Raw genomic sequence first — 92,135 nt, forward strand, 5'->3', positions numbered from 1 at the left:
ACTTATTTTTTAGCGGGCAATATGGAGAAGTAGATGGTTACGCTCTAAAGATTTATTAGCTGTACGTTCTCCAAAATTATCAGCAACATACTGACCTATATCTTTCAATTGCTGCTTTGCCAATGTTGACCAGGTGATTTTTATTTCCATCCCAATTCCTCCTTCACGACATTCAAAATTTCTGAATGAGGAATCGTTTTCTGAGACAAAGACTCCTTATAGGCGAAATCGGCAGCGGCTTTCATTGCTGTTTCGTCTAAGTTATCGATAAATGATTGCATCTTCTTATCGTCACATTTTTATTGTTTACATGCTGCAAATATAAGGGAAATATCTGAAATAGCCAAAGAATTTCTGGTTTTTAACATTGTCCCACAGATTGCACAGATGACGCAGATTTTTCGACTCCCCTGTCCCCCTCTTGCGAAGAGGGGGTCCTTATCCCACTCCCAAGCCCTCGCCCTTAGCATAAGGGCAAGGGATGTAGCTGGCGACGCTATAGCTCTGCCAGAGTTTTGGTCAGCCAGCGGAGCCTGTGCCCGCAAGGGGCTGGCTGAGAGTGCTTACGCAACAGAGTTGCGAGTGTTTGTCGCCTAGCGGAAGACTTTATTTCGTATGATGCTCGATGAAGCGATTAATCATTTTTACAACAGTGACAGTTGACTGCCTGTAATGAGCTATCACCATGATATTAATGATTTCTCCATCAATATTATAATAAACAACATTTGGTCCTATGTTCAAATGTCGAATTAAAACCTTGTCGTTTAAGAGTTTTGAAGAATAGCTATAGTCTGGAGTTCCAGATTCTGGAAACAGCAATAAACGCCCTACCTTAGAATTTATGTCATTTAAGGTTTTGCGAGATACAGAAGCACCAAAATGTTCTTCTACATAGTCCAAAATTCCATCAAGTTGATGGAGAGCCATATCAGACCAAATTATTTCCATCCTCTTTGCTCCTTAATCTTTTCCATTGCCTGAGAATGAGAAAGACCTCTTCCCGAACGACTTTCCTTAATGGCGTACTCTGAAGCCATTTCTAAAACTTCATGAGGCATATCATTTACGAAAGCCTGTACTTTGTCTTCTGGAACTTCATATGGATTAATACCTTTCATCGTTGAATACAACAATGTTATAAGGGCATTTTTCCGATCATCACTCCAATTCTTTACTTCGTTCCAAATCGGAGTATTTTGTATTTCATTATAATTGAACGTTCTCATAATTCTAATATTTAGTACCTTACATGCTGCAAATATAAGGGAAATATCTGAAATAGCCAAGGAATTTCTGGTTTTTAACATTGTCCCACAGATTGCACAGATGAACACAGATTTTCTGAGACCTGTCCGGTCTTTGAATAAAGTCACGCAGATTTATCCTACTACTATTTCTTATACGCAGATGAGACCTATTCGGTCTAGATTACGCAGATTTATTTTCATAGAGCATACTTCATCTCCACCAAGGCATCCCAACCATCCGCATCGGCTGGTACTGGCTTACCACCTTTAGACACCATTGTCTCGACATATGCCAAAGCTTCTTTGAACTCGGTGGTTTCCGTGAATTTTGGAGTGGATGGCTTGGCAATCGATGCTGCCCCATCATGTATATTACTATTTATCAATACTTTGTTCATAATCCTATCTCCTATCATTAATAATTTACCTGCAAATATAAGGGAAATATCTGAGCTATTTCAGAACGAAAGGAGAGGACGTAATCTGCAGCTTATGCTTGGCCAAACTCCTATACTGCGGGGAAGTCTTTGATATGCATACCTTACCGGAGGGAATCCAATAATGCAAATGATCTCGCCTGATTTTACATCATTCTTCTTCATCTTCTCACATTTCCGGTTCCTGATAATACTTTCCTACTACTTCCGAAGCCTTGCCTGAGAAGGCAGCCAAGCCTCCCCATTCCGCAATCAACTGATTGTTATTTTCAACATCCAAAGAGGAAATGTCGGTAGAGGTTACTCCACCTCCATCTGATGAGAAAAAATATGTCTTCAACTCCTTTTCCTGCAATCCATTCATTACCTGAACGGCTGTAGATTTCTTATCTATATCGAATAATTCACTAAGAGCCTTTTTAAAACGTTCCGCAGGCAAATTCTTGAGAGTCTCAAATACCCAGGCAAACTCCAACAACGTAGGAGAATGAGTGGATACTATTACCTTATATCCCGCCTGCATCAATTCTATGATTTCCCAAATAACGGTCTGGATGGCACGGGGATGCAATCCCATTTCCGGCTCCTCAATGATTACCCACTTGTAATCTTCCTTATTGATTACAGATGTTGGAGGTCCTGAGAGACAATACATTGCCAGCAGAAGAGGCATGAACTCCTTCTGACCTGCACTCCATGTCATAAATGGAAGACTGACATTGTTAATATTCAGCTTCATCTTTCTTTGACCTGAACTTTGGTCAATAACAACTTTTGCGCCATGAAAAACGGATTCGTCTATAGAATCCTTTACCACACCCTTCAGACGATTACGCATCGGGAATATCACATCAGGATTACCTAAACCACTCTGTATGAACACACGCAGTGTTTCACTGAAGTTTTTCAAGACATACGGAGCAGCTCCATCAAACTCCATAAAATTCTTTGGACGACCATCTGATATTCCTAAAATTCGTTGAGCAGGAACATAAAAGACGGATTCCTTGGTATTCTGCTTGCCCTTCGATGGCTTCAATAAATCCGTGATTGCAAATTTCTTATCTGAAACTTCTATTTTTGTATCTCCACTGAACAACGTATGCAATCCCTCTCCAAAATAATAATCCAAGAGAGGTTCCACATCTGTTTTTGACAAAATATAATTATACTTCCGTAATGTCTCGATAATGCTATTCTTATCCATGACTAACTTGAACAGCTCCAAAAACAAGCTTTTTCCACTTGCTTGAGGACCTATCAAGATATTCAAGTCACCTAGACTTACATCTACGGACTTGATGGGACCGAAATTCTCTACCTTCAATTTTGTCATTGCCATTCTGTTATTTTATTCAATTATCCGGCAAAAATACAAATTATTTTTGAGAAATCAAAAAATTTAAGGGACTTTTACGTTCTGCACTAACTCTTGTCCCACAGATTTCACAGATTCACACAGATTTCTTTGCGGCCTGGGCGGCCTGGAATTTGAAAGGGTCACGCAGATTTGGCTTTACTTCCCGCTGGTCAGTGGGTCCGGAGGACAAATCTCCCTTCGGCCGCCGATTTTCAATTCGCTGATGACGCAGATTTTTTTACGGTTCCTCCGGTTCCCATTGTAGGGGTATGTTTGGGTGGGTGTGAAGGGGGTGTATAAGAACTTTTGTATATACATCGTGCGCAAAAGATAAAGAGAAAGGGTATCAGATAGTTATGCCTTCTTTTTAACACGCTTTTCACGCTAAAGTTCATTTACCCCCTTCACACTTCACGCTTTGTTTGCTAATCTAAAAATCGATCATTTCGGCGACAAAGGTTCCAGCAACCCGTCAATCAGACGAAGCAGCTCGTCTCTGTGAGCCTCGCCCGCCAATGACTCCATCCAACGTATCGCGCCCCAGTAGTCGTCGATGGAAACATCACGGTCCATCGCCTCCAGACTCTTGGTGTACGCATCAGACAGCCGGAACTCCTTGCGGATGGCTGACTTGGTGGAAGCCCAATGCTTCTCCTCCTCAGTAAGACCACCCTCAAAACGGTCTTCCTTCAGTTCTTCACGCATAGCCCAGAACACGTTGTGGACTAAAAGATTAAAACACTTGTGGGCAGAAATCATGCCCGTCTGTAGTCGTAGGAATCCTTGATTCCCATGACTTCACTTTTGATTTTTTTAAAAAACATTTTAAATAAATTTATGTTATGTTCCAAAATCGGAACTTTTTGATTTCAATGCCAAATTTTATGCTTAGCTTTGCAGCGGAATCTATATGATTCAATTTTAAAACAACTTATAATTATTTGCTTAAAAATGACAACAAAAGAACAACAACAAAGACAAGAAATGGTATTACCATCTTTCTTCTATGCTATCGCCTCCAGCGAAAGCAGACAACTCATCAGTCTTGATGAACTGCAGCGAATCATCACCCTCGACGCCATGACCCAGGCTCGTACCGAAGACTACCGCAAGAACATGCGCATCAGCAGCGAGCTCGCTCATCAAACCAAGGTGATGATGCCAGGCATCACTACCTCCGTGCTCATGGACGGACGGGGCAAGGAACTGCGCAACGTGGTGAAGACCACCCAGATGATTGCCGTGGACATCGACAAGATTCCTGCAGAAAAGATGAAGGAGGTCGTACAGAAGGCAGACGCCGACCCTCATACCATGATGAGGTTCATCACCGTGAGCCAACGGGGCCTGCGCATCATCTCCAGATACCTGCCCATAGATGACGACGAGGTGACCGCACTGGAACTTTTCGATGTGATCATACGCAAGGCGATGAGCTATTACAGTAAGTTGCTAGGCGTGCCTGCCGACGAGCAATGCGTAGACATCACCCGGATGTGCGGACTCGCACACGACCCTACCGCCTACTTCCATTGGGACGCAGAGCCTTTCGGTCTGGACACCCACGACCTGAAGGCGCTCTACACCAAGAAGGCCAACGAGGCGAAATATGCCAAACGTGCCAGCAAGCGCAAGCGAAACAGCCAGAAGATGGTGGCACTGGGCAAGGGGGTTCCCTCGATGGACGAGGCAGCGCAGCACATACTGAACCTACTCGACACGTGGGGCTACAAGTTTGAGAGCGGTGCCCACAACGAGTATGTGCTCCACTTCGGCAAGGTGTGCGTGCGCTATGGCATAGACAAGGAAGAGGCAATGACCTACGCCAAGTGCAACTTCAGCTCCGACTATCCCGATGCTGACAGCGTGATGAAATCATGCTACAAGCACACCGAGAAACTAGGCACCTGGCACTTCTACCGCAAAGGCGAGGGCTTCTCGGGTAAGCCGACCGTCAAGGTAATCAAGCAGTGGCTCTCAATGAGATACGAGTTCCACCACAATGAGGTGACGGGATTTCACGAGGTGCTGAGTCGCGATATAATCAAAGGCAAATACCATAAGTGGACCCGCATCGACGACAACATAGAGAACACCATCTGGACCCAGATGGACGAGATGGGACTCGAAGTGAGCGCCATCAAGCTGCACGCCATCATCAACAGTGACTTCAGCGAACCTTGGGATCCCTTCGACGAATATCTCAGGAGTCTGCCAAAATGGGACGGAAAGACCGACTACATCGACGAGCTTGCCAACCGGGTAACCATCAACTATTGCCCTGGCTACCACCACTCGCAGGAAGAGTTCAGATACTTCTTCAAGAAATGGCTCGTATCGATGGTGGTGGCATGGGTATCACCGAGAGTGGTGAGCCAGACCATCCTGATATTCATCGGGAGGGGTGGCATCAACAAAACCACATTCTTCTATTATATCCTGCCACCTTGCCTGCGCCAGTACTTCATCAACGAGTCAACCGCCAACTATACCGACAAGGACTTCATGGAGGCTTTCTCAAGCAAGGCACTCATATGCCTCGACGAGCTGGAGTCTACCTTCGGCAAGGGGCTGAGCGCCCTCAAGAGCAACGTCACCAAGCTGGTGTTCTCCATCCGCCGCCCCTACGACAAGTATCGTTCGGAACTGCTGCACCGTGGTGCCCTCTGTGGCACCAGCAACAGCATACAGATCATCACCGACGAGGAGAACCGCCGCTACTCGCCCTGGTTCGTAGACAACATCGAGAGTCCTAGGGAGACCCCCATCGACTACCAGCACGTCTATGCCCAGGCTGTAGCTCTGGGACAAGAGGTAACCAATCGGGTGAAGAACCAGGAAGAGGGATGGGTATACTGGCTCACCACCGTCGACATAGACGTGATGAGGGAGCACAACGGCATGTTCATGGTTTCCAACTTCATGGAAGACCAGATACTGCGCTTCTACAAGGTGCCGAAATCAGACACCGCCCCTCAATATGTAAAGTTCCGCTATTCATCGGAAATCATGGAGCGCATAGGCGGAAGTCCCGCCCTGAGCCGCAACATGAGTCACCAGAATCTGAGCGCCGTGATGCAGCGACTGGGATTCAAGAAGGTACACCGCGCCAAAGGCAACGGATGGCTCGTGATAGAGAAGAATCCGGGAGAAATCAACACCGAGGCGATCTGCAGTCCAAACGAATGCGCAGAAACGTACCTGAAACCGTACAGAGCCGTAGCTACGGATAGCCAGAATGGTTCTGACCAACAGTAAACAGCATTCTGGCAAGTGCTAACCAGCATTGCCAGCAACGCTAAGTATCATCAAGAGAAACGCTAAGTATTATTACCGCGATTCATAAAAGTCAAAACTATATGAAAATCAAGATATACAAAAAATTCGAGCTTGCCAAGCTCTACTTTCCGGAGCAGTCGAAACACGTGGCACTAAACCACCTGATGCGAATGGTAAACCACTGCCCGCCTCTGCTTGAAGCCTTGCGAAGAGAGGGCTACGAACGGTTGGCGAAGACCTTCACCATGCGCCAGACGCTGCTCATCTATGAGTATCTGGGCGAGCCATAATACTGAGTTTTCCAGTTTTATGCCCCATCGTATCCCTATCTCACCCCTATCGTACAGAAGCCTCTTCTGAAAGTCGTATCTTTGCAACCGTAAACAAGAAACAAGCACTGCGCAGCGCTTTAATACATGAAACACGAACCATAAAACAATTTATTAGCCTTATGATTGAGTACGATTTAAAGAAGAACAACAACAAGAAGAACGTGAAGGCTTATGGCAAGTACTACGCCAAGCCCCACATTAGTGAAACTGTAGATCTCGATGAGCTCGCCGACCACATGCATGGTCACAACTCTCCATTCTCAGCCGGGACCATCAAGGGCATCCTCATCGATGCCGTGACCCACATCAAGGAGCTCCTGCTCATGGGCAAGAATGTAAAGCTCGACAACCTCGCCATCTTCTACATCAGCATCAAGAACAAGATGGGTGCAGAGAACGCCGACGACTTCACCGTATCTAAGAACATCGAAGGAGTAAGAATGAAAGCCCGCGCCACGGGCGACTTCCGCTCTGTGAATCTCAACCTCGACGCCAACTTGAAGAAGTATGGTGCTAAGAAAAAGAAGTCTTCGACCACCACCGACACCGAAACAACTACGCCATCGGGAGATACAGGCAAGAGCGAATCTGACTCTACCACTAACCCAGGCAGCGGTTCGGAAGGCGATGGACTTGAGTAACCGGGATAGCATATCCCCGTTATCTCTTAACGGGGATTGCAAATCCCCTTAACATGTTTTTTTTAATATATTGACCGAAAATGACACAAGATCGATTTCCGATGACGATTGGCGGCGAGGAGGTACTCAATGAGCATCTCCTGCTCGCCTACACAGAGAACGGAGAGATGATGGACTCACCTCTGAGCGTCCGTTTTCTCGTAATCCATTGCTCGGCAACACGTGCCGACCGTAACTACACCGACAAGCAACTGATGCGCGACCACAAGAAGCGTGGATTCCGCACCGTGGGCTACCACTTCTATGTCCACAAGGACGGAAGCATCACGCAGTTCAGAAAGCTGCTGGAGGTGGGCTCACATGCCCGCCCATACAATCGCTGCTCCATCGGCATCTGCTATGAGGGCGGGCTGGATGACGAGGGGCGTCCTGCCGACACCCTTACCCGGGCCCAGTATGACGCAATGTGGAATCTGCTGCGCAAGCTCAAAATCACGTTCCCACAGGCTAAGATAGTGGGTCATCGTGACTTGCCGGGCACCACCCCGAAGGCATGCCCTTGCTTCGATGCAGCGAAAAAATTTCCACTTTAATGCTTAATGCTTAATGTTGAATGTTGAATGTTGAATTTTTAATTTGAACTATGAAGAAAGAAACCATCAAGAAGGTGATCAATTTCATCATCACCGTACTTACCGCCGTAGCTAGCGCATTCTGCGTACAGAGCTGCCAGTAAATTCCCAGTAATTAAACCTTAACCTTAAGTTCTAATTCTACCAGTATTGCCTGAAGATGCCGAGGCGGTGCATGTCGGAGCCCACCATGTCGTACATATCGTGCTTCATGAGCCACTTGCATCGTTTCTGCACCTTCTTGCCATACTGCCCATCTATCGAGAACACATTTCGCTGGAACTTTATGCCCATCAACTTGAGCTTCTCGTAATCGCGCTTCTCCATGTAGAGGTAGCGCTCTGGATGGGCAAGCACGGGCGTGTAGCCCTTGTTCTTGATGCGCTCCAGGAGGGCATGAAAATTCATCGGGGCAGAGAAGATGCTCGTCTCCACCAACAGGAGCTTGCCATCCTCGCCCAGCGGCAACAGGTCGTTTGCCTTCAGGCGCTTTTCGAAGAGCGCATCTAGCATATTTTCGGCTGCGAGATGCAGCCGGAGCATTTTTCTGTCAGCAGGGTTTCGCTCGGCGAAGTCCTGCTGATATTGTTTTTGGAAGTTCGCAAATACTTGGCGCAAATGGGTGGTCTCGTTGGGTACGTCTTCCATAATATGAGGCGTAAGCCAGACATCCCTCATGCCTGCGCCTTCGTAAAGGCTCAACATTTCCAACGACTTCTTTACCTCTTGAAATCCGTCGTCCACGCCGGACAGGATGTGGCAGTGCCAGTCGATGCCGCCGGGGAGTCTCTCTGATGGTGCTTTCTTGCTTGCCGTCGGATTGCAAATCCAACGGAACGCCTCACGGAATATATTCATATTTTTCTATTCTTTTATCCTATTTTCTACTTTCCTATTTTTGCCCCCCATTCTTGTCGGAGCCGTAGTGGTAGCCGTAGCCATAGCCATAGTGATAGCCATAGCGATAGTAGTGGCCGTAGCGACCGCCCTGAGCCTTGGTTCCGTTCAGAATGAGCGACATATTCTTGAATTTCTTATCCTTGTAGAGCTGCTCGATGTCGCCCAGCATACTGCGCTGCATCAAGCCCGAACGTACCACGAAGATGGTGCGGTCGGTAAATTTCTCTATAATCTGGGTATCTGCCACGATTTCCACAGGTGGACAGTCGATGAACACATAATCGTACTCACCCCTCACCTGCTTGATTATCTTCTCCAGACGGTCGGTGAAGAGGAGCTCCGTAGGGTTAGGCGGCATGGTACCGATAGGCAGCACGTCGAAACCCTTCACCAGTCCATGCTCCTCGCCATGGCAGATGATGCCCTCCAGGTCATCGGTTCTGCCGTTGAGATAGTCGCTGAGTCCCTCGCCAGGGCTGCCCACGAGCATGGATATGGAACCATGTCGGAGGTCACCATCGATGACGAGCACCTTCTTCTCCTTGATGGCGAACGACATGGCGATGTTGCCTGCCAGGTGACTCTTGCCCGAGCCTGGGTTGAAAGACGTAAGGATGATGACGTTCTGCTCGGGATGGGTGCCTATCATAAACTCCAGGTTAGTGCGCAGCACGCGGAACGCCTCGTTCACGATGTCGCGCTTGCCTGCCTTCACCACAATCTGTCTCGTCTCCTTCGGCTTCTTCCAAAACTGGATGCGCTGCAGAAGAGTTGGTCTGTTCTTGCGACTGATGCTGTATGGTATCTCACCGAGGAATGGTATGGTGATGTTCTTGAGGTCGTTTCTGCCCCTCACCGTCGTGTTCATGTTCTCACGGATAAAGATGACTACCACAGGTATCAGGACTCCGAGAACGAAAGCCACGAGGATGATGTTGCGGCGCACAGGCTGCACGGGCTTGGTGTCGCCCGTAGGAGGGGTGATGATGCGCGTATTGTAGGCGGTGAAAGCCTTGGAAAGCTCGTTTTCCTCTCTCTTCTGCAAGAGGAAGAGGTAGAGCGCCTCCTTCACCTTCTGCTGGCGACCCACTGTTTGCAGGTACTTTGCCTGGCTAGGGTTGCTGGCTATCTGGCTGGTGGTCTGCGCCTCGTTTGCCTGCAGGTTGCCAAGCTGCGAGTTGAGTGTCACCACGAAGTTGTCGATACTGGTTACGATGCTATGGCGCATGGAGGCGAGGCTCTGGTCATAGTCAGCCACCAATGGGTTCTGCTCGCTAGAGTTAGCCACCAGGTTGTTGCGCTCCAGCTGCTGCTTGTTGTATTCGGTAATCTGCTGCTCGATGCCCGGGCTGTCGATGCCGATATTGGCTGGCAGGAGCTGGTTCTTGCCCACCTTGCCCGTCAGGAAGTCGCGCAGGTAGCGTGCCATGGAGAGGCGTGAGTTCAGCTCGAGTATCTGCTTGTCTACGTCGCCGCTCTTCTGCATGTATTGCTGTGCGGCGGTCTCTACGTCGGGCAGCAGATTGCGGCTCTTGAACGAGGAGATGTCCTTGTCTACGTCGCCCAGTTCCCGCTCGATGACGCCCAGGCGCTCGGTGATGAAATGGGAGGTGGAGACGGTCATCTGGTTCTTGTCCTCCATCCAGTTCTTGCGGTATACGGAGATGATGGTGTTCAGCACGTCCTCGGCGCGCTGGGTGAGCTGGTCCTTATAGGTCAGGTCGATGACTGTTGCCTTCTCCTCGCTGATGCTTGCCGAGAGCGACGCCTTGATATGGTTGGTCATGGCATAGAGGTTGGTGCGAGTCACATGCAGTTTCCTGCTCTCATGTCCATTGATGAAGGCAGAATAGCCCGGTGCCTGGTCTACGCATACATAGCCCATCGCCGTGCGGACGGTCTGGCCCAGCTTGCCCTGTACCTCCTCGTCCGATTCCACTTGGTTTCCATCCTTGTCGGTGCCACTCACATGTACGATGGAAAACAGGTCGTCATGCTTTACTTCTACATCCAAATTGGCGCTCTGCATATCGTTCAAGCTATAGAAATGAACGGTTACAGGCAGCGTTCTGCCATAGAGAGCCACAGGATGGAAGGTACCGTCTTCACTGTAGTTTACGTCGAGTTTGAGCTGCTTGCCTGCCTCCAGCAAGACGGCTGGCGACTGGATGGCAATCAACTCGTTGTTGACGTTCGACTTGCCTCCCGAGAGTCCCATGTCGGAGAACATACTGGTCACATCGCTGTTGATGCTCTGGCTCTTGCCGTCTTCCTTGATGAGGATGGATGCCGTGCGCTGATAGACACTAGGCGTGGAGAGGAGGTAATAAGTGGCTATGCCCAGGGTGACGACGAGCGAGATAACAAACCATCGCCAGCGCACAAGGCACAGATACATTAAGTCTTGCAGACGAATGAAGTCTTCTGCCTGCTGGGGGCGACGAACCAGAACATTCTGCATCGTCGCTTGATTATTCTGAATCATTGAATTTGAAAGTTGAATGTTGAGTGTTGAATGTTGAGTGTTGAGTGTTGAGTGTTCACTCTACTCTTACATTATTTCTTGATAAGTACCGCCACGCTGGTGGCAAGTGAGGCAAGGCTAATCCAGAAGCTCGTGCTCCTGACATTGTTGCCATTGACCGTGCTCTGGCGAGCCTTGGTCTTGTTGGGGCTGATGTAAACCACGTCGTTCTGCTGCAGGTAATATACCGGACTGTTGAACACGCTGTTTCCCGAGCAGAGATTGATCGTGTATATCTTCTGGTGGCCGTTTTCCTGGCGCAACACCATTACGTCTTCACGGGTGCCATAGATGGTCAGGTCGCCCGCCTTGCTAAGGGCATCGAGAATAGTCACTTTCTCGTCCTCGATTTCATACTGTCCAGGGCGTGCCACCTCACCCATCACCGAATAGTGGAGATTTGTCAGGCTGACGGTCACCACGGGATCCTTCACCAAGTTGCGCTCCACCAGAACTTTCTTGATTCCCTCGGCAATCTGCTCTCGGGTACGACCTGCCACATGCAGGGTGCCCAGCACAGGAAAGTCGATGTTGCCCTTGCTGTCTACCGTATAATAATAGGCATCCTTGACGACGGTCGACGTGGTGGCGGTTCCCGTAAGGTTGAAGAGCTGTGAGATCTGTGGATCCTTGCTCTTCACGCCGATGTAGAGTTTATCTGTTGGCTTGGCGGTGATCACCGCACTTTTCAGATTGATTAGCGTGTCAGGATTTTGGTTAAAATCCTGGAAATAAGCTATTTGTTGTGGGGCTCCACAAGCTGACAGGACAAGAAGTCCCGTACAAAAAGCTCCAGAAAGCAATGAATTACGATATTTCATACGATTTTATATTTTTTCTAGAAAACATCTTGGTATATAGGTGGTGGCGACAGCACAGACCCCGTCTATCGACACGATGAGGCGATGGTCGCCATTGATGCGCTTGATTTCGCCCTCCAGACCTTTGAACCTGCCGTCGATGACCCTGACACGTTCACCTTTCTTCCAGTTGAAGGCTCCATCCTCGAAATATTCCAGCCCCTCCTGATCGCCCGACGATACCATCATGAACATCTGCATCTGTCGCTTGGGAATGGCGATGGGCTGTGGGTCGAAGTCCACCAGCTGGCGATATAGCCTTGCCTTGCCACACAGTTCCCGCTCCAGGCATAGCGCCTGTCGCTTGTTGCTGCGCATGAAGAAAAGCGAGGGTATGAGTGGGCGCTCCACCACAATCTTCTTGCCTTGGCTGTTTACATGTCTCTCTTTTACGAAAGGGACGTAATATTCCATCACATCGCCCATCATGTCTTCGGGGAATGTGTTTTTCATCTGGTCAGGATCCTTAAGCGCGTTGTTGAACAGGTTGAACAAGTCTCGGCAAAGCGCCACTTTGTTCATGAACACGCGCATGGCATACCATGATGCCTCTGTCTCGGCTGGTTCGCCAAGAGTCTCGGCTTGTATGCTTAGAGAATGATTGATATCTTTTATTGAATTGTCCATTCTTTCATTTTAAGTATTCTTATACAGACACATTTTCTCTTCCCCTTATGTCGAAACGAGTCGTCACAAGCAGCAAGGAGATTGAGACAGTATACTTCTCGTAAAGCTTCTGTCGTTCGGAGCAACCCTGATCCAGGCGATGCTGTACCCGCAATCCCATTTGGGTAACTAAGCCTCTGGTTTAGTTCTCAAACGCGCCGCAAAGTTAACAAAAAAAAAAAAAAACGAAAGAATGTTAGCGCAACTTTAAATAAAATTAGTTTTTTAAGCCATTTTCTTAATATTTATTAATTTTACTGTTTTATTTGCATACAAAACATAAAATCGGGGTAAATCTCTTTCAATAAGTGATTTACCCCGATTAAACATTATACAGATGGAAGGAAACTTAGTTGTTTACGCTACCTCCCACAATATCAAGCAATTCATTGGTAATGGCCTGTTGACGACTCTTGTTGTACTGCAAGTTGAGTTCGCGCAAGAGTTCATCGGCATTATCCGTAGCGGTCTGCATGGCCACCATTCTGGCAGCATGCTCACTCGCCTGGCTATCCAGCAACGCTGTATAAATCATCAGACGAAGCTGCTTAGGAATCAAGACTCCCAAAACAGTCTCCAAGTCTGGCTCTACAATGAAGTCATCATTCAGAGGTTTTGCCTCAGAACTCTGGCGTCCGTCAGCTTCAGCCTGCTTTTGGCGCAGATATTCCTGAGCCTTTGCCGTAGCCACATTAGAGGTAAGGTCACGATCGTTGTCCACTCCTATCGCCTCAGTGCTGAGGTCAATAGGCAAGAAAGTCTTGCGGGTCAGAATCTGTGAACCGGCACTCTTAAAGTGATGATAAATCATCTCCACCTTATCGAGCTCACCAGCAGCATACTGCCTGGCAAGTGAATAGGCGATATCTGCACAGGCGCTGGCACGAGGATGATCGGCAAGATCATTAAAGTTACCGCCAATCTTCAAACCCAGTTTCTGTGCCTTCTCTGCCACTTTTCGTCCGATAGGATATACCGTGATGTCGTCAATGCCTTGAGCCTTATACTCGTCCACCGCATGCATCATCATCTTGATAACGTTGGAATTGAATCCACCACACAAGCTGCTGTTAGAACTGTATACCACAAGAGCTACACGCTTGGTCTCCTTGTGCTCCAACTGCAACGGATGGTCGACATTCGGAGTACTTACCAGGAAACTCTTGAGGATATGTTCCAGCATATTTCCATAAGGCAGCATATTCTGGATAGCTACCTGAGCATGATGCAACTTACTGGAAGCCACCATCTTCATTGCACTCGTAATCTTACGGGTACTGTTAACGCTGGCTATGCGAGTTTTAATCTCTTTTAATGACGGCATAGGCTATTACGCTTTATATTGTCCTGCAACATTAGCCATGGTCTCCTCGACTGCCTTAATGGCATCATCGGTGAGTTTACCATCGCCCAAAGTCTCAATCACATCAGCGTGCTGGCTGCGCATTGCATCGAGGAACAGATCCTGACAGTCGCGAACCTTATCCATTGGCACGTCGTGCATCAATCCGTGAACACCACAGTAGAGAATAGCTATCTGCTCGCCTACCGGCATTGGGCGGTACTGAGGCTGAACCAGCAACTGGTCGTTCTTACGGCCACGGTCCAGAGTCATCGCTGTTACGGCATCCATATCGCTAGAGAACTTAGAGAAGGCCTCCAGCTCACGATACTGAGCCATATCAATCTTCAGTGTACCAGCCACCTTCTTCATACTCTTAATCTGGGCAGAACCACCTACACGGGATACGGAGATACCTACGTTGATAGCTGGACGGAAGCCCTGGTTGAAGAGGTCGGTCTCAAGGAAGATCTGACCGTCGGTGATGGAAATCACGTTGGTTGGGATGTATGCTGATACGTCACCTGCCTGTGTTTCGATGATAGGGAGGGCTGTCAAAGAACCACCACCCTTAACGTGACCCTTCATGCACTCTGGAAGGTCGTTCATCTGCTCGGCTACCTCCTGCTGGTCGTTGATACGAGCGGCACGCTCCAACAGACGAGAGTGGAGATAGAACACATCACCAGGGTAAGCCTCACGTCCGGATGGACGGCGGAGGATCAGAGATACCTCACGGTAAGCCACAGCCTGCTTACTCAAGTCATCGTATACGACGAGAGCTGAGTAACCGCGGTCGCGGAAGTACTCACCGATAGCTGCACCGGCAAATGGTGCGTAATACTGCATGGCTGCAGGATCGGCAGCGGTAGCACTTACGATGATGGTATATGGCAGGGCGCCATGCTCCTTGAGGTTCTGTACCAATGCTGCAACGGTAGATGCTTTCTGACCGATAGCTACATAGATACAATATACTGGCTTGCCAGCCTCATAGAAGCTCTTCTGGTTGATGATGGTATCCACTGCGATGGCAGTCTTACCGGTCTGACGGTCACCGATGATCAACTCACGCTGTCCACGACCGATAGGAATCATAGAGTCTACCGCCTTCAAACCAGTCTGAAGAGGTTCCTTTACTGGCTGACGATAGATTACACCAGGTGCCTTACGATCCAAAGGCATCTCGAAAGAATCGGTGAGGTCGATGTCACCCAGACCATCAATAGCCTGACCCAGAGGGTTTACGACACGTCCGAGGAAGTTGTCGTTTACGCGGATAGAAGCAATACGGTGTGTACGCTTCACGCTCTGTCCCTCCTTGATGCCAGCTGTAGGACCTAAGAGGACACAACCTACATTGTCTTCCTCCAAGTTCATGACGATAGCCATGGTTCCGTTCTCAAACTCAAGAAGTTCATTAGCCTCGGCATTACGCAGACCATAGATACGAGCCACGCCATCGCTGACGGTAAGCACGGTACCCACCTCGTCAAACTGCTGAGAGCCATTAACCTCCTGGAGCTGCTGCTGAAGAACCTCAGACACCTCACTTGGTTTAATTTTATCTGACATTGTTTATTTACTTTAATTATTTTTACTTTTTGAGCTGTGTCAGAATGTTGTTGAGCTTAGTCTTTACGCTCGCATCCATTCTGTAAGTATCATACTCAAGGATGAAACCACCAATCAGTTCAGGGTTCACCTCGGTCTTGAACTCCACAGTACCTTTCGTTCTCTGCTCCACCATCTTGCGCATCTTATCCTCAGTAGAGGCGTCAACGGCAGTGGCGGTGATCAGCTTACCGCGGATGATGTTCTTCTGTTTCCTGTAAAGAGTGATATACGAAGCAGCCATGAATTGCAGGGTGCTCTCCCTATCCTCTTTCAAGACGAGAGCGATAAACTTCTTGCTCAGTTCCGTAGGCTCTTTGCCCAAGGCTGTGATGAGAAGTGCCTCTTTCTTGTCTTTGGAAAGCATAGGGTTGTCTATCGTAAATCTCAGTTCAGGCACGTCGATGTAGCTCTTAAAGAGCGTCTGCATCTCCTGGTAGACCTGATCTTCGAGCTTCATGCCGAGTGCAGCCTTGATGAGGGCACGGGCATAACGCACCGATATTACACCTATATCCATAAGCTTTACTATTTGTTGTCAGAAGAAACCTCGTCCAGCAGTCGATTTATCATATCCATCTGTGCCTTGTCGTCAGAGAGCTTAGCCTTGAGCACCTTCTCTGCAATCTGAACAGAGAGTTCGGCTACCTGGCCTCGGATTTCACGAATGGCGTTCTGCTTCTCGGTCTCAATCTGCTTCTTGGCATCAGAGAGGAGACGTGCGCCTTCTTCGCGTGCTTTATCCTGTGCTTTCTCTACAATGGCATCACGGGTTTCGGCAGCCTCCTTGAGGAGGGCAGCCTGCTTCTCGCGAGCTTCCTGCAAGATGGATTCACCTTCTTTTTGGATATTGGCAAGCTTCTCGTTGGCTTCGTGAGCCTTCTTCAGACTATCATCAATGAAAGCCTTGCGCTCGTTCACCATCTTAATGATGGCTGGGAATCCAGCCTTCCAAAGAATGATGAAGACGATGATGAAGACCAGCGTCATCCAGAAGAGCAAACCGCTATCAGGAATTAACAAATCCATATATACTGGTTAAAGTTTTACTTAAACGTTTTATTTTAACTAACTCTAGAATCATCTCTATCATGCCCCGGAAAGACATCAGGCTGATGCCTGAGACTTCCTTTTATCGGGGCAGATGATAGTGACAGATGAGATGATTACATAACGATTGCCAGGATGGCGATGATGACAGCGAAGAACGCAACACCCTCAACCAACGCAGCTGCGATAATCATAGAAGAACGGAGGTCGCCCATCTTCTCTGGCTGACGAGCCATAGCGTCCATAGCCTGGCCACCAATGCGACCGATACCAATACCTGCGCCAATAGCGGCCAAACCTGCACCTACTGCGGCACCCAACTTTGCAATCTCTGCTGCTAATAAAAGTGATAACATAATCTTAATAATTTAAGTTGTTTATATTTTCTTTGTTTATTATCTGAATGAAATTAGATCCGTAATCTATAAACTACTTCACTACCTCTGGCTCAGCCTCATGAGACTTTACATGAGCCAGCGAGATGAATACTGCACTCAGCATGGTGAATACCAATGCCTGAATGTAGCTTACCAATACTTCGAGGAGCATCATAAAGGCGCTCATCGCAACACTTACTATTGTCATACCCGTACCTGCCACATAGTTGGCGATAGCATTCTCACTGATGTTGAACATGATGAAAATGATAGCCGCAAACGAAAGTGCGATGGCGTGACCCGCCATCATGTTGGCGAAGAGTCGGATAATCAGAGCCAGCGGTTTCGTAAAGATTCCGAAGAGCTCGATGAATGGCATCAGTGGCACTGGCACCTTCAACCACGTTGGTACCTCCGGCCAGAAGATTTCCTTCCAGTATTCCTTGGTACCGGTGAAGTTGGTGATCAGGAATGTCGTTACACCGAAGAATACGGTGCAGGCGATATTACCCGTCAGGTTACCACCACCTGGAGGGAATGGTACGATACCCATGATGTTCGCCACGAAGATAAAGAAGAAGCAAGTAAGCAACCATGGTGCGTACTTTGGGGCTTCCTTACCCAGGGTGGCCTCTATTACATCGGTATATACCGACATGATGAACATGTGCATCAGTCCCACAAATCCCTTTGGTGCAGGGTCATCCACCTTGTGCTTCCTGCACCAGCGGGCTGGTATCAGGACACAGAGCAACAGGATGATAGCATCGATGAAGAGCACGCAAACGGTCTTCGTGATGGAGATGTCAAGCGGACGAACCTCCTGGCCTCCCACCTTCTCTACTATCTTGTTGGGATTCGCCTGCGCATCAGCGTTCTTGATCACCAGGTTGAAAGGTCCTGGACGGTCTCCATTGGCATCCTTCTCTTCCGAGAATTCGCTGCTGCAGAACACGTGCCAGCCCGAAGTGGTGTTAACGATGATTGGCAGATGAATCACTACGGGATGATCTCCCACCTTGGTGATATGCCATTCATAAGAATCCTTGATATGACCCCACAATATCTCTTTCACATCGATGTTCTCCTTAGCCGATACCTGCAGAGGTGCCAGCGTGAAGAGCAGCATCGCCATCAAGAGGAATTGCTTGAGATGTTTCATATTCTTTAATTCTTACTTTTGTTTATTAATTATTTGTTTCAGAACCGCTTATGAAAGACGGTTCTTTTTCTCTACCCGAGCGAAGTAGATGCAGTCGAACACGAGGAGTACGACATAGAAAAGGGCAAAGATGGCGGTAAAGCCCAGAATGTTCTGCTTGTCGCATACCAGCACGTAGATGAGGAACACCAGCGTGCCTGCCATCAGCTTCAGCACCAATGCTGCCAGGTAGAACTTGGCGAGATTAGCAGGCGATGACTTTGCAACAGCCTTCCATGCTTCACCATAAGCAGTACTTGCAACGAGTGAGAATATCGCACTCACTACCAGCGGGTTAACAACCTGGGCTATCATATCATCGCATTGAGCAGACAATCTGCAGGCAAAGAGCACGGCAAGAGCCACTGCTGCTGTAAGCCACAAAGAAATCTGCTTATACCTGATACTCGCCTGTCTGATAGTCTGCAAGCGCAACTTTTCGTCTTTTTCCATTATTCTATTTTATCAATATAGCTGTCAACTATTAACTGTCAACTATTAACTAAATTATACTTCTACGCAAAGGCTCACTTCGTTTTTCTTACATTCCACGAATCCGCCCTTGATGTTCATTACCTGCTTGCCTTCACTGGTGGTGTATTCCACCTTGCCCACTTCGAGCGAAGAGATGATAGGCGCGTGATCCTTGAGAATCTCGAACGAGCCGAGGGTTCCCGGAACCAGTACGCTCTCTACCTCACCCTGGAAGACTACTTTCTCAGGAGATACTATCTTTAGCTGTAACATAAGCCGTGGATTTAAAGATTACGCCTGTGCTGCTGCGAGCAACTGCTTAGCCTTCTCCTTGGCATCCTCGATAGTACCTACGTTGAGGAATGCCTGCTCTGGCAGGTCATCTACCTCACCGTCGAGGATGGCGTTGAAGCCCTTGATAGTCTCTTCGATAGGAACCATCACACCCTTCAAACCGGTAAACTGCTCTGCTACGGTGAATGGCTGGCTCAGGAAACGCTGTACACGGCGTGCACGGTTCACGGTCAACTTATCCTCATCAGAGAGCTCATCCATACCGAGGATGGCGATGATATCCTGCAACTCGTTATAACGCTGCAACAACTGCTTTACTCGCTGTGCACAATCGTAGTGCGCCTTGCCCACAATCAGCGGGTCGAGGATACGAGAGGTAGAACCCAGCGGGTCTACGGCAGGATAGATACCGAGAGATGCAATCTTACGGGAAAGCTCTGTGGTAGCATCCAGGTGAGTAAAGGTGGTGGCTGGAGCAGGGTCGGTCAAGTCATCGGCAGGCACATAAACGGCCTGTACTGAAGTGATGGAACCATTCTTGGTAGAAGTGATTCGCTCCTGCATGGCACCCATCTCAGAAGCCAACGTTGGCTGATAACCTACGGCTGATGGCATACGACCCAACAGCGCAGATACCTCAGAACCAGCCTGGGTGAAACGGAAGATGTTATCGATAAAGAACATGATATCCGCTGCCTCACCATTCTTACCTCCGTGATCACGGAACTCCTCAGCTACGGTCAAACCAGAGAGAGCTACAGAAGCACGTGCCCCAGGTGGCTCATTCATCTGACCATATACCAGGGTAGCCTGACTCTTGGCAAGTTCCTCAGGATCGACAAGTGAGAGATCCCACTTACCTTCTTCCATCGCTTTACGGAACTTCTCGCCATACTTGATAACACCAGACTCGAGCATGTCTCGAATCAAGTCGTTACCCTCACGGGTACGTTCACCTACACCAGCGAATACAGAGTAACCGTTGTGTCCCTTGGCAATGTTGTTGATCAACTCCATGATGAGCACCGTCTTACCTACACCGGCACCACCGAAAAGACCAATCTTACCACCCTTCATGTAAGGCTCAAGCAGGTCAATCACCTTAATACCGGTAGCAAGCATCTCCTTGTGAGTAGAAAGTTCGTCAAACTTCGGAGCCTCACGGTGGATAGGATAAGCACCCTTCATGTCCAATTCATTCATACCATCAATAGGCTGTCCGATGACATTCATCATACGGCCCTTGATCTGCTCTCCGGCTGGCATCTGGATTGGGTTACCTGTAGGGATAACCTCCAAGCCGCGCTGCAAGCCGTCAGTATTATCCATAGCGACACAGCGAACCGTATCCTCACCGATATGCTGCTGCACCTCGATGACAAGTTCGCGTCCGTCTGGACGTTTTACCTTCAGAGCTTCATAAATTTTAGGAAGCACCTTCTCTGGATTCTCGCCCTTTGTATCGAAGTAAACGTCGATAACAGGACCGATAATCTGAGAGATACGTCCATTAATTTGTGACATAAGCTTATTAGTTTAAATGTTATATATATTTATATTATTCTTGGCTGCAAAAGTAACAACAATTTATGGAAACCACAAATTAATTTGAAGTTTTATTCGGCTTTTATACCTTATTAAACCATTTTTAGTTCCCTTTAAACCATTTTCCTATGCAAAAGCAAGAAGTCAGGAGTCCAAACTCCCTTCTTACTCCAATCTCTATAAATTAGATACTCAACTCGTCCAAAACCTTGATCAGTTTACGGTCGAATGGCTTATCTGAGCGGATGGCTTCAGAAAGTGGAACGTATACCACCTCGTTGTTGCGTACACCAATCATCACATTGCGCTGTCCCTGCATGATAGCCTCGATGGCACCACAACCGGTACGGCTCGCAAGAATACGGTCACGGGCTGACGGACGGCCGCCACGCTGCAAGTGACCCAGGATGGATACACGTACATCAAACTCAGGGAACTCCTTGCGCACACGGTCGGCATAATAAAGAGCACCGCACTTAGGACTCTCTGACACGATGACGATACAACTCTTCTTAGACTTACGGATGCCACGCTCCATGAATTGAGCCAACTGGTCTACGTCGGTAGAATCCTCTGGAATGATAGCTGCCTCTGCTCCACTGGCGATAGCTGAATTCTGCGCCAGAAAACCGGCATCACGGCCCATCACCTCGATAAAGAAGATACGCTCGTGGCTCTGCGCAGTATCACGGATGCGGTCTACACATTCTACGATGGTATTCATCGTAGTATCATAACCGATTGTATTGTCTGTACCATAAAGGTCATTATCAATTGTTCCTGGCAATCCGATGCAGCATACATCAAACTCACGTGCGAAATTCATCGCACCTGTCAGCGAACCGTTACCGCCAATCACGACAAGCGCATCTATTTCCTCTTTCTGAATCGTTTCAAATGCCTTCTGGCGACCTTCCTCGGTCATGAATTCCTTAGAACGGGCTGTCTTCAGCATCGTACCACCTGTGCCGATGATACCGCTTACATTCTCTGTAGAAAAGGTTTTAATTTCATCATTGATGAGACCATCGTAACCACGATAGATGCCTTTCACAGTGAAACCGTTGTAGATAGCCGAACGGGTAACCGCACGGATAGCAGCATTCATACCTGGAGCATCTCCTCCAGATGTTAAAATTCCAATAGTCTTAATCTTAGCCATAACTATACCTTATTATATTATATATATTTTTAATGTTAGTTTATTATCCTATCAGGATGATGTTTTTCATCCATTACCCCTACATATATAGTAGGTACCCAAGGGTATACCCCTTGCTTTGTTTGGGCTTATCGATTTAAATAATTAGGTTTGCGGCACCAGCCACCAGGATATGGGAGAGCCAAAGGATAGCAAGTCCGATGACGCCACCCATCAAAGCTTTCCAGCCAATATTGCGGAAATACCATCCCATGTGCATACGTTCCATCTTCATCAGGGCAAGACCACTGATTGTACCGATACCAAGAACGTTACCACCAGCCATTACGCAATATGCAATCATCTGCCAGTAGATACCATTGGTATGATAATCAGTAAGCATGCTGAATGAAGGATCATTCACACTTGCCAGATCATGAAGGGAGAAAAAGTTCATGGCTGTAGCAAAGTTGTCAAGTACAGTACTGACTATACCTGCCAAGACACCATGCAACAGCACACCAGGATGCTTATCATCCATACCGACAGAGTTGAGAAGAGCGGCAAAATCGTCAAAAGCGCCGGTCTCCTTCACCACTCCGATGGCAAGCATGATACCCATCACGAAAAGAATCATCTGGACGACTCCGTATTGGAAGACTCTAGGGGTGCGACGGTCAGCCATCGCATCCATATTCATAAGTTTTCGGTTGAATATCTCGTTCACAATCCAGAGTACACCCAATACGCAGAGCGCACCGAGGAAAGGACTTAATTTCGTAATATTATGGAAGGTAGGGATAAACCACAATCCACCGATGCCCACAAAGAGCATCAGCAAGCGCTGCCATACATTGAGACGGGTATCATCCCCGCGGTATGGCATAGCAATCCATTCTGTCTCTACTCTTTCAGGCAGCATGCGCTGCATCATCACCAACGGAATGAGCCAGGCTGCAAGACATGGCAGCAGAAGCGACAGGAAATAATGAGTAGCCGTTACAGCACCCATATTCCACATCACCAGTCCTTCCGGATTTCCGATAACGGTAAGAGCTCCGCCACAGTTGGCAGAAAGAACAATGGCACCTCCATACACCATACGCTGACGACGGTTTGGAATTACTCCATGCATCATCGTAAGCATCATCACTGTTGTAGTAAGATTATCGAGATTTGCCGAAATAACAAAGGTCACGGCAGCGAGAATCCATAGCATTTTCTTGGCGCTTCGGGTACGTAACAACTGGCGTATGAAATCGAAGCATCCGTTGTTATTGAGAATTTCAACTATCGTCATAGTGGCTAGCAGGAAGAGTACGATTTCTGCAGCTCTACCCACATAAGGAAGGAAGATGTTACGGGCAATAAAATACTTCACCGTTGTACTGGTGGATTCTATCTCGTTCCACATTCCGAGATTCAGATAGCGTGAATAATCAGAAGAGTGTTCACTGGTCACGAAGTCCATACCGAAACAGATATAGAGAACCCATCCTACCGTTCCAGCAAAGATGGCTACGGCAGCACGGTTCACCTTGGTAATATTCTCGGTTGCAATGAGAATATATGCCAGTATCAGTATGGCAAGGATGACTAGTGTCATATCATTATTTTATTATATTCATTACATTTTGAGCGCAAAGGTAACAATTATTTTGTTATCGCCAACATTTCGGTGTCTTTTTTTAATGAATTTAACTCATTTTCATACAAATGAAAATTTCGTCCGTTTTTTTCGTTCGCCATTATTTTTCTTCCCTCTTCATTTTCATCATAGAATCAGATGAAAACACGGATAACAGAGAAGAACATCACAGGAAGAAACATCGAGGAGGAAGTTATCAGAATATTAAAAGGTTAAGCATATATATATTTATGTATTTCCCCGAAGGAACCCACTAAAAACAGCGATTTTAGTTAAATATTACTAACAAAAAGAAGAAAGTCAAGAGTAAATGCCTGTAACTCAAAGAAAATGAGTAATTTTGCGCCCGATTTATACAATTCACATAAAGTCAAACTTTATTAATTTTAATTTTTTAATTATTTTTTATGTCAGATTTAAAGAACGTAAAGCCATTGGACGACTTCAATTGGGATGAGTTTGAGAATGGCACAAGCGCAAACGTCAGCAAAACAGACCTCGAGAAGGCCTATGACGAAACTCTTAACAAGGTAACAGAACACCAGGTTGTAGAGGGTACAGTAATCTCTGTAGACAAGAAAGAGGTTATCGTAAACATCGGTTACAAGAGCGATGGTATTATCCCTGCTTCTGAATTCCGTTACAACCCAGACCTCAAGGTAGGCGACAAGGTTGAGGTTTATGTAGAGAACCAGGAGGACGTAAAGGGTCAGTTGGTACTCTCTCACAAGAAGGCTCGCCTCAGCAAGTCTTGGGAGCGTGTTAATGCAGCTCTCGAGAACGAGGAAGTTATCCAGGGTTACATCAAGTGCCGCACTAAGGGCGGTATGATCGTTGACGTTTTCGGTATCGAAGCTTTCTTGCCAGGAAGCCAGATCGACGTTCACCCTATACGCGACTACGACGTATTCGTAGGCAAGACAATGGAGTTCAAGGTTGTAAAGATCAACCAGGAGTTCCGCAATGTCGTTGTATCTCACAAGGCTCTCATCGAGCAGGAGCTCGAGCAGCAGCGTAAGGAGATCATCGGCAAGCTCGAGAAGGGTCAGATCCTCGAGGGTACCGTTAAGAACATCACTACTTACGGTGTATTCGTTGACCTCGGCGGTGTTGACGGTTTGATTCACATCACAGACCTCTCTTGGGGCCGCGTAAGCGATCCACACGAGGTTGTATCTCTCGACCAGAAGATCAACGTTGTTATCCTCGACTTCGATGAGGAGAAGAAGCGTATCGCTCTCGGTTTGAAGCAGCTCACTCCACATCCATGGGATGCTCTCGATGAGAACCTCAAGGTAGGTGATCACGTGAAGGGTAAGGTAGTGGTTATGGCTGACTACGGTGCATTCGTTGAGATTGCTCCAGGTGTAGAGGGCTTGATCCACGTATCTGAGATGTCTTGGAGCCAGCACTTGCGTTCTGCTCAGGACTTCATGAAGGTAGGTGACGAGGTAGAGGCAGTTATCCTGACTCTCGACCGCGCTGAGCGCAAGATGAGCCTTGGTATCAAGCAGCTCAAGGAAGATCCATGGGAGGCTATCGAGGCTAAGTATCCTGTTGGCAGCAAGCACACAGCTAAGGTTCGCAACTTCACTAACTTCGGTATCTTCGTAGAGCTCGAGGAAGGTGTTGATGGTTTGATCCACATCTCTGACCTCTCTTGGACTAAGAAGGTTAAGCACCCATCTGAGTTCACTTCTGTAGGCGCTTCTATCGATGTAGTAGTTCTCGAAATCGATAAGGAGAACCGTCGCTTGAGCCTCGGCCACAAGCAGTTGGAGAAGAACCCATGGGATGAGTATGAGGCAATCTACACTCCAGGTTCTGTTCACCAGGGTACTATCACTGAGTTGATGGACAAGGGTGCTGTTGTAGCTCTCGCTGAGGGTGGTGAAGGTTTCGCTACTCCTAAGCACCTCACTAAGGAGGACGGCGCAATGGCTAAGAAGGGCGAGACTCTCGACTTCAAGGTTATCGAGTTCGTTAAGGAGACAAAGCGCATCATCCTCTCTCACTCTCGTACATTCGAGGAGGGTAACGAGCCAGTTGCTAAGCCAGCTCACAAGCGTGCAAACGGCGGTCGCAAGAACAACAACGAGACAGCTATGATCAACAACGTTGCTGCTAGCACATCACTCGGTGATATCGATGCACTCGCTAAGTTGAAGGCTCAGATGGAGGGCAAGGCTTAATCTTAAACAGATCAGGCTTTTGCTATTCATTAGCTAAATAACATTCAGGGGACTGAAATCTCATTACTGAAATTTCAGTCCCCTTTTTTATTATGTGTATTTAAAAAAATAAACTATCGGGCACTATCTGCCTACTTCGGTAAACTCATCTCTACTAATTCATGTCCTAAAACCACTAATTCATAGTATTTTTCTATCATAACATGTCGAAAAATCCAAAAACCTTTGGTAGTTTCAAGTTTTCTGCTTATCTTTGCAGAAGATAAGCTGCACTCGGCAATTTGTAAGCAAGCTTACATTGCGCTCGTTTGCATTATCTTTGCAACCGATAAAGCAATAATTTATATGAGCTAGAGAAATCATTCTCTCAAGAATCATCTGAAAAGAAAGAGAAGCGATTCTCCAGATTACAAAAGGAAAAGAAAGTTCAAGATATGAAACAGTCAAGATTAATAGTAGCCGCTCTATCAATGAGTTGCATCACTACCCTCTCCTCCTGCTTCAAGGAAGAACCGCTCAATGCCGAATGCGACATCGAGCAGGCATACATACATGCAGACAACAAGATTTTATTGAACTCATTGTTTACTAATCCATCTGATACATTGGTCAATGTGCAGAGTGATCAGACAAACATCGAGTTCACAATGAGACCATTTGCCACCCTTACCAAACAGGCGCCAATATTCCGCCTTACACCTGGTGCAACCATCTCACCTGAAAGTGGAAGCCTTCAGGATTTCTCAAAAGGACCTGTAACATATACAGTTACTTCTGAAGACAAGCAATGGAGCCGTACCTATCAGGTAAGCATCAAGAAGGGACAGACCGCCATGCCAAACGAGATTGAATTCGAATTTGAAGACGCATATATCAGCAAAGGATACTACAACTGGCAGGAGAACTGGAACGGCAATAAACTCGACATCTGGGCAACAGGAAACTCTGGATTCAAAATGAGTAACAGTTCATCTAAACCGGAAAAATATCCTACCGTGATGATAGAAAATGGACACAGGGGAAAGGGAGTGCAACTCACAACCCGACGCACAAGTGGGCTTGCCGATGCAGTGAAAAAACCTATCGCTGCCGGCAACCTCTTTATCGGACAGTTTGATGCTACCGATGCCCTTTTCGATGCAATGAAGGCAACAAAGTTCGGTCATCCGTTCTGTTTCAGCGCCAAGCCTGCTAAGTTAGAAGGATGGTATAAGTATCAGGCTGGCGAAAATTTCACCGACAAGAATATGAAACCACTTGACCGCCATGACTACGGAACCATCTATGCTGTACTCTATGAGAACATCGATGAAAAGGGAAATGCCGTATTACTCTACGGAGATAATGTACAGACCAGTAAACAGATAGTGGCACTTGCTCTGGTAGGTGAAACCCAAGATGACAACGGAAAAGTTGCTATTGGAAACACGCCGGAATGGCATCACTTCAGCGTAGATTTCGAGTATAAGAAAACCATTGACCCAATCAAGTTGAAGAATGGTGGCTACAGTCTCGCTATTGTCAGTTCATCCAGTTCCGATGGAGCCAACTTCCTGGGTGCCGTAGAGAGTACCCTTTGGATAGATAGTTTCAAGTTGATTTGCAAATAAGCTAAGGAGGAAACTATATAATGAAGAAGATAACAATATTAGCTCTCCTGCTGACATGGGGCACTGCTACATGGGCAGGAGAAAATGAGAATCAGAAGACTGGGGAGCACAAGCAGGTAGAAGAAAGCAAGCGAACCTCGTGGAACAAATATCTTCACGGCTACCAGTATCAAGCACGAGTGGCATATAATCTGGGAGGCACAGCCCCTATCGGTCTTCCTGCCACCATCCGTACACTGCACAGCTATACCCTGCAACCTAACTTCAGTCTGGGTATCGATGCTTATCACCCACTTTCAGGCAAATGGGGATTCGTTGGAGGACTTCACTTCGAAAACAAGGGCATGAAGATTGATGCAGGCGTAAAAAACTATTATATGAGGATAGTACGTGGCGGAGAAGAACTGAAAGGTATATTTACAGGAAACGTGGTTACGAAGGTAGACATGAGTCTCATCACGGTACCATTGCAAGCAACATACGACATTTGCGACAACCTCCGTTTCAAGTTGGGTCCGTATGTTAGCTATGTGACATCAAAGAAGTTTGAGGGCTGGGCATACGATGGTTACCTCCGTCGCCAGGAGGAAGGTCATCCTAAGGGCGATCCTACCGGACAGAAGGTAAAGTTGGGTCATGACGAAGGCGAGCGTGGTGATTACGATTTCAGCGATGATATGCGCAACTGGCAAGTGGGCGTAGATTTCGGAATAGACTGGCGCTTGAACAACCGCTGGGGCATCTGTGCTGATCTGAGCTGGGGCTTAAATGGTATCTTTAAGAAAGATTTCGAGACCATCGAACAGACGATGTATCCTATCTACGGCAGCGTAGGTATCACGTATCAGCTGAAGTAAGATATTATATAATGTACGCGAACATTATTATATATAGAGAGAATCAATATTTATTAATATAAAAAAAAGAAGACAATGAAAAAGTTTATTTATTTGATGGCCATGGTTTGCACCCTTGGCTTCTTCACCGCTTGTAGCAGCGATGATGATGATCCTACAGTATGGGACACTTTTAAGGCAGGTACTTACAATGTCTGGGGCCAGGAGCTTGATACTGAAGATGGCGAAGTAGATTATAACTTCATAGATTTCGATATGAATATCGAAAAGGCTGGAAATCAAACTGCCAAGGTAACTTTGACAGACAAGAGTGGCGAGGTAACTGTTAACGTACCAGAGGCAACCATTATTGCACAGGATGGTTACACTTTGAGAGGTCAGGGAACAGCGACCATTAATGACAATGTAACCAAGGCTACAGAAAATGCCAACACAATGACGGTAGATTTCACTGCTAAGATTTCTGCAGACTACAAGAACATCAGCGTAGAACTGAAGACAGCTGATGGTACATTCAATGCAGGCAACAGCACAGAAAAGCCAGCCGTTTCCAAGCTTCTTGCAACCTGGAATCTCGAGCCTGTAACCATGTATGACGACAATGGCAATCAGACAGACAATCCTGATGATGCTTCGGCATGGAAAGGTTCATTCAAGATGAATTGGGAAACTGCAGCAGACTGCCCTCCTATCATGGGTTTCATCCCTGCAGCAACAGCACCACAGATGGCAGAAAGCATTGTAAACCAGTTGTTACCAACCCTCTTGAAGTCTGTAACATTCACAGCTGATGGCAAGATTATCGCTCAATACGCAGAAGCTAAGTTAAGCGAAACAAATACAGAGGCACCTGCCACTCCAAACTGGCAGATTGCTGAAGGCTATGCAACTTATAAGATTGTAGATGAGAATCAGATCGTCGTATTCCTGAACAATGAAAAGATTGCCGGCACCATCACAGATCCTGCCAAGCAAGCAGCCATCGGTGCAGTTCTGGCAGCTTTCAAGGATGGTGTTCCTGTAAACGTTCGTTTCAACGACAACAATACTGCATTCTTCTATCTGAATAAGGATTTTGCTACAAAATTGGCATCTAATCCGGTTCTTGTTAAAATGGTTGAGAGCCTCGGTAATGACGATCTGAACGGCTTTGCCGGAATGGTCAAGGCGATTGTAAAGCAGTTGCCAGAGTTGATGGGTAAGACCACCAAGTTCGAGGCAGGTCTTGAGTTGATGAAGTAAAGCAAAGCTTCTGCCCACACGCCCTGAAAGGGCAGAAGCTCTTAGCCCAGGGCAACGCCCTGGGTATAAACAGAAAACAGCAAGGCGCCCTGTAAGGGCAAAAGCTTTATAATCCATATTTTAAAGCTTTTGCCCTTACAGGGCGTATGTGTATAACTCCGTACAACCCAGGGCGTTGCCCTGGGCTAGGAGCTTCTGCCCTTTCAGGGCGTATGGAGACATCTTTGCCAACTTTTAGAACTACTGCCCTTTACCATTGATTCAGGGCGCGAGGGGGTTTTCTTCCTAGTTTTCCAGGCACAAAAAAAAGATTGCATCAGCGGAAATACTTCCAACCAATGCAATCTTCAGCTTTCTTTAATCTAGAGGCTAAACACTTTCTTACGAGAAAAATTCACGAAAGAAAAGAGCCTAGCGTCGGATTTACTTCACCTTTGCAACGATAGCCTTGAAAGCCTCAGGGTTGTTTACAGCGAGGTCAGCGAGAACCTTACGGTTAATCTCGATACCAGCCTTGTGAAGAGCACCCATCAACTGGCTGTAGCTCATACCATCGAGGCGAGCAGCAGCGTTGATACGCTGGATCCACAATGCGCGGAATGTGCGCTTCTTGTTACGACGATCGCGATAAGCGTAGGTAAGACCCTTCTCCCAAGTGTTCTTAGCTACTGTCCATACATTCTTGCGAGCTCCATAGTAACCCTTAGTGAGCTTCAAGATTCTTGTTCTTTTTGCTTTTGATGCAACGTGATTTACTGATCTTGGCATAATTTTTTTTCTTTAAAAGTTCGACTAAAAAGTTAATAATTAACGGAGGCAGAGCAAGTCGCGAACCTGCTTCAAGTTTGAACGGTCTACGAGAGTCTCACCAAGGAGATTTCTCTTCTGCTTCTTTGTCTTCTTAGTCAAGATGTGACTGTGGAAAGCGTGATGACGCTTAATCTTACCTGTACCGGTGAAACGGAATCTCTTCTTTGCGCCGGAATTAGTCTTTACTTTTGGCATTTTTACTTTTAATTTTAAATTGTTATTTATTATAGCGATGGCAACGCATATACCAGGGCGTTACGCATCTTTTTTTCTTAATCCTCTGTTCCTTCTGCGAGTTTCTTCAGGGCATCGCCGCCTTTAGCATTGGCGAGCAAGCCATTCTTCTCAGCATTAGCAGCGCGCTCTGCATCTGCAGCAGCCTTAGCTTCAGCCTCTCGCTTCTCACGGTCCATCTTCTGCTGGCTCTTCTTAGCAGTACCAGCCTTCTTAGGACTCATGTAGAGGAACATCTTCTTACCTTCAAGCTTTGGCATCTGCTCCACCTTTCCGTACTCTTCCAAATCATTGGCGAAACGGAGAAGAAGAACCTCACCCTGCTCCTTGAAGAGAATTGAGCGACCACGGAAGAAAACGTATGCACGAACCTTGTTACCCTCGTTGAGGAACTCCATAGCGTGCTTGAGCTTGAACTGATAGTCGTGCTCATCGGTCTGAGGTCCGAAACGGATTTCCTTGGTCTCCACCTTTACCTGCTTCTGCTTCATTTCCTTTGCATGCTTCTTCTGCTGGTAAAGGAATTTAGAATAGTCAACTATACGGCAAACGGGTGGTTGCGCATTAGGAGATATCTCGACTAAGTCAAGTTCTTGCTGACGGGCCAACTCCAACGCCTTACGTGCTGGCATCACTTCTGCTCCACCATCACTCACTACTCTCACGTCGCGTGCACGAATCTGTTCGTTTACGCGGTACTGATTTTTCATTTTGTCATTTTTCATTAACTATTCGATATATTCTTTTTTGTCTTTTTGATTAAACGGCTGCAAAGTTACGATTATTTTGTGAAACTACCAAATTTTCAGTGGGTTATTTTCATTTTTGCCCGCAGATTCTTTGTTTTTCTAATGGATTTAATGTTTTAACCCCACAGATTGATATATTTAATCCCGCAAATTGATATATTTAATCCCGCAAATTGATATATTTTAGTCCCACAGATTTCACAGATTAACACAGATCTTTATGATAAAGAAACTAAATCTGTAAAAATCTGTGAAATCTGTGGGACTTAAGAAAACAATAAATCAGTGGGGACTAAGAAAAGCTTTCAATCCATGGGAGTATATCCATTGACTTTACGGAAGATTGATTTTCGTATATCTGTGGTGGAAAAATTGACCAATATTCCAAGATGCTTCTTCGCCACACGCAAATACGTAAGCAATTGCTTATGAAAGACATCTTTCATTTCTGCCACAGACTTCAGTTCGACTATGACTTTATCTTCTACAAGAATATCCAGACGGAAATCTACAGGCAAAACCTTACCATCATACATGACATCCAACTTTACCTGATTCTCTACCCTAAGTCCATCTTTGCGCAACTGATAGCACAGAGCTGCTTCATAAACCGACTCAAGTAAACCTGGTCCCAATTCATTATAAACCTTATAAATAGCTCCAATGATCTTATAAGATATCTCATTTTCTGTCATAACCAAACGATTTTAAAATCCTCCTTAACAAAAAAATCTCCCACAGACGTCACAGTTGTTACAGATATTCAACAGAACACACAAAAATCTGTGTTAATCTGTGAAATCTGCGGGACTAAACCCTCAACACAAAAAATCTGTGGGACAGAGCCCTCAACAGAAAAAATCTGTGTTAATCTGTGAAATCTGCGGGAGATTAGAAAATATCAATCTGCGGGATTACTCCTCAGCTGCCTTCAATTGCTCTGCAACCTCGGCATTGATGCGCTGAGCGAACTCTTCCATGCTCATGGTAGCCTGTTCGCCACCACCCTGCTTACGCATAGATACCAAGCCCTCGGCACTCTCCTTCTCACCAACGATGACCATGTAAGGAACACGCTTCAACTCGTTGTCACGAATCTTGCGGCCAATCTTCTCGTTACGGTCATCAACCAAAGCACGAACACCCTGCTTGTCAAGATACTGACGTACCTTCTGAGCATAATCGTTGAACTTCTCAGAGATAGGAAGAATTGCAACCTGGTCTGGAGTCAACCACAATGGGAAGTGACCGGCTGTATGCTCGATGAGAACGGCTGTGAATCGCTCCAGTGAACCGAATGGTGCACGGTGAATCATCACAGGAGTCTTCTTAGAGTTATCCTCGGCTGTATACTCCAGCTTGAAGCGCTCTGGCAAGTTGTAATCCACCTGGATGGTACCCAACTGCCAACGACGGCCGATGGCATCCTTTACCATGAAGTCGAGCTTAGGACCATAGAAGGCAGCCTCGCCAATCTCCTCACGAGTCTCAAGACCCTTCTCCTTGCAAGCCTCGCGGATAGCATTCTCGCTCTCTTCCCAAATCTCATCAGAACCGATATACTTCTCTGTATCCTTAGGGTCGCGGAGAGAAATCTGTGCCTCGTAGTTCTCGAAACCGAAGATCTTGAATACCTTCAAGATTACGTCGATTACGTTCTCGAACTCTGACTTCACCTGCTCTGAACGGACGAAGATATGGGCATCATCCTGTGTAAAGGTACGAACACGAGTAAGACCGTGGAGCTCACCGCTCTTCTCATAGCGGAACACAGTACCGAACTCTGCAATACGCAAAGGAAGATCCTTGTAAGAACGAGGCTTACGAGCGTAGACCTCGCAGTGGTGAGGACAGTTCATTGGCTTGAGCATATACTCCTCATCCTCCTCAGGAGTCTGGATAGGCTGGAATGCATCCTTGCCATAGTGAGCATAGTGACCAGATGTCACATAGAGACTCTTGCCACCGATACCTGGGCAGATAACCTCCTGATAGTTGTAAGGCTTCAGGAGAGAACGGAGCAACTCCTGCAGACGCAGACGGAGCTGTGTACCCTTTGGCAACCAGATAGGAAGACCCTTTCCTACACGCTCTGAGAACATGAAGAGTTCCATCTCCTTACCGATCTTACGGTGGTCACGCTTCTTAGCTTCTTCGAGAATTACCAAGTACTCGTCGAGCATCTTCTTCTTAGGGAAGCTGATACCGTAGATACGGGTCATCTGCTCGCGCTTGGCATCACCGCGCCAGAAAGCACCAGCCACACTTGTAATCTTCACAGCCTTGATAAGACCAGTGTTCATCAAGTGAGGACCACGGCAAAGATCGGTGAAATTGCCCTGGGTATATGTGGTGATGGTACCATCCTCCAAGTCCTGCTCAATATGCTCGCACTTGTAAGTCTGACCATCAGCCTTGAACTCAGCGAGAGCATCAGCCTTAGCCACCTCCTTGCGAACCACAGGTTCGTTCTTCTTGGCAAGTTCCATCATCTTAGCCTCAATCTTGGCGAAATCATTCTCTGAGATCACCTGACCCTCGGCTGGCATCACGTCGTAGAAGAAACCACTCTCTACGGCTGGACCGAAACCGAACTGGATGCCTGGGTAAAGCTCCTGAAGAGCCTCAGCCAACAAGTGGGCAGATGTATGCCAGAATGTGTGCTTACCCTGCTCATCCTCAAACTTGTAGAGTTCTACATTTGCATCCTCATTGATAGGACGGTTCAACTCTACTGTCTCACCATTAACACCGCAAGATACAACGTTGCGAGCGAGAGCCGGTGAGATGCTCTCGGCGATTTGTAAGCCAGTTACGCCCTGTTCATACTCACGAACAGATCCGTCTGGGAATGTGATTTTTACCATAACAACTTAGTATTTTTATTAAATCGTCTGCAAAAGTACGATTTCTTTTTGTAACAAGCGAATAAAAATGCATTTATTTTGCTAAACTTTGCTAATACCTCTTTACATTAAGGGCTTTTAAGACCGAAAATGCTGAGATATTGAAGTTTTCATCTGCTTTTCTACCAATATTTCGTAACACTTTGTAAAATTCAGATACATTTTTAGCCAATAAGTTTTGGAGAAACAAATATTTTCATTATCTTTGCATCCGATAACGTGACAAAATGTAAAGAAACATAGAAAATGGCAAAACCAAAGATTCTCATCATCTATACCGGTGGTACCATCGGTATGGGAAAGGACCCGATGACAGGTGTACTGGAACCTCTTGATTTCAATCACCTCGTTTCTTCCATGCCCGAATTCAAGCTCATTCAGGCAGAAATCGATGTGCGAAAATTCGACCCACCTATCGATTCCAGCGACATGGATCCAATGCGCTGGGCAGAAATCGTAAGCATGATATCCAACAACTACAACGACTATGACGGATTCGTAATCCTTCATGGCACTGATACTATGGCTTACACTTCGTCTGCCCTATCTTTCATGCTTGAGAATCTGACCAAGCCTGTAATATTGACAGGTAGCCAGCTGCCTATCGGTGAATTGCGAACCGACGGCAAGGAGAATCTGATGACAGCTATAGAGATTGCTTCTGCCAAGAATGCTGAAGGACGCCCTATGGTGCCCGAGGTATGCATCTTTTTCAACGGCAAGCTGATTCGCGGTAACCGTGCCATCAAGATCAATGCCGAGGGATTTCATGCTTTCGAATCATTCAACTACCCTCACCTCTGCGATGTAGGAATCAATTTCCAATATCACGACCATCACATTCTTACGCCGGATTACAGAAAGCCAATGGTTCCACACCTGAAGCTCGATCCGAACGTCATCGTGTTCAGTCTCTTCCCGGGTATCCAGGATAACATTGTGCGCCACGTGATGGAGTCACCAGACCTCCGCGGCATCGTGATGCGTACTTTCGGTTCAGGCAATGCTCCTCACACGCCATGGATCATGCGTCTTCTGGATCAGGCTGCCCATCGCGGAGTAAACATCGTGAATATCAGCCAATGTCTTACGGGCAGTGTAGAGATGGAACGCTACGGAGCCGGCTTCCAGTTGAAAGCAGCTCATGTAATAAGCGGATACGATTCTACGGTAGAGGCTATGGTCACCAAGATGATGTATCTGCAGGGAAGATATGCAGATAACAAAAAGGTAAGAGAAAAACTGACAGAATCTCTGGCGGGCGAAATCTCTATATAGTATAAGGTGAAATCTTCATCCATATAATGAAGCAATAAAGTAAATGACAAACTTGCGATAGTGTACACGATTAAGCTACAGATTGATAGTCTGTCATTTACTCGCTCATTATGAGGTATTTAGCGAAAACAAACAAAAATATTCTACTAAAACTGAATAGTATTGCAGGAAATATGCAGGAAACTTTTAAAGAAGGTTAAATATCGACAGATTTTTAGCCAAAAAACTTGTTGCATATCATTTTTTGTGTAACTTTGCAGCGTAGAAAAAAAAGTAAAAGATCAGTATCCTTATTAGATACCAATCCGTAATATAAATTAATAAATCAACAAAACCTACAAATTATGAACATTAACAAGGTAAAGGAGTATGGTGAGTTCGTAGAAATTGCGGCTCCTGTAGAAAGAACAACAGCTGAAGAGTATCCAACAGTATTAGGCGGAGAAATTTGGTACAACTAAGAACTTCCTGCTAAGGATTCCTATCCTTTGTATCAGATAGTTTTCCTTTAGCAGAACAGAAGCAAAAGGCTATTTTTATTTGATTCAAAACATCTTATAATTTTTAGCAGACACATTATTAGCTCAATGATAAAGGCTCAATCCTCGAATAAAATCGGGAACTGAGCCTTTATTGTGTTTATATCTTACCATCGAGATATACGGAATCGGATATTAGTGCTTACCACAGCAGCCGCCCTCTCCGTGATGATGCTCGTGCTTGATGCCGCCCTCTACAGCCTGATGCTGGTCGCGGAGCAGATCGTTCACGGTCTTCACTGGGTTGAATGTACCGAGAGGAACCTCTACGAATACTGTATTCCAGTCACTCATCGCACCATTCCAGAGACCTGGCAACTCGAGTGCCTTCAAATCCTTACCATTCTTACTCTTGCTAGAGATGAAACCGGTAGATGGATCAACGAACTTAGGAAGATCGAAGGCATTGCCCTGGTAATCCTTGGTAGCACAGACGAGGTCTACTGGATTGAAGTGAGTACCCTCGGTAAACATCTTCATATACTCCTCGTTATTCTTGTCAATCTGAGAGCTCTCCAAAATCTGAAGACTTACGGTACCATCCTGGTTATAAGTAAGGAATGGACCACCACCAGGCTCGCCTACGTTCTTAACAACACCGCAGACACGCATAGGACGGTTCAACTTCTTACGCAGATAGATAACCAGTTCGGCATCCTCCAGCTCCTTGATATCAGCCTTGCGGCAGCAGAGGTCGCGCTGAACGAAGCGGATAATCTCCTCCAGCTTCTCATGGTTGTACTGACCGGAATCTAAAACCTTCAGATAATTGAAAGCCTGCTTCTGCAGAGTAACCAATACACCTGCAATCACCTGCTTCCAGGTAACAGTCTCAGCCTTCAGGCGATCAGGAACCACATTGTCAATATTCTTGATGAATACCACATCAGCATCAATCTCGTTGAGGTTCTCGATGAGTGCGCCATGACCGCCCGGACGGAACAGCAAAGAGCCATCCTCGTTACGGAAAGGAGTATTGTCTGGATTGGCAGCGATGGTATCGGTGCTAGGCTTTTGCTCTGAGAATGAGATGTTATACTTGATGCCGTAACGCTGTGCATACTTATCTACCTTCTCGGCTACCATCTGCTTGAAGAGTTCCAGGTGGTCGTGAGAAACGGTGAAATGAACGTTTGCCTCGCCGTTGCTGCTTGCATAGAGCGCAGCCTCAACCAGGTGCTCCTCCATTGGAGTGCGAACCTCGTCCTCATACTCGTGGAACTGGAGCAATCCCTTAGGCAACTGTCCGTAGTTCAATCCCTCTGGCTTGAGGAGATTAGCCACAACAGCCTTGTAATCGCCATTCTTGATAAGGCACATGATACCCTTCTCGTTGTTTACATGGCACTTATCACAGAGTGCCTTGCGGAAAGCAAACTTCTTGATATTCTCGAAGAATTGTTTTTCGAAGTCAGTAGTAGGAACATCGTATGGAGCATCGAGGAATGCAAACATGTTCTTGAACATGCGGCTTGCCGCACCTGAAGCAGGTACGAACTTCACAATCTTGTGACCCTCAGCCTTGTAGTCGTTCCACGCCTTCTCGTAGTCCTCTACTTCCTGAGTTGTAGGAGCCATGATACCCTTACCGATGGCAGCCGCACCCTCGAGTTTGAGGAATGGGAAGCCATTCTTGATTTGTTCCAACTGGTGTTCAATCTGCTGCTCGGAGATACCGCGAGCAGAGATTTGGTTTAGATCTTGCTGATTCATAATACCATATTTATGTTAAATTTACACTATATGTGCTACAAAGATAATAGTTTTTTCTGATAATCAGAAATATTTCCGCTTTTTTTTGTACCTTTGCATTGAAAATTTAACGAAGTAGGCGTTTTTTAACGCCGAATCGCCATTGTTTGTCAAATTTAAAATAGAATATTGCGACATGGTTAGTAAATTATCAAAAGAGCACGACAGAAGGTCGGGGCTATCACATTACCTCTATGGGGTATCTACATTATTTTTAAGTGGTGTAGGAATTGGCGGTTTATCGCCATTAGTAACAAACCAAGAATTGAACATATACAATTTACTTTGTTTGTTCATTGGAACGCTATCTGCAATTATCATTGCATATTGCGCTAATAGAATTATGAAGTATAACGATAAATAATATTATTATGGATGGATTAATGTTTATTTTTTCGCTGGGGCTAATTATTAGCAGCAGCTTTGCCATCTGGCTCAACACAAAATCAGGTCAGAAGTGGATAGACAGTTTATAACATATAATATAAGTATTATGGAAGGATTTGCTTTAGTAATGTGTATAGGAGCTGTTATTGGTATGAGTTTAGCCATTTGGAGCTACACCAAATCTGGTCAGAAATGGATAGACGAGTTATAACAACTCAATAATATATCATCAGCAGGAGGGAACGACAATGAACGAAACACCTTTTAAATTCACATCCGAAGAAAAAGAGCAGACACTCCAGATACTGGAGCGCCTGAGAACCGCCGTGGGCGATACATTCAAGCCAGGCGATGAGCAGCATCTGCGTGAAGACATACAGCATGCCTTCATCAACCATCAGATTAAGCGCAATGTCTTCGGAATGAACCCAATACTCGCTGCCCTGCAAACCGCAGAAATCGCAGTAAACGAGATAGGTCTGAAACGAGATGGCATCATCGCCATCCTGATGCAGACCAGCGTCATCGATGGCTATCAGACCATCGAAGAGATACAGAAGAAATACGGAGATAGCGTAGCCCACATTATCAGTGGTCTGCTTCGCATCCACGATTTATATAAGCGCAACCCTATCATAGAGAGCGAAAACTTCAGGAATCTGCTTATCTCATTCTCTGAGGATATGCGCGTCATCCTCATCATGATTGCCGACCGCGTGAATGTGATGAGACAGATACGCGATACCAAACAGGAAGAGGCAAAACATGAAGTAAGCGAAGAGGCAAGCTACCTCTATGCCCCACTCGCCCACAAACTGGGACTCTACAAACTGAAGAGCGAACTGGAAGACCTCAGTCTGAAGTATCTCGAGCACGATGCCTACTATATGATAAAGGACAAGCTGAACGCCACCAAGGCTTCGCGCGATGCCTATATCGCCCGCTTCATCCAGCCAATTCAGGAGAAGCTCGATGCTGCCGGTCTGAAATATCATATGAAGGGCCGCACCAAGAGTATCCACTCTATCTGGCAGAAGATGAAAAAGCAGAAGTGCGCCTTCGAGGGTGTATACGATCTCTTTGCCATCCGTATTATCCTCGATGCACCAAGAGAGAAAGAGTATATGCAGTGCTGGCAGACCTTTGCCCTCATCACCGACATGTATCAGCCAAACCCAAAGCGTATGCGCGACTGGCTCAGCGTGCCTAAGAGCAACGGTTATGAAAGTCTGCATACCACCGTACTGGGTCCTGAAAACAAATGGGTAGAGGTACAGATCAGAACCGAGCGCATGGACGATATTGCAGAACACGGACTCGCTGCCCACTGGCGCTACAAGGGTATAAAGCAGGGAGAAGGCGGTATTGACGAATGGCTTGCCAATATCCGTGCTGCCCTGGAAAACAACGATGATCTGCAGCTGATGGACCAGTTTACCACCGACCTGAAGGAAGACGAAGTATACGTGTTCACTCCAAAGGGCGACCTGCTGAACTTCCAGAAGGGAGCTACGGTACTCGACTTTGCCTACTATATCCACTCCCGCATCGGCAATACCTGTGTGGGCGGAAAGATTAACGGAAGAGCCGTCACCTTCCGACAGGAACTCCATTCGGGAGATCAGGTAGAAATCCTCACACAGAGCAACCAGAAGCCACGCCGCGAATGGCTCAACATCGTGCAGACATCCAAGGCTAAAGCCAAGATTCGTCTAGCGCTGAAGGAAACCCAGAAGAAGGACGGCCTCTATGCCAAGGAACTTCTGGAGCGCCGATTCAAGAACAGGAAACTGGAAATTGATGAGAGCATCATGGCGCGCATCATCAAGAAAATGGGATATAAGGAGAACTCAGACTTCTATAAGGATGTAGCCGAGGAGAAACTCGACGTGAACAGCGTCATCGAGAGATACATAGAGGAGCGCGACCACGACCTGAACCTCGCCAATACCAACAAGCCTGCAGAAAGTGCAGAGAATTTCGAGTTTGAGAATCCTACCGAGGAACTGATGAAGCAGAGCGATGACGTGCTGGTTATCGATGAGCACCTCAAGGGCATCGATTTCGAACTGGCTCATTGCTGCCACCCTATCTACGGCGACCCAATCTTCGGATTCGTTACCATCAGCAAGGGTATCAAGGTACATCGCATGGATTGTCCTAACGCCAAGGAACTGCGCCGCCGTTTCGGTTACCGCATCGTAAAGGCTAAATGGAGCGGCAAGGGAACATCCAAGTATGCCATAACGCTCCGCATCATCGGAAACGACGATATCGGTATCGTGAGCAACATCACCAACATCATTTCCAAGGAAGACAAACTCATCATGCGAGGCATCAACATCTCTTCCAAGGATGGTCTCTTCTCTGGCAATGTTACCGTAATGATTGATGATGCTGGCAAGACCGATGCACTCATCAAGAAACTGAGCGCCGTGAAGGGCGTTAAGCAGGTAACGAGAATATAAAACCGGAATACATAAAAAAATCCCGCAGAGAAAATCTGCGGGATTTTTTTATTTCGACTTATTCAAGCGCTTGATCACAGAATAGGCATCATACAAACCAAGTTCTCCTGCCTTTGAAAGATCCTGGATGGCAGTCTGCTTATTGCCACTCTTGGCTCGTGCTATACCTCTATTATAATAAGCCTCTGCAAGGCGGTTATCAATTCTCAAGGCAATGGTATAATCATCTATTGCCTTTGAAAGTTCGTTTCTGCCTGCATGAAGATTACCTCTATTATAATAGATGTAAGCATTGTTACTGTTCTGGCGGATGGCATCACTGAAATCAGCCTCGGCAGAATGGATGTTCAGAACACCCTTGCCCTCAGCCTTGTTAAATTCATCCATCTCAGCCTGGCAGACAGCACGCTGCCAGTAAGCCAAAGAATTCTTGTCATCGAGCGAGATATAATAGGTGAAATCACTGATGGCAGCCTCAAAATCACGAAGTACACTATGAGCGATGGCCCTGCGCATCAGGAGACGTTTTTTGGTTTCATTATCGCTCGCCACACTCAACTCTGCCGAAAGTTTATCAATCATCGAGAATATCTTCATAGAACCATTCTCATCGAGTTGCTCCTTACTGCAAACGATATAAACCTTGTCTGCCTTGGTATGCTGATTGAGCGCATCAACCTCCTTGTCATAAGCCTGAACTCCATTTACATTCTGATTGTTTGGGAAATAAGAGAGCTGATACATCGGCAGGAAGGCGGTTTCTACCTGACGGTTCTGAACCTTACCACGATACTCGCTCTTATAGTTGTGTTCATACTTCGGTTCGTCATCTACTACCAGCGAAGCAAACTTATTCGGGTCAACCTCAGAACGCTTACGCATCTCCTTCTTGGTCTTTGCGCTCCATCTCGGCTGGATTCCGATATGCTTGTTCATCTGCGCCTTGAAGATACGGAATTCATCCATCTCTGCCTTAGCTGTCATGCCCAGGCGTCGGTAACAGCTGGCACGGTTAGACAAACCGGTCCAGAAGTTAGGGAACTGGTTGATAACCATAGTATAATCCCTGATGGCTGCTCTCAGATTACCGGTCTTGTCATGCAATAGAGCTCGGTTGAAGATAGCCATGAAGTTCTGGGGTTCCATCTTGATAATGAAGTCGAAATCGGTGATAGCACGGTTATCATCACCCAACTGTACACGCATCAGTCCTCTATTATAATGAGCCAGGAAATTGTTCGGATCCAGATCAAGGGCATTGTCATAATCGCTCATCGCCCCTCTGAGGTTATTCAGATTGATACGCGCCAAAGCACGGTTAATGTAACTGTTGACATTGTTAGGTTTGAAATGCAGACTCTTGGTCAGCGCCTCATCAGCCGTTTTCCATTCCTTTCTAGCCAGCGCCATATAGGCACGCGTAGTCCAGGCATCCCCATCATACGGATTGAGCTGCAGACTCTTGTCTAGCCATTTCTCAGCCTGCACGGTATCTTTCTGATGCAGATACACTTCAGCCTTGAGCGAATAAGCATTCGACCAGTCTTTCCATTTTTCCACGATGGTATCCAGTTCCTGCTGCGCCGCCTCATACTTTTTGTTTTCCATCTGGCAGATAGCCCGGTTGAACCAGTAATTTCGGTTGCGCGGTTCTAGTCTGATAGCCTCATTATAGTCAGCTATCGCATCATCAAACCTGTTTTGTCTGATGCGACAGATGGCTCTCAAGTCATAAATATCATTGATATAGGGATTGAGATGCAACGCCTCGGTGGCATCACTTTCGGCACCCGTAAAGTCATCCAGATTAAATTTTGCCACACTGCGGTAATACCAAGGCTCATACAGATAAGGCTTGGCACCGATAGCCAGATTAAAATACTTGATTGAAAGGACGAAATCCTCATAATACAATGCACTCCGACCGGCCGTAACAAGTCGGTCTACACGATATTGGGCAGAAGTCGACATGGTGCCCATTACCATAAAAAGAACTAAGAGAATCTTCTTCATCTGTTCGTAACTCTCTGAAATAAAACCTATTGAATGTAGAATAAAAAATATAGTAAGCCCAATCGTCACGATTACCATGAAGCTTACTATATTTTCGGAAGAACTATCGACGTATCTTAGTACGATAGGCAGCACGGAAATTGCCCTTGATGATACTCTTGAGCTTACCTGCTATCATGTTCTTGCGAAGAGGAGACACACGGTCAACAAACATTGTACCCTCCAAATGGTCGAATTCATGCTGCATCACGCGAGCCAGATATCCCCCTATCCACTCATCATGTTCATTAAAATCCTCATCCATATACTTTACATGGATGCGTGTAGGACGAACCACCTTCTCATTGATACCAGGAATAGAAAGACATCCCTCTTCAGAAGAGTCGGTATTTTCCTCATCGAGCTCTAGGATATGGGCATTGATGAAAGCATGACGGAATCCTTTATACTCAGGGAAATCCTCGCTGAGCACATCCAGGTCGATAACAACGAGGCGGATAGGCAAGCCTATCTGGGGTGCAGCCAGTCCAATGCCGTTGCTGGAATCAAGGGTTTCATACATATTATTAATCAACACCTTGAGATCTGGATAATCAGGTGTAATATCTTCAGCCACTTTTCTCAGCACTGGCTGACCATAAATATAAATCGGTAAAATCATTATCTTCTTGATTGCAAATAATCCTGTAATATGATGGTAGCACTTATCTCGTCTACCAATCCTTTATTTTCTTTTCTCACCTTCTTCTTTACACCTCCATCTATCATGGCTCTATGTGCCAGAACTGATGTAAATCTCTCGTCATAATATTCAATTGGAATTTCAGGATGAGCCTTTCGCCAACGGTTGTAGAAGTTTTCTACTCTTGTCAGGTTTTCACTTGGCTGCCCGTTAGGTTGCATCGGTTTTCCGATAACAATGCGCTCCACCTGTTCTTTCTGAATATAAGTTTCGATATAAGTGAAAAGTTCATGTGTAGAAACTGTGGCCAACCCATTGGCAATAATCTGCAATGGGTCGGTCACAGCCAGTCCGGTACGTTTTTTACCGTAATCTATAGATAAAATTCGCATTAATCTACGGATATCTTATCCTTATATAATATCAGATTACTTCTTAAGGAGTAACCAAGCATCAGGATACTCACCAGCGCGAAGCTGATTGCGGCTCTTGACAGCAGCAGCCTTATCAGCAAATGTAGAAGCTACCACGCGATACATGTTACGCTCTGTGTTCAGGGCGATCTGAGCATCGTAGCCAGCGCTCTTCAATGTACTAGCCAATCCCTCAGCGTTAGCCTTGAGAGAGAAAGAACCAACTACTACGCTATAGCTTGACAAGCCAGAACCTGAGATGAGAGAAACATCCTCAGAACGAACAGTAGCATTATCAACCTCAGTCTGCTCATCAGAAGGAGCCTGAGTCTCGAGAGGAGCTACAACTGGTTCCTGAGCAACAGGAGCCTGAGCTGCCTGCTGTTCCTGCTGCTGAGCCTTCTCATATGCCTTCTTGTATGCACTTTCCTTAGATGTACCACAACTTGCGAGCGCCAAAACTGCGCACATTCCCATGCTTAATACTGTAATTTTCTTCATAATTCTTATTCGTTTTATTGTTTATTATTGTTGTTCATTCAATATAAATTTCGCATTATGCGTTTTTTACTCTGCGAAAATACAAAAAAATGCCCGAAAAACGAAGAATATGCCGCCTAAAGTTTGTTAAATAAGGCTATTAAAACATTTTTAATGAAAAATTAAGGCTAAAAGACTTGTTTTTTAAAGAGAATTTAGTATATTTGCATTGTCAAATGAAAATGACAAGAATATAATCGTTTAACGTTTAAAATTTATAGCATATGAAAACATTAGGTTACATTGGTGCTTTCCTCGGCGGTGCTATCGCTGGTACAGCACTCGGTTTGATTTTCGCTCCTGAGAAGGGTGAGGATACACGTAGTAAGATTGCAGGTGCAGTAGACGATTTCTGCAAGAAGCACGACATCAAGTTGAGCCGTAAGGACGTTGATGATCTGGTTGACGATATCAAGGACGCAGCTCCTGAGGTTTAATCATCACCTATCATGATGTTCTCTAACGATAAAAATGTAGAAACTATCGGGCAGCTCATTGAGGTGCTTAAACATTACATCGGGCTTCAGAGCGAATTTCTGAAGCTCGATATTGTGGATAAGGTGGTACGCCTGCTTACAGTCATCACCATGACGGTGGTACTCCTGGGCTTACTTACGCTTACCCTCATTTACCTATCCTTTGGCGCTGCTTTTGCATTGGCAGACTTAATAGGTAGTCTGACTTTCGGATTCTGCATTGTTGCTGCAGTATACCTATTTATATTAATATTATTTGTAATTTTCCGCCATAAGTGGATCGAGAGACCATTGGTCAGATTTCTGGCCAGCCTCTTAATGGAAAAATAACCTCCTTTTCGCAACATGACAAATCATTCAGAAATCACAAAATATAATTCCTTAAACGATATCCAACTCAAAAAAGAGGCGATACGCAAGGAAATTGATGCCGATGATGCCAAGATTCAGACTTTATGGAACTCGCTTTTCACAAAACCTGAAATCCTGTCACGCAATGCGAGTCCTAGCAAGCGACTGCAGAGTTTGCTGCAGGTGGGAGCAGGAGCATTCGACGGTGCACTGTTGGCTTGGAAACTTTACCGGAGATTCAAACCTCGGAAGAGATGAATCATATACCGTTTTGGGGAAAGGAAAGATGCCTTGGAAAAAGGTATTTTTCAGTCATCCAAAAAGGGGATAAAAACAAAAAAGGGTCGCCGCTGCGACCCCAATACCTTGTTAACCTTAAATCTAATACTATGAAAAACACACATGCAAATATAGAAATAATCTATGATACTCGCAAATTTTTCTTAGCAAAAGACTTATCAGTTCAATTTAATTAACTTTTACCAACCTATTTTTTAACCTTTTTAATAAAAATTCATCTATTTCCTACATATACCTCCATTCCATCGAAGCCAAATTCAAAGCCTTCGGGCAGCCTTTTATTCGCCTCATCGTGAAAACCTATCTGATGAGTCACATGGATAAAATAAGTATGTTTTGCTCCTATCCTGCGCGACACCTCAATAGCATCAGATACAAGCTGATGACTGTGATGTGTTTTCTCAAATCTGAGTGCGTTAATTACGAGTGTTTCCACACCTTCCAAATAAGCATATTCTTCATCACCCATAGATTTCATATCAGTAATATAGGCAAACTTACCAAACCGATAGCCGAGAATAGGCATCTTATCGTGCATCACACGGATAGGAAGAAACTCAATGTCACCTATCTGATAATGCTCATGCGGATGAATGGTATGCAATTTGAGTTTAGGAACTCCCGGATAGAGTTTTTCTGCATTCTTCGGAAAGCAGTAAGGCATCGTATGAGGCAGCCCCGCAGTAACGATTTCATCGCCATAGATATTAATATCACCAAAGATACAGAAAGGGCGCAAATCATCAATACCACCAACATGGTCGTAATGGATATGCGTAATCAGGACGCCATCTATCTTTCTGAAAGGCACACGCAACAACTGCTGTCGGATATCAGGTCCGGCATCTATCAGAATACGGGTATTCTCCGTTTCTATCATTGCTGCACTGCGCAATCTTTTATCATGCGGATCTGTACTTCGGCACACTTCACAGTTACATCCCAACGAAGGAACACCGCCCGATGTGCCTGTACCTAACAAAGTTACCTTCATTAATTATCAAATATTTTTCTGAAAACAACCGAATTCTTCACTTAACATTCACTTCCGGATGAATCTCTATGCCAAACTTCTGCTTCACATCCTCCTGGATGGTCTCACAGAGTTTTACGATTTCCTCGCCCGTAGCGCCGCCACGATTCACTAGCACCAGTGCCTGCTTATCATGCACACCGGCCCGTCCCAGACTCTTTCCCTTCCAGCCACACTGATCAATCATCCAACCAGCCGGAATCTTTTCATGAGAATCATCGATTGTATAATGAGGCATACCCGGATAAAGAGCAGCCAGTTCTTCGTACTTAGCCTTCTCTACAATAGGATTCATAAAGAAACTGCCTGCATTACCTAACACCTTAGGATCAGGCAATTTTGCCTCTCTAATTTCTATGATGACATCACGAAGTTGCTGGGCTGTAGGCTCAGCAATACGCTTAGCCTCGAGCGCAGAACGGATATTACCATAATCCAGATCCGGACGGAAGGTCTTCTGCAAACGGTAAATCACATGCGTCACCAGATACTTATCCTTCCACTCATGCTTAAATTTACTCTGACGGTAACTATACTCGCAGTCAGCATTATCAAACACCACTACCCTGCCCGTAGCTATCTCAACCGCTTCCACCTTATATATAATATCCTTGGCTTCCACACCATAGGCACCAATATTCTGAACCGCACTGGCACCTACTTCACCCGGAATAATACTCAGATTTTCAGCTCCATGATAGCCATGCTCTACGGCATAAGCTACCAAATCATCAAACACCTCACCACTACCACAGGAAAGGAATACCCAATCCGGATTGCACAAAGCATCATCCCCCTCTGCAGCTGCCAAAGTCTTGTTGTCAAGAACCTCAATACCCATAATAGCCGAATGGAGCACTGTACCAGCATAATCACCGGTCAGCAAGAGATTGCTACCACCGCCCAAAATGAGCAGTGGCTGATCTGCCTCTGTCAGCAAGCCCACTATCTGTCGGGCTTCCTCTACCGATTCATACTCCAGAAATCTGCTGCATTTAGCATCAATCCCGAATGTATTGTGAGCCAAAAGGCCATAGTTACGAATATCCTTCATATCTGATTAAACTATTACTACTAACTAAAAAGCTACATATTCAGTTTGATCAGTTCCCATTTTCCTCCATTTTTTTTGAAAGTAAGAGAGGTTTCCATACCATTGGCGATACCACGAATCACGAAGATTTTCTGGTTGCTCTCGGTATATTTCTGACCATAGATTACATTGTAAATCATGCCGTGAGGCAGTTGAGGCGCAAAGGCAGGCCATGTTTCCGGTTCTATATCGCCTGTCATCGTACTGAAATCATCATCAGGATCAGGACCGGTAAACTTCACCGGATTATGGATGTGGCGAGCCTGGAAAGCGGTATCAGTAGCAAAATGGCCGTAAAACTTCAGGAAACTGGCATTATTATTCTGATACATAGGCACGTAGCAGATGCTAGTCATCATCCACTGACCATTGATGCGATTAAACACAAACTGCTGAACTGTCTTTCTACTATAGAACACCTTTTCTATTACTACATGATCGATAGTAGTATCCTTCATCAGTTTCATCTGTTTCTGATTATCAAAGATCAGCGTGTAATAATCCTGGCGCATGAAGAAATGCTCCATCTTCCAATGTTTTTTTTCTATCTTCTTGGTCAATTTCTTACCGTGATATACCGGCAGCGGGAAGACAATACGACTTTTCTGCAACTTTCTGTTAGCTGCAAAATTAAACACGAAATCATCAAAAAGCTCGTCAGCCGCCTTTGGCATCGGAGTCTCCTCTATCAGCTGTTCTGTAGAGTCCATCGCTTGGGTGTCGGCAATCACCGAGTCGGATGAAGCCGAATCAATGGCAGGCGCAGGCTTCTTGTCTGTACATCCCACAGACGTGAAACAAACGATGGTAAGCACCGCCATTAACACCGTTAATAAACAGAGTTTTTTCATAAACCTATTAAATTTCTCAAATTTTCCATGCAAAAGTACAACTTTCTTTTGAATTATTTCATCTTTTAACCAAAAAATGTTATCTTTGCAGTCAAAAAAGATAAAAATATAGATATGTTATTAGAAAAAATAGACGAACTCTTGAAAGAAGTGAGCACTTTGACTGCCCAAAACGCAGAAGAAGTAGAGCAGCTTCGAATCAAGTATCTGAGCAAAAAGGGCGAGATTAACGCCCTTATGGCCGACTTCCGCACAGTGCCAGCCGACCAGAAGAAAGAGGTTGGAGTAAAAATCAACGAACTGAAGAACGCAGCCCTTGAGAAGATCAACGGACTGAAGGAGCAGATGGAAGAAGCCGAGGCATCAAGCGATGATATCGACTTGACCCGTACCGCCTACCCTGTAGCACTCGGTACCCGCCATCCACTCACCGTAGTGAAGAATCAGATTATCGACATTTTCGCTCGCATGGGCTTTACCCTTTTCCAGGGTCCTGAGGTAGATGACGACAAGCACGTATTTACGATGCTCAACTTTGCTGCCGACCACCCAGCTCGCGATATGCAGGACACCTTCTTTATAGAGAAGACCAACTCTGACGATGTTACCAAGAATGTGCTCCTCCGCAGCCATACTTCAGGCGACGAGGCTCACTATATGGAAACCCATGAGCCACCTATCCGTGTGCTCTGCCCAGGCCGCGTTTACCGTAACGAAGCTATCAGCGCCCGCGCTCACTGTTTCTTCCATCAGGTAGAAGGTCTCTATGTAGATAAGAACGTAAGTTTCACCGACCTCAAGCAGGTGCTCCTTACCTTTGCCCGTGAGATGTTTGGTGCAGATACCAAGATTCGTCTCCGTCCTAGCTACTTCCCATTCACAGAGCCTAGTGCCGAGATGGATATCTCCTGCAACATCTGTGGCGGTAAGGGTTGCAACTTCTGCAAGCATACCGGATGGGTTGAGATTTTAGGTTGCGGTATGGTTGACCCTCATGATCTTGAGGCTTGCGGTATCGACAGCAATGTCTATACGGGTTATGCCTTCGGTATGGGTGTTGAGCGTATCACCAACTTGAAATATCGCGTGAGCGACCTTCGTCTCTTCTCTGAGAACGATACTCGTTTCTTGCGCGAGTTTGAGTCTGCGAAGTAAAAGATACTCAACATATAAATTAATTTATGACTATGAAGAAAAATTTAACTAAACCTGTCATCGCAGTCCTGCTGGGCGCCTTGACATTCAGTTCTTGCATCGGCTCATTTGGTCTGACAAATTCCGTACTTGACTGGAACAAGAGAGCAACAGACAACAAGTTTGTAAACGAGATTATCTTCGTGCTTATCTCTCCAGCTTACGCAGTATGTTCATTTGCAGACCTTCTCGTTCTCAACTCTATCGAGTTCTGGACAGGCAACAAGGTGATTGGCCAGGTAGGAACTACTAAGGACGTAATGGGTAAGGATGGTCGCATGTATGCCATCAAGACATTGAAGAATGGCTACGAGATTACCGACCCAGATGGTGAGAAATCATACTTTGTGTTCGACAAGAAGCACAAGAGTTGGTCATACAGCAAGGATGGCGATATCCGTGAGCTTTTCAGCTTCAACGAGGATGGCAGCATCCAGGCTTGCCTGCCAAGTGGCGAGAAGATCAACGTCCCAGCAGATGCCAATGGTTTATACCAGGTTCGCATGGCTATGAATGATGGTTTGTTCTATGCATTCAACAAGTAAATAATCATAACAATTCCAGCCCGATAAAAGTGACTTTTATCGGGCTTTTTTATAATCTCCTTTCTCTTTTCCTAAGCAAGTTCATAGTTCTCCGTTCCCAACCAAACTCTCCTTAAAATGCCAAAATGCAAAAAAGTGTTTAATACAAAACAAGAAAGTACCTTCACCACCCTTCACCCGTAACTCTCTGACCATCAAAAGAATCGCCAAAAAGGTGAAGGGTGAAGGTTTGAAAACTCTTTTTTATATATACGCGTGAAGGGTTAGGGTAAAAACCGAAAAAAAGACCCTAGGGTCAAAAATCGGAAAAACCCTAAAAAAAGAATATAATATAAAGATTAAAAATACACCCTTCACCTTCACCTCACAAAAATCACATCCAAAATTCTGTTCTGCATGCAACAGAAAATCATCTGCAGCAATCTGTGCCGGGATATATAATCAGGAGAAAATTCTCTTTCGGAGATATCATTTTATCCTTCGGAGATATTTTCCTATTTATCGGAGATATTATTTTATCCTTCGGAGATAATTTTCTATACTTCGGAAATATTTCTTCGAATTTCAAGATAAGGCATAAAAATATAATTTTCGCCAACTTTATTTCCCGAATCCACACAATTGTCACAAATCGCATAGCTATGAAACAGAAAAGAATGTATCTTTGCTGCATCAATCATAAAGGTTGATGTAGTTATGGTCTCGTCATGACTGCCAAATCGGGCTGACGCAAATGCATTACAACCAGTGACATTCATCAAAACTTGCAACCATCTACAATATTTTTCAGTTTCTCTCGTTAATAAAAGTATGAAAAATAGATTATTGATACTCACAATATGCCTCATCGCAACCATTAAGATGATGGCGCAGGAGTTTACCCTTCACGGCAAAGTGGTAGACGAGAACAACCAGCCACTGGAGTTTGCTATCGTTTCGGTGGCTAGCCAGGGAAAGACTGCCGTTACTTCGCTCAAGGGAGACTATAGCCTCAAACTGCATTCTGCAGACAGCGTGGTAGTCAAATTCTCATATATCGGTTTCAAGACAAAAACAAAAGTGCTGAGAAGACCGCGAGGAAAACAAACCCTGCAGGTGGTACTTCGCGAAGCATCTACCACCCTCGATGAGGTGAATATCAAGGGAGAGAAAATACAGTCGGACCAGATACAGGAACTGAAGACTAAGGACATGAAGATGACGCCATCTGCCAACGGAAATGGGGTGGAAAGTCTGGTTCAGCAACAGGCAGGCGTGAGTACCCATAACGAACTCTCTTCGCAATACAATGTACGTGGCGGAGCCTTCGATGAGAACTCCGTATACATCAACAACGTAGAAGTATTCCGCCCATTCCTGGTTCGCAGCGGACAGCAGGAAGGCCTCTCCGTCATCAACCCTTATATGGTAGATAAAATCGGTTTCTCAACCGGAGGATATGCTGCCAAATACGGAGACAAGATGAGTTCGGCTCTCGACATCACCTACAAAACCCTGAAAGCAAAAAGCAAGAAGCCGGTGGTTGAAGGCAGCCTGGCTGCCAGTCTGCTGGGTGCTGACGCATACATCGGTCTGGGAACCCAGAAACTTTCATGGCTCAACAGCGTGCGCTACAAAACTACCTCTTACCTGCTCGGTTCGATGGAAACCAAAGGCGAATACAAGCCAAACTATCTGGACTATCAGACTTATCTGAGTTACCAGCCCAACAAACGCTGGAAGCTTGACTTCATAGGCTACATCTCTGATAATCACTACAACTTCGAACCGGAAGACCGAGAAACGAAGTTCGGAACAATGGAAAACGTAAAGAGCTTCAGAGTATATTTTGACGGTCAGGAGAAAGACCGTTTCCTCACCTACTTCGGTACACTCGGCATTACCCGCCAGTTTACAGCCAACACCAGTCTCTCGCTTCTGGGCAGTGCTTTCTATACCAAGGAACAGGAGAAATATGACATTCAGGGACAATACTGGCTCGACGAAACCGAGACCTCAGAAAACCTGGGTGTAGGTACCTATTTCGAACATGCCCGAAACTATCTCACAGCCCGCGTGATGAGTGCCAAACTGATGCTCAAGCACAAGGTGAAGAAACATCAGATGGAGGCCGCAGTAAGTCTGAAGCGTGAACATATCGAGGAGAATTCAGTAGAATATGAGATGCGTGATTCCGCAGGATACAGTATTCCGCACAATGGCAAAGACCTCTATATGGTTTATTCACTGAAGGCTCGCAACGAACTGAATGCCAACCGAATGGAAGCTTATATCCAGGACACCTACCATTTTTCGGGAGGAACAGCCGACAGTACCGGGAACGGTCAGACACATTACACCCTGAACTATGGTATCAGAATGAGTCATTGGAACTTCAACAGAGAAACCATTGTGAGTCCTCGTCTGTCGCTCGCCATCATACCAGCCAACCACGAGAATACAACTCTCCGTTTTGCGGCAGGTCTGTATTATCAGGCTCCATTCTTCAAGGAATTGAGAGATACATCTACGGTGAACGGCATAACCATCGCATCGCTGAACGAGAAAATCAAGAGCCAGCGAAGCATCCACTTCATCGCCGGCTACGACTATAGGTTCAAGCTAGGAGACCAACGCTATAAATTCTCTGCCGAAGCCTATTACAAGGCTTTGGGCAATCTGGTTCCTTATTCGGTTAGTAACGTGAAGGTAGTTTATTACGGACAGAACGAATGCAGCGGTCATGCAGCAGGACTCGACTTCAAACTCTACGGAGAATTTGTTCCGGGTACCGATTCCTGGCTCAGTCTTTCGCTCATGGATACCAAGATGAAACTGGGCGGCAAGAGCATCCCTTTGCCTACCGACCAGCGCTATGCCGTAAACCTCTTCTTCACCGATTATTTCCCGGGCAGCAAGAAGTGGCGCATGTCTTTGAAACTCGCCTTTGCCGATGGTCTTCCTTTTGCAGCACCTCACAGAGAGCTGGAGACCAACAGTTTCCGTGCCACCGCCTATCGCCGTGCAGATATCGGTATGAGCTATCAGCTGCTCGACAACAGCCGCCGGGAGAAGAAGACCTTCCTGAAGAATGTGATGCTGGGGGTAGATTGCCTCAACCTCTTCGGCATAGACAACGTAAACAGCTATTACTGGGTGACAGATGTAACCAGCCAGCAATACGCCGTACCTAATTATCTTACCGGCAGACAGCTCAATGCCCGCATTCTTTTGGAATTTTAGGACCAAATAATAGTGATTTTTCACATTATTCTAAATATTTAACCGTAGATAGTTCGCTATCTGCGGTTTTTTTCGTATCTTTGCGCCCGAATTATGCGATGACGGTTCGTCCGTTCATCCCATGGATTCAGGAAACCATTCTATAAAGAATAAAGAAATAATACATAATAATCAATTATGAGCAAACAAGTAGAAAAGATTAAGGAGCTGATCGCTAAGCGCGAACAGGCTCGTCTTGGCGGTGGCGAGAAGGCCATCGAGAAGCAGCATGCACGTGGCAAATATACCGCTCGTGAGCGTATCGAAATGTTGGTAGATGCCGGCAGTTTCGAGGAGTATGATATGTTCAAGTTGCATCGTTGCACTAACTTTGGCATGGAGAAGAAGCAGTACCTCGGTGATGGTGTTGTAGCTGGTAGCGCTACTATAGCCGGCCGTCTGGTTTACGTATATGCTCAGGACTTCACCGTAAATGGTGGTTCACTCTCTGAGACTATGGCACAGAAGATCTGCAAGGTAATGGATATGGCTATGACTATGGGTGCACCTGTTATCTGCATGAACGACTCAGGTGGTGCTCGTATTCAGGAAGGTATCTGCGCCCTCGCTGGTTATGGTGAGATTTTCGAGCGCAACATCCTCGCTTCTGGTGTTATCCCACAGATTTCTGCTATCATGGGCCCTTGCGCCGGTGGTGCCGTTTACTCTCCAGGTTTGACCGACTTCATCATCATGAAGGAGCAGACTTCTTACATGTTCCTGACTGGTCCTAAGGTTGTCAAGACCGTAACTGGTGAGGACATCGATGCAGAGCACCTCGGTGGTGCATCTGTTCACGCAACCAAGAGTGGTGTAACCCACTTCGCTGCTAAGACTGAGGAAGAGGCTATCGAGATGATCAAGAGCCTGCTCTCTTACATCCCTAGCAACAATACAGAAGAGGCTCCACGCATTGAGTGCACAGACCCTATCGACCGCATGGACGATACTCTGAACGAGATTATCCCAGACGATCCAAACCAGGCATACGATATGTATAAGGTGATTGGTGCTGTAACCGATAACGGAGAGTTCTTCGAGGTTCAGCCTAAGTTCGCCAAGAACATCATCACAGGTTTCGCCCGCTTCAATGGCCAGAGCGTTGGTATCGTAGCCAACCAGCCAGCAGCTTACGCAGGTGTACTCGATGTAAACGCTAGCCGCAAGGCAGCCCGCTTCGTTCGTTTCTGCGATGCCTTCAATATTCCTATCGTATCTCTCGTTGACGTACCAGGATTCTTGCCAGGTACAGGTCAGGAGTACAACGCTGTCATCCTCCACGGTGCACAGTTGCTCTACGCTTACGGCGAGGCTACCGTGCCAAAGATTACTATCACATTGCGTAAGAGCTATGGTGGTAGCCACATCGTGATGGGTTGCAAGCAGTTGCGTGCCGACTTGAACTTCGCTTGGCCATCTTCAGAGATTGCTGTAATGGGTGCCAGCGGTGCCGTTGCCGTTCTCTGTGGTAAGGAAGCTAAGGCTAAGAAGGAAGCTGGCGAGGATGTTAAGGCATTCCTGGCTGAGAAGGAGCAGGAGTATACTGACAAGTTTGCTAATCCATATCAGGCAGCTCAGTATGGTTACATCGATGATGTCATCGAGCCACGTAACACCCGTTTCCGCATCTGCCGTGGTTTGGCTCAGCTCGCTACCAAGCGTCAGAGCTTGCCAGCTAAGAAGCATGGCTGTATGCCAATGTAATGATATAATTAAACATTAGAATAAATGGATAAGAATATTTATGCTGCAATTGCCATGGCACTCTATGAGTATCAGGGCAATAACGTACACGACAAGGAGCCTGGCATCATCACTATCAAGCCACGTCAGACGATGTGGAACGCCAAGTTCTTGAGTTTAACAGCTAAACCATAATGTAATAGAAATGAAAGAGTTTAAATATACAATTGACGGAAAAGAATACAAGGTTCAGATTGACGCTGTTGAGGGTAACATCGCAAGCGTGAACGTGAATGGCGAAGCTTACAAGGTTGAGATGGAACAGGAGGCTGAGCCAGAGAAGAAGAAGGTTGTGCTTGGTCAGCCAGCTGCTGCATCTGATGATGCTGAGGCTACTCCAGCTGCCAACGTAAATACAGCCAATGCTGTAAAGGCTCCTCTCCCTGGTACTATCACCAGCATTGAGGTAGCTGTTGGTCAGGAGGTAAAGGCAGGTGATACTGTTGTCGTTCTCGAAGCTATGAAGATGCAGAACAACATCGAGGCTGAGAAGGATGGCAAGGTTACTGCTATCTGCGTTAAGCCTGGTCAGGCTGTGCTCGAAGAGGATGCACTCGTGGTTATCGAGTAAATCAAGAATTTGAGAATTAGAGAATTATACTTCCAGATTCGGGATTATAATTCGGGTTCTTATAAAGAATATCAAAGGTCGCAAGCTGTTAATTGTTTGCGACCTTTTTCTATACTGCTGTATGAGCATAAACTGCTATACAAAGTAATTTTTTACTAAAGAAAAAAGACATAAAGTACTATAAAATGATAGATTTAACAGAAGAACAGATAGAAAGATACAGCCGCCACATCCTCCTTCAGGATGTAGGCCTCGAGGGGCAGGAAAAGCTCCTCAATGCCAAGGTGCTCATTATTGGTGCCGGAGGATTGGGTTCCCCAGTTGCCCTCTACCTCGCTGCGGCTGGCGTGGGACATATCGGTATCGTGGATGCCGATGTGGTTGACCTCAGCAACCTGCAACGACAGGTCATCCACCAGACCAAGGACTTGAACACCCCTAAGGTGGAAAGCGCCAAGGAGAAGATGATTGCCATCAATCCTGATGTGGAGGTAACAACCTACCATACCTTCCTCGCCTCAGACAATGCCGAGGAAATCATCAAGCCATGGGATTTCGTCATTGATTGCACCGACAACTTCCCGGTGAAGTTCCTCATCAATGATGTCTGTGTGCGACTGGGCAAGGCATTCTCGCATGGCGGCATCCTGAGATTCCAGGGCCAGACCTTTACCCACCTGCCAGGCACGGCATGTTACCGTTGCTTCTTCAAGGAACCACCTCCAGCAGGCACTGTTCCTACCAGTAGCCAGGCAGGAGTCCTTGGTGCCATCGCTGGTATGCTCGGAACCATCCAGGCTGCCGAGGCGTTGAAGTACTTCCTCGGTGTGGGCGAACTGCTCACCGACCGATTGCTCACCTTCGATGCCAAGACGATGAACTTCCGCAATATCAAGGTAAAGAAGCGTGCATCCTGCGAAATCTGCGGCGACCACCCTACCATCGACCATCTCATCGACTACGAGCAGGCAGCCTGCGATTTGAAGCACCACTAAGATTTAGTGATTATTTTCGAATAAACACATATAACAAAAAGCAAAGTCACAATACCCAGCACCATCTGCCGGATATTGTGATTTTTTTTCAGAACCGTCCCAAAGCCCAACAAAGAACAAAAACCTTGATTATAAGATACTTTATAAAACATTTCTCCCATTTTCCTTGCATGATTCAGATAATAATCGTAAATTTGCAGCAGATAAAATACGCAAGCTTATGAAAGAGAAAAGACATACATTGCCAGAAGAGCAGAAAGATGCAGCATTCGCAGCAGAGCCTGCACCAGCCTATCACGGAAATGCCGCCATAGCACTTCCCGAGGATGAATGTGCAGAAGAAGATATTGACTGGAATAAGATTCCTGTTGGCTGGCATCCGGCTAATGAAGAAGAAGCCGTGGCTAGGATTGAAGCTATTGAGGCGGAGTATGAGAATGGGCAATATATTGATGCTGAAGATTTTGAAAGAGAACTAATTGCGCAATATCCATGGCTAGCATAAGATTAACACTTTATTTCAAAAAGGAATTAAAGACTGTTATCGACTATGGATTAGTTGAATTCGGCAAAACCACAGTAAAGCGATTCCATAAAGAATATAAAGACATCAAGCATCGCCTGATGCTTCATCCTCTTTCTTCACCCAGAGAGCCATTGCTTAAGCGATTCCACCGCCCTTACCATAGTGCTATCATCAAGGAGAATTGGAAGATTATCTATCGCTACGACGAAGCCAACGACCTCGTCATTTTCGTAGATTTATGGGATATGAGAAGAAGTCCTAGATATCTGATCAGACAATTCAAAAGAAAACTATAAAGGAAAAAGCTTATGAAGGAGAAAAGATATACATTACAAGAAGAGCAGCCGACTCCTATTGGCTGGCATCCGGCTAATGAAGAAGAAGCCGTGGCTAGGATTGAAGCCATTGAAGCGGAGTATGAAAGGACAGGTGTTAGCTATAATGAAGAAGAGTTTTTCAATAAACTAAATGAAGAACGAACATGGTCAAATGCAGATGACTTTGAAAAAGAACTAACGGCACAAGACCCGTGGCTAGAAGATTGGAAACGTTCTATCAGTATAGAAGATTTTAGAAAGAACTGCAAGAATAAACTGAATAAGCTTTTTCCGTAACTTTTCTCCCGTATTCCTTGCACTATTTTTGCAGCGACATAAATAACAATATAATTAATAGGAGGATAAAATTATGGCAAGACCAATTAGAGAAACGCCAATATTATATGGCAAAGACGCCGAACGCTTTGTTGAAGAAATGAAGCGTGTAGAGAGTTTAACAACAGAACAGCGAAAAGCTAATAGAGAAAAGCTACAAGCTGAAATCGCTGTTCTTGACAAAGAATGGAATTTAACTTATAATGCACTTCGAGGATGAAAATTGACTATCGAAATATACAAAAAACATTTCGGGCTGCCTCCATAATGGAAGCAGCCCGAAGTTGTTTATCCATACTTGTAACAGAAGTTCAATTATATATAAACTAAACCCGCTTACAAGTCAATGTCTTTACTCCTCTTTATATGCCACATACTCCTCACGAGAGATTGGAGTCTCCGGGGCAACAATCAAGACTTCATCATAGGTCAAACCATAGAGGTGATAGACGAGGAAGTCGATAGTTTGCAATTCATGTTGGCAAGCATCATCTTGCTCATTACGTTTCTTTTCATTTATTTTCTTTGCCGGTTGAACAACCTCATCCGTATTTCCAATAACCATTGGCATTTGTTCCAAATTCTACGTTGTTGACCCTCTAGCATAGCATCACCCCATCCTCTTCTACATTATTATAAAAAGGACTGCCCTTTTTGCTCTGCCAGTCTTTCATCGAATACACAATCGGGTGAATCATCTGATTGATTTGCCATCCCAATTCCCAAAGAGGATAGGTGTAATTATCATGATCCTGCTCATCTATCTTATCCTTGTTCAGAAGCACAAGGATGTCCCAGTCGGAATCTGCTTTAGCATCCCTTCTAGCCCTTGACCCGAAAAGGATAACCTTGGCATCTTTCGGCATAATCGACTCCGCTTTCTTCAGAATCGACTTGAGTATACCTCATCTTCAAGATGTTCCTTATTTACAAGCAACATAATAGTATCAGTTTACGAGACTACCTCCTTTTAGTATAGCTAAAAATGCATCAATATCAATTGCCGTAAAATCGAATTCAGGATTAAATCTAATTACGTCATAATGATGATCTTGACTCACGATATACTTCGCATTTGCAGATATGGCACAATCGACAAACTTATTGTCATCAGGATCTGATTTTATCAACTGATATCGCTTTTGTGGATTAATAAAAATTGTATTAGAAGATGCTAATATAGCATTGATAATATTATTTGCCACCAATGAACCGACCTTTCTTGTCAATATCTCTTCATATTCCAAAACAACCTCATTCGAAACACACAACAAGTACTTTCCTGCCAAAAAGTCAAGAAGAATCTGATGATAGGGACTCTTTCGAGGAATCGACATCAACAAACAATTTGTATCTAATACAATCCGCTGCATTTATTCAGAATAAGGCGTTCTCATATGTTCATGCTTCCATTGCTCAATAGTATTTTCATCTATCAAGCCCTTATCCCACAATTCATCTGCGGCATCTATTGCTTTTTGCGCAAAATAACCAGATAGCAAATCCGTGATTTCAGCCATCTGCTGGTCAGAATTGACATTAGACATCAATTCTACAACCCTTTGCTGATATTTATTTAAAGAAGTTATTGTCGTCATAACACTATCATTTAAATTACACCGCAAAAATACGAAAAAGAATTGAAACTAACAAATATTCTGAGAGATATTTGCATTTATTCTTTTCTCTTTACCCAAACCTTATGGCTGCCGCGGCCAAACGAATCTATCGGCGAAGTATCATCTTTGATAAAATCCATCAATTATGTAAAAAGAATCTATTTTTTGTGATTTTTCTTTTCAAAAAGTTTGTTTTATCAAAGAATCTTTGTATCTTTGCAGCAACAGAACTCGTTTGCATCCCATTAGAACTGCAAGCGAGTCATTTTTTATATATAAGACATATGAATCAGAGACCAAGAACCATACAAGAACAATTGACCAGACTCAAAGAAAAGGGAATGGAATTCAATGATGAACAAATTGCTATTTCATATCTAGCAAGGATTAGCTATTTTCGCCTAAAATACTATTGGGTGGATATGTTGGATATTAATACTAGGCATTTCGTCAATGGTACAAGTTTTAATACAATCATAGACCGATATGAGTTTGACAAAAAGTTGCGCAATATTCTTTTTGGAGCAATTGAAATCCTGGAAGTGGGATTACGTACAAAATTCATAACAACTCTTTCGTTGGCAACAAATACAGGATTATGGTATTTGGATAATTCCCTTTTTGAAAACCAGCAGTTTCACACAAACCTGGTGCTGGATATGAAATATGAGTTCGCTCGAAATTCAGATCCTTTTGTTCGACAGTATATTTTAGACCATCCCGATTGGGACAAAAATACATTGTCCGGAGCTAATCCTGACGCGTGGATGATTTTTGAAACTGCTACATTTGGAACTCTATCTAAGATGTACAAAAACCTATTGAATCAATCTCCATTAAAATCAAGAATAGCAAATGAATTTGGTTTATATTCTGCCCGAGAACTTTCAAGTTGGTTAGAAGCTATTTCTGTCTTACGAAACATCATTGCCCACCATTCAAGAATATGGTATAAGATATTTTCTAAGAAACCGACAAATATAAGCCATCATAGGAATGAATGGATGCATTCAAACTTAACAGAGCACCAGCGTAAACGTGCGTTTGGCGTAATATCCTGTCTTTTATATCTGTGTAATGCTATATGTCCAAACAACACTATCAAAAAGGATATAAAGGAACTTTTTGCTTCATACCCAAACATTCCTATTTTTATGATTGGCTTCACAAGAGCATGGGAAGAAAATCCTATTTGGAAATAAATATCTCAAATAAAAAAGAGCTGTCATCTGTGGTAACTATCATAAATGACAGTTCTTATATTCTAAGCTTTTGCCCTTTACCTTTACGCTATGTGCTGGTGAACGTTGGTTTTGGGCATGCATGTATTATACAAGAGCAGAAATACGACTCTAATTTACATAAGAAAAACCAAATCTTTTTTCTCTAAACTAATGTCACTATTGCCACACTTCCTGATAACGCTCTGGTATTTAGCGTTTTAAGCGTGGCAATAAGGGCATTTTTTATTATCACCTATTGCCACCTATTGCCACACTCTAGTATTTTATTCTTTCCTCTTCACCCAAACCTTATGGCTGCCGCGGCCTAGTGAATCTATCGGCGAAGATTTATCACAGGTCAGCTCCTTCAGTTCCATAGAGGCGGAAGTACGGCTCAGGTTGTTGATGGAGGCATAATCGCCTAGGGTGAGGACTCCGTTCTTCTCTATCACCTCCAGGGCTCGGGCAATGCGCTCTTCCTTGGAATAGAGCTGCTTACGGATAACCTTTACACCTCCCATATCACGCTCCAGGTCACGGTCGGTTTCACGCTTCACATCCTTGACAAACTCAGGAGACGCCTTGAAGTTGATGTCTTTCACTCCCACCTTGCGGTACGTCATCTTATCATCTGGATTCAGAATTTCCCTAGGCTTCTCATCCTCGAAAGCGAGGGAGAGGGAGAAGGTGCCGAAACCTTCCAGATTCACGTTGTACCCCATGGAGAGCATATCTCTCAGCATATCAACCACATCGGTCAATACAGCCTCCGTGGTACTTTCCGAAATACCGCGATGGTAGTTCTGCATCATCTTGACGAACTCTTTTCGGGATAGTGTACGGTTGGTCACCATCTTGGGATAAACTCTGCGCTTGCCATCATAGCGCATATCCCCCATTTCCTGCAATTTGTACTTTGCCATATCAGTTTCCTTTCCTATTTTAGTTTATTAGTATTTCTTATTGCAACAGCCTTTACATCCTATAGTATTTATTGTTATACTTAAGAAGAAAAGACCACAAACCTAGGAAGAAAAGTATTTAATCCTAGGAGAAATCTCCGTTCATAGACATTGAACCGACATTCAAAGTCTATGAACCGCCGTTCAAAGACACTGAACGGACATTCAATGTTTATGAACGAAGATTTCTACCTTGCAAAGATACAACTTTATCAGATATAAAACAAGACTTTTCCTGAATATCTTTACTTTTCCGGCCATAATTCTTCGCTTTTTGAGCTTATTTCTTTGCGTATCCCAAATAATTGTGTTAACTTTGTAGTCAGATTGCAAACCAAAGACAAAGCAAAAGACTAAGATTAGACATTCTTATGAGTATGAAGATATTAGCAACCAGCGACTGGCACCTGGGCAACCTGTTTCACGGCAACGACCGTCTGCCGGAACATAAGCATTTTCTGAAATGGCTCCTGGAACAAATCGCTGAACAAAAGCCCGATGCTCTCCTCATAGCAGGAGACATCTTTGATAACGGAAATCCATCGGCAGCGGCACAGACCGTTTATTACGAGTTTCTTGCCGATGCTACACAACTGTGCCCGAACATGCAGGTCATCATTACCGCCGGCAACCACGATTCCGCCAGCCGACTGGAGGCTCCCCGTCCGCTACTCACCCGATACCACGTGGAAATAAGAGGAAACGTAAGGAAAATCTGGAAGCAGGGAGAAAGCGAGGACGATGATAAAACCGGTGGACATTGGATTTATTCCTTCGATGACCTCATCATCCCCGTAACCAACGAGGAAGGAGAAGAAGTTATCATCCTCGCCGTACCTTTCCTTAGAAGCGATGTGGTGCAGAACGCCAGCTACTCGCAGGGAGTCAACGACTTTCTGAGAGAACTGATGGCTGAGGCTCGACAGAAATACCCGGGCAGGAAGTGCATCATGATGGCACACATGTACGCCAAGGGTTCGGATATCGCCAAGAAGGATGCGAGCGAGAAAATCATCATCGGCGGACAGGAGGAAGTGGACCTGGAAGGATGGAACGACCATCCCGACTATATGACTTGCGGACACATCCACAAACGGCAACATATCTGGAACACCGACTGGGCAAGATATACGGGAAGTATCCTCCCGATGTCGTTTGCCGAGAAAGACTACACCCACGGCATCGACCTCATCACCATAGAACACGGAGAAAAGGAGGAAGGAAAAGAAACCGGCAAGAGCAAGGAATGGAAAGTAGATTTCCTGGAATACAAGCCTCAGCACGCCCTCCGCATCCTGCCCGAAGATGAGGAAGAGCTGACCTTCAAGAAATGGCAGAAGCTCATCAATTCTGAACTTTCAGAGAGAACAGACGGCGAACTGAGCGACCATTTCGACTACGTAATGCTGAAGGTGAAACAGGAGAAACTGACCAGCGATGACATCAAGGAACTGGAGAAACTCGTCAACGAAAAGGATGCCGTGCTCTGCAAAATCCAGCGCATCATCCCACAACTGGACCTCTCCACCATCCAGGGTTCCCAGCACATCACCAGCATAGAAGACATCATCAACCGTCCGCCGCTTGATACGCTGAAGGAAGCCTTCGCCATCAGGCACAACGCTCCGATGAACGAAAGACAGGAGAAAATGTTATCCGATTTATTAACAATATCATCATTATGAAATTCCTACAACTCGAAATACTCAACCTCGCTTCGCTTGACAAACAGGGTGGCGAGGTCATCAACTTTGAAGAAGGTGCCTTAGGCGAGAGCACCATCTTCAGCATCGTAGGTCCGACGGGAAGTGGCAAGTCTACCCTACTCGACGCTATCTGTCTGGCTCTCTACAACCGCGCCCCTCGCTATCCCAGAAAGAAAGGAGACAAGAACCAGAACATCGAGATTTTCGGAGCTGCCGATGCCAGCGAAAGTAACCGTCTGGCTCCTACCGACAGCCGAAACATCCTGACACGTGGCAAGAAGGAAGGCTACAGCAAACTCACCTTCCTTGCCAACAACGGCAGCATCTACCGCGCAGAATGGCACGTCAGATTCCAGAGAGTGCGCTACGAGAACGCCAAGACTGCGCTCTATAAAATCACGAGAAACGGCGAAGAGATAACGGAGGAAGCTGCCGACTGGAACGAGCTGCCGAACATCATCGGACTCGACTACGACCAATTTCTCCGTACCGTACTCATCGCCCAAGGCTCGTTTGCCAACTTCCTGACGGCAAAGGAAAACGAGCGGTACGAACTCCTGGAAAAACTCATCGGATGCGAGGAAACTTATACGAACATCGCTACTGAAATCAAGAAGGCGAAAGACCAGGCGACGGATGCCTACAACCAGATGGCTGCATCGGTGGAAGCCGTAAAACAGAACCTGCTGAACGATGAAGAACTCGCCCAACTGAAGGAGGAAATCGACCGCCTGGAAAAGGTTGAGAAGGAACTCGACAGCCAGTTGCAAGCCATCTCGAAAGACCTGCAATGGTTTGAGGAAAACGATAAGCAAACCAAGCAAATCACTATCTATCAGACAGATATGCAGCAAGCAGCAGAAGCCATTAAAGAGATGCAAGCCCAGATTCTCCGTCTGCAGTTGCACGATGAAGTACAGCCAGCCGTCAACCTACTGCAGGAAGTAGAGCGACAGACGCAAAGCATCCAAGAGCAGGAAGAAAACATTCTGAAAGCGGAAGCAAACATCAAAAGTCAAGAGTCTGCCATCAGCGAAAGCGAGAAAACTCTCGCCAGTCTGAAGGAAGCAGTCGGCAAGGCACAGGAACAGCTGGAAAAGGCGCAGCCGGTCATCGCTGAAGCAAGGGCGCTGAAAACAAAAATGGAAGCGGCGATGCCGAATCTGAAAGAAAAGAAAGAGGCATTGGAGTTGGCTCAGAAAGAGAATCTAACTGCCCAGAAAGACGTGGAGGAAAACGCCCGAAACATCCAAAAATGGGAAGCCGAAACGGAGAAAGCGAACCTTGCCCTCAAAACGACAAAGGAAGAGATTGCCAAGCAGAAACAGGTTCTGCACGAAGCGACGCAAGCCGCTGAACAGGCTTGGGAGACGGAAAGAAATAAGACTGCCGGACAGAATATAGAGGAACTGCAGAGCCATAAATCGGCAGCTGAAAAGAAACTGCAGGATGTCCAGCAAGCCATCAAGGTTGTGGCTCATCTCGATACTGCCACAACAGAAAAGCAGAAGAATGAGGAGCGGATTCAGCTCTTGGGCAAAAGAAACGCAGAGATAGATGAAGCCCTGGGCAAGTTGACCATCGAGGCGCTGACCCAAGAGACCCTAACGCTGCGAAATGCCTATACCCTCATGGTGAGCGAGAAATGGGAGATTCATCGTGCCAACCTGACCGAAGGCAAACCTTGTCCGCTCTGCGGCAGCACGACCCATCCTTATCATACCGACAACAGACAGTTTGAGGAAGCCACCACGGAACTCTCGCAACTTCTGAAAGTCAAGGAGGATTTGCTGAAACTGCAGCAGAAACAGGAGAAGGATCTTTCCGGCGAAAAAAAACAGAACGACGGCGAAGTACAGACGCTCCAGAAACAACAGGAAAAGCTCTCGGGAGAAATCGCAACTTACGAAGAGGAATGGAAGGCGCTCATCGCCCAGTATCCAAAGATTCCGAAGGCTGAGGCAGAACTGAAATCGCTCTTGCCTATCTATGAAAACAAGGCGAAAGATGCGAGCAGTAAACTGAGCCACTTTAACAAGATTCAGAAAGAGATAGAACGGCTGACGCAACTCAAGGATAAGGCTGTAAAGGATGAAGTTGCGTATGAAAGCAAGGCTTCTACTATACTGAACAAAGCCCAGGAAAACACTTCAACCTGCGTCACAAAACTGGCTGAGCAGAAAGCACTTACAACCAACCTCATCTCACAGCAGAAGAGCAAGGAGGAGGCTTACGGGAAAGCCCTTCAGACATGGAATAGCGCCAAGAAGGAAATGGAGGAATGGCAGGAGAAATATAAGCAGATTCTGAATGGAGAAGAACCTGATGCGGCAGAACAAAGACTGACAGCAGCAAAGGATGAGGCAACGAAAGCAACTGATAAGCAGAACGAGAATATCAACAAACTGAAGGCAGAACTCGCCAACAGTAAAGGTTCGCATCAAACCATGCTGTCTCAGAACAAGACGATGAAAGAGAATCTGCAAGCGAAGGAAAAGGAACTCGACCTTTGGATTGAGGAATATAACAAGCAGCTTGAAGAAAAGAGCATTGAAGGAAAAGACTCCGAAGAGGAAGGCATCGAGAAAAGAAGTATCGAACCAAGCCTTATCGACCGAAATACCATCCGGGAGATGCTTCACTCTGCCGAAGACTGGAACGCTATCCGACGGGAAAAGGACGAAAAGGAGAAAGCCGTGGCTTCAACTACCGCCCTTTACCAGAGTGCAGAAAAGGCGCATCAGCAGCACTTGGAACATCAGCCAGCCCAAACCCGGGATGCTCTCTTAGCCATTCAGCAGGAGTATCAGGAGAGAAGCCAGCGCAACGAACTGATTGCTGCCAACGCCAGGATGCAGAACCATCAGGAAGCCGTGAAGCAGTTGGGTGACAAGGCTGAGGCTCTGCAACTCGTAACACAGGAAAAGGACGACTGGACAGCCATCACAGATGCCATCGGAGCAGACGGAAAGACGCTTCGCAAGATAGCCCAATGCTATACGCTCAGTTTCCTGATAGCGCACGCCAACCAGGAAATCAGAAAGTTCAACAGCCGTTACGAACTACAGCAGGTAAAGCATTCGCTTGGCATCCGAGTCATCGACCACGACCGGGCCGACGATATCCGAGACACCACCTCCCTATCAGGTGGCGAAACCTTCATCGTGAGTCTCGGTCTCGCCCTGGGCCTGTCGGCGTTATCTTCCCGTAACATCTCCTTCGAGAACTTGTTCATCGACGAAGGCTTCGGAACCCTCGACCCTGATACCCTAGCCACCGTCATCGACTCCCTCGCCATGCTGCAAAGTTCGCAAGGCAAGAAGGTGGGCGTCATCAGTCATACCGACACGATGAGCGAGCGCATCACCACCCAGATAAGGATTATCAAGAATGGCAACTCCGGCAGCAGCCATATCGAGATCTATCCTTAACCCATCGTAATTACACCTTCATAAAATAGTAATTACACCATTATATATAGGGTATACATACATTATCCATCCGTGAACAGGGCATCACCATCTATGTGGCTTACTGCTATTTCGCCACACCGAAACGCAAGTTTATCGTCACAAAACAAATATGCGTTCCTACGGATTCATCTATCCACAGGAACGCATATTCTTTATGATTATCATACGAGATTATCATTCTTTATACAATTCTATATCATCATACGATATTTAAACCTTATTTCCCTCTTTTGGGAAAACCACGGTTGGCTTGAAGGTCTTAGCCTCCTCAAAGTCCATCAGGGCATAAGCGATGATGATGACGGTATCGCCCACCTGCACCTTGCGGGCTGCAGCACCGTTCAGGCAGATACAACCGCTGCCACGCTCACCCTTGATAATATAGGTCTCCAAGCGCTCACCATTGTTGTTGTCTACAATCTGAACCTTCTCGCCTGCTATCAGATTAGCAGCGTCCATCAAGTCCTCATCGATGGTGATGCTACCCATATAATTCAGGTTAGCCTCAGTTACGGTCACACAATGGAGCTTACTCTTCAATACTTCTATCTGCATTGTTCTGTTATTACTTGATCTGTTACGGATTAAACTTAATAAAGAATATCTATCGAGGAATTATCCCTTATACTTGATATGGTCGATGAGACGGATAGGAGTCTTACCGCAATAAACGGTGATGCACCCTACCACATAGGCACTATCCTCCCATGAAGAAACATCCTGCAGGCTGTCGCCATCCACAATCTGGAAATACTCTACCTCCAGACCCTCTACAGCATTGATGTCGGCAACCACCTTATCATGAGTTTCCTGTACGGTATGAGTCTTGGCATACTCCACACTCTCCTTCAGGGCCTTATAGATGTTTGGCGCAATGGCACGCTCATCAGGAACCAGCAAAGTATTACGGCTGCTCTTAGCCAAACCATCCTCATCACGGACAATAGGACACTCCACAATCTGCACATCGCTGTTGATGTACTTCACGAGCTGCTTGATGACAGCAATCTGCTGCCAATCCTTCTCACCGAAATAAGCACGAGTTGGTCGAACGATATAGAAAAGACGGCTCACTACCTGACATACACCATTGAAATGACCCGGGCGCTTGGCACCCTCCATCACGGTAGAAACAGGTGGAAACTCAAAGTGGCGTGTATCTGGTGTAGGATACATCTCCTTCACCGATGGTGCAAACACATAGTCAGCACCACAAGCCTCCAAAAGCTTGCAGTCAGCATCGAGGGTACGAGGATAGCGATCCAAGTCACCCTGATCATTAAACTGTGTAGGATTCAGGAACACAGAAACCACAGTCACGCCATTTTCCTTTACACTGCGCTTAACAAGAGAGGCGTGACCCTCATGCAGCGCACCCATAGTTGGCACAAGGCCGATTTCCTTTCCCTCCTTACGACACATGAAGAGTTCGTTCTGGAGGTCAACAATCTTATTGAATACTTTCATCGTCATAATCTGTTTTCGGGTGCAAAATAACAACTTTTTTCTCAAATGAGAAAGAAAAAACCTAAAAATATGCGAATTAATGCCGAAAATAATGAATTTCGGAGAAAAAAATGCCCCTATTTGAAGTTTTTTTTGTACCTTTGCACGTAATTCGTAAGAATAAAATTTAATTTTTATGGCAAAAAAAGTATTATTTATCAATCAGGAGATCGACCCATACGTAGCCGAGTCTCACATGTCAATCATGGGACGCGAACTGCCTCAGAAGATGCAGGAAGCAGGTTTTGAGATCCGCACCTTCATGCCTAAGTGGGGCACCATCAACGAGCGTCGCGGACAATTGCACGAGGTCATTCGCCTGTCTGGTATGAACCTTATCATAGATGATACAGACCATCCGCTGATCATCAAGGTTGCATCTATACCAACAACACGACAGCAGATTTATTTCATCGATAATGACGACTATTTCAAGAGCCGCCAGATGGGCACCGATGAAAACGGAAAGGAATATGCCGACAACGGAGAAAGAGCTATCTTCTTTGCACGTGGCGTATTGGAAACCGTAAAGAAGCTCCGCTGGCAGCCTGATGTAATCGTCTGCCAGGGTTGGGCTAGCGCAGTAGTACCATTCTATGTAAAGACAGCCTACAGCGAAGAGCCTTCATTTGCAGAATCAAAGGTGATTACCGCTCTCTATACCAACGAACTCAAGGGTGAACTGGGTACCAACTTCAAACGTTGCGTTGCCTTCCGCGATGCCAAGTCAGAACTGCTTGACAGTTATCAGGACGACTTCAACTTCATTGAGCTCGGCAAACTCGCCATCGACTATAGCGACGGTGTAGTAGAAGGTGAAGAAGAAGCTAACCAGATTCTCTTTGATTATGCGAAGGAGAAGAACAAGCCTGTACTGGCTTATCCGGGAGAAGATATCCAGGAGCCATACGCAGACTTCATCAACAAGGTTTGTCCTGACGCAGAATAAAATTCCGACAACAGAGACACATACATACAAGGATAATGAAAATTTTAAGACTCTTAACAGTATTAGTAATAGCAGCGCTTACTTTCGCTGCATGTGATGACACCACCGAGGGAATCGGTGGTAGCATCACTAACGATATTGACAACATCAACATCACTAGCGCAGTATTTCCTGTAGCTACAAAGTCTATGGTTTCAGGTGCCGTATTGAGCCGCAACAACAGCGGTCTCATCGGTAAGATGAAAGACCCGGAAACCGGCAACTATGTAAAGGGTGACTACATGACCCAGTTGAGCGTATTGCCTACTTTCTCTATAGATACACTCGATTACATCAAGCAGGCAAACAAAGGTTCTATCGAAGCAGACTCATGCTACCTCCTGGTTTCATACAATGCCAGCTACGGCGATACTATCGCCCCAATGAAGGTGACAGCCTATGAGATGACAAAGCCGATGGCAGAAGATAAGGAGTATTACTCTGATTATGATGTCTTCAAGGAAGGCTGGGTAAGCGAAAACAACCAGCATTGGAGCAGTAATTACAACTTGAGCAATACATCAGATGTCAAGAACTTCAAGATTTACTTGAATAAGAAGTATGAGAAAGATGGTAAGACATACAAGAACTATGGTTCTTACATCATGCAAACATACGCAGAACATCCTGAGTACTTCAAGACCAACTACAAGTTCCTGCACAACGTCTGCCCTGGCTTCTTCATCAAGAATGTAGGCGGTACGGGTAACATGGCTAAGATCTGGAATACAGAGCTTATCTTCTACTGGACCCGCCACAAGACCATCAAGGCAAAGGACGGCGTTACAGACAGTATAGCTGTAGGCATCGGATACAACCGTTTCGATGGTACAGAAGAGGTATTGCAGCTCAACAAGATTGAGAACGATACCACGAACTTGGAGGAGTTGGCAAGTCAGCAGAACTGTACTTACCTCAAGTCGCCAGCAGGTATCTTCACCGAGGTTACCCTCCCTATCGAAGACATCATGAAAGGTCATGAGAAGGATACGCTCAACACAGCTACCATCTCTTTTCCACGACTCAACAATGACAACGAAGACAACCCATACAACTTTGCTACACCAAACACCATCCTGATGGTTCAGAAAGACAGTTTACAGTCGTTCTTCGAAAAGAGCAAGTTGGCAGATAGCCGTACTTCTTATACCACAAGCTACAGCAGTACAGGTACTTATAAGAATGCCTATACATTCCAGAATATCGCCAACCTGGTTTCTGCCATGTATAAGAACAAGGGCAAGGGAGAAAACTGGAATAAAGTAGTACTGGTTCCTGTAAACATCATCACAACCGCACAGGGACATACTACCGTCATCTCCAAGATTAATCACGATATGTCACTCGCTTCTACCCGACTGAAAAGAGGTGTAATAACCACCGACAGCAACGGCAAGGAGACAAGTCCTATACAGATAAAGGTGATTTACAGTAAGTTTAAAGAAAAAGAATAAGCATTCATAACGCAAAGTAAAAAAGGAAACGAAACATGGCAGATAATTTTTTGGAGCGTCATCGCGAAGAATACGAAATACGCAAGGCTGCATGGCTCAAGAAGAAGAAACTATTCATGAAGTCAGGCAAGAAACAGAAGCCCCAGACACAGATGCCACGTCCTGAAGACGAAGCGTTATAAACACGAAAAAATATTCAGAATCCTGAGAAAGAGGGTGTATCATAAAGCATTTGAATGTTTATGATACACCCTTTTAACTTTGCCAGTTAATCCTTAAAAAACGCCGCATAAGTACGACAAAAGCCATTTAACACAAAATAAAACAAAATTAATTTGGAGTTTACCCATTTTTTTATATCTTTGCATTGTAAATTAAAAGTATTAAATATTAAACAGACAAAAAGCAATAAAATAAAAATAATCAAGATATTAGTAGAGATACTGATTTATGGGTTTAACTTTTCTAAGAACTTGCATTTAAGGATACAAGATATTTGCAGGATACAAGTTACTTGCAATATATGAGATACTTGGTTTATGTTTATAGATAATGGAGAAATTACTCTCATAAAGAATTCGTTTTTAAGTTTAAACAAAAATGCTAAAGTTAGATGTTAGTAATATAAGTCCCCGTAGTAACCGTGAGGCTACTGCGGGGACGCTTTTTCAATTTATAGTATATAGAAACAAAAAGGGCAAGACCAGAGATGGCCTTGCACAATCAATTTTTATAACTCTTTATCAATATTATAAGATTCTACCTGTAAGAGAGAACTTCAAAACAGGATAAACCTTAAATATAAACATCAGACTACTGAACTTAATCTACTATCGTAAACTTGGCATATTTCAGCAGAAGCTGTTTGGTGCCAGAATGAACGAACTCAACCGTAGCCTTCGTATTCTCACCAGTACCTTCAATCTTCAACACCGTTCCCCGTCCAAAACGCTGATGTTCAATCTTCATTCCCTCCTGCAAACCACAAGAAGAACTGCCAGCAGATGAAGCTGCAGAAGAAGAAACTGATGCTGCAGAAGATCCTGTACTGCGAGAAGCAGGATGAGAAAAATGCGTCTCCATGTAACGTTTAGCTGCATTCAGCGCTCTAACAGACTTGAAATTACCTTCAGAGAGAGATGAGCGTCCGGAAGTATGTGAAGTCTCCGGTTCATCATCAAAGAGAGAAGGCTTAGGATCTGCTACAAACTGCGATGCTACCGGTTTGGAATTCTGATACCTGCTACTGTATCTAGGCTGCTCAGCATCCTCCCACGGTCTGCGAGAACGTTGCGCTCTCGCCCACTCCGGCTGGTCAGACATCGAATCAGCTCTGGAGCCAAACAAGCTTCCACCAGCCTCATCCAGGCTATCAATCAACTTGCCGTCAATCTCATCGATAAACCGACTCGGATTATCAAACTCCATCTTGCCATATCGCCAGCGGTTCTTGGCGTTCGTCAGGATACAATGTTTCTCAGCTCGCGTAATGGCTACGTAAAGCAATCTCCGTTCCTCCTCCAGTTCTCTGAGCGAAGCAGCAGAAAGCGGACTTGGGAAGATATTCTCTTCCAAACCAACCACAAATACCGTAGGAAACTCCAGACCCTTGGCAGCATGAACCGTCATCAGAGAAACACGAGGTTCATCCTTATCACCATCGCTGTCAGCATCGGTAAGCAGCGCCACATCCTGCAGATAATCCTGCAGGAAGAGTTCATCAAACCTACCCTCTTCACGGCGTTCCTCCACAAAAGCCGACATACCGCTCAAGAATTCCTCCAGGTTCTCCTGACGTGCCAGATCATCGGCATCCTTGCCCGACATGATATCCTGACTGATGCCACTCTCCTTGATAATGGCATCACCCAATTCATAGACATCCGTAGTTTGAGCCCGTTCGATAAACGAAGAAATTAGCAATCTGAAAGTTTCCAGCTTGTTCATCGTACCCTTGGTAACCGCCAGTCCATACCGCTCAGGGGCACCGATTACCTCCCAGAAACTCACCTGGTTCTGATGGGCACAGTCAGCAATCTTCAGCACCGTAGTAGCACCGATTCCACGAGCCGGATAGTTGATGATACGCTTGATAGCCTCTTCATCATCCGGATTCGCCACCAGACGGAAATATGCAATAATATCCTTAATTTCCTTGCGCTGGTAGAAACTCAGTCCGCCATAAATGCGATAAGGAATACCCTGCTTTCTGAACTCCTCCTCGAAGCTACGACTCTGGGCATTGGTACGATAGAGAATGGCAAAATCACTATACTGGCAGCCATCCTCGCGCCGGATACGCTTCACGTCCTTCGCCACAATCGCCGCCTCTTCCTTGTCGCTGTAAGCAGGCTTATACTGAATCTTCTCACCCTTCGCATTCTCGCTGAACACATCCTTAGGAATCTGGTTACGGTTGTGGCGAATCAAACTGTTGGCCGCCTCCACGATGGTCTGCGTACTGCGGTAGTTCTGCTCCAGCTTGAAAAGCGCAGCATTTTGTCCTCTTTTATTTTTGAACTCATCACAGAAATTCAATATATTATTTACCTCAGCTCCACGAAAGGCATATATACTTTGCGCATCATCACCCACAACACAAATTCTCTTTTTAGGCATCTCTTCATAAATCAATGAAAGAATTTTCTGCTGTAACCTATTCGTATCTTGATACTCATCTACCAAAATGTATTTAAACACAGAAGCATAATGCCTACAAACTCCATTTGATTTATCTGCGAACAGAACATAAGTATAATAAAGCAAATCGTCAAAATCCATAACATTAGCCGAGCGACATCTTTGCTCATATTCTACATATATATTATATAAGGATTCGTAATTTAATCCTTTATATTTATCAAATTCTCCAGAATGAGAATCCAGGAACTTAGCAGGATCCTGTAAATTATTCTTAGCTTTAGAAATAATACCATGAACAAGAGCTGGTTTATATATTCGCTCATCTAATTGCAAACTTTTTACAATGGCTTTTATTTGAGAACGAGAATCCGCTTCATCATATATTGTAAAATTGCTATAATATCCAACACCTATTTTTTCTGCATTTCCAGAATGCAAAATTCTAGCAAATACACTATGAAATGTTCCCATATAAGGCTGCCTTCCAACAAACTCATCTCCCAACAATGCAGAAAATCTCCGAACCATTTCCCTAGCTGCCTTATTAGTAAATGTCAAAACCAACAAAGAATTTAAGTCTTCATTTTGTTGAACAAGATAAGCTATCTTATAAGTAAGCACACGCGTTTTACCCGAACCTGCACCGGCTATCACCAGCGAAGGTCCGTTAATATATTCTACCGCAGCACGCTGCGCTTCGTTCAAGTCGTTCAGTAAATCCATTAATCAATATTTACCAGATTTTTCACTCTTCATTCTTCACTTCACCCTATATCCTCCCACAGCCGTGCCCGGGTCGAAATCTTCGCCCTCACGAGGGAAGGTAGGGATAAATCTCATCTGATGTTCTATCTGTCGCTGGCGCTTCTTCATATAAGCGCTAGGATGCAGAGAACTGAATTTGCGCGGATTAGGAAGTGTAGCAGCTATCAGCGCACACTCGCCACGAAACAGATCTTTCGCTTTCTTGTCGAAATGATATTCTGCAACCGCATCCACACCATAGATACCCGGTCCCATCTCAATGCTGTTGAGATAAACCTCCATGATGCGCTGCTTGCTCCACATCATTTCGATGAGGAAGGTAAAGTAGACTTCAAATCCCTTGCGGGTCCATGAACGGCCAGGCCACAGGAAGACATTCTTAGCAGTCTGCTGACTGATGGTACTGGCTCCATGCACCTTTCCGCCACGTGCATTATTCTTCGCCGCACTCTCGATGGCATTGAAGTCGAAACCGTGATGCTTCAGGAATCTCGCATCTTCGCTCGCCATTACCGCCACTGGCATATGAGGCGAGATCTTATCCATCGAAATCCAATGATGATGCAGGGTAATACTCTCTCCATCAGCTACTTGCTGGAAGCATCGGATAAACATCAGAGGAGTGACATACACAGGAATGAACCTATATGCCACTACAGCAAGAATGGTGGTACTGAAAAACAGCACCACCACCCATTTTACTATATTCTTGATTTTCTTCAAAATCATCTATTTAGTTTTTCCCTCCCGGGAGCATGAAAGTTATTACTTCAATGTACCGTTGTTGGCTGCGTTAACCATAGCCTGGCTAGCATACATGTAAACCTCTACACGACGGTTCTGGGCACAAGCAGCAGTAGTATTAACAACAGGGTTAGCAGAACCAAAACCCTGAACATTCTTTACCTGACGGCTGGTAACACCGCAAGAAGCAAGATAGTTGTAAACTGCCTCAGCACGCTTCTGGCTCAATGGCAAGTTGATACCATCATTACCTGTAGCATCAGTATAACCCTGGATAGAAACCTCGCAGTCGGTATTGTTCTTCAATACACCGGCAAACTGAGCCAAATCAGTCTTTGCGCTACTGCTGAGAGTAGAACCATTAGTTGGGAAGAGGATACCAGAAGCAAATGTTACCTTAACGGCAGACAAGCCATTGGCATCTGTTACAGTCTCAACCTGTGCATTCTTCACCTGTTCAGCCTCAGCCTTTACCTTATCCATGTGCTTTCCTATGAGGTTACCAGCACCGCCACCAACAGCTGCACCGATAGCAGCACCTACGAGAGCACCTGTACCACGATGGCTATTATTGAGCAATCCACCTACGAGAGCACCCAGAGCTGCACCAGAACCGGCACCTACTGCTGTACCAGTTTTCTGATTGGTTCCACAACTAGAGAAGAGCAAGCACAAAGAGAGGCCTGCAACTGCAAAATTAGTCTTTTTCATTTTAAAATCTCCTATATTTATGTTATTTAATTGCAAAGATAACTCTTTTTTCTCCATAATGGAGAGTTTTCTAATATTTTTTTGTATTTTTGCATGCAAATTTAAGGGTATTTGTCGAAATAGAGCTAGGAAATCACCTATTTGGGGGTGGAAAATCCCTAAAAGTCGGATTTCAGACACCTGCAGACAGATGAACTGCCGTCAGCAGATGATGAAGGCTCAAGCTTATACCTTAATATATATATAACAGGAGAAATAAAAAACAAAATAAATAGAATAAAGCAATATGGCTAAAGAACTCAAGAATTTAACCAAGCGCGCTGACAACTACAGTCAGTGGTACAATGATTTGGTAGTAAAGGCTGATCTCGCTGAGTTGTCACCAGTTCGTGGTTGTATGATTATCAAACCATACGGTTACGCTATCTGGGAGAAGATGCAGCAACAGCTCGACAAGATGTTTAAGCAGACAGGTGTACAGAACGCATACTTCCCTCTCCTCATCCCGAAGAGTTTCTTCTCTCGTGAGGCTGAGCACGTGGCAGGTTTCGCCAAGGAGTGTGCCGTAGTTACCCACTACCGCCTCCGTTCTACAGAGGATGGCAAAGAGGTTGAGGTTGATCCTAACGCAAAGCTCGATGAGGAGCTCATCATCCGTCCTACTTCTGAGACCATCATCTGGAACACCTATAAGAACTGGATTCATTCATGGCGTGATCTCCCTATCCTCTGCAACCAGTGGTGTAACGTAATGCGTTGGGAGATGCGTACCCGTCCGTTCCTCCGTACTTCTGAGTTCCTCTGGCAGGAGGGTCATACCGCTCATGCCACTAAGGAAGAGGCTGAGGCAAAGGCTCAGGAGATGCTCAAGGTTTACGCTGAGTTTGCTGAAAACTACATGGGTGTTCCTGTATTGCAGGGTGTGAAGAGTGAGACTGAGCGTTTCGCAGGTGCTCTCAACACTTATACCATCGAGGCAATGATGCAGGATGGCAAGGCTCTCCAGAGTGGTACTTCTCACTTCCTGGGTCAGAACTTCGCCAAGAGTTTCGATGTTACCTACTTGAACAAGGAGAACAAGCCTGAGTACGTATGGGCTACTTCATGGGGTGTTTCTACCCGACTGATGGGTGCCCTCATCATGGTTCACAGCGATGATAACGGTCTCGTATTGCCTCCAAAGCTGGCTCCTATCCAGGTGGTTATCGTTCCTATCAACAAGGGCGACGAGCAGTTGGCTCAGATTACTGCTAAATTGCAGCCTGTCATCGACCAGCTCCGCGAGTTGGGCATCACCGTGAAGTATGATGACAACCCTGCCAAGCGTCCTGGCTTCAAGTTCGCTGACTATGAGTTGAAGGGTGTTCCTGTTCGTCTGGCTATGGGTGGCCGTGACTTGGAGAACAACACCATCGAGATTATGCGCCGTGATACCTTGGAGAAGGAGAACGTAAGCTTCGACGGTATCGTTGAGCGCGTAAAGAATATGCTGGAAGACATCCAGAAGAATATCTTCGAGAAGGCTCGTGCTTACCGTGATGCTCACGTTTATGAGTGCGACAACTACGAGGAGTTCAAGAAGCGTGTGAAGGACGGTGGTTTCTTCCTCTGCCATTGGGACGGTACAGCCGAGACCGAGGCTAAGATTAAGGAAGAGACTCAGGCTACCATCCGCTGCGTGCCTTTCGCTTACGAGCAGACTCCAGGTGTAGATATGGTAAGCGGCAAGCCAGCTGTAGCCCGTGTCATCATCGCAAGAAGCTATTAATCATCCCTGGTGTCGGGAGTTCATCCTGACACCATAATATATTTAATATGAGGCAGTTGATACTATACATCCTTTTTCTGGTGTCCATGGTCTTCTCAGGCTATGGAGAGGTATCTGCTGCCCCTATTTCTTTTACTCCCGAGGATTCTTATACCGAAGATGCAAGCCATAAGAAAGATGGTTTGGCGAAGGTTGAGTATGACAAGAGCCAGCCTGAGGCACAGCTTGAAAACGCCTCACAGCTTGCTTACCGCATCTGTAGCAGCCGTCCGCAGCGCTTATTGCCAAGTGGCAACATGCACAACAGTCAGACTGCCAGTAGATTGCTTACAAATAGAATCCGTTATTTATCATCCCTTTTATCAGCTATAGAAGGTGGCATGGAGCCTTTCCGACAGGAAACTGCCCCAATCCACTTTGATGTCGCCTGCAAGTATTATGTCATTTGCCTGCGACGTCTGCTCTGTTAGTGCTTATTCTTTTCTCTTTTTAAAATTTCATATAGGTTTATCGCATCTTTCCTAAGATTTGCGATAAGATTGGTTACACCCCTATTCAAAAAAAAAAACAGTTCAATATATATTATTTTTCAAGAATTAAGAATAAGCAAATAACAGTATAAAATTATGGCAAAGATTAATCATTTAGAGATGGGTGCTGATGTTTTGGCACTCCAGGATGTACAGGTAAAGAAAGGTTTCATGGGTTTGACTGTCAAGCTCATCTATCAACCTACCAACAGTGTGATTAAGATAAAAGAGAAAGAATATTCTGTAGAGGATGGAAGAAAGCTTGAGAACATCCTCAGTGCAGCCCCTAAGGATGTAGAAACAGCGATCAGCAAATTCCCTGTTTCTGCCATCAGCATGGGTAATATGAAGTTACAGGCTTGCATCTCTGACGACCACCAGTTTGTTGCCACACAGCTCCTTGCCTTCAAGGATTTCAGTTACAAGCCGGTTACAGAGATGAAGACCTATACAGGAAAGACAGCCGAAGCTTTCGCTCAGTTGTTTTAGTTATATCACAGTTTCGGGACAGGGGACAGAACAAATCCTCTGTCCCTTTTTTATTTTATAGATATAGGATGAAATCTCGGTTCATTCCCTCTTCCCAATTACGGTAATGCTTAGGCGACAGACCGGTATGTTTCTTGAAGAAGGTTCCGAAGGCTGAAGCATTGGGAAAACTAAGTTCATTGGCTATCTGCTGTATCGTCTTCGTGGTGTTCTTCATCAGGTAGATACTGCGACGGATCATCGCCTTGAAAAGCAACTGCTGGACCGTCTGACCGCAAACCGACTTGACCAGTACCGACAGATATTTCGGTGTAAGACAGAGTTCGTCTGCATAGAAAGCCACACTACGCTCACGCATATAGTTCTTCTCTATCAGCAGCACCAGCGACTCAAAGATGGCAATCTTCCGTTCCATCTCCTTGCCGGCAGCCTTGAACGATGCCGAGAAGATGCTGCACAAACGGTACGTAACAGCCATCAGCAACAGTTTCTGCTCATGCACACAATAGGCATCCAGTTCACCACTCTTCTCTTTTTCCAGCTCCAGTTTCCTCAGCATCAGGGCATAAGAAGTAAGCATGTCCTCATAGCCCGTCGTCCTGACATGGCAGGATTTGGGATAAATCGTAGCATAAAGACGCATGGTAACCACGGTATTACCCAACATGTGACGAATCTGTTCAGCACGGTAAAAAAGAAGGGTATATTTGAGGTTCTTGCCCGTTTCCTGCACATGAAACATCACTCCTTTGGAGAGGAAAACGGTTTCACCCACAGATGCAACAAAGGATGTTCCGTCTACGCAGAAACGGAACATCCCCTGATGACAGATTACGATTCCGACATAGTCGGAGTAGAAAGGCTGCATCAACAGCTGAGGAAACTCATGAGCCTCATATATGATGATATTATCTGTTATTTTCATGATGAATATGGATCTGTTATCTTCAGATTTAACTGCGAAGATAACAAAAATATCCATTCATCAGATGAGCAGCCTGTATCTTTTATGATATTTTAGCACTCCACTACCTTCTTCCCAGGGATTTCACATCTACATTCTTCAGCAGATACTCACGCGTCAGTTCCCCGATATTGCGCTTGCGCCAAGGGAGAACGAGCATCAGTCCGGCACACAGCAGACAGCCGTAGAAGGTCCAGCCAGCCATCTCCTTGATGCTCACCAGCGTGGCCTGTACCTGTACCTTTCCCTTCGTACTCATGGCAGCCATGTTCTGTGCCTCGGTTACACTCTTGCCCTGATATTGCATGCCTCTCACCGTCTGGTCGTAAGTCTTCGCCGTCTCGATGTTCGTGCGGTCGTAATCCTGGGCAAAGCGGGTTACATAATACTGCTGTCTGTGCTGAAGCACATTGGTATAGAGCGCAGAGCCGATGCAAGGGGCAATGACCATACGAACGGTAAGCATGATGCAAACCCAGGTTGACATGAAGCGGTAAGGCATGCGCTGGTTGGCTATCGTGGAGATGAGCGAATAGAGCAGCATCATTCCCGTAGAACGGATGATGATAGGCCATTTCATACGCTCATACATACCGTCGTTCTGTACCTCGAAATACATGTACAGCGCATAGGCTCCGATAAAGAGGAAGCCCAGACAGTACATCCACTTCAGGTGAACATTCTTGGCTCGGGCGATAACTGCGAATATCAGTCCCACGGTGTAGCCCACCATCACCCAGTTGCCTAGCGTGGCGTTCTGCCAGTTATCTATCTTCATGCTCACATTGGTGAACACGTTGACAAACATGGCACTCGAATTGCAGACCATCAGCAGGAAGAAGAGCAGGATGCCGTAGTTGATGACCCTGAGCTGAAACACCTCCATGATGAAATAAGGTGAACGCCTCGTCTTCTCCAGATAGATGAACAGAGCGGTAAAGATAAGACAGCCCACCGAAGAGAAACGGATGGTAGGATCATCAAACCAGTCGAGTGTCTTACCGAAAACCATGACGTAAGCAAACGAACAGAGCATGATACTGAACACCGTAACATTGCCAAACTTCGACATCGTTATCGGGAACTTAGGCATCGGATACTTATGATAAGGCATGGTGAAGAACACGATGATGATGCCCGCCAGCATGAATGCCATCATAAAATGATAAACATACTGCCACTCATAGGCATAGGCAAGCCATGCCGTTAGCCAGGTTCCCAACTGTCCGATAATCATGAAGAAGAGATAGATAACTGGCTGCGAAACCATCTTCTCCGAATCTACCGCATCCCATGCTTCCTCGGTAGTAGGCTCGCATCCCGGCGTGATATTCCTCGTAGCCTCTATTCCGAAACCATATCTGATGAGCACGAAGAGATGCGCCATCAGCAGCGTCTGACGGACAAAACCCATCAGCAGACTGCACAGTCCGAGTATGAACAGAGAGTCGGTCTGGGCACACACGAAACTGAGGATAAAGAGAATGGAGAAGCCCACGATACACATCATCTTCTCTCTACGGATGCACACCAGTTCATAGAAGAACGGCGAGAAAGCCGCCATTCCTATCGAGGTGCAGAAGCCCGCAAAGGCGATGTATTCCGACTGGATGCCGAGCCCGCTCATCATCTCGCCGCTGTTGGCAGAATAGACGCCACTCATCGTAATCATCGGCACGAAGAGGATGATCATGAAGATGATTCCGAGCGGTTTGGGCACCCAATCATAAAACGGATAATTCTTATATTCTTCTTCCATATATTACTTCATTTCCATCTAGCTGTTTTTTACTTTCTCTCAGCCTTGACAACCACCATCATGCCGGCAGCAAGATGCTCATTATCCTCTTTGCTGAGGTTGTTGAAATCGATTCTTACAGGCACACGCTGCTGAATCTTGACAAAGTTGCCAGCCGAATTGTCTGTAGGTACCAGCGAATATTTCGAACCGGTAGCACCAGAAATGGCGGTCACCGTACCCTCAAACTCCTTGTTACTGATGGCATCTACAGTCATACGCACCTTCTGTCCTACATAGAGATTCTCTATCTGGGTTTCCTTATAGTTGGCAATCACCCATTTGTTGTTGGTTGGAATGATGTAGGTAATGGTGGTTCCTGCATTCACCATCTGTCCCTCCTCGATAGAGCGGCGACCCAGTTTACCATCACAAGGAGCCACTACCACACAGTAAGAGAGGTTCAGCTTTGCCATCTCTACGGCAGCCTCGGCACGCTCGATGGAGGCAGCCACATTCTGCTTGCGGGTAGTTACCTCGTTTACTCCCTTATAGGCAGCAGCCTGCTGTTTCTTTACCCCTTCGAGTTTCTTCTTGGTGGCTGCATATTCCACCTCCAGCTGTTCGAGCTGGATAGGAGTAGCCGCCTTCTTTTCTACCAGGTTGCGATAGCGTTCGCAGTCCGTGGCAAGTTTGGCAAGTCGTACATTTATTTCATCGATAGATGCCTGATAGATAGAAGCTGATGTCTCGGTGGTCTGCTCTGTAGCGTTGATGACATTGGCTCCTGCCTTGGCATCCTTGAGGGCTGCTTCAGCCTCCATCAGACGGATGCGATACTCCCGGTCGTCGAGCACGAGGAGGGTATCTCCCTTGTGTACTTCCTGATGTTCTCTGAAGCATACCTTGGCGATATAGCCGGATGCACGGAGATTAACCGGTGAGATATATTGCTCTATCTGAGCATCATTGCTCGTTTCATTAGAGTTATAATCGAGGAAGAGGCATACGATCTTCCAAAGTCCGAAAGCCAGAATAGCAACACCTATCAGACTGGCGATAATCTGTCTTACGCGCTGTTTCTTGAGTTTTTTCCTGGTTTCTTCGTGAGATACCTGTGTAGCCTCTGCAGTTTCTACATTTTTATTTTCGTTCTGTTCCATAGTTTTATTGTAATTTGGAATCAGGGAATATGAAGTAAAGTTTTTTACATCCCGTTTTCCTGTTTATGTTTTATTTTTTAATGATTTATTCTTCTCCGTTATTTAGCAACCGAAATCTGGTTGAGCTGTCCAGTCAACTTGAGCAGCGAGAGATTGGCAACCTTGTAGCGATAGTAGGCTGTGAGATAATTGTTCATTGCCTCACTCATGCGCATCTCGTCCTGCAGCACCGCTGTCATCGAAGCCACACCCTCCTTATACTGGTCGGCTGTTACGTTGTAAACATCCTGCGCCATGGTATAGTTATCAAACTGCTTCTTGTAGTTGCGCTGACTGTTGTTCACCTCGCTCACCGCATTCATATAGTTTGCCTGCAGTCCCTTCAGGGCGTCCTCGTAACCGATGCGTGCATTCTCCTCCTCTATCTTCGCCTTTCTGATTTTAGAACGCTTTTCAAAACCATCGAATACAGGCACTCTCAGCTGGATGCCCAGACCGTTGGAACCATACCAATGGTTTGATTCGCCCGAATGAATCCAGTGATCAATCCTATCGGTAAAGGCAGAATACATCAGGTTTCCAGTCAGCGAGAGTGATGGCAGATAGCCGTCCCTGGCTAGTTTGGTCTGCTTCTGGGTGAGCAGTTTCTTCTGCTCCAGCAACTGGAGTTCGTAGAGTCCCGTATCCAGTCCGTCAGCCTTCACCATCTCTATCTTTCCCGGATTTACGGCAGTCACCTTCATCTCCTTCTCGGCAGGATAATCTATCACATACTTGAGCATGGTATACTGCTGTTCGAGCATGGCGATGGCGTTATCGCGCTGCACGGTGAGGTTCTCGATATTGAGATTCACTCGCTTCAGATCAACCTCCAGACTCATCTGGTTGTCATAGAATGCCTGGGTGATGTTTCTGAGTTCTACCAGTCGCTTGATGTTGTCATCCGTCAGACGAATCTGCTCAGATGTGTTCTGCGCCATGTAATACATCTTGGCAGTCTGCACGATGAGGTCTTCACGCGCCTTCTCATAAGAGAGTTGGTTGAGTTTATCGGCAATCTTGGTAATGTCGATGGCGGTAAGAATCATCTGGTTATACAGTGGCATCTGCAATTGTACACCCGCCGATGCATTATACTGCAACGTCTTGGTTACATTATAAGGCTTGCCGTAAGCCGAGCCGTCGGTAACCGAAACAGGCGGCGTAAAGTTGTCGTTGAGCTGTGCCACCACATTGATCTGCGGATAGAGTTTAGCCTGATTTTCGCTGATAGCGTACTTTCCCTTAGCTATTTCGTTTCGGCTGCTCTGGAGCGACAGGTTATTATCCACTGCCATCTGCAGGCACTGGCTGAGCGTAAGCGTCTCCTGTGCGCCAAGTGTATGGAAAGCTCCGAGCGCGAAACATAAGATGATTATTTTCTTCATTTCTTCTTAATGATTTCTATTGATTTACGTTTCATTTATTATCTGGGTGCAAAGGTACAGCTTTTCGGTGATAAAAGACTATTCACATCTTATCACAATATGTTCAAAATTTCCGAAAATAACAATAAAAAATAGGTCTAGCAACACCGCGCTTTGCGGGGTTGCTAGACCTATCTTCTAATCTATCAAGAACTTATATTCTTATTTTAGTCTTCATCAGCAAACTCATCAAGAGTATATGCACTGCTGCCATCGAAACAATGGGTACAAACCTGGCACTTTGGAAGACCGATAGCCTCTACCAGCTGCTCGATGGTATTGAACTTCAGGGAAGTCAAGCCCAACTGGCTGGCAATCTCATCTACCATTCTCTGATACTCAGGAGAACCGGTGGTAGCGTATTTCTCAAGATTCTTGTTGGCATCGCCCTCAAACTTCTCGATAATGCGGCGGGTAATCAGCTCCATATCACTCTTTGAAGAAGTGAAGTTGATGAACGGACAACCATATACCAATGGAGGACACGCTATACGCATGTGGCACTCCTTCAAGCCTGCCTGGTCGAAAAGCACCTTCACATTGTCGCGAAGCTGGGTACCACGAACGATACTGTCATCGCAGAATAACACACGCTTGCCCTTCAACATCGCCTTGTTAGGAATCAGCTTCATCTTGGCTACCAATGAACGCATGCTCTGGTTGCTAGGAGTAAAACTGCGAGGCCATGTAGGAGTATACTTGGCAATGCAACGCTGGTAAGGCACACCCTTGCCGGCAGCATAACCCATCGCCATACCTGTACCTGAATCAGGAATACCGCTGCAGCAGTCTACCTCCACATCATCGGTCTTGGCGAGATTGAAGCCGTTGGTAAAACGCGCCTCCTCTACATTCTTGCCCTCGTAGGTAGATGTAGGGAAACCATAGTAAACCCAGAGGAAAGAGCAAACCTGCATCTTCTTGTTGGCAGGACGGATCTGCTCCATGCCATCAGCTTTAATCTTCACGATTTCGCCTGGTCCTACCTCATATGCTGTTTCATAATCGAGATTAGGGAACGAGGTGGTTTCGCTGGAAGCCGCATAGGCACCTTCCTTCTTGCCGATGATGATTGGAGTACGTCCCCAACTGTCACGCGCACAGATGATGCCATCCTCGGTAAGGATCATCATGGTGCAGGAACCTTTGATGTGATGGAAAACGTTTTCGATACCTTCTCTGAAGGTTTTAGCCTGAATAATAAGCAGAGCCACCAACTCAGTAGGATTGGTACTACCCGAAGACATTTCAGCAAAGTGCATGTTCTTTTCGAGCAGAAGCTGAGTAAGTTCATCCTTGTTTACTATCTTAGCTACAGTGCAAATGGCAAAGCGGCCAAGATGAGAGTTCATGATGAGTGGCTGGGCATCTGTATCGCTAATCACGCCGATGCCCGATGTAGCTCCTTCAAACTTGTTGAGCGTAGATTCAAACTTCGTTCTGAAGTATGAACTTTCCAGATTGTGGATAGAGCGCACGAAGCCCTTCTCACTACTGTAGGTTGCCAAACCGCCCCGGCGTGTGCCGAGATGTGAGTTGTAATCTGTGCCGTAAAAGAGATCAGCGACACAGCTTTTCTTGGAAATAGTTCCGAAAATGCCTCCCATAAGAGTATAATTCTATGTTATAATTTTGTAATATGGGTGCAAAGATAAATAAAAATCAGAAAATATGCAAGTCTTTTTGCTTTTTTTCTGTAAAAACATGATAATGAGGGTAACTTGCTACCCTATTTCGAGAAGAATAAACGGCTATTGAAACGAAAAGCGCTCCGGCAATAATTACCGGAGCGCCATGATATGATTTCCTATGAAATTAATCCAACTTCAGGCTCTTCTTGATAGCCTCGATCTTATCCATTGCAGCAGCTGTGCAGCGGTTGTAGCAGCCAGCGCACTTGAATGAAGGATCCTTAACCTCAATATAGAACTTAATCTTAGGCTCTGTACCTGATGGACGGACACTTACCTTGGTGTTGTCGTCGCAGAACCACTGGAGTACATTGCTTGTAGCAGGCATGTCGAGTTTCTCTACGCTGCCGTCAGCATGCTTAACTTCCAGGCTCTGGTAGTCCTTCCAGGTTACCACCTTGCTGCCACCCAACTCCTGTGGAGGGTTGGCACGGAAGTCTGTCATCATCTGCTTAATCTCGTCAGCACCGGTCTTACCTGGGCGAACTACATTTACTGTGAACTCCTTGCTGAAGCCATACTCTGCATAAATCTGCATCAGGAGATCGTAGAGAGTCTTGCCCTGATCCTTAGCCCATGCTGCAATCTCGCAAATCAGACAGATAGATGCAGGAGCATCCTTATCGCGTACCTTATCGTATGGCAAGAAACCGAAGCTCTCCTCACCACCACCGATGTACTGCTGCTTGCCCTCAGAGATAGCAATCTCGCGTGCAATCCACTTGAAACCGGTGTAGCAGTCGCGCAACTCTACGTTGTTCTTCTTGGCAATCTCAGCGATAACTTCTGTTGTTACGATGGTCTTTACGAGGAAGTCTGTTGGCTTCAACTTGCCCAACTTCTTCTTGTTCTCGATGATGTAGTAGCAGAACATCATGGCTGTCTGGTTACCGTTGATGATCATCCACTCGCCCTTGTCGTCACGGCAAACGATAGCCAGACGGTCAGCATCTGGGTCGGTAGCTACCACGAGGTCAGCGTTCAACTTGGTACCGAGCTTCATACCGAGGGTCATAGCCTCTGCATTCTCTGGGTTAGGAGAAACCACTGTTGGGAAGTTGCCATCTACAACCATCTGCTCAGGAACTACATTGATGTTCTGGAAGCCCCAAGAACGCAGACAGAGAGGAACGATGACACGACCTGTACCGTGCATAGCTGAATAAACGATGTTGAGGTCTTTCTGACGGTTGATGACATCCTGGTCAATCATAGCAGAATGAACGGCTGTCATGTAGTCGTAATCCATCTCACCACCGATAATTTTGATCTTATCCCAGTTAGCCTCAAACTTCACCTGGTCGATAGTAACCTTGTTTACCTCCTCGATGATACCTGTATCGTGTGGAGCCAGAACCTGAGCACCGTCGCTCCAGTAAGCCTTGTAACCGTTGTACTCCTTAGGGTTGTGAGAAGCTGTTACGTTGACACCGGCCTTTGCACCGAGCTCACGGATAGCGAAAGAAATCTCTGGTGTAGGACGGAGGCCCTCGAAGAGATAAGCCTTGATGCCATTGGCAGAGAAGATGGCAGCTACGGTTTCAGCGAAGAGACGGGAGTTGTTACGGCAGTCGTGACCTACCACTACAGAAAGGTTCTCCTCACCTGGGAAAGCCTTGAGGATGTAGTTAGCAAAGCCCTGTGTAGCCATACCAACGATATACTTGTTCATGCGGTTGGTACCTGCGCCCATGATACCGCGCAAACCACCAGTACCGAACTCCAAGTTCTGATAGAATGCATCAACGAGAGCAGACTTGTCCTCTGCGTCGAGCATTGCCTTTACTTCCTTACGGGTTTCTTCGTCAAAAGCAGGTGTGAGCCACTGCTGTGCTCTTTCTTCACACTGCTTGATCAATTCTGCGTTATTAGCCATAGTTTGATTATATTATGTTATTAATTAATTCTTATCGAGAAGGATGTGCACGAAAACAATGCATAATTTCTCTATTTGCGTACAAAGTTATATAAAAATTTTGATAAACCAAGCAAGAATGAAGTTTTTTTTGTATTTTTGCACATTGAAATGGAATAGAAAATAGAATAAGGCTAATATTTAGCAATATTGTATTGGTAAGATAGCAAAGTTGAATGAACAAAATATAAAACAATAGAATATGGAAGTATATTACACGGGCGTCATCATCGCCGTATCCACTTTTTTAATAATAGGTATCTTTCACCCTATCGTCATGAAGACGGAATATTATACGGGCACCCGCTATTGGTGGGTTTTCCTCGTTGCAGGCATCATCTGCATAGGAGCTGCCTTCCTGGTTGCCAACGTGCTCTTCTCTGCCATACTGGGCGTAGTAGGTGCTTCATGCCTTTGGAGCATCGGTGAACTCTTCGAACAGAGACAACGCTGCGAGAAAGGCTGGTTTCCGAAGAATCCGAAAAGAATAGGAACAGGATATTACAGGGACGAAGCGAAGTGAAGAACGAAGAAACAACGTTCGACGGACGAAGTGAAAGTCAATTCAAGTGTAAAGTGTATAGGAAGAAAACGCCAACGAAATGAAGACAGAACTCATTCTGGTCGGAAAGACCGTAAACAAGCATTTCATTGCGGGCATCAAGGATTATGCCGAGCGCATCACCCATTATATGCCTTTCAACATAACAACCATTCCTGAACTCAAGAACACCAAGAGTCTCAGCGAACAGCAGCAGAAGGAACGGGAAGGAGAACTGATTCTGAAACTCCTGCAGCCTTCGGATACGGTGGTGCTGATGGATGAACATGGACAGGAATTCCGAAGCATCGAGTTTGCCAAATGGATAGAGCGCAAGCAGGCCACGGCAAGAAGGCTCGTCTTTGTCATCGGCGGTCCTTACGGCTTTTCACAGTCTGTCTACGACCGCGCCAACGAGAAGATTTCCCTCTCCAAGATGACCTTCTCGCATCAGATGGTGCGCCTTATCTTTACCGAGGCGCTCTATCGCGCATGTACTATTATAAAAGGTGAACCTTACCACCACGAATAAAAGGTAAAAGGGTAAAAAGGTAAAAGGGTAAAAAGAGCCTTTCCCCTTGCGCCCCCGTCCCCAGCGATTCCATCGCTGGTCCCCTAATCTTAAAAGAAGAAAGAATATGCCAAAAGATAAATATATAGAAATAAAAGGGGCAAGAGCCAACAACCTCAAGAATATCGATGTGAAGATACCTCAGGGCAAGTTTGTTGCCATTACGGGTGTCTCCGGATCGGGAAAATCATCGTTGGCTTTTGATACCTTATATGCTGAGGGCCAGCGCCGCTATGTGGAGTCGCTCTCTTCGTACGCTCGCCAGTTTCTGGGACGTATGAGCAAACCGGAATGTGATTTCATCAAGGGATTGCCACCTGCCATCGCCATCGAACAGAAAGTGATTTCGCGCAACCCACGATCTACCGTGGGCACCAATACCGAAATCTACGAATACCTGCGACTGCTCTACGCACGCATCGGAAAAACCTATTCGCCTATCAGCGGACAGGAGGTGAAACGCCATACTACCGAAGATGTACTCGCCTGCACCCGACAGTATTCCCAGGGTACCAGGTTTGTCATCCTCGCCCCTATCCACGTCATCGAAGGGCGCAGTCTGGGCAAACAGCTGGAGATGTACAACCAGGAAGGTTACGCGCGTATATATATAAAAGGTGAATTCGTACGCATCGAAGACTTCATGGAGCAGGCTGACAAGGAACTGCTGGAAGTAAGCGGCGATAAACTGAGAAAGAGAATGCAGCAGAAGGATGAAGAAATCTTCCTGGTCATCGACCGTGCTTCGGTAAGCGATGAGAAGGATGATATCAGCCGACTGATGGATTCTGCCGAAACTGCCTTCTATGAGGGAGATGGAGCCTGCCGCCTCGTCTTCCTGCCAAGCAACATCTGCTACGACTTCTCTACCCGGTTCGAAGCCGACGGCATGCAGTTTGAAGAGCCTACCGACAATATGTTTGCCTTCAACTCTCCTCTCGGAGCCTGCCCTACCTGTGAAGGTTTCGGCAGCATAATAGGCATCGATGAGAAACTCGTCATCCCGAACACTTCGATGAGCGTATATGACGGATGTGTGGTTTGCTGGCGAGGCGAAAAGATGGGTATGTGGCTCAAGGAATTCATCCGCAGAGCAGCTGAATACGACTTCCCTATCTTCAAGCCTTATTTCGAACTGACTCAGCAGCAGAAGGACTGGCTGTGGCACGGTCTGCCTGGCGAGAAGAAACGTAAACAGCAGGAAAGGGTGAGCATCGATGAGTTCTTCAGAATGGTAAAGGAGAACCAGTACAAGATACAATACCGCGTGATGCTGAGCCGATTCCGTGGAAAGACGATTTGTCCTGACTGCCATGGTACCCGACTCAAGAAGGAAGCCAACTATGTGAAGATTGGCGGAAAGAGTATCACCGAACTGGTTGAGATGTCGATTGTGAACCTGAGCGAATGGTTCAGGAAACTGGAACTCTCTGAGCATGAGAAGGAAATCAGCAAGCGTCTGCTCACCGAAATCACCCACCGCCTGCAGTTCCTCCTGGATGTTGGTCTGGGGTATCTTACGCTCAACCGACTCTCCAACACCCTCTCCGGCGGTGAGAGTCAGCGCATCAACCTGACCACCAACCTGGGCTCATCGCTCGTGGGTAGCGTATATATCCTCGACGAACCTAGTATCGGACTCCATAGCCGCGATACCGCCCGACTGATTAAGGTGCTGAAAGAACTGCAGCAACTGGGCAATACGGTGGTTGTGGTAGAACACGACGAAGAGATTATGCGGGCAGCCGACTATCTCATCGATATCGGTCCTGATGCCGGCAGACTGGGCGGAAGAGTGGTCTACGCCGGTCCGTCATCAGAATATTCAACCACCGACAAGGCTGAACAGGAAAAGCTGCTGGCTGAATATCCGGAGAGTTATACCATCAAGTACCTTACCCACAACGAGGAGATAAAGGTGCCAACGAGCCACCGTGCCTGGAACCAGTATATCGAAATCAAGGGAGCCCGGATGAACAATCTGCGCGGCATCGATGTTAAGATACCGCTCAATGTATTCACCTGTGTAACCGGCGTATCAGGCTCTGGCAAGAGTTCGCTCATCAAGGGAATCCTCTATCCTGCCATGCGTCGCCGTCTGGACCTCGTAGCAGATGCCCCAGGCGAATATACATCGATGGAAGGCGACTGGAAGAGCATCAGACATGTAGAGTTTGTTGACCAGAACCCTATCGGAAAGAGTACCCGCAGCAACCCTGCCACCTATCTGAAGGCGTACGATGCGATACGTGCCCTCTTTGCCAACCAGCCACTGGCTAAGCAGATGGGATTCACGCCGCAGTACTTCTCTTTCAATACTGAAGGCGGAAGATGCGAGGAATGTAAGGGTGCGGGATATGTTACCATCGAGATGCAGTTTATGGCAGACCTCACGCTGACCTGCGAGGCTTGTAAGGGCAAGCGGTTCAAGCACGATATCCTGGAGGTTCGCTATGGCGGAAAAGACGTCAATGATGTGCTGAACATGACGGTAAACGAGGCCATTGAGTTCTTCAGCGATGAAAAGCTGCAGCGCAACGAGGGCGACTTCGACAACTGCCGCATCATCGTAAACCGACTGAAACCGCTTCAGGATGTGGGTCTGGGTTATATCAAGCTCGGTCAGAATTCAAGTTCGCTTTCGGGTGGTGAGAATCAGCGTGTAAAGCTCGCCTTCTTCATAGGTAAGGAAGAACAGGAGCCTACGCTTTTCATCTTCGACGAGCCTACCACGGGTCTTCACTTCCACGACATCAAGCGCCTGCTCCATGCCTTCAATGCCCTGATAGAAAGGGGCCATTCGCTGGTAGTGATTGAGCACAATCTGGATGTCATCAAGTGTGCCGACTATATCATCGACCTCGGTCCGGAAGGCGGCGACAAGGGCGGCAATCTTGTTGTAGCCGGAACTCCGGAAGAAGTAGCTGCCTGCAAGGCAAGCCTTACCGGAAAGTTCTTGCGTTAAATTGAAGTATCAGGGCGTGTGGCGATAAACTTGCGAAACGTCGAAAAAAATACGATATCAGTGGAATCCGACAACCGCCGGATTCCACTTTTTAATTTAAAAATCCAATTCAAAAGTATTATTTGTTAAAAAAGTAACTATCATCGAAGGCTGCTTCGATAAGGCGTTGCTTCACTCGGGCGTATTCTTCCGAGTCTTCGATAAAGTACCGAAGAGCAGAAACAATCCTTACATAAACACTGAGCCGATAATCGCCCTTACCCTTTTAGATTGCAAAAATGTTTTCCTTATGCATCTCAGCATAAAACATCAGATCAGAACCAGATACATGATGGTTCTTCATCACTTCACTCAGAACAACACCGAAACGGCTGTTGTCTGCATTAAATTTTTCAATTTTCATCTTAAAAAAAATTAAATTATTGAATATATTTATTTACCCTCAAATCCGCAACCTATAGGGTTTAGTGGGATTTTGCTTGCAAAGCGACAAAATTCATTTTATTGTACATATTTCTTGCACAACAGAAATGTCGCAGACACAAAATCCCCTTACCCCATAAAGCGACTTGAGGTAATACGCTGGTTTAACCAGAAAAGCATGGTCTTTAACCAAAGTCTGTCTTGAACAGGTTGGCATAAGCATTGTTGTCTGAGTAAATGTTCAATACATGCCTACGTGATGTCTTAATCCATTTCGCAGGAACAG

89 protein-coding genes are annotated in these 92,135 nt (G+C 45.9%); 37 read left to right on the forward strand and 52 right to left on the reverse strand.

Features of this window, described 5'->3' with window-relative positions; genetic code table 11:
- Nucleotides 1-9: 9 nt before the first annotated feature.
- From DWV53_RS15620 to DWV53_RS04190, 7 genes are all read right to left on the reverse strand, one after another.
- On the reverse strand, nucleotides 10-150 hold the full coding sequence (locus DWV53_RS15620) for a hypothetical protein (RefSeq protein WP_181992405.1): 141 nt from the start codon (nucleotides 148-150) through the stop codon (nucleotides 10-12).
- The gene (locus DWV53_RS15625; protein ID WP_181992406.1) at nucleotides 141-281 is read right to left on the reverse strand and encodes a hypothetical protein; all 141 of its coding nucleotides are present in this window, start codon (nucleotides 279-281) and stop codon (nucleotides 141-143) included. The genes DWV53_RS15620 and DWV53_RS15625 overlap by 10 nt, the downstream gene beginning before the upstream one ends.
- Nucleotides 282-606: 325 nt before the next feature.
- The gene (locus DWV53_RS04170; protein ID WP_118151841.1) at nucleotides 607-951 is read right to left on the reverse strand and encodes a type II toxin-antitoxin system RelE/ParE family toxin; all 345 of its coding nucleotides are present in this window, start codon (nucleotides 949-951) and stop codon (nucleotides 607-609) included.
- A complete protein-coding gene (locus tag DWV53_RS04175; protein WP_119237844.1) occupies nucleotides 942-1,310 on the reverse strand; it encodes a hypothetical protein in 369 nt (122 codons plus the stop codon). Before DWV53_RS04175 ends, DWV53_RS04170 begins: the two co-directional genes overlap by 10 nt.
- 137 nt (nucleotides 1,311-1,447) lie before the next feature.
- Complete coding sequence (locus DWV53_RS04180) at nucleotides 1,448-1,648, reverse strand: hypothetical protein (RefSeq protein ID WP_147468735.1); 201 nt, start codon at nucleotides 1,646-1,648, stop codon at nucleotides 1,448-1,450.
- 208 nt (nucleotides 1,649-1,856) lie between these two features.
- Nucleotides 1,857-3,029, reverse strand: a complete 1,173-nt coding sequence (locus DWV53_RS04185) for an AAA family ATPase (protein WP_118151845.1) — start codon at nucleotides 3,027-3,029, stop codon at nucleotides 1,857-1,859.
- Between the two features lie 459 nt (nucleotides 3,030-3,488).
- Nucleotides 3,489-3,752 (reverse strand): hypothetical protein, encoded by a 264-nt coding sequence (locus DWV53_RS04190; protein WP_118151847.1) that lies wholly within the window; start codon nucleotides 3,750-3,752, stop codon nucleotides 3,489-3,491.
- A gap of 279 nt (nucleotides 3,753-4,031) precedes the next feature.
- Here DWV53_RS04190 and DWV53_RS04195 point away from each other — a divergent pair, with 279 nt between their 5' ends.
- The 5 genes from DWV53_RS04195 (at nucleotide 4,032) to DWV53_RS15630 (ending at nucleotide 8,035) form a co-directional block, all read left to right on the forward strand.
- A complete protein-coding gene (locus tag DWV53_RS04195; RefSeq protein WP_181992407.1) occupies nucleotides 4,032-6,305 on the forward strand; it encodes a BT4734/BF3469 family protein in 2,274 nt (757 codons plus the stop codon).
- A gap of 101 nt (nucleotides 6,306-6,406) precedes the next feature.
- Nucleotides 6,407-6,616: a DUF4248 domain-containing protein gene (locus DWV53_RS04200; protein WP_117692838.1), complete on the forward strand. Its 210-nt coding sequence runs from the start codon at nucleotides 6,407-6,409 to the stop codon at nucleotides 6,614-6,616.
- Nucleotides 6,617-6,777: 161 nt separating this feature from the next.
- Nucleotides 6,778-7,299: a DNA-binding protein gene (locus DWV53_RS04205; RefSeq protein WP_118151849.1), complete on the forward strand. Its 522-nt coding sequence runs from the start codon at nucleotides 6,778-6,780 to the stop codon at nucleotides 7,297-7,299.
- 80 nt (nucleotides 7,300-7,379) lie between these two features.
- Nucleotides 7,380-7,892, forward strand: a complete 513-nt coding sequence (locus DWV53_RS04210; protein WP_117692836.1) for an N-acetylmuramoyl-L-alanine amidase — start codon at nucleotides 7,380-7,382, stop codon at nucleotides 7,890-7,892.
- Nucleotides 7,893-7,942: 50 nt separating this feature from the next.
- Complete coding sequence (locus tag DWV53_RS15630) at nucleotides 7,943-8,035, forward strand: smalltalk protein (protein ID WP_153073356.1); 93 nt, start codon at nucleotides 7,943-7,945, stop codon at nucleotides 8,033-8,035.
- 37 nt (nucleotides 8,036-8,072) lie between these two features.
- Here DWV53_RS15630 and DWV53_RS04215 read toward each other — a convergent pair whose 3' ends face one another.
- From DWV53_RS04215 to DWV53_RS04285, 15 genes are all read right to left on the reverse strand, one after another.
- Nucleotides 8,073-8,789 carry a tyrosine-protein phosphatase gene (locus DWV53_RS04215; protein WP_220431999.1) on the reverse strand — a complete coding sequence of 239 codons (717 nt, stop codon included), beginning with the start codon at nucleotides 8,787-8,789 and terminating at the stop codon, nucleotides 8,073-8,075.
- Nucleotides 8,790-8,823: 34 nt separating this feature from the next.
- Complete coding sequence (locus tag DWV53_RS04220) at nucleotides 8,824-11,316, reverse strand: GumC family protein (protein ID WP_118151850.1); 2,493 nt, start codon at nucleotides 11,314-11,316, stop codon at nucleotides 8,824-8,826.
- A 71-nt stretch (nucleotides 11,317-11,387) separates the two neighbouring features.
- Nucleotides 11,388-12,176, reverse strand: a complete 789-nt coding sequence (locus tag DWV53_RS04225) for a polysaccharide biosynthesis/export family protein (protein ID WP_118151852.1) — start codon at nucleotides 12,174-12,176, stop codon at nucleotides 11,388-11,390.
- Nucleotides 12,177-12,182: 6 nt separating this feature from the next.
- Nucleotides 12,183-12,842: a UpxY family transcription antiterminator gene (locus DWV53_RS04230; RefSeq protein WP_118151854.1), complete on the reverse strand. Its 660-nt coding sequence runs from the start codon at nucleotides 12,840-12,842 to the stop codon at nucleotides 12,183-12,185.
- Nucleotides 12,843-13,230: 388 nt separating this feature from the next.
- The gene (locus DWV53_RS04235; RefSeq protein WP_118151856.1) at nucleotides 13,231-14,205 is read right to left on the reverse strand and encodes a F0F1 ATP synthase subunit gamma; all 975 of its coding nucleotides are present in this window, start codon (nucleotides 14,203-14,205) and stop codon (nucleotides 13,231-13,233) included.
- A gap of 6 nt (nucleotides 14,206-14,211) precedes the next feature.
- Entirely contained in the window at nucleotides 14,212-15,798 is a 1,587-nt protein-coding gene (gene atpA, locus DWV53_RS04240) for a F0F1 ATP synthase subunit alpha (RefSeq protein WP_118151858.1), read from the reverse strand.
- A 22-nt stretch (nucleotides 15,799-15,820) separates the two neighbouring features.
- Nucleotides 15,821-16,357 carry a F0F1 ATP synthase subunit delta gene (locus DWV53_RS04245; protein WP_022121944.1) on the reverse strand — a complete coding sequence of 179 codons (537 nt, stop codon included), beginning with the start codon at nucleotides 16,355-16,357 and terminating at the stop codon, nucleotides 15,821-15,823.
- An 8-nt stretch (nucleotides 16,358-16,365) separates the two neighbouring features.
- A complete protein-coding gene (gene atpF, locus DWV53_RS04250; RefSeq protein ID WP_006846850.1) occupies nucleotides 16,366-16,866 on the reverse strand; it encodes a F0F1 ATP synthase subunit B in 501 nt (166 codons plus the stop codon).
- A 137-nt stretch (nucleotides 16,867-17,003) separates the two neighbouring features.
- The gene (gene atpE / locus DWV53_RS04255) at nucleotides 17,004-17,243 is read right to left on the reverse strand and encodes an ATP synthase F0 subunit C (RefSeq protein ID WP_006846851.1); all 240 of its coding nucleotides are present in this window, start codon (nucleotides 17,241-17,243) and stop codon (nucleotides 17,004-17,006) included.
- Nucleotides 17,244-17,316: 73 nt separating this feature from the next.
- The gene (locus tag DWV53_RS04260; RefSeq protein ID WP_006846852.1) at nucleotides 17,317-18,426 is read right to left on the reverse strand and encodes a F0F1 ATP synthase subunit A; all 1,110 of its coding nucleotides are present in this window, start codon (nucleotides 18,424-18,426) and stop codon (nucleotides 17,317-17,319) included.
- A gap of 48 nt (nucleotides 18,427-18,474) precedes the next feature.
- A complete protein-coding gene (locus tag DWV53_RS04265; protein WP_022121942.1) occupies nucleotides 18,475-18,918 on the reverse strand; it encodes a hypothetical protein in 444 nt (147 codons plus the stop codon).
- 54 nt (nucleotides 18,919-18,972) lie between these two features.
- Nucleotides 18,973-19,212: an ATP synthase F1 subunit epsilon gene (atpC, locus tag DWV53_RS04270; RefSeq protein ID WP_118151860.1), complete on the reverse strand. Its 240-nt coding sequence runs from the start codon at nucleotides 19,210-19,212 to the stop codon at nucleotides 18,973-18,975.
- 18 nt (nucleotides 19,213-19,230) lie between these two features.
- Complete coding sequence (gene atpD / locus DWV53_RS04275; RefSeq protein ID WP_006846855.1) at nucleotides 19,231-20,757, reverse strand: F0F1 ATP synthase subunit beta; 1,527 nt, start codon at nucleotides 20,755-20,757, stop codon at nucleotides 19,231-19,233.
- 205 nt (nucleotides 20,758-20,962) lie between these two features.
- Complete coding sequence (gene pfkA, locus DWV53_RS04280; protein ID WP_117692823.1) at nucleotides 20,963-21,940, reverse strand: 6-phosphofructokinase; 978 nt, start codon at nucleotides 21,938-21,940, stop codon at nucleotides 20,963-20,965.
- A gap of 136 nt (nucleotides 21,941-22,076) precedes the next feature.
- On the reverse strand, nucleotides 22,077-23,525 hold the full coding sequence (locus DWV53_RS04285; RefSeq protein ID WP_118151862.1) for an SLC13 family permease: 1,449 nt from the start codon (nucleotides 23,523-23,525) through the stop codon (nucleotides 22,077-22,079).
- Between the two features lie 449 nt (nucleotides 23,526-23,974).
- On the opposite strand from DWV53_RS04285, the gene rpsA reads away from it, so the two are divergent.
- The 4 genes from rpsA (at nucleotide 23,975) to DWV53_RS04310 (ending at nucleotide 29,468) form a co-directional block, all read left to right on the forward strand.
- On the forward strand, nucleotides 23,975-25,759 hold the full coding sequence (rpsA, locus tag DWV53_RS04290; RefSeq protein ID WP_117586285.1) for a 30S ribosomal protein S1: 1,785 nt from the start codon (nucleotides 23,975-23,977) through the stop codon (nucleotides 25,757-25,759).
- A gap of 434 nt (nucleotides 25,760-26,193) precedes the next feature.
- Nucleotides 26,194-27,369: a PCMD domain-containing protein gene (locus DWV53_RS04300; RefSeq protein WP_117692817.1), complete on the forward strand. Its 1,176-nt coding sequence runs from the start codon at nucleotides 26,194-26,196 to the stop codon at nucleotides 27,367-27,369.
- Between the two features lie 20 nt (nucleotides 27,370-27,389).
- Nucleotides 27,390-28,226, forward strand: coding sequence for a porin family protein (locus DWV53_RS04305; RefSeq protein WP_118151865.1), 837 nt, complete (start codon nucleotides 27,390-27,392; stop codon nucleotides 28,224-28,226).
- Nucleotides 28,227-28,301: 75 nt separating this feature from the next.
- Entirely contained in the window at nucleotides 28,302-29,468 is a 1,167-nt protein-coding gene (locus tag DWV53_RS04310; protein ID WP_118151867.1) for a hypothetical protein, read from the forward strand.
- A 423-nt stretch (nucleotides 29,469-29,891) separates the two neighbouring features.
- Here the strand turns inward: DWV53_RS04310 and rplT are convergent, their stop codons facing one another.
- From rplT to thrS, 5 genes are all read right to left on the reverse strand, one after another.
- Nucleotides 29,892-30,236 (reverse strand): 50S ribosomal protein L20, encoded by a 345-nt coding sequence (gene rplT, locus DWV53_RS04315; protein WP_006846863.1) that lies wholly within the window; start codon nucleotides 30,234-30,236, stop codon nucleotides 29,892-29,894.
- A gap of 39 nt (nucleotides 30,237-30,275) precedes the next feature.
- Entirely contained in the window at nucleotides 30,276-30,473 is a 198-nt protein-coding gene (rpmI, locus tag DWV53_RS04320) for a 50S ribosomal protein L35 (protein WP_006846865.1), read from the reverse strand.
- Nucleotides 30,474-30,550: 77 nt separating this feature from the next.
- Entirely contained in the window at nucleotides 30,551-31,237 is a 687-nt protein-coding gene (gene infC / locus DWV53_RS04325) for a translation initiation factor IF-3 (protein ID WP_117692814.1), read from the reverse strand.
- A gap of 329 nt (nucleotides 31,238-31,566) precedes the next feature.
- On the reverse strand, nucleotides 31,567-31,956 hold the full coding sequence (locus tag DWV53_RS04330) for a GxxExxY protein (RefSeq protein ID WP_117586280.1): 390 nt from the start codon (nucleotides 31,954-31,956) through the stop codon (nucleotides 31,567-31,569).
- A 219-nt stretch (nucleotides 31,957-32,175) separates the two neighbouring features.
- Nucleotides 32,176-34,128, reverse strand: coding sequence for a threonine--tRNA ligase (thrS, locus tag DWV53_RS04335; protein ID WP_117692812.1), 1,953 nt, complete (start codon nucleotides 34,126-34,128; stop codon nucleotides 32,176-32,178).
- Between the two features lie 285 nt (nucleotides 34,129-34,413).
- Between thrS and DWV53_RS04340 the strand changes: the two genes are divergently transcribed.
- Nucleotides 34,414-35,445 carry an asparaginase gene (locus DWV53_RS04340; RefSeq protein ID WP_117586279.1) on the forward strand — a complete coding sequence of 344 codons (1,032 nt, stop codon included), beginning with the start codon at nucleotides 34,414-34,416 and terminating at the stop codon, nucleotides 35,443-35,445.
- Nucleotides 35,446-36,119: 674 nt separating this feature from the next.
- Here the strand turns inward: DWV53_RS04340 and DWV53_RS04345 are convergent.
- Nucleotides 36,120-37,697 (reverse strand): DUF4301 family protein, encoded by a 1,578-nt coding sequence (locus tag DWV53_RS04345; RefSeq protein ID WP_118151869.1) that lies wholly within the window; start codon nucleotides 37,695-37,697, stop codon nucleotides 36,120-36,122.
- A gap of 674 nt (nucleotides 37,698-38,371) precedes the next feature.
- On the opposite strand from DWV53_RS04345, the gene DWV53_RS04350 reads away from it, so the two are divergent.
- The gene (locus DWV53_RS04350; RefSeq protein WP_118151871.1) at nucleotides 38,372-40,591 is read left to right on the forward strand and encodes a RelA/SpoT family protein; all 2,220 of its coding nucleotides are present in this window, start codon (nucleotides 38,372-38,374) and stop codon (nucleotides 40,589-40,591) included.
- A gap of 48 nt (nucleotides 40,592-40,639) precedes the next feature.
- Here the strand turns inward: DWV53_RS04350 and DWV53_RS04355 are convergent, their stop codons facing one another.
- The 4 genes from DWV53_RS04355 to DWV53_RS04370 form a co-directional block, all read right to left on the reverse strand.
- A complete protein-coding gene (locus DWV53_RS04355) occupies nucleotides 40,640-42,604 on the reverse strand; it encodes a tetratricopeptide repeat protein (protein ID WP_118151873.1) in 1,965 nt (654 codons plus the stop codon).
- A gap of 103 nt (nucleotides 42,605-42,707) precedes the next feature.
- Nucleotides 42,708-43,265: a peptide deformylase gene (def, locus tag DWV53_RS04360; RefSeq protein WP_118151875.1), complete on the reverse strand. Its 558-nt coding sequence runs from the start codon at nucleotides 43,263-43,265 to the stop codon at nucleotides 42,708-42,710.
- Entirely contained in the window at nucleotides 43,265-43,678 is a 414-nt protein-coding gene (ruvX, locus tag DWV53_RS04365) for a Holliday junction resolvase RuvX (protein WP_118151877.1), read from the reverse strand. The genes def and ruvX overlap by 1 nt, the downstream gene beginning before the upstream one ends.
- 36 nt (nucleotides 43,679-43,714) lie before the next feature.
- The gene (locus DWV53_RS04370) at nucleotides 43,715-44,200 is read right to left on the reverse strand and encodes an SPOR domain-containing protein (protein WP_118151880.1); all 486 of its coding nucleotides are present in this window, start codon (nucleotides 44,198-44,200) and stop codon (nucleotides 43,715-43,717) included.
- Between the two features lie 263 nt (nucleotides 44,201-44,463).
- Here DWV53_RS04370 and DWV53_RS04375 point away from each other — a divergent pair, with 263 nt between their 5' ends.
- The 3 genes from DWV53_RS04375 to DWV53_RS04385 are packed head-to-tail and all read left to right on the forward strand — an operon-like array spanning nucleotide 44,464 to nucleotide 45,324.
- Nucleotides 44,464-44,676, forward strand: a complete 213-nt coding sequence (locus DWV53_RS04375; protein ID WP_006846877.1) for a YtxH domain-containing protein — start codon at nucleotides 44,464-44,466, stop codon at nucleotides 44,674-44,676.
- Between the two features lie 15 nt (nucleotides 44,677-44,691).
- Complete coding sequence (locus tag DWV53_RS04380) at nucleotides 44,692-45,045, forward strand: phage holin family protein (protein WP_118079144.1); 354 nt, start codon at nucleotides 44,692-44,694, stop codon at nucleotides 45,043-45,045.
- A 15-nt stretch (nucleotides 45,046-45,060) separates the two neighbouring features.
- The gene (locus tag DWV53_RS04385; RefSeq protein WP_118079087.1) at nucleotides 45,061-45,324 is read left to right on the forward strand and encodes a hypothetical protein; all 264 of its coding nucleotides are present in this window, start codon (nucleotides 45,061-45,063) and stop codon (nucleotides 45,322-45,324) included.
- 256 nt (nucleotides 45,325-45,580) lie between these two features.
- On the opposite strand, the gene DWV53_RS04395 is transcribed toward DWV53_RS04385, so the two are convergent.
- The 3 genes from DWV53_RS04395 to DWV53_RS04405 are packed head-to-tail and all read right to left on the reverse strand — an operon-like array spanning nucleotide 45,581 to nucleotide 48,343.
- Nucleotides 45,581-46,360, reverse strand: a complete 780-nt coding sequence (locus tag DWV53_RS04395; protein ID WP_118151884.1) for an MBL fold metallo-hydrolase — start codon at nucleotides 46,358-46,360, stop codon at nucleotides 45,581-45,583.
- A gap of 37 nt (nucleotides 46,361-46,397) precedes the next feature.
- Complete coding sequence (murB, locus tag DWV53_RS04400; RefSeq protein WP_118151886.1) at nucleotides 46,398-47,453, reverse strand: UDP-N-acetylmuramate dehydrogenase; 1,056 nt, start codon at nucleotides 47,451-47,453, stop codon at nucleotides 46,398-46,400.
- A 32-nt stretch (nucleotides 47,454-47,485) separates the two neighbouring features.
- Nucleotides 47,486-48,343 (reverse strand): DUF4348 domain-containing protein, encoded by an 858-nt coding sequence (locus DWV53_RS04405; RefSeq protein WP_118151888.1) that lies wholly within the window; start codon nucleotides 48,341-48,343, stop codon nucleotides 47,486-47,488.
- 114 nt (nucleotides 48,344-48,457) lie between these two features.
- Here DWV53_RS04405 and pheS point away from each other — a divergent pair, with 114 nt between their 5' ends.
- The 11 genes from pheS to DWV53_RS04460 all read left to right on the forward strand — a co-directional run bounded on the left by pheS (nucleotide 48,458) and on the right by DWV53_RS04460 (nucleotide 58,051).
- The gene (gene pheS / locus DWV53_RS04410; RefSeq protein ID WP_118079092.1) at nucleotides 48,458-49,498 is read left to right on the forward strand and encodes a phenylalanine--tRNA ligase subunit alpha; all 1,041 of its coding nucleotides are present in this window, start codon (nucleotides 48,458-48,460) and stop codon (nucleotides 49,496-49,498) included.
- Nucleotides 49,499-49,530: 32 nt separating this feature from the next.
- Nucleotides 49,531-50,082, forward strand: coding sequence for a DUF3332 domain-containing protein (locus DWV53_RS04415; protein WP_371833717.1), 552 nt, complete (start codon nucleotides 49,531-49,533; stop codon nucleotides 50,080-50,082).
- Nucleotides 50,083-50,892: 810 nt separating this feature from the next.
- Nucleotides 50,893-53,304, forward strand: coding sequence for a TonB-dependent receptor (locus tag DWV53_RS04425; protein WP_118151892.1), 2,412 nt, complete (start codon nucleotides 50,893-50,895; stop codon nucleotides 53,302-53,304).
- A 177-nt stretch (nucleotides 53,305-53,481) separates the two neighbouring features.
- Complete coding sequence (locus DWV53_RS04430; protein ID WP_118151893.1) at nucleotides 53,482-55,047, forward strand: acyl-CoA carboxylase subunit beta; 1,566 nt, start codon at nucleotides 53,482-53,484, stop codon at nucleotides 55,045-55,047.
- Nucleotides 55,048-55,071: 24 nt separating this feature from the next.
- On the forward strand, nucleotides 55,072-55,221 hold the full coding sequence (locus tag DWV53_RS15635; protein WP_176425588.1) for a hypothetical protein: 150 nt from the start codon (nucleotides 55,072-55,074) through the stop codon (nucleotides 55,219-55,221).
- A 10-nt stretch (nucleotides 55,222-55,231) separates the two neighbouring features.
- On the forward strand, nucleotides 55,232-55,657 hold the full coding sequence (locus DWV53_RS04435) for a biotin/lipoyl-containing protein (RefSeq protein ID WP_022120280.1): 426 nt from the start codon (nucleotides 55,232-55,234) through the stop codon (nucleotides 55,655-55,657).
- Between the two features lie 185 nt (nucleotides 55,658-55,842).
- Nucleotides 55,843-56,652, forward strand: coding sequence for a HesA/MoeB/ThiF family protein (locus DWV53_RS04440; protein ID WP_220432000.1), 810 nt, complete (start codon nucleotides 55,843-55,845; stop codon nucleotides 56,650-56,652).
- A gap of 220 nt (nucleotides 56,653-56,872) precedes the next feature.
- A complete protein-coding gene (locus DWV53_RS04445) occupies nucleotides 56,873-57,157 on the forward strand; it encodes a hypothetical protein (RefSeq protein ID WP_147468737.1) in 285 nt (94 codons plus the stop codon).
- On the forward strand, nucleotides 57,145-57,474 hold the full coding sequence (locus tag DWV53_RS04450) for a type II toxin-antitoxin system RelE/ParE family toxin (protein WP_118151897.1): 330 nt from the start codon (nucleotides 57,145-57,147) through the stop codon (nucleotides 57,472-57,474). Before DWV53_RS04445 ends, DWV53_RS04450 begins: the two co-directional genes overlap by 13 nt.
- Before the next feature lie 12 nt (nucleotides 57,475-57,486).
- Nucleotides 57,487-57,792 (forward strand): hypothetical protein, encoded by a 306-nt coding sequence (locus DWV53_RS04455; protein ID WP_118151899.1) that lies wholly within the window; start codon nucleotides 57,487-57,489, stop codon nucleotides 57,790-57,792.
- Between the two features lie 73 nt (nucleotides 57,793-57,865).
- Nucleotides 57,866-58,051, forward strand: a complete 186-nt coding sequence (locus tag DWV53_RS04460; protein WP_118079098.1) for a hypothetical protein — start codon at nucleotides 57,866-57,868, stop codon at nucleotides 58,049-58,051.
- A gap of 132 nt (nucleotides 58,052-58,183) precedes the next feature.
- Here DWV53_RS04460 and DWV53_RS04465 read toward each other — a convergent pair whose 3' ends face one another.
- The 4 genes from DWV53_RS04465 to DWV53_RS04480 form a co-directional block, all read right to left on the reverse strand.
- Nucleotides 58,184-58,396: a hypothetical protein gene (locus tag DWV53_RS04465; RefSeq protein WP_118151901.1), complete on the reverse strand. Its 213-nt coding sequence runs from the start codon at nucleotides 58,394-58,396 to the stop codon at nucleotides 58,184-58,186.
- A gap of 34 nt (nucleotides 58,397-58,430) precedes the next feature.
- Nucleotides 58,431-58,697 (reverse strand): nucleotidyltransferase domain-containing protein, encoded by a 267-nt coding sequence (locus DWV53_RS04470; RefSeq protein WP_259318908.1) that lies wholly within the window; start codon nucleotides 58,695-58,697, stop codon nucleotides 58,431-58,433.
- A gap of 81 nt (nucleotides 58,698-58,778) precedes the next feature.
- Complete coding sequence (locus DWV53_RS04475) at nucleotides 58,779-59,204, reverse strand: putative toxin-antitoxin system toxin component, PIN family (protein WP_118151904.1); 426 nt, start codon at nucleotides 59,202-59,204, stop codon at nucleotides 58,779-58,781.
- Nucleotides 59,205-59,429 (reverse strand): hypothetical protein, encoded by a 225-nt coding sequence (locus tag DWV53_RS04480; protein WP_118151906.1) that lies wholly within the window; start codon nucleotides 59,427-59,429, stop codon nucleotides 59,205-59,207.
- A 362-nt stretch (nucleotides 59,430-59,791) separates the two neighbouring features.
- Here DWV53_RS04480 and DWV53_RS04485 point away from each other — a divergent pair, with 362 nt between their 5' ends.
- On the forward strand, nucleotides 59,792-60,652 hold the full coding sequence (locus tag DWV53_RS04485) for an Abi family protein (RefSeq protein ID WP_228114396.1): 861 nt from the start codon (nucleotides 59,792-59,794) through the stop codon (nucleotides 60,650-60,652).
- A 305-nt stretch (nucleotides 60,653-60,957) separates the two neighbouring features.
- Here DWV53_RS04485 and DWV53_RS04490 read toward each other — a convergent pair whose 3' ends face one another.
- On the reverse strand, nucleotides 60,958-61,596 hold the full coding sequence (locus tag DWV53_RS04490; RefSeq protein ID WP_118151907.1) for an HU family DNA-binding protein: 639 nt from the start codon (nucleotides 61,594-61,596) through the stop codon (nucleotides 60,958-60,960).
- A gap of 416 nt (nucleotides 61,597-62,012) precedes the next feature.
- Between DWV53_RS04490 and DWV53_RS04495 the strand changes: the two genes are divergently transcribed.
- Entirely contained in the window at nucleotides 62,013-63,320 is a 1,308-nt protein-coding gene (locus tag DWV53_RS04495) for an exonuclease SbcCD subunit D (RefSeq protein ID WP_181992408.1), read from the forward strand.
- Entirely contained in the window at nucleotides 63,317-66,772 is a 3,456-nt protein-coding gene (locus tag DWV53_RS04500) for an AAA family ATPase (protein ID WP_118151911.1), read from the forward strand. Before DWV53_RS04495 ends, DWV53_RS04500 begins: the two co-directional genes overlap by 4 nt.
- A gap of 252 nt (nucleotides 66,773-67,024) precedes the next feature.
- Here DWV53_RS04500 and panD read toward each other — a convergent pair whose 3' ends face one another.
- On the reverse strand, nucleotides 67,025-67,369 hold the full coding sequence (panD, locus tag DWV53_RS04505; protein ID WP_117692769.1) for an aspartate 1-decarboxylase: 345 nt from the start codon (nucleotides 67,367-67,369) through the stop codon (nucleotides 67,025-67,027).
- Nucleotides 67,370-67,429: 60 nt separating this feature from the next.
- The gene (gene panC / locus DWV53_RS04510; RefSeq protein WP_118151946.1) at nucleotides 67,430-68,281 is read right to left on the reverse strand and encodes a pantoate--beta-alanine ligase; all 852 of its coding nucleotides are present in this window, start codon (nucleotides 68,279-68,281) and stop codon (nucleotides 67,430-67,432) included.
- A 175-nt stretch (nucleotides 68,282-68,456) separates the two neighbouring features.
- Here panC and DWV53_RS04515 point away from each other — a divergent pair, with 175 nt between their 5' ends.
- The 3 genes from DWV53_RS04515 to DWV53_RS04525 are packed head-to-tail and all read left to right on the forward strand — an operon-like array spanning nucleotide 68,457 to nucleotide 70,944.
- Nucleotides 68,457-69,269: a glycogen/starch synthase gene (locus tag DWV53_RS04515; protein WP_118151913.1), complete on the forward strand. Its 813-nt coding sequence runs from the start codon at nucleotides 68,457-68,459 to the stop codon at nucleotides 69,267-69,269.
- Between the two features lie 35 nt (nucleotides 69,270-69,304).
- A complete protein-coding gene (locus tag DWV53_RS04520; protein ID WP_118151915.1) occupies nucleotides 69,305-70,762 on the forward strand; it encodes a DUF4270 domain-containing protein in 1,458 nt (485 codons plus the stop codon).
- A gap of 35 nt (nucleotides 70,763-70,797) precedes the next feature.
- Entirely contained in the window at nucleotides 70,798-70,944 is a 147-nt protein-coding gene (locus DWV53_RS04525) for a hypothetical protein (RefSeq protein ID WP_022120923.1), read from the forward strand.
- Between the two features lie 640 nt (nucleotides 70,945-71,584).
- On the opposite strand, the gene DWV53_RS04535 is transcribed toward DWV53_RS04525, so the two are convergent.
- Genes DWV53_RS04535 through DWV53_RS04545 form a run of 3 tightly spaced genes read right to left on the reverse strand, consistent with a single transcriptional unit; the run spans nucleotide 71,585 to nucleotide 75,625 of the window.
- Entirely contained in the window at nucleotides 71,585-74,128 is a 2,544-nt protein-coding gene (locus DWV53_RS04535; protein WP_118151919.1) for an ATP-dependent helicase, read from the reverse strand.
- A 36-nt stretch (nucleotides 74,129-74,164) separates the two neighbouring features.
- On the reverse strand, nucleotides 74,165-74,899 hold the full coding sequence (gene mtgA, locus DWV53_RS04540; protein WP_006846918.1) for a monofunctional biosynthetic peptidoglycan transglycosylase: 735 nt from the start codon (nucleotides 74,897-74,899) through the stop codon (nucleotides 74,165-74,167).
- Between the two features lie 36 nt (nucleotides 74,900-74,935).
- Nucleotides 74,936-75,625: an OmpA family protein gene (locus DWV53_RS04545; RefSeq protein WP_118140703.1), complete on the reverse strand. Its 690-nt coding sequence runs from the start codon at nucleotides 75,623-75,625 to the stop codon at nucleotides 74,936-74,938.
- A gap of 286 nt (nucleotides 75,626-75,911) precedes the next feature.
- Here DWV53_RS04545 and proS point away from each other — a divergent pair, with 286 nt between their 5' ends.
- The 3 genes from proS (at nucleotide 75,912) to DWV53_RS04560 (ending at nucleotide 78,412) form a co-directional block, all read left to right on the forward strand.
- The gene (gene proS, locus DWV53_RS04550) at nucleotides 75,912-77,393 is read left to right on the forward strand and encodes a proline--tRNA ligase (protein ID WP_118151921.1); all 1,482 of its coding nucleotides are present in this window, start codon (nucleotides 75,912-75,914) and stop codon (nucleotides 77,391-77,393) included.
- A 47-nt stretch (nucleotides 77,394-77,440) separates the two neighbouring features.
- Nucleotides 77,441-77,863, forward strand: a complete 423-nt coding sequence (locus DWV53_RS04555; protein WP_147380545.1) for a hypothetical protein — start codon at nucleotides 77,441-77,443, stop codon at nucleotides 77,861-77,863.
- A gap of 156 nt (nucleotides 77,864-78,019) precedes the next feature.
- On the forward strand, nucleotides 78,020-78,412 hold the full coding sequence (locus DWV53_RS04560; RefSeq protein ID WP_118151925.1) for a hypothetical protein: 393 nt from the start codon (nucleotides 78,020-78,022) through the stop codon (nucleotides 78,410-78,412).
- Between the two features lie 55 nt (nucleotides 78,413-78,467).
- Here DWV53_RS04560 and DWV53_RS04565 read toward each other — a convergent pair whose 3' ends face one another.
- The 6 genes from DWV53_RS04565 to DWV53_RS04590 all read right to left on the reverse strand — a co-directional run bounded on the left by DWV53_RS04565 (nucleotide 78,468) and on the right by DWV53_RS04590 (nucleotide 87,310).
- Nucleotides 78,468-79,337 carry a helix-turn-helix domain-containing protein gene (locus DWV53_RS04565; protein WP_181992409.1) on the reverse strand — a complete coding sequence of 290 codons (870 nt, stop codon included), beginning with the start codon at nucleotides 79,335-79,337 and terminating at the stop codon, nucleotides 78,468-78,470.
- A gap of 103 nt (nucleotides 79,338-79,440) precedes the next feature.
- A complete protein-coding gene (locus DWV53_RS04570; protein ID WP_118151929.1) occupies nucleotides 79,441-81,135 on the reverse strand; it encodes an MFS transporter in 1,695 nt (564 codons plus the stop codon).
- Between the two features lie 29 nt (nucleotides 81,136-81,164).
- Complete coding sequence (locus tag DWV53_RS04575) at nucleotides 81,165-82,277, reverse strand: HlyD family secretion protein (protein WP_118151930.1); 1,113 nt, start codon at nucleotides 82,275-82,277, stop codon at nucleotides 81,165-81,167.
- A gap of 98 nt (nucleotides 82,278-82,375) precedes the next feature.
- On the reverse strand, nucleotides 82,376-83,704 hold the full coding sequence (locus tag DWV53_RS04580; RefSeq protein WP_118151932.1) for a TolC family protein: 1,329 nt from the start codon (nucleotides 83,702-83,704) through the stop codon (nucleotides 82,376-82,378).
- Nucleotides 83,705-83,910: 206 nt separating this feature from the next.
- Nucleotides 83,911-85,350: an amidophosphoribosyltransferase gene (locus DWV53_RS04585; RefSeq protein ID WP_118151934.1), complete on the reverse strand. Its 1,440-nt coding sequence runs from the start codon at nucleotides 85,348-85,350 to the stop codon at nucleotides 83,911-83,913.
- A gap of 208 nt (nucleotides 85,351-85,558) precedes the next feature.
- A complete protein-coding gene (locus DWV53_RS04590; RefSeq protein WP_118151936.1) occupies nucleotides 85,559-87,310 on the reverse strand; it encodes a phospho-sugar mutase in 1,752 nt (583 codons plus the stop codon).
- 241 nt (nucleotides 87,311-87,551) lie between these two features.
- On the opposite strand from DWV53_RS04590, the gene DWV53_RS04595 reads away from it, so the two are divergent.
- The 3 genes from DWV53_RS04595 to uvrA all read left to right on the forward strand — a co-directional run bounded on the left by DWV53_RS04595 (nucleotide 87,552) and on the right by uvrA (nucleotide 91,426).
- On the forward strand, nucleotides 87,552-87,872 hold the full coding sequence (locus DWV53_RS04595) for a DUF4491 family protein (protein WP_006846931.1): 321 nt from the start codon (nucleotides 87,552-87,554) through the stop codon (nucleotides 87,870-87,872).
- 79 nt (nucleotides 87,873-87,951) lie between these two features.
- The gene (rlmH, locus tag DWV53_RS04600; protein WP_006846932.1) at nucleotides 87,952-88,422 is read left to right on the forward strand and encodes a 23S rRNA (pseudouridine(1915)-N(3))-methyltransferase RlmH; all 471 of its coding nucleotides are present in this window, start codon (nucleotides 87,952-87,954) and stop codon (nucleotides 88,420-88,422) included.
- A gap of 106 nt (nucleotides 88,423-88,528) precedes the next feature.
- Nucleotides 88,529-91,426: an excinuclease ABC subunit UvrA gene (uvrA, locus tag DWV53_RS04605; RefSeq protein WP_118151938.1), complete on the forward strand. Its 2,898-nt coding sequence runs from the start codon at nucleotides 88,529-88,531 to the stop codon at nucleotides 91,424-91,426.
- Nucleotides 91,427-91,691: 265 nt separating this feature from the next.
- On the opposite strand, the gene DWV53_RS15640 is transcribed toward uvrA, so the two are convergent.
- A complete protein-coding gene (locus DWV53_RS15640; RefSeq protein ID WP_181992410.1) occupies nucleotides 91,692-91,829 on the reverse strand; it encodes a hypothetical protein in 138 nt (45 codons plus the stop codon).
- Nucleotides 91,830-92,135: the final 306 nt, after the last annotated feature.

Source organism: Segatella copri (assembly GCF_003465495.1).
Taxonomy (GTDB): Bacteria; Bacteroidota; Bacteroidia; order Bacteroidales; family Bacteroidaceae; genus Prevotella; species Prevotella copri_G.

Bases quoted from the DNA above. Each gene is read 5' to 3' on its own strand.
- DWV53_RS15620 (WP_181992405.1), bottom strand. From the start codon at position 150: ATGGAAATAAAAATCACCTGGTCAACATTGGCAAAGCAGCAATTGAAA.
- DWV53_RS15625 (WP_181992406.1), bottom strand. From the start codon at position 281: ATGCAATCATTTATCGATAACTTAGACGAAACAGCAATGAAAGCCGCT.
- DWV53_RS04170 (WP_118151841.1), bottom strand. From the start codon at position 951: ATGGAAATAATTTGGTCTGATATGGCTCTCCATCAACTTGATGGAATT.
- DWV53_RS04175 (WP_119237844.1), bottom strand. From the start codon at position 1,310: ATGTTAAAAACCAGAAATTCCTTGGCTATTTCAGATATTTCCCTTATA.
- DWV53_RS04180 (WP_147468735.1), bottom strand. From the start codon at position 1,648: ATGAACAAAGTATTGATAAATAGTAATATACATGATGGGGCAGCATCG.
- DWV53_RS04185 (WP_118151845.1), bottom strand. From the start codon at position 3,029: ATGGCAATGACAAAATTGAAGGTAGAGAATTTCGGTCCCATCAAGTCC.
- DWV53_RS04190 (WP_118151847.1), bottom strand. From the start codon at position 3,752: ATGCGTGAAGAACTGAAGGAAGACCGTTTTGAGGGTGGTCTTACTGAG.
- DWV53_RS04195 (WP_181992407.1), top strand. From the start codon at position 4,032: ATGGTATTACCATCTTTCTTCTATGCTATCGCCTCCAGCGAAAGCAGA.
- DWV53_RS04200 (WP_117692838.1), top strand. From the start codon at position 6,407: ATGAAAATCAAGATATACAAAAAATTCGAGCTTGCCAAGCTCTACTTT.
- DWV53_RS04205 (WP_118151849.1), top strand. From the start codon at position 6,778: ATGATTGAGTACGATTTAAAGAAGAACAACAACAAGAAGAACGTGAAG.
- DWV53_RS04210 (WP_117692836.1), top strand. From the start codon at position 7,380: ATGACACAAGATCGATTTCCGATGACGATTGGCGGCGAGGAGGTACTC.
- DWV53_RS15630 (WP_153073356.1), top strand. From the start codon at position 7,943: ATGAAGAAAGAAACCATCAAGAAGGTGATCAATTTCATCATCACCGTA.
- DWV53_RS04215 (WP_220431999.1), bottom strand. From the start codon at position 8,789: ATGAATATATTCCGTGAGGCGTTCCGTTGGATTTGCAATCCGACGGCA.
- DWV53_RS04220 (WP_118151850.1), bottom strand. From the start codon at position 11,316: ATGATTCAGAATAATCAAGCGACGATGCAGAATGTTCTGGTTCGTCGC.
- DWV53_RS04225 (WP_118151852.1), bottom strand. From the start codon at position 12,176: ATGAAATATCGTAATTCATTGCTTTCTGGAGCTTTTTGTACGGGACTT.
- DWV53_RS04230 (WP_118151854.1), bottom strand. From the start codon at position 12,842: ATGGACAATTCAATAAAAGATATCAATCATTCTCTAAGCATACAAGCC.
- DWV53_RS04235 (WP_118151856.1), bottom strand. From the start codon at position 14,205: ATGCCGTCATTAAAAGAGATTAAAACTCGCATAGCCAGCGTTAACAGT.
- atpA (WP_118151858.1), bottom strand. From the start codon at position 15,798: ATGTCAGATAAAATTAAACCAAGTGAGGTGTCTGAGGTTCTTCAGCAG.
- DWV53_RS04245 (WP_022121944.1), bottom strand. From the start codon at position 16,357: ATGGATATAGGTGTAATATCGGTGCGTTATGCCCGTGCCCTCATCAAG.
- atpF (WP_006846850.1), bottom strand. From the start codon at position 16,866: ATGGATTTGTTAATTCCTGATAGCGGTTTGCTCTTCTGGATGACGCTG.
- atpE (WP_006846851.1), bottom strand. From the start codon at position 17,243: ATGTTATCACTTTTATTAGCAGCAGAGATTGCAAAGTTGGGTGCCGCA.
- DWV53_RS04260 (WP_006846852.1), bottom strand. From the start codon at position 18,426: ATGAAACATCTCAAGCAATTCCTCTTGATGGCGATGCTGCTCTTCACG.
- DWV53_RS04265 (WP_022121942.1), bottom strand. From the start codon at position 18,918: ATGGAAAAAGACGAAAAGTTGCGCTTGCAGACTATCAGACAGGCGAGT.
- atpC (WP_118151860.1), bottom strand. From the start codon at position 19,212: ATGTTACAGCTAAAGATAGTATCTCCTGAGAAAGTAGTCTTCCAGGGT.
- atpD (WP_006846855.1), bottom strand. From the start codon at position 20,757: ATGTCACAAATTAATGGACGTATCTCTCAGATTATCGGTCCTGTTATC.
- pfkA (WP_117692823.1), bottom strand. From the start codon at position 21,940: ATGGCTAAGATTAAGACTATTGGAATTTTAACATCTGGAGGAGATGCT.
- DWV53_RS04285 (WP_118151862.1), bottom strand. From the start codon at position 23,525: ATGACACTAGTCATCCTTGCCATACTGATACTGGCATATATTCTCATT.
- rpsA (WP_117586285.1), top strand. From the start codon at position 23,975: ATGTCAGATTTAAAGAACGTAAAGCCATTGGACGACTTCAATTGGGAT.
- DWV53_RS04300 (WP_117692817.1), top strand. From the start codon at position 26,194: ATGAAACAGTCAAGATTAATAGTAGCCGCTCTATCAATGAGTTGCATC.
- DWV53_RS04305 (WP_118151865.1), top strand. From the start codon at position 27,390: ATGAAGAAGATAACAATATTAGCTCTCCTGCTGACATGGGGCACTGCT.
- DWV53_RS04310 (WP_118151867.1), top strand. From the start codon at position 28,302: ATGAAAAAGTTTATTTATTTGATGGCCATGGTTTGCACCCTTGGCTTC.
- rplT (WP_006846863.1), bottom strand. From the start codon at position 30,236: ATGCCAAGATCAGTAAATCACGTTGCATCAAAAGCAAAAAGAACAAGA.
- rpmI (WP_006846865.1), bottom strand. From the start codon at position 30,473: ATGCCAAAAGTAAAGACTAATTCCGGCGCAAAGAAGAGATTCCGTTTC.
- infC (WP_117692814.1), bottom strand. From the start codon at position 31,237: ATGAAAAATGACAAAATGAAAAATCAGTACCGCGTAAACGAACAGATT.
- DWV53_RS04330 (WP_117586280.1), bottom strand. From the start codon at position 31,956: ATGACAGAAAATGAGATATCTTATAAGATCATTGGAGCTATTTATAAG.
- thrS (WP_117692812.1), bottom strand. From the start codon at position 34,128: ATGGTAAAAATCACATTCCCAGACGGATCTGTTCGTGAGTATGAACAG.
- DWV53_RS04340 (WP_117586279.1), top strand. From the start codon at position 34,414: ATGGCAAAACCAAAGATTCTCATCATCTATACCGGTGGTACCATCGGT.
- DWV53_RS04345 (WP_118151869.1), bottom strand. From the start codon at position 37,697: ATGAATCAGCAAGATCTAAACCAAATCTCTGCTCGCGGTATCTCCGAG.
- DWV53_RS04350 (WP_118151871.1), top strand. From the start codon at position 38,372: ATGAACGAAACACCTTTTAAATTCACATCCGAAGAAAAAGAGCAGACA.
- DWV53_RS04355 (WP_118151873.1), bottom strand. From the start codon at position 42,604: ATGAAGAAGATTCTCTTAGTTCTTTTTATGGTAATGGGCACCATGTCG.
- def (WP_118151875.1), bottom strand. From the start codon at position 43,265: ATGATTTTACCGATTTATATTTATGGTCAGCCAGTGCTGAGAAAAGTG.
- ruvX (WP_118151877.1), bottom strand. From the start codon at position 43,678: ATGCGAATTTTATCTATAGATTACGGTAAAAAACGTACCGGACTGGCT.
- DWV53_RS04370 (WP_118151880.1), bottom strand. From the start codon at position 44,200: ATGAAGAAAATTACAGTATTAAGCATGGGAATGTGCGCAGTTTTGGCG.
- DWV53_RS04375 (WP_006846877.1), top strand. From the start codon at position 44,464: ATGAAAACATTAGGTTACATTGGTGCTTTCCTCGGCGGTGCTATCGCT.
- DWV53_RS04380 (WP_118079144.1), top strand. From the start codon at position 44,692: ATGTTCTCTAACGATAAAAATGTAGAAACTATCGGGCAGCTCATTGAG.
- DWV53_RS04385 (WP_118079087.1), top strand. From the start codon at position 45,061: ATGACAAATCATTCAGAAATCACAAAATATAATTCCTTAAACGATATC.
- DWV53_RS04395 (WP_118151884.1), bottom strand. From the start codon at position 46,360: ATGAAGGTAACTTTGTTAGGTACAGGCACATCGGGCGGTGTTCCTTCG.
- murB (WP_118151886.1), bottom strand. From the start codon at position 47,453: ATGAAGGATATTCGTAACTATGGCCTTTTGGCTCACAATACATTCGGG.
- DWV53_RS04405 (WP_118151888.1), bottom strand. From the start codon at position 48,343: ATGAAAAAACTCTGTTTATTAACGGTGTTAATGGCGGTGCTTACCATC.
- pheS (WP_118079092.1), top strand. From the start codon at position 48,458: ATGTTATTAGAAAAAATAGACGAACTCTTGAAAGAAGTGAGCACTTTG.
- DWV53_RS04415 (WP_371833717.1), top strand. From the start codon at position 49,531: ATGAAGAAAAATTTAACTAAACCTGTCATCGCAGTCCTGCTGGGCGCC.
- DWV53_RS04425 (WP_118151892.1), top strand. From the start codon at position 50,893: ATGAAAAATAGATTATTGATACTCACAATATGCCTCATCGCAACCATT.
- DWV53_RS04430 (WP_118151893.1), top strand. From the start codon at position 53,482: ATGAGCAAACAAGTAGAAAAGATTAAGGAGCTGATCGCTAAGCGCGAA.
- DWV53_RS15635 (WP_176425588.1), top strand. From the start codon at position 55,072: ATGGATAAGAATATTTATGCTGCAATTGCCATGGCACTCTATGAGTAT.
- DWV53_RS04435 (WP_022120280.1), top strand. From the start codon at position 55,232: ATGAAAGAGTTTAAATATACAATTGACGGAAAAGAATACAAGGTTCAG.
- DWV53_RS04440 (WP_220432000.1), top strand. From the start codon at position 55,843: ATGATAGATTTAACAGAAGAACAGATAGAAAGATACAGCCGCCACATC.
- DWV53_RS04445 (WP_147468737.1), top strand. From the start codon at position 56,873: ATGAAAGAGAAAAGACATACATTGCCAGAAGAGCAGAAAGATGCAGCA.
- DWV53_RS04450 (WP_118151897.1), top strand. From the start codon at position 57,145: ATGGCTAGCATAAGATTAACACTTTATTTCAAAAAGGAATTAAAGACT.
- DWV53_RS04455 (WP_118151899.1), top strand. From the start codon at position 57,487: ATGAAGGAGAAAAGATATACATTACAAGAAGAGCAGCCGACTCCTATT.
- DWV53_RS04460 (WP_118079098.1), top strand. From the start codon at position 57,866: ATGGCAAGACCAATTAGAGAAACGCCAATATTATATGGCAAAGACGCC.
- DWV53_RS04465 (WP_118151901.1), bottom strand. From the start codon at position 58,396: ATGGTTATTGGAAATACGGATGAGGTTGTTCAACCGGCAAAGAAAATA.
- DWV53_RS04470 (WP_259318908.1), bottom strand. From the start codon at position 58,697: ATGCCGAAAGATGCCAAGGTTATCCTTTTCGGGTCAAGGGCTAGAAGG.
- DWV53_RS04475 (WP_118151904.1), bottom strand. From the start codon at position 59,204: ATGCAGCGGATTGTATTAGATACAAATTGTTTGTTGATGTCGATTCCT.
- DWV53_RS04480 (WP_118151906.1), bottom strand. From the start codon at position 59,429: ATGACGACAATAACTTCTTTAAATAAATATCAGCAAAGGGTTGTAGAA.
- DWV53_RS04485 (WP_228114396.1), top strand. From the start codon at position 59,792: ATGGAATTCAATGATGAACAAATTGCTATTTCATATCTAGCAAGGATT.
- DWV53_RS04490 (WP_118151907.1), bottom strand. From the start codon at position 61,596: ATGGCAAAGTACAAATTGCAGGAAATGGGGGATATGCGCTATGATGGC.
- DWV53_RS04495 (WP_181992408.1), top strand. From the start codon at position 62,013: ATGAAGATATTAGCAACCAGCGACTGGCACCTGGGCAACCTGTTTCAC.
- DWV53_RS04500 (WP_118151911.1), top strand. From the start codon at position 63,317: ATGAAATTCCTACAACTCGAAATACTCAACCTCGCTTCGCTTGACAAA.
- panD (WP_117692769.1), bottom strand. From the start codon at position 67,369: ATGCAGATAGAAGTATTGAAGAGTAAGCTCCATTGTGTGACCGTAACT.
- panC (WP_118151946.1), bottom strand. From the start codon at position 68,281: ATGAAAGTATTCAATAAGATTGTTGACCTCCAGAACGAACTCTTCATG.
- DWV53_RS04515 (WP_118151913.1), top strand. From the start codon at position 68,457: ATGGCAAAAAAAGTATTATTTATCAATCAGGAGATCGACCCATACGTA.
- DWV53_RS04520 (WP_118151915.1), top strand. From the start codon at position 69,305: ATGAAAATTTTAAGACTCTTAACAGTATTAGTAATAGCAGCGCTTACT.
- DWV53_RS04525 (WP_022120923.1), top strand. From the start codon at position 70,798: ATGGCAGATAATTTTTTGGAGCGTCATCGCGAAGAATACGAAATACGC.
- DWV53_RS04535 (WP_118151919.1), bottom strand. From the start codon at position 74,128: ATGGATTTACTGAACGACTTGAACGAAGCGCAGCGTGCTGCGGTAGAA.
- mtgA (WP_006846918.1), bottom strand. From the start codon at position 74,899: ATGATTTTGAAGAAAATCAAGAATATAGTAAAATGGGTGGTGGTGCTG.
- DWV53_RS04545 (WP_118140703.1), bottom strand. From the start codon at position 75,625: ATGAAAAAGACTAATTTTGCAGTTGCAGGCCTCTCTTTGTGCTTGCTC.
- proS (WP_118151921.1), top strand. From the start codon at position 75,912: ATGGCTAAAGAACTCAAGAATTTAACCAAGCGCGCTGACAACTACAGT.
- DWV53_RS04555 (WP_147380545.1), top strand. From the start codon at position 77,441: ATGAGGCAGTTGATACTATACATCCTTTTTCTGGTGTCCATGGTCTTC.
- DWV53_RS04560 (WP_118151925.1), top strand. From the start codon at position 78,020: ATGGCAAAGATTAATCATTTAGAGATGGGTGCTGATGTTTTGGCACTC.
- DWV53_RS04565 (WP_181992409.1), bottom strand. From the start codon at position 79,337: ATGAAAATAACAGATAATATCATCATATATGAGGCTCATGAGTTTCCT.
- DWV53_RS04570 (WP_118151929.1), bottom strand. From the start codon at position 81,135: ATGGAAGAAGAATATAAGAATTATCCGTTTTATGATTGGGTGCCCAAA.
- DWV53_RS04575 (WP_118151930.1), bottom strand. From the start codon at position 82,277: ATGGAACAGAACGAAAATAAAAATGTAGAAACTGCAGAGGCTACACAG.
- DWV53_RS04580 (WP_118151932.1), bottom strand. From the start codon at position 83,704: ATGAAGAAAATAATCATCTTATGTTTCGCGCTCGGAGCTTTCCATACA.
- DWV53_RS04585 (WP_118151934.1), bottom strand. From the start codon at position 85,350: ATGGGAGGCATTTTCGGAACTATTTCCAAGAAAAGCTGTGTCGCTGAT.
- DWV53_RS04590 (WP_118151936.1), bottom strand. From the start codon at position 87,310: ATGGCTAATAACGCAGAATTGATCAAGCAGTGTGAAGAAAGAGCACAG.
- DWV53_RS04595 (WP_006846931.1), top strand. From the start codon at position 87,552: ATGGAAGTATATTACACGGGCGTCATCATCGCCGTATCCACTTTTTTA.
- rlmH (WP_006846932.1), top strand. From the start codon at position 87,952: ATGAAGACAGAACTCATTCTGGTCGGAAAGACCGTAAACAAGCATTTC.
- uvrA (WP_118151938.1), top strand. From the start codon at position 88,529: ATGCCAAAAGATAAATATATAGAAATAAAAGGGGCAAGAGCCAACAAC.
- DWV53_RS15640 (WP_181992410.1), bottom strand. From the start codon at position 91,829: ATGAAAATTGAAAAATTTAATGCAGACAACAGCCGTTTCGGTGTTGTT.